We start from the raw sequence: 115,343 nt of genomic DNA, 5'->3' as shown, positions 1-115,343 counted from the left end.
GGCTGGATGATCTCCTGACGGGTACGAGCAAGCATGGCTGTTGTTACAGCTTTCTTCTTTTCTTCCCGAAGCTTACATTCCTCTTCCATGTTCCCTAAAATTGATTCAAAAAGACTTCTAAGATCACCCTTCACGGATATTGCATCTATCGTTGGGACGTATCCCGTCTCACCGTTTTTGTATTCCTTAACCTCCTGATCCAGGCATATGCCATATGTGTTTTTCATTTTTGTGTAAATTTTAGTCAGCACAGAGTTATAATTGTTATGCTGATCCGGGTATTCCTTCACCAGTTTTTTACACTGCCTGTACGCTTCCTCTTTCCACACCTGACAAGGGTCTTTCTCTACCGCCTTCTTTTTATCTGGTGTTGATTTTTTATCTGCATCTACAGGCGTTGGATTACATAATTGCTCCTGTAACTCATCAAACCTGTGATCAATATGCGCAAGCAATCCGGCTTTCAGCTTCGCAATCTGCGTATCCAGATATCCACGATCTATAAAATACTCAAAATTTCCTTTACCCATTTCTATCCTCTCCCATATTTTGTATGTCCTGCATCACGATGGCATCATAATCAATTTCACGCTGTGGAAACTGCTGGAACTGATTTTTGGGTTTCTGAGTCTGGTTCTTTGACTGGCTCTGATTCTTCCCACCTTTATTTCTTGCCTGCAAAATCAGTGTTTCAAATTGGTCCCTCAATTTCTTTGTGCTGCGTATATTGGTTTTCCAAAACGAATTTGTAGTTGCATACATCAACGCTTCCCAGATATCATCTTCCGAACGTTTATCAATACGTTTCAGGTATTCAATCTGTTCACACCATTTAAATTTCTTTTCAACCGTATCTGGTACTTTTGATCCAGGGTAATTTTCTATCAATGCCGTGATAAGCATATCAACACATTTCATTTCAAAACTGTCGGGCGGGAAGACCGTGGCATTCTTTTTGCCACGATTATTATTATCTTCTTCCCTTCTTTCCTTCTTTCTTTCTTCTATTGTTGTCGTTCGTTTGTCGTTAGAATGTCGCTCGCTTGTCAGCTGATTGTCGTCTTGCCTGTCGCTTGCCTGATACAGATTGTAATTAACCACCGTAAATACGGTAAATTTGTTTGTCGATCTGCTTGTCACTTCGCCTGTCGATTTTAAGTGGGAAATTCCGGTCCTTATCTCTCGTTCTGTGAGTGATGTTTCCATTGCAAGTGTCTTAATCGACGACACAAAGGAACCACGCGGAACCGTTGTACCCTGGAATTTTCCTTCTTTCCAATTTGCCTTTAACAGCATATGGAGGAAAAGCGTTTTAGTGTTTATGTCCTGATACCATTCCCACTCAAGCAGACCTCGGAAAATTTTTATGTAGTTCCCATCATTTCCCACGTTATCACTCCGCTCGTGCCTTTTTTGCATTCTGTGCCGGGGTAACAATCCGCAGATTACTTCTCCGGTTATCAGCCCGGTTATGGTTAATATGGTCGATCACAAGTCCATCACCGCGATACTGGCCGACTAGCAGCTCATGCATTCGCATCATTTTACCGGACACTCTGGCCTGCGGGTATCCGTCGATTCCGATTGACCACGAATGTTTCGCCAGCCGGTCAACATCTTCAGAGTCCACGTTGATCTCTTCGCCTTTGTGGGTACGGATGATATAGCTGTTCGTCCCGCGCATTCCCCGCGTTTCCTGATCTTCTTTCAGGCAGCCGCAGGACTTAATAATCCCCAGCCGCAAATGCTCACCTTTTACCAGCTTCTCAATACCGCAATTCAGGCATTTGCATTTCCAGTATCCACGGCCAGCATATTCCTGGGCCACCAGAAAACCGAAATGCATACCGCTTAAATCTATATAACTCAATTCTAATTCCTCCTTTGTTCCCCCGCCGCCAGACGAAAGACGGCGGAGGCAGTACCATGGCATGTCGTGACACATTCCATTCCTCTATGTGATACTGGCGCAGGGCCAGCCACAAGGCTATAAATAACTCTTTCCAAAATCTGCGATAAATGCTTCCCGGCTCCCGACGTTCTCTTCATAGTAAAACTGGGCCATTTCTTTAAGGCAGAGATCAACTTCCCGGCTCCGGTGCACTGCGTCCGGGCCGCCGGTATGGTGACGATTGCATAGCCACACTTTAAATCCGTGGAATTCTGATATACGGCGGTTCGATGTTCCAAAAAATATGTGATGAGACTCCAGATTTTGCGTTGTGTGGCAGAGATAACACTCTTTTTCAGTTTGTAATACGCTCTTCATAATTCCACGCCCCATTCTCTTTTCATGCGCTCCAGCTCTTCCGGCGACGCTGTTTCAATTCCCATTTCATGGCACTCGCTTACAATCCCGTTGATAAAGACAGCCATCTCCCTGGTATCGTAAGTGCTGCTTCCAAAATAACATTGCAATTGTATGCCGGTCTGGCCCGCGACTGTGACTTTTCCCAGATTCTTGACTGTACGCCATTCTTCGATTACTCGGCCTACTACGTGGGGGCGTACAATGATATGCGTGAATACTCCGTACCGCTCCAGCATGTCGAGGTATACGCTCCACTTGTCCGTATGCAGCACTTCCGCTATCTTCTGCATAAGTACCCATGCATAAGCATTCGCGTCCTTGCTCCGTCGATTACGAAATATCTTCGCAGTTATGGTCAGCAGCTTGTCAGAAATTGCTTCAAGCTGTCCCGATATATCCTCGTCCGCCTCGAATGTCACACGGACCTTTCCAGTCTTCCAGTTCCGCGAAATGTCAACCAATCTACCCCTAAAATCCATATGCTACACCTCGCTACTGCGCCCAAGGCAGTTCCCCGGATGGCTGGTCTGGCGGTACGGTTTCTGGGTCTGGTTCCTTCTTTTTGTCCGGAAGCTTCTTAAACCGCTTCATTGCATCGGTATACTGCGATACTGTGAGATCACTTAAGGCTTGCACGCCATATGTAAGGCAGACATTTTTCCAGCCAGTTCCAGTTCTGCCACACTCATTGTAGATTGCGTTGACTTCCTTTTCAGTAACCTTCCGCTCATCCTGTTTCTGCGACTTCCCGGCAGGTGGTTTTGTGGTATGGCTCTCTTTGTCTGGATCGACCGGGCGAGCATCTGACTGCTCGTCTGACATTTCCTCAGTCGGTATACAAAATAGCTGGAAACACGCATACTTAAAAGCTACTGACATGGCCTTGTTCGTAGCCTTGTCTCCGCTGTCCATTCCCTCACCGATTGTAATAACCTTAATACTGGAACCATCTTCCGCCGAATAGAACGTGAACTGTACCTTGCATATGGAATAGATCAAATTGCCGTTGTTCGACGTCTTGCGCTCTTCGCGCCGCTGATCCAGAACCTCCGTTGCAACGAAAATCTTATGCTCAATAAAGGCGGGGTTCAGGGCATTCATAACATCGTCAACGCCGCGGTACATGAAGCCCTGAGATTTATTTTTCTTGTCTTTCTGGATAGCCCCGATATCTGCCATGGCGGCATTAATCGCTCCATAGATCATTTCAGCCATTACACATCTTTCCTTTCAAAATACAGGCCCAGACTGTTGAGAGCGGTTTCCAATTCTTCCAGTTCTGACTCAGTGCCGAGTACCGTATATATAACTCTCTTTGCTTCCGGTTCAACCGGCCAGACTCCGGCAAGTGATTCATCAACAGTTTTCAACTCGTCTACCGTCTCCCGGCGCGTCTCTTCCCTGATCTGCTGTTCCTGCGCCACCCTATCACGTTCCTCACGACGGATTCTCTCGATTTCAAGATCACGTTTTTTCTCTTCCTCTCTGCGGAGGATTTCGAGACGCTGGGATTCGTAGTTGTTGATATACTTGACGGCATTCGCAAGACTCAGATCACGCTTGTACATCTCCAGCGCTTTGGGGACCGCCTCGGAATCCATATTTTTAATGGTCGTAACCTCTTCGTATGACTTGCCGATCACCTCTATCATAGCCTTTTTAACCGCTGGTAATTTGACAGATGCATTTTCCCATTTTGAATCATAGATTTTTTCCAGAGGAAGGTATTCCAGCATCTCCCCGATCACGCTGTCATATAACGCCTGGATATCTGCCTTTCTTTTCGCCACCCTGACAGCTTCCATTTCCTTAAGCTGGCTGTCAATGTCGTTAATATGCTTGTCTACGTACTGTAATAGACCATCAACCTGTACCTTAAATTCATCATACGGTTTCAGCCATTCCGTCTTTACCTGACGGGTCGCTTCAACAACACTCGCCCGCTTTTTTCTCATTTCTGCAATTACTTTTTTTCCAAACGCTTTAGAATCTTCTGTAAATAAAGCACCTTCATATTCCGATACTTCAGCTTTGATCTGCTGCTCATATTCTTCAAAATTTGCATTAATAACGCCTGCGGTCTGTACGACCTCAAATTTCAATTCTGACATATCAGTTCCTCCATATTCATTTCATACTGTTGTCCGTTCAGCCGGATTCTCTCCGTAATCCTATGCCGCTGGTCTGCCTTCCGCTGACACTCGTCGCATACCCGACCCTCTCCCGGATCGAGATAACAACCACATGCATCACATTGATATCTCATTTTTTATCACCCTCTTGATTTTCTGCGGTCTGCATGGTATCATGGGCTTGTAAATAATTTTCGCATTTGCCGCTGTGAGTTCGCACCTCACGCGGCTTTTTTTCCCTTGCCGTTTCCCCAGCCATACGGATTCAAACCGCCGGCCGCTGCGGCTCTGTATGTACCATTCTTACGCTTGCTCAATACCATCACCCCCTTACCAGACATAATATAATAGCTGCCAGCGCTGCGATCACCACGGCCTCGATTTGCGCCGCTGTCCGGTAACTCCTCCGGCCTTCGTAAGCCTCGTGGAACATACGGTTCCAGTAGCGGGCGCTGAAGCCTGCAAAATAGTTACGCATCGGTATCACCTCCTGCTTGTCCACCCATGCCGGTTTTAACCGGCTTCCTCTTTCACCTTTTTCTCATCTGTTGGAATAAGGCGATAAGTTATATCTGCGTTCTCCTGGTCTTCTAAGAGTTTAATCAGTATGGCTACAATCTTTTCAAAGTCCATGTTTACGCCCCCTTTGTCTAACTATATGCCTTACCGTTTGTACCAGTTTCCTCTGATTATCAACGTGCTCCAGTCAGTACGATTGTCTTGCTTTTCCAGTTTCTCCCATTTATAATACAAATATCAGCACTGGCATGCTGAAATACTTAAAGAAAGGAGACTTAAAGATGCGATTAGAAAAAATAAAGTCTATATCTATTAAATGTCAAAGATGCGGAGCTACAGTCATTCTTCCAACCGAAACAGCGGATAACATTGACTGTCTAAAAGCTGTTCAGGGTAGTTTCGGTTGTTCAGTTTGTCATGAGTCGCTCTCTCCATACATGACATCAATTATTAGTTCAGTAGAAAGATATAATAAAGCATCTTCTGAACTACAGTCTGTGATTAATAGCAGTAACGTATCTTTAAACCCAACTGTTTCTTAAAAATCCTTTCAGTCCTCGTTGTCAATTTGATTCCGGGGACTGAAAACCGTCGATCTTCTTTAAATCGGATAGAAATTTTCTTATTGCCTCCCCAACTACATCAGATTGATTCATATCTACATTTTCCAATGTAATATAACCTTCAATACCAAGCCCGTTTTTATTGGCTGATCTAATTGGTACGTTATACCCTATTCTCACTTCTCTCACCTCCTTCAGTTTTCAACGTGCTGTGGTCAGTTCACACCATAGGAAACGTTATGGTCGGCTTTAATGGTTCCCAGCGGTATTTTCCTATCACTCCAATATTAGGAATCATTTCAAAACCTAACGGTTCCGTGTAATCGCTCAAATTATTGGAAATAACAACGCTCTTGCCAGTATACAGCCAGCCGATAATTTTACTTTTTTGAATCTTAAGGCATATAGCCTTTTCATCATCAGCAAAAACTACTTCTAAAACAGTACCATTTTCTAATTTCAGAAATTCTCCTTTTTTGAAAAACATTTTCTCACCTCCTCGATTGTCAACGTGCGCTGGTTAGCTTGTTTTCTGCTGTAATACTTTTTCGTCTCCAGTTACCTTAAATGCTATTCCTTTCCCTATCCCCAAGAGCTGTGCCTTGTCTTCCTTTGATATATAAGGAATCACAGATGCAAATACTTCTAAAATCTCATTTTCTTCTGGTGTGAGGTTTGGACTGCTATTGTTATTCATGAATCCATCTCCTTTCATTGACTTGATAAATTCATTTTACAGCCTCAAATTGACTTTGTCAAGCCTTTTTGCGCATTTATTTTTCATCTTTGGCTTGACTAATTCATTTCATGATAGTATACTTATTACTATAAGAGGAGGTGAACAATATGGAAATGTATGAGAGAATAAAAGAATTAAGAAAATCAGAATTGAAACTGTCACAAGAGGAATTTGGAAAAAAATTAGGCGTAAGTAGATCTGTAATAAATAATATAGAAAGAAACGTCCTCGCTCGACCAGAACAAAAAGAACCACTTATCAAATTAATATGTAAGGAATTCGACGTTAATGAGGAATGGCTCAGAGACGGAACAGGCACTATGTATAGGCAATTAAGCCGTGATGAAGCTATCATAGATTGGGCTGCTTCTCTTCTAAAAGAGGAGGAAGAAGATATGTCTGAAGAAATGCAATACGCAAAGGCTTTTGCAGAAATGCTTTCAAAGTTATCTGTTGATGATTGGAAAGTTCTTGCAAAGATGGCTAAACTCATGGAGAATATCAAACACAGCTAGGATTTCTCCTAGCTGCATACTTGCCGTACAAAACGTAATATTAAGCCCAATATACGATTTGACTTCTCCTTTTTAAGATATTTGTTAATTTCAATAATACACTCTTCATTATTCATATGTACCGCCCCTTTCCCTTTAAAATGCTACCGGCCTTTTAGGTCTCTTTAATATAGAAACGTCGAATTTTGTCGAATGTGACGCAATTAGCGAATTTGTCCGTTATACCGGACAAACTTTGACACTTGTTTAATATGTATCCCCTTTTCAGGGGAATTTCACAAAAATTCGATTGAAAATAGATCGCAAGGTTGCACATTTAATGCTAGGGAAAGGGCGCATATCGTGTGCAAAGTGGGATTTGCATTACCATCTTCAATCATACTAATTTGTGATTTACTCACTCCAGACAAAGCGGAAAGTTCGCGTTCTGTTAGATTCTTCTGCTTTCGTAGATCAAACAAGTGGTATTTGATTTCAAAATTCGATTTCATTGACCTGCCTCCTTTGCAAAATAGTATTTACAAAGGATAGGCAATTTATCCGAACATTTGTTCTTTACGTTCTGTAAAAATTATATAACTTATAGGGCTAAAAATCAACCCCATAAAGAACATTCGTTCTGGTTGCTTTCTTACAAATTTATAAAGCCCTCTGTGCGACCAACACAGAGGGCAAAAACAGACATACCGGCAAGATGCCGATACGATATTAAGAGCACTTATATTGTATCATTTCCGGCATCTGCTGTAAATTGGTATGGTGTATTTTTTGTTACTAGAAATCATATGTTCAAACAGGAGATGATACTATGGTAAAAGCAAATAGCGGTGGAGCTATACTACGCGCCGCAATTTATATTCGTGTTAGTACAGAGGAGCAGCATTTAAATGGCCTATCACTTCCAGCCCAGCGCCTGGCCTTAGAAGAATACGCCGAAAAAAATGGATATTCTGTTGTAGGCGTATATGCGGACGAGGGAGTTTCTGCCAGAAAAAGTATGTCCTACCGGAAGGGACTTTTAAAATTATTAGAAGATATAAAACTTGGAAAAGTTGATATGGTTCTTGTTACTAAACTTGACCGCTGGTTCCGTAATATCAAAGACTATAATATTACCGAAGAAATTTTGCGGGCGAACAACTGTTATTGGAGGACTATTTTTGAAAACTACGACTCTTCTACAGCCAACGGCCAGATGGTCATTAATATCATGCTTTCCGTGAACCAGGCTGAATGTGACAGAACCTCCGAACGTATCAAGGCCGTATTCGACTACAAGCGATCTCAGGGGCAGTGTGTTACCGGTAAGTGTGCACCTTATGGCTATATAATTGAAAATGCATACATAAAAAAAGATCCTGCTGTCAGTCATATTGTCGACGATGCTATTAACCATTACTTTTCTTGCTTTTCCATTCGAACAACAGTGCAGTACATTACCAATAAATATGGAGAGGAGGCTCCCAGCTATTATAAAATAGATAAATTTTTCCGAAACCCAAAATATGCCGGAATTGATTTTGATGGTAATAAATATTGCGAACCATATATGACAATGGAGCAGTACAATATACTTTCGAAATCCAGACAGGCAAAGATATATTCGCAAACCGGATACGTGTATATTTTTAGTTCCCTGATTACCTGTCCGATCTGTGGGCGCAAATTTTCCGGAAGGCAGCGAAAACGCACCCGATCAGACGGAAGTATTTATTGTGATGTGCGATACAACTGTGTCGGTAAGTTCAAATATCACGGAGGCGCATCACTCAGAGAAAGCGCCATAGAAAAATATCTTTTTGACAATATAGATTCTGCTATACAATCTACAATGATAGAATATAATCTAACCTCTAAGAATCAACCAAAGCCAGTAAAATCAATTCAGTCATATAAAGACGAATTGACACGCCTTAATACACTATACCAAAAAGGACGAATCACTGAAGATTACTATGAAGCAGAATACGAAAAACTTTCTGTTATCATTTCCGGAACTGATGATCTGGAGTTAAAAGCAAAACAGGAAAAGCTGATATTCGTAGAAAGGCAGTTTCAAGGAAGATGGAAAGAGCTATACAATAAACTGGATAATTCTCATAAACGTTCTTTCTGGAAACAGATTATAGAAGAAATATATGTCGATCCAAACAGCCGCCAAATAAGCGGTTTTAAGTTGTTGATATGAGGGCAGTATTCAGTATTATACAGTGCAATGAGAAGAATATCCAGGTAGCCCTGCGGACCAATCGGTTCGGCATCCTCCAGCTTCAGAATGGGGGGATTGCCGGTCAGGTCGGAAATGTGGCTGATAAACTCCGTGGTATCTCCAAAACGGGAATCGGTAGTCTGCACATTTGTGGAGATAATGGGATAGATGGAGGCGCCTTCCGCCATCAGAGCGGTGACTGCCTCTTCCATCTTACTAAAGGTACAGAAAGACCCGGTGATTGCCAGGCCGATTTTTTTTCCTTCTAATTTCATATAAACTCCTTTACTATAAGCTTTTCATGACAGCCTTTAACAGAATTTCAGCCGCCGCCTTCGGCGCATAGGCGCCGGGGAGCCCGGGACATAGTCTGGCGTTTATTTCCCGGCTCTTACATGCGGTAAAATCCACGCCGCCAGGGGCAGAGGCAATGTCAATGATGGTGACATCAGGCCTCATAAGGCGGATTTCGGCTTCACGGATGACTGGTGCGGGTATGGTATTGAATATAAAGTGATACTCGCCTATATCCTGTGAGATTTCGGACAGAGGCTTTGTCTTAAGCCCAAGCGCAGTCCCAAAGGCCAGCTGGACCGGATCTCTGTCGGCCACTGTGACATCCGCGGACAATCCCTGTAATTTACAGGCAAGCGTTTTTCCGCAGCGGCCGAAGCCTGTGACGAGACACCGGCTTTGGTGAAGGCAGTCCGGGCTCAAACGGATCGCTTCCGCAATCGCCCCTTCCGCTGTTGCTATGGTATTTTCTAAGGTGATTTCCTCTATCTCCAGAAAGTCAAAGTATGGGATTTTATGCTCTTTGGCGTGGTCTTTTACAAAGTCAGGTATATTTCCGCCGAACAGGGTATTGTCAGGCGTTAAGTGTCTTAAAAGGTCCGTGATCTTTAAGGAATCTTTCTGGTCCGTGGAAAAGATGGTCTTGCCATCCTTTGTAAAGGGTACGGGACACAGAAGGACGCTGCTGGCTTTTATGGCTTCTTCCAGAGAAAGGTTAAGCCTGCCTAAGTCGGCGGATGTAACGGTGGGAAACCCCTGTTGCTTTAACATGCGGCCCAGATAAATCTGTCTTAAATCGCCGCCCAGAATCAAATAATTATTCATGAACTTCACTCTCCATAGTGATTTTATATGAGGAAAAAAACTGGTTTGTGCAAGGAACAGACCGGGAGAGTTTGTCATATTTTACATCAAGGCATTGAATCAAAGGGAAGGTAAGATGATTTTTGAAGGATCTGCAGCAGCAGTTGTGACACCAATGGCCGAAAATGGCGCTATCGATTTTGAAGCAATGGGAAAATTATTGGAATTTCAACTGGAGAATGGAACTGACGCCATTGTAGTAAACGGGACTACCGGCGAATCCTCCACGCTTCAGGATGAAGAGAAATATAAGCTTATTGAATTTACCGTGAAGCGGGTTCATGGAAGGGTGCCTGTAATTGCAGGCGCAGGAAGCAACAATACCGCTCATGCGGTAGAATTGTCAAAAAAAGCTCAGGAGCTTGGCGCGGATGGGCTTTTAGAGGTGACGCCTTACTACAACAAGACCTCGCAAAAGGGACTGATCGCCCATTTTACAGCCGTGGCGGACAGCGTTTCAATTCCGGTAATCCTCTATCATGTGCCCAGCCGTACCGGCATGACCATGGAACCGGAGACCTGCAAAGTGCTATCACAGCATCCGAATATCCAGGCTGTCAAGGAGGCGGGAGGCAATATCTCCCACGTCGCCCGGATCGCCTCTCTGTGCGGGGAAGACCTGGATATTTATTCGGGAAATGACGATCAGACGGTTCCCGTTCTTTCTCTGGGAGGCAAAGGCGTGATCTCTGTCCTGGCCAATATCATGCCGCGGGAAACCCATGAAATGTGCAGACTTTTCTTGAATGGGCAGGAAAAGGAGAGCTTAAAACTGCAGTTAGACCTGCTTGATTTGATGAATGCCCTTTTCCTGGACGTCAATCCGGTGCCTGTTAAGGCGGCCTTAAGCCTGATGGGAATATGTGGGGAAAATTACAGGCTGCCTCTCATCAGAATGAGTGCCGCTGACAAGGCAAAGCTGACGGAAACCATGAAAAGGCATTCCCTGATTTAGAGAAACGCGAAAGGGGGTCCTGAAAGCCGTAATCGTACGGCCAGGACCCCCCTTAATTTTTTCTTTTAGTAGTTATCCAAAAATGCTTCTATCTCCCGCCTGTCCGGCATGGACGGCGCCGTCCCGATCTTCTGCACCGAGAGTGCCGCCGTCGCGCTGGCGAACACGACCGCGTCCTTCCAATCCTTCCCTTCCGACACGGCCGCCAGAAGTCCCCCGCAAAATGCGTCTCCCGCGCCGGTAGTGTCCACGGCCTCTACGGAGAACGCCGAAACAAACTCCCCTTTTTCGGATGCCGATGATAAAAAGGCACCCCGGTCTGCCATGGTAATGATTACCTCCCCGATTCCGCGTTCATGAAACCAGTCCGCCGCCCTCGCTGCGTCCGCTTCCGAACAGACAGGAATCCCGGTGTAATACTCTGCCTCCACCTCGTTGGGCGTGATCACATCGATCCGTTTCCACAGCCCCTCCGGCAGGTCTGCCGCAGGAGCCGGGTTTAAGATCACTCTGGTCCCGCTCTCTGCCGCGTATTCCGCAACCCGCTCCACCGCATCCAGATTCGTCTCCAGCTGCATCAGCACATATTCACAGTCCTGGATCACTTCCTTTAAGGAGTCCACTTCCTGCTCCGTTATGGAAAGCCCCGCTCCTGGTACCACCACAATCTCATTCTGACTGCTGTCCTCTCCCACCAGAATCAGCGCACAGCCCGTGTCCTCCCGGTCGGTCCGGAAGACCCGCCCGGTCTCCATGCCCAGTTTTTCCATTGTATTTAGTGCAATATCGGAAAATGAATCCGTACCCAGCTTGGTCGCCAGCGTGACTTTTGCGCCCGCTTTAAAGGCGGCCACAGCCTGGTTAAAGCCCTTCCCCCCAGGGCCCATTTTAAAACCATTCCCCTTAACCGTTTCTCCCGGAACAGGCAGATGCGGCGCACGGGCCATGAGATCCACGACAAAGCTTCCAAAAACCAGTGTTCTTCTTCCCATATACAACCTCCTGGTTCCCCGAACCAATCACTCCTCCAGCAGTATAACTCCGTTTCCTGCACCGATTCTGTCGGCTCCGGCTTCTATCATGGCCTTCGCCTGCTCACAGGTACGGATGCCACCGCTGGCCTTCACCTTTGCTGAATCTCCCACCGTCTCTCTCATCAGACGAACCGCCTCTTCCGTGGCGCCTCCAGTCGAAAATCCGGTTGATGTTTTTACAAATCCAGCCCCTGCCTTCACAGAACGGCGGCAGGTTTCCACGATCTCCTCTCTGGTCAGCAGGCAGGTTTCCAGTATGACTTTCACCACCGCGCCGCTGCTGGCTGCCACTACTGCACGGATATCCTCCTCCACGCGGTCGTAATTTCCATCTTTTACGGCGCCAATATTGATGACCATGTCAACCTCTTCCGCCCCGTCTTCCACAGCTGCCTGTGCCTCGTACGCCTTGGCGCGGGTGCTCATGGCCCCCAGAGGAAAGCCCACGACACAGCATACCTTTACGCCGCTTCCCTTCAGAAGTTCAGCCACCAGCGGAACGTGGCATGTATTGACGCATACCGATGCGAAATGGTATTGAACCGCTTCCCGGCAGTATCTTTTTACCTCTTCTTCTCTCGCGTCGGCGCGCAGTATGGTGTGATCAATCTTTTCTGCAATATTCATGTTGTCCTCCATTTCTATCCTTTGATTCCCCCCTGTGCCACCGCGGTGACAATGTATTTTCTCGCAAAGAAAAACAGTACCACCATGGGGATTACTACAATAAACGCTGCCGCCATCAGCCTCTCATAGCGGATTCCTGCGGACTGCACAAATGAAGTCAGTCCCACGGTCACGGTCCTCATCCTTGACTCATTCGTCACCAGCATGGGCCATAAGAATGAGTTCCAGCTGTCAATACTGTTGAGAAGAATGATAGTAATGATCGCCGGCTTGGCGATTGGAACCATGATTCTCCAGAGAAATTTCCAGTTGGATGCCCCATCCACCCGCGCCGCGTTGTAAAGCGAGCCCGGAATCTCCAGAAAGAAGTTTCTTAATATAAAGATATAGAGTATGTTGGCTGTATACGGTACGATCAGCGCCTTATACGTATCAATCTGATGAAGCTTCACGATGGTAACGTAATTTGTAATGGCAAGAAGCTCAAACGGAACCATCATAAATCCCAGGAACAGGGAAAAAATAATGTCTCTCCCGGGAAACTTAAGCCTAGAAAATGCAAAGGCAGTCAGTATGCTGACCGTGGTCGTCAGGATCACTGATGAGACCGTGACGAACAGCGAGTTTATAATATACCTTGCGAACTCCCCGGAACTCAGCACATACTTGAAATTATCCAGCAAAAATGACGGCGGCCACCAGATCGGAGGCATCTGCGTCACCTGCTCCGGCGTTTTAAACGCAGTAATGATCATCCAGTAAAACGGCAGAACCATCATCACCGCGCCGGCCGACAGGATTACGTAGGAAATGATCTTTACAGCCAGATGTCTATTTTTCATCTCAATTCTCCTTTTTACCTGCTGACCCATTTTTTCTGAATCGTCATCTGCAGCATGGTCATGATAAACACGATCAAAAACAATACCAGTGCGGCCGCGCAGGCGATGGAAACGTTCATCTTATGATAAAAGTTCTCATATATGTAGAACACCACGGTATAAAGGGAGTATCCCGGCCCCGGTTTTCCATTGAACAGCGCAAATACTTCATTAAACACCTTCGAGGTATTGATAATATTGATAATCAGAACCAGCGCGATCGTGGGCGATAAGAGCGGAAGCGTTATGCGGAACAGAATCTTTGCCGGTTTCGCCCCATCCACTTTTGCCGCCGTATAATACTGTTCACCGATGGTCTGGAGACCGGACAGGAACAGGATAATAGTAAATGGCAGCTTCGTCCAGATCCCATAGATAATCAGGGCCGCCAGCGCCATCCTGGGATTCTCCATCCATTTGACCGGCTCGATCCCGATCACTCCAAGCGCGTAATTGATAATGCCGTAATCGTAGTGATACATCCATTTCCATACGATTCCAACGGCAATGGTCGCCGTGACCATCGGCAGAAAATATACGAACTGGAAGAACGCGCTTCCCTTCAGCTTCTGGTTTAAGAGAATGGCTACCGTCAGTGCAATGACTGTGGAAAGCGGTACGACAAATGCCACGTAAAGGAATGTATTTTTCAGTGACAGTAAAAACTCCTTATCCGAGAAAAGCGCTGCGAAATTCCCCATTCCCATGCCGGTGTAGGTGTTGGCCAGATAATCATAGTTCTCCAGAAATGCATTCAGAAAGACCGTGATAATCGGAAAGACCATGAACACACTCACTACAAGAATAAATGGGAGCAGATAGATGAAGGGTTCCGTAAATGTCCTTACCGTGACTTTTTCATCACTTTTTACCTTAACCGATCTTTTCCTCTGTCTCAGAATCATAGATGTGAACCCCCTTCTTTTTCAAACGAACCGATATCTTCCCTCCAATTTCATAGGTCTGTCCGCTTTCCAGCGTACTTCTGAATTCTTTTCCTCCAATTTCCAGAAGATACAGGGTTTCCTTGCCATTTAAAAATACGTTTCTTACGGTTGCAGGCGTCTCATAGACTCCCTCCGCCGCTGCCTCAAACGCCTCGCTCCGGATTCCCAGCTTCACCCTTCTTCCTCTTTCGATGCCATTCATCCCGGCAATGAGAAATCCCGTATTGTCCCCCTGCAATATTACACGGTTCCCATCGACTATGCCCTCGTATAGATTAATCGGCGGATTGCCCAGGAAGTCCGCCACAAACGGATTGCACGGTTCATCGTACAGCTCCTGAGGCAGCCCGTACTGCTGGATCCGCCCCTTTTTCAGGAGCAGAATATGATCTGATATGCTGAGTGCTTCCTCCTGGTCGTGGGTCACGAAAATGGTGGTGATCCCCGTCTCCATCTGAAGCCGCCGGATCTCCTCCCGCATTTCCAGGCGGAGCCTGGCGTCTAAATTGGACAACGGCTCATCGAGAAGCAGAATCTCCGGTTCCTTTGCCAGGGCTCTTGCTATAGCCACGCGCTGCTGCTGTCCTCCCGAAAGCTGGGATGGCTTTCGGGTAAAGTAATCTTCAATCCGAAGCAGTTTGGCAAACTCCGCTGCCCGCTCCAGCCGTTCTTTTTTTGAAACCTTTTTGATCTCCAGCGGAAATGCGATATTCTCCCCCACCGTCATGTGGGGATACAGCGCATAATTCTGAAATACCAGGCCGATATTTCTCTTATCCGGAGACAGAGATGTCACATCCCTGTCTCCGAAATAAATCGATCCCGAAGTAGGCGGCAGAATTCCCGATATTAAATTAAGCAGGGTACTCTTTCCGCATCCGCTTGGCCCCAAAAGCGTGGTCAGTTTCCCATCGCAAAATTCCAAAGATAAATCATCAAGGGCTACCGTTTCCCCAAATCTCTTTCTGATATTCTGTAATTTAATCTCCATGGCTCACCTTTTCACCTGATTGGACTATTTGCGGATTGCTGCTTCTGCCGACTTCCTGGCCTCTGCAAGTGCCGTATCCATGTCGCTTATATCCAGCATAATCTCTTCCAGCGCCTTATCCAGACTCGTGCGAAGCTCATACCATCCCGCTATGGTCGGCATATATCCGTAGGAATCTCTCTGCTCGTAGACCGCAGCCGCCACCGGATTTACTTTTAAGAAATCCTGGTATACACTCTCGTTCATGGCCGCAGTAGATGCCGGAAGGGCGCCAAATACCGTTCCGCACTCCGCATTGACTTCCGGGCTCAGTAAGTATTTTAAGAACATCCAGCTGGCCAGTTCCTCTTCCGGATTGGTCTTCGCAATGGCAAATACCGGCTCGGAAAGGCTGACAAACTTCTTGGGGCCCTCCTGAGGAAGCGGCGCCGCTCCCAGTTCGAACTTGTCTCCGACCGCGGTGGCAAGATATCCGTAGTTCCCGGATAATGCAACGTAGCATCCGACATCGCCGTTGGCAAATGGATTGGTAAAGTGTTTGTCGTCTCCCACCAGACGGGCAACCTTCTTATTGATCAGATCTTTGTACCAGGTAATTTTCTCTCTGGCTGTCTCAGAATCAAAACCAATGGTTTTATTCTCCAGATCAATCACTTCTCCGCCGGCCTGTGTCAGAACCTCCATGTAACCGTCCACCATAATCTGGAATCCGAAGCCAGGCTTGCCAATCTTGTCGCTGACAGCCGTCGCCACGGCCTCCACCTCGGACCAGGTCTTCGGCGGTTCTATGCCAAGTTCTTCAAACATGGTCTTATTATAGAAAAAGACATTGCCGCCCAGGAACAGAGGCATGGCGTAGCGCTTATTGCCCCACGGCACATACATCTGATTCAGCCCTGAGTTGATATCTTCATCAAAGTTCTCATACCCCACCGTCGAATCATAAATGTAATCGTCCATATTCACCAGCGCTCCCTCATTGATATAGCTGGTCATATTGGCTACCGCAGAGTGAACCATGCTGGGCAGATCGTCTGCTTTTGCCGCCGCCATAACCTTTGCTTCGTACTGGTCTGCGGGCTGATATTGAAGCTTAACCGTAATATCAGGATTTTTCGCGTGGAATTCGTCCGCTACCTTCTGAAACCACACCTCATACTGATCAGAATACTGATGCCATATGGTTATCTCCACCGGACCCGTAATCTCCGTCGCGATGGCTGCGGCCGTCTCTGCTTCCGTCGCCGCCGTCTCATTCGTTCCCTCGTTCTTCCCCTCGTTCTTTGCCTGGCTTTCTTCTGTCTTTGCCTCTTCTGCCTTTATCTCCTCTGTCTTCTCCGGCGCAGCCACCTTCTGTGGTACACAACCCCCGAGCAGTACCGCCGTAAGTCCCAATGCTGCAATGCGTCTTAGTTTACTCATCCTGTAACCTCCCTGTTCTTCTCCTTTTGTTTTTACCGGTTCCCCTGTTTATTCTTCACCCAGTTCGATGTTCTCCCTGGTATACTGTTTTAAAATCTCCTTCAGTTCCAGATCGTACTGATCCATAAATGGCGTAACATCTGTAAAATGTTCCAGGAAATCCAGATACGTTCTTCCGCCCTCTCTTCCCTTTTTCGTATGCCAGTCATAGATATCATACTCTGTCGGAAGCTTTGCGTACTCCCCTCGCTTGTACTCCTCGATTACGATCGTCTTAATCGTATCGCTGGAGCGCTCTTTCCGGCATTTGCACAGATAACGAATCGCCTGGAACAGGAACAGCGCCCTGCTGCCGCTTAAAGAGTACGGAAACTCCTCTCTCATGGTTTTCAATGTCTGGATTAGAATGGGGGCGGTCGGCTCCCCGAATCCGATGTCTTCCACGCTGATGACGGAAAGACGTCTCCAGAGATAGTTCTCCAACTCCATGCTGGTAACATACATCTCGTATCCGCACCGGATCGCGGTGTCCTCGTCCGCATGGCGGATGCTTTTCTGCAGTGCGGAAATCACCTCATCTGCGTGCAGTCCGTTCCTCGTCATAACATTCTCAAATGGATCGTACTGTGGTTTGTAGCTGTAGCTGTTGTCATGTTTCATTGCTGCTTTCCCCCTTGTAGTGATGTAAATATATATTTAGTAATTGTACACGACCCACGGATCGCCTCCGATGTCTGTGCAAAGTTACTATCTATTTCTCAGCAAACTTTATATTGGTCGGAAGGAGGATCTCACGGCTCCTTTTGTTCTTTCCGCCGTTATGAATCCGTTCCCACAACAGTTCAAACGCCAGCTCCCCCATCTCCCTCATAGGCCGTTCGATGGTGGACAGCTGAAGTCCGAAATCCGGGAATGTACCGATATCATCAAATCCAAAGAGACAGACATCCCTGCCGATCCGGTATCCTGCTTCGTTTAAGTATTTCACGCATCCGATCAGCTCCGAACTGGAAAATGCCACAATTGCCGTGGGACTGTTCTCCATCTCCATCAGGCGCTTACAGGCATCATATCCGCTCTCAACGCTCAATTCTCCCTCGATCACCCAGTCCGGACAGACCTCCAGCCCGTGCTTCTTCATGCATTCCAGGAAACCGTCCTGCCTTCTCGCGCCCACTCTGGAAAAATCAGGGCTGGTGACGGCCGCAATCTGCATATGTCCTGCCTGGATCAGCTGTTCTGTGGCCTTATAAATAGCCCCCTTATTGTCAATAAATACCGCGTCGAAATCCCCGCCCTCCGTATCACGGTCGATGAGGACCACGGGAATCCCGGCCCGTTCCACTGCTTCCAGCATCTTTCTGGTGGCGGAGGTCTGATAGAGACTCGGGGTGATCAGAATACCCTTTACACTCTGAGCCTTCAGCTGCTTTAATATCTCCCCCTGCTTTTTCTCATCGTCGTCCGTTTTATAAAAGAGAACCGTTATATTCTCCTCATCCGCCTTTCGGGTCACACCGTCGTATACCTTCACGAAGAATGGATTAACCCGCTCCGGCATCACCAGGCCGATCATATCAGAGGCCTGGGTAATCAGGCTTCTCGCCGCCGCATTCGGACAGTAATTCGATTCCCGGATAATTTCCTCGATATTTTTTTTGTTTTTTTCGCTCACGTAACCGGACCCGTTGATCACTCTCGACACCGTAGCCACGGATACACCTGCTTTTTCAGCAATATCCTTAATCGTAAGACTCATTTTGCACTCCATTTCTCCTGCGGCCGCACTATGCGGCCATGATGCAGTAATGTGTAATCGTTTACACATATTTTCAAAAAAAATTAAGGTTATTTGAAAATATGTGAATTATGTAATCCTTTATAATCAGTGGTTTTTGTAAAAGGCCAGTAGTTGTTTAGTATTATAGTGTGTAATCGTTTACACATTTGTATCTTACCATTATTTATACAGATTGTAAAGTATTTCGTGAAAAAAAATGGACATTTTACATAAAAGATTCCCCTTTTAATCTTTTAACTATTTAAACTATCCGGTTCTTAATCAAGGCCGTCAAACAGCTGTCCCTGACAATTTCAAAGGACAGCTGCCACCTTCATAAGACGAGGATATTATTTTAATGTATCAGAATAGCTCACAATTTTGCCATCTCCAGCCCTCCCGGCCAGGTAATCCACGCAAATTCCACTCTCTTCCCGCAGCGAGCGTATTACCGCCTCCCCCTTCTCTGCACCCAGAACATACAATGCTGTCGAAAGCATATCTGCATAAATGGCCCTGTCACAGATTACCGTCACACTGGTAAATTCAGATTCTACCGGTTTACCGGAGGCCGGATCGATCAGGTGGCCATATACTCTGCCATCGCGTTCAATATAATGTTCATACCAGGAAGACGTTGAAACAGCCTGGTCCTTTACTGGCACAATTGCCATCATTTTTTCCGGATCCTCCGGCCCGCGTACACCGATTCTGTATGTATCCCCCATAACATACAAATTTCCCCCGAAATCCACACACGCCTGCCCCACGTGATAATCTTTTAAATAGTGTATGATATAATCGATTGCCAGCCCCTTCCCAATGGCCCCCGGATCTATGGTAATTCCTTCGATATCTATAATTGCGGCTCGTTTATCCGGAAGCAGCCTAATATGATGGTACCCGGTCCTGTTTATAAGGATGGCAAGCTCCTTTTCTGCTGGAATGCGCACCTCCCCTGAACCGATTCCCCATCTCTTAACCACTGCTCCAACCGTGGGATCGAAGGCTCCATTACTCCGTTTCGCCATGCTTAAACTGGTATCCAGAAAATCATACAGAAGTGCAGATACCTCATACGGCTGTCCCGGTCTGTAATCCCGGCACATTACCGACAACTCGGATTCTTCGTCATACATATTCAATGTCTGCTCCACTTGAAGTGCAAGATCGCGGCAGCCGGCCAGAAGTGTGCTGACCTCCGGTCGTTCCTCGATCCGAACCATGCAGTACGTTTCATAAGCATAGAAATTTACTTCCCGCATTTTCGCTTTTTTCATTTCCGGATCTCCCTCTCTGCTCTCCCCTTTTCTCTCTTATCTCTTATCTTTCCGGTCAGCACTTTGACAGTTCTTCCTATATTCATTGGGTGACATACCAGTCTTCTCTTTGAACACCTTAGTAAAATAAGCAAAATTATCGTAGCCTGCCTGCGATGATATAACACTTACCGGCGTTCTGGTCGTAGAGAGCAGTTCTTTTGCCAGATCAATCCGTTTTTGTATCAGATAACTGCTGATGGACAGCCCCATCTCCTTTTTAAACAGGCGGGACAAATAATCTGGATTTAAAAATACCAGACGGCTCAAATCATCCCGCGATAAGTTTTCCTGAAAATGGTGGTCCATATAGTCCCTGATCGTATCTACAATCGTATGGGGGGCGCTCTACTACATCTTTATATTCCATTGCCTTGGACAGAAGGTACTCCAGATACTGCATCATATTATGGGAGGAGAGTGCTGCTCTTCCGTAGATCTTATTGTTTTCCTCATTGTCAAACAGCATATGGGCGTATATATTCATAGATCCCAGCCAGGAATACACCATCTGGGTAAGATCCAGTCCCAGCTGCTGCAAATTTCTGGAACTGAGTTTCTGCTGACCGGCCAGAATATCCAGGTAACGCTCCACCGCTTCCTTCAATTCTCCTGTCTGTCCATATTTCATCATATCCCACCAGTTTTTAAGGTCCGGTACCTCATACATCATGCTGACGGGCTCGTATTCCTGAAGGTACAGAACCTTCTTTTTATTTCGCGGCGATTCATACATCATGGTATAGATACAGCTCACATCTTCATAAACAAGATTTGCAGTACTCCACATACCCACTCCGCAGAGCACATTCAGCTCCGCCTTCCCCATTCCCTCCATAAAGAAAGCCATAAAGCGTTCTACGTCGCGCCTTAATACATCCGGATCCGAATTCATCCTGGCTCTCAGCATAAGAAAATACATATGATCTGATATTTTTGCATGAAATTCATATGCCTCCACGCCATCATCTGTATTATCTTCCAGACAATTCGTACACAAAGCATCTACCGCATCCGCCAGCCCTGCATAGGATTCTGCCACGTCACGGACCATCTGTATTACAATTGGAAGAAATACCTTTCCACGTATGTAATCGAGGCCACATTCCTCTATCTTGCAGTTTAACTCTTCCTCATCTGATGAAGCCTCCCTTGCCAGCACACCAGTCCAGAAATACTCCACAACATTCTGACGGTTCTGCTCCCAGTACCGGCTGCTCTCTTTAAACGCCTCATTCTGCCTGCTCTTTAAGGACCGCTCTACCGCCAGGACTACTGCCTTTTCCAGCTGTCCATAGTCTACGGGTTTTAGTATATATTCCAGGCTCTCAAGCTTAATCGCCCTCTGTGCATATTCAAATTTGGCATAGCTGGTGAGAAAGATCGCCTGAATTGGAAATCCCTCCTCCCGAATCCATTCCAACAGGTCAAGCCCCGTCTCCTGAGGCATCTCAATGTCACAGATCATGACATCGATCGGATTGGAAGACAGTACCTTCTTAGCCGCAGGAACCCCCAGAGCTTGGAAAGCCTGGTCGATATGCAGCCGCTCCCAGTCTAAATTACGTTCGATCCCTTCAATTACATGAAGATCATCATCCACAATCAGCAGATTCATCCGGCTCATCCCCCTTTTCTAAAGCCGCTTTTACGGTATATGGAATATGAATATCGACAACAGCGCCCTTTACCGGTCCGTTATAGAAACTGATACTGGCCCGGTCACCATAAGTATAGTACAGACGTTTAATCGTATTCGATATGCCGATATGCCCTGTTTCCTCCTCCATATATTTATTCTGATCCGTCAGCTGCTCCAGTATCTGCGCCGAAAATCCAGGCCCGCTGTCTGTAATACAAATATTTGTATAGGGAATCCCGTTCATTTCCTCTGAAAATACGGTAACCGTAATTTGTAAAACGGAATCTAAGTCAACAGCATACTTTATACAATTCTCTACAAACGTCTGGATCACCAGCGGCGGTATTCTGGCCTCCCTCGTCTCATCCTCCTGCTCCAGATAGTAATCAAACGCGTGCTCAAATCTCAGCTTCTGAATCTCTAAGTAATGGCCGATATGCTCCAGTTCTTCCCAGATACACACAAAATCCCGGCCATTATTAAATAAATACCTCATATATTCGGCTGTCATGACCGACATCCTGCTGGCCTGGGTGTATTTGCCCAAATCAATTGTATTGTATATAAAGTTTAGACAGTTCAAATAAAAATGCGGTTCAATCTGAAGCTTTAAGTACTCCATATACATTAGCTGTTTCTTTATTTCCCCTTCGTACACCTCCTCCTGCAGCATGCTGATCTTCTGCAGCAATTGCCGGAATTCTGCATTGGCCTGCTCCAGTTCCGACAGCTCACTGCTGCTTATCTCCTCCAGCCCTGTCTTGCCCCGGCTTAACCGCTCCAGATTATTAGAAAACTTTTTGATAGGTTTTAACACTTTATTATACAAAAAATAAATACTGCACAGTGTAATGAAAAGCATGGCCAGTGCCAGAAAGACGAGCCCCATCTGCATCAGAAATGTCTTTTGAAACAGACCGTAATCATGAACAGTCAAACGCACAGAAAACGGCAGATTGCTGAACCGCCGTTCGATCGTGATCGTATCCGGCTCCATGGTACGCTCCCCTGCAATGCGCCGGTTATTCTGGTCAAAGAGCAGCGCTGTGGTTTTTCCGTCCTTTACCGCATTTTCCAGCGGCGCGATAAGGTCAGCTGGCCGGATCCAGCATCCAACATAGACTTCCCGGATGCTGTAAAATTTTATAATATAATTGCAGCCGCCGCTTCCCTCGACAAACTGCCAGTACTGGCTCCCGGAGTTGGGGATCAGCATCTCTCCCTCCAGCCTGTGTATGATATCATCCCGGTACTGCTCCCAGACATCCTGTCCCAGTTTATCATTCGCATTGGCACCTACATACTGTTTTCCCTCCGGAAAAAAGGCAAAAAACTGATACTCGCTTCCATACTCCATAGAATACATGCGAAAGGCATCCCGCAGTTTACCAATAAAGTAATTTCGAAAGGCGATGTTATCAGTTGTCTTAATACTGTTGATATAGGAATCCAGCTCGATCTCCGTCTCGCCTTCCCCCAGGATCAGCATGCTCATACGCCGGTTGATGTTTGTGACTGTATTCTCAATCTTATCAATATAGAAGTCCACAAATGTCTCGGCATAGCTCACAATCTGCTTTTTAAAGTAATAGGTGCTGGCCACACTGATACCGATATAAAGGGCAGAAAGAGGCACGAGAATCATCATCAACCGCCTTAAACGGCTGGATATTGAATTCCCGGTCCTCTTTTCTGTCCTCATAGAAAGTCCTCCCCCTGATGCAACGCATCATCTCCTAACATCTTAACCTTTGACAGCTCCCATCGCAATACCCTTGGAAAAGTATTTCTGCAAAAACGGAAACAACATCAAAATCGGAATCATGGCCACAAATGCAATTGCCATTCGGACAGAAACTGTTGGAAGTTTAGCCAGAATATCTGAATTTGAGCCAACCTGACTGGAGTTTAGGTACTGGATATCTGTCACCACTTTATTCAGGAAGTTCTGAATACTATAGAGTTTCTCTCCATTATAACCAGTCAGGTAGTAAAGGCCGTTGGTCCAGTCATTCCAATAGCTGAGGCCCGAAAACAATGCCATGGTTACCGCTATTGGTTTTCCCAGCGGCAGAATAATACTGCCAAATATCTTAAACTGACTCGCCCCGTCAATTTCCGACGCCTCAAACAGTTCCGTGGGAATACTGGTGCTGTAATACGTTCTCATCAGAAGTACATTCATCGTGTGCATCAGAAGATTGGGAACAATCAGGGCAAAAATAGTATTTTTCACGTTAAAAGCAGAGGTATACATCAGATATGTCGGTACCAGTCCGCCGTTAAACAGCAGTGTGAATACCACATAAAAGGTAAAAATCCGTTTCCCCGGCAGATCCTTTAGGGAAAGAGGATATGCCAGCATGGCCGAGATCATCACATTGATACTTGTACCAACCACAGTGACAAACAAGGTAACCGCATACGCCCTGAATATCTTTTTCCCCTTCATAACAATGTATTCATAGGCATACAGACTGAATTTCTCCGGAAAAAAGGAATATCCGTTCAGTACCAATGTATTCTCTTCCGTTACGGAGGAGAGAAACACGAGTACAAAGGGGAGTACCGCCATAACGGTCATGAAAATCATGACGGTATGGGAAATCAGATTAAATATTTTCTGGTCTTTTGATCTCATATCTTCCCCTCCCCCTTAAAATAATGCGCTGTCCCGGTCAATTTTTCTAACGATAAAGTTGCAGATTAAAATCAGCGTAAACCCAACCAGTGACTGGTAGAAGCCCGCGGCTGATGCCATGCCAATATTTCCAAGCTGAAGCAGGCTCCTGTATACATACGTGTCAATTGTATTCGTCACGTCAAACAAGGCACCCGAATTCATCGGAATCTGGTAAAACAGGCCAAAATCGGAGTAAAAAATTCTTCCGATATTCAACAGGACCAGAGTAATTATCGTGGTTTTCATGCATGGCAGTGTTATGTATTTTATCTGCTGCCATTTTGTCGCCCCGTCTAACTGTGCGGCTTCGTAATATCCCGGCGAGATTCCGGCCAGTCCTGCAATAAATACCAGGCAGTTATATCCCACTCCCTTCCAGGCGTTTACCAAAATCAGGATAAAAGGCCAGTACTTTGGCTCCATGTACCAGGAAACAGGAGATTTTCCCATTGGTTTTAATATACTGTTGTTAATCATTCCCTTGTCCGGGCTTAACAGTGCATAGACGATATAACCGATGATAACAACGGACATCAGGTAAGGAAGCAGAACCGCTGACTGATAGATCTTCTTGCAATACTTATTTTTCATATCGTTAATAAAAATCGCAAACGTCAGGCTCAAGCCGGTATTAATTGCAATGAATGCCAAATTGTACAGCAGTGTGTTTCGTGTAATAATAAAAGCATCCGGTGTCTTGAATAAATATGTAAAATTTGAAAGCCCCGCCCATGGGCTGTTCATGATACCCACACGGAAATCCACCTTTTTAAAGGCAATTACCAGCCCGAATATGGGGATATAATTATTGATAAACAGATAGATCAGCCCTGGTGACATCATAATAAATATAGGAATCCATTTTTTCCACCGGAACTTTCTTTTTCTCACTTTTTCATCCATGGTATTTTCCTATTGAGCTGCAAGCCACTTGTCAAACTGCTTCTGTTTCTCCTCGATCAGCTTGTCCAGCCCCGCCTGCTTTAAGGCTTCTTCGTACTGAGGAAGATATTCAGCTGGATCCACAGCGCCGGTTTCCAGGGAAATACGGTATTTCTCCTGTACATTTTTCAGTGCCGTAAGCTCTGTCTCTACAGGCTCTGTATTATAGGCAAAGCCAAATCCTTTCGATTTCTTCCCCTCTTTATTAAACTTTAACATCTGCTCAAATACATCCGGATCATATACGCCTTCCCAACTGCTGGCCATAAACTGATTGGGAAGAGCCCAGGACAGCTGCGCATGATACGTTGCATTATTGGAGTCCACACCTTCCGGCCAGCTGACCACATTCTGTTCTTTGTCGACGTATACCCAGTCTTTCCCTTCTTCACCCCAGTTTAGCAGCTGTGCAACCTCTTCACTTCCATATAAGTAATCCAGAAGCTGCATGGCTTTATCCGGGTTCTGAGAATTAGTGGCGATTCCGTAATCCGCATTGCTGGTAGCTCCCGATAACGCTCTGTGCTCCCCTAAAAACGCATAAGCCATATCTACACCGCCAAACTGTTTGGGAGACATGGGATGCCAGACCATGATTGCGGAAAATGTACTGCCCGCCTTAAATGCAGATTCGAACTGGACCGTAGTAGTTGCCGCATCCTGATTGATGTATCCGGCCTGGTACCATTTATGGAACAGTTCACACTTCTCCTTATAGGCCTCGCTCTGGGTAACCGGTATAATTGTAGTGGTATCCTGCCCGCTGTTATCCAGAACGGCGATTCCGTCAATCAGAGGATCAATCACGCTGAGCTGGCGTGAAATCGGCGGCTGGTCCGCACAGATATGAACTGGTGTCATAGTCGGCTCTTTCTCCTTAATCATAGCCAGAACCGGCTCCAGATCCTCAAGCGATTTGATGCTCTCTACATCAATGTCATATTTTTCTACCATGTCTTTTCTCATTCCGATTGCCGGAATATTACCCACTTCATTTAAATTAGGGACGCCAAACACAAAACCACCTATGTTGGCAGACTTCGCCTCATCCTCCCAGTATTTCTTAATATTAGTTCCATATTTATCAATAAGATCACTCAAATCTATAATCTGGCCATTATTCATGAAACCAATTGCCGAGGAGGCATCCAGGTAAACGAGATCCAGGGGTTCCCCGCTGGTCAGCATCAGCTGCCTCTGCTGATTTATACTGCCATACGGTGCTACCAAAAGATTCAGCTTCATATTCAGATCTCTGACCAGAATCTCATTTACCTTCTCCATAATTCTCGGAAGGTCCTCCTGCTGCTCCCCCTGAGTCAGCATGGTAACCACATATGGTTCTTCCTTTTCCTCTCCCTTCGTCTGCGCGGTTGTTGCCTCGCCTGCTGCCGGCTGGCTCTCTGCCTGTTTCCCACCGCCGCATCCGGAAAGCAGGCTCACGGTCATCATACTGCTAAGTGTAAAGCTGGCAATTCTCTTCAGGGTTCTTTTTTTCATATCGTTTCCCCTTCCTTTCTTTCGTTGTATATTCAGTATAAACAGGTGGAAGGCCACTATTCTATAACTTTTTTGACTTGATTTTCTACTTTTATGACATTATAACATAATATCGCCCTATATGTCAGAATACTTATAATTCAAGTCAGTTCAGTTATAGAATTTCAATTTTTTCTGGATTATGCTCAATACAAATGAGAAATACTCAAGAAAAAAAGGAGGATTTTTTAATGAAACAACGGGAAAAAACAGTATCTATTTTAGATCGCCTCTCCTGGAGCGTACAGCCGCCAAAAGGATTAATCAAGGGCTGCTACTATAGGGAAGAAGCCAGATTCTCTTCCTGCTTTAACGGCGATCTGGGACACTTAGGCGTCCTCGAAGTGGTGGCAGATGACGGACGCATCGTCATGGTAGAATTCAATGAGCAGTGCAGCCCCACTTACTATATGAGACATTTTCAAAATATGGACAAGCGTCTGTCTGACTACGGCTTCTTCCAGGCTTCCAAAGAGCGTACCGCAGTCACGGGAGTCGTTCTGGTCAATGGAATCACAAGTGTGGAAAAACAGATGGTAGCCGCAAACCGTCTGACCGGAGACTTTGATCTGGTGGCCGGCGCCTCCAACAGCATTAAGCGTTCCATGCTGCCTCTCGCTGAAAAGATAGCTGCCCGCATGTCGGATCCCAGCTCTGCCAGGTATTACGGTCTGGCGAAAGAACTGGAGCCAGGTGTAACCGGAAGACTTCAGATTGTGGTTGAAGCTGGTAAAATTGTACGGCTCTTTTATGATGAGATATTTGCAGACACGCAGGAAGAGATTTCAGATCCAGAACTCAAGCAGTATTACAGGCAGTCAAAATATCATTGTCCCGACTATATTTCTACCAGCGGCGCAGGATTTAATAACTTATCCGATCTTATTACCATGAGCGTTTTAAAGCATCAGAATTTGCTCGGTTTGATTGACCTCCCCTATACAGAGGGAGACAACAGGGCTCCCGAATGGGACCGGTACTTATCCCTGGCCCGTCCGCTTCAGGAGGAAATGGAAAAAGATGGCGTATGGAAGCCGGCCAATTACATACCCGTACTCGATTCTACGGTTTTATCCGTGCAGACGATGACGGCCGGTGACGGTCACCCGCTTCACTTACTGGAATTGGAATATCCGGATTTTACTTATGAACCTGGGCAGTTTGTTATGATCCAGAATCAGGGGGACAGTTTTCACTGGTCTTATCCATACATGATTTACGAAGGAACTGACCGCGGTCTAAAGGTGATCGCTGCAAAGAACTCTTCACTCTTTCCTCTGACTGCCGGCGCAAAGACCGCCATATGGGGAGCCAACGGAATTGGCTGTGCCCCCGGCGCAAACGCCGTGTTTGTGGCAGAACCCGCTACGATTCATTTACTGGCTCCGCTCATCCACGCCTGCACCACACCAACTTTGTTCCTGATTGGTTCCGAATGCGCGGTTCCCAAAGAACTGCTTCCTTCCATTACCCACTTCGTATCCGACGGAGCCCAGGCGCTGAAATATCTGGCGGACGGATCCGATGCCGTATATATGGCTCTCAACGTACCGGTGCTCGAATCCATTATGAACTGCGCCGATGATTCCTTAAAGGAGCGTACAATGGTATTTGCCAGTACCCGGATTGGGTGCGGGATCGGCGCCTGTAAGTCATGCTATTTACACAGCCCGGATATCCAGATGGGCATCCCTGTATGCTGCAACGGACCGTATCTGCCATTTAACATGATCGATTTTGAAAAAGACCGGAAATGTTTTCAGACTTTTAAATAGGAGGGACCACAGACTATGAATTTAAATGTAACAATCCCATCTTCCATAGGAGATATCCGCTTAAAAAATCCGCTTATGCCCGCTGCGGCTACGCTGGGAAACTTAATCGAACACGCAAGGTACTTTGATTTGAATGAACTGGGGGCCATGATGCCAAACTCCATGTTCATAGACAGCGGATCACCAACCATGGCAAAAAAAATATGTAAGACCAATAATGGATTTATCAGTGCTCTCTCTAAAAACAACATGAGCATTTTTGAATTCGAAAAAGAGATACTGCCGCATCTTCCCTGCGAGACCACACCGCTTATTATTGACATGAAAGCTATTGATAAATATCAGATGGAAGAACTGGCCGCCTCTATCGAACAGATGGACCGGATTATGGGCATTGAAATCAACTTGAACTGTCCCTACGGACCCGGAACTCCCTACTGGAAAAATCCGGATGAATTAAAAGATCTTGTAGCCCGTGTCCGTGCAGCAGCCCCGCGCAAATGGCTGATCGCCAAGGTTCCAGGCGGAGACATTCCTGTAGAGGAAATATCGGTGGCCTGTCAGGAGGGAGGCGCCGATGCCATAACCAGCTACAGCAGCCTAAACGGTTCCTGTATTGATATCCAGACCGGAGCATATCGCTGCGGCGGAGGCGGATCCGGCGGATTCTCCGGCCCGGCCTTTAAACCGGTGGGAATCCTGATGTGCCGCAGAGCGGCCGCAGCCGTAGATATTCCCGTCATTGGAATCGGCGGTATTTCATGTGCAGAGGATGTGATCGAATACATCATGGCAGGGGCCTATGCAGTACAGGTTGGATCTGCCAATCTTTCCAGGCCAGACTTTATGCACCGCCTGTTGAAGGATTTAGAAGTGCTGGCCGGACAAATGGGAATCTCGTCCTTCGAAGAGATTCGTGGTACAGCCAGAATCGAATAATCGTACAGTAAAAGAGGGGAATAAAAAGTCATAAACTGAATGAGTCAGACTTTTTATTTCCCTCTTATTCCGTTTCCATTCTATTTTCCGGTCTGCGCCTTATACTTCCACCCAAACACCCCCAACGCCCCAATCCCCATCACCGTTAGCGCCAGCCACACCAAAAACACACTGTTCCACCCCAGTCCCAGCTGGATAACCAGCCCGGAAAGCACGGAGGACAGACCGGCTGCCACATAGGAGCAGAAATCCAGCAGCCCCGATACGAAGCTGGCCCGGTTGGCCCTTGCAAAGCGAAGCGGAAATACTCCCAGCAGAATCGTATTTACACCGTACATCACGGCGCTGACGCCGCCTAATAAAAGTACCCCGGCAGCCAGCGATTTTCCCATAAAGACGCGAAGCCCGGCCAGGATAAATACCGATAGGACCATCATAATCACCACCAGCGTCTCTTCCTTCAGAAGCCGATTTCTCTGAATTATTCCCACCAGGGTGATGCCCATAAAATTCATCACCGGTATAAACAACAGCAGGAACGAGGCCGTACCGGCGTCCACGCCATAGATATCCTGTATCATGGTGGGTCCCCACAGGCCGATTCCGTCCTTGATCACCCCCTGCGCCAGGCAGGCGAGTATAATCCAGACCAGGCCGGAAACCAGAATAAACTTCCCAAGCCGGTTTCCGATGCCCGAAGAGGAGTCCGTATGTTCCAGAAATGCCGCGGACGGTTTCATCACCCGAACGCTCTGAAAATCCGTAAATCCGGCTTCCACCGCCGTATTTTTTACATACGTCTTCCACAGCAGCGCAAACAGAATCAGGGCGAAGCCAGGTATTAAAAATACCCACTTCCAGGATGCCGCCCGGATAATAAAGCCACAGATCCCCCAGCCGGCCAGCGTTCCTCCCACCATGGAGGTGGACAGCCACACCGCAGCTCCCGCGTGCTGTTCCTCGTAAAACCAGTGGGCAATCAGACTGATCATATTGCACCAGATGGCGCTCTGCGCGAATCCGTTCACCGCCCATAAAAGGATGATGATCCATATGTTGTGGACGAATCCGATAGCCACATTCGCAGCTCCCGACACCATCAGCCCAAAAAACACCTGATGCCTGTTGTCCAGATAATCCCCCGCATAACCATTGACCAGCTTCCCCACCGCATAGACCCAGAAAAACACGCTCCCGGTCAGGCCGATCACCGCGGCGCCGCTGGCAAATTCCAGCGCCATGGCGTTCATGGCCACGGATAAATTCAGCCGCCCGAAATACGTCAGGAAATAACCGGTCCAGCAGAATAGAAACACTTCCTTCTGCTTTCTCCTTAAACGTTCCCCCATTTCCATGATCAGAATTCCACCGTCATACCATCATATGCCACCACGAATCCGTCCTCGCGGACACAGTCCACGATCTCTTCGTGCATCAGCTTTCCATTGTGAGAGAAATGATTGATCACAAACACCGTGTTCTCTCCGGCGCATCCCTCACGAATCATGCGTGCTTTTGCATTCCGGTTGTCAGGCAGCCCCATGTGATAATTTCCGTCGGGCGCCTCCACATTGGTACAGTCGAAGCTGACAAGGCTGATCATTTTCCCTCTTAAATAATCCCATGTCTCTTCCGGGTAGCTTCCCGAATCATGGCCATAGAAGAGACATTTTCCGTCCTTTTCCAGCAGGTATACGAGGCAGTTTTCATCCTTTGCATGGTTGGCCGCCAGCGGCGTCACCACGTATCCGGAAGGCAGTGTTACCGGTTCGAGGGGCATTACCCGCTTAAAATCCAGCTGTGCGTGAAGCGTAGGGCTGTCGTTCATCTCCATGGCCATCCGGTATGCAGCTTCCACCTTATCATTTCCATAGACCGTGAGAACCGGCGCTCCGGGCTGGTGCGCGTATGGCTCGCCGCGCATCAGCAGCTCCATGGGATAAAAATGATCCTGATGAGAATGGGTAATCAACACCGATTCGACCGCGTCAATTGTCATTCCCTCCCGCAGGACATGGAGATACGTATCGGGCGGAAGATCGATGAGAACCGTATTATCCACAATGGCCTGGGAGCGGGTCCTGATATTCTTTCCTCCCAGCGCCCTCGCCCTCTTACACGCCTCACAGGTACAGAACACGGCCGGCCATCCTTCTGCGGCGGCCGTGCCCAGATATTTAATTTCCATATTAATCTCCTTTCGCACTCAGCCTTTGACCGCGCCTGTGGTCAGGCCCTGAATGATGTATTTCTGAGCAAATACATAGACCACCATCACCGGCAGCATGGACAGCAAAAATGACGCGAAGGCCAGATTATAGTCAAAGGAATACGTCGTCTTAAAATTATACTGGAACAGCTGCAGCGTCCAGCTGTCCTTGGATTTGTTTAACAGGAGCAGCGGAAGCATAAAGTCGTTCCAAACGGAAAGCCCGTTCAGAATCATAATCGTGGCGGTCATGGGTTTTACCAGAGGGAATACGATCTGGATATACGTCTGAACCACTCCGGCCCCGTCGATAAACGCACTCTCCTCCAGCTCCCGGGGCACACTGTCCATATACGCCACAAAGAGGAACACGCCGTCGCGCAGCGCAAACACCAGATTTAATACAATCAGCCCCCAGATATTGGACATATGAAAGGAACTGGCTATCTTCACTAACGGAATCATAACTACCTGGAAGGGCACGAAGAGACCGATGACCAGATAGATGTAAGAGAAACGGTAGAATTTGGACCGTCTCATGTTCCGGGAAAGCGCGTAAGACAGCGAGGGAATGACAAGTGCCATTAGGATCAGGGAACAGACTGTAATAATAACGGTATTTCCTAAATAGCGGAAATAGTTCTGTTTTTCAATAATTTCCCGAAAATTCCCCAGATAAAACTGGCTGGGAAAGGAGAAGAAATTGACCGTCGATTCCTCTCTCGTCTTAAATGCAGTAATAATTGTCACATACAAGGGCGCGGCAATCACCAGACAGCCCAAGATCAAAAACAAATATTTGAAGAAACTGGAGGGCCGCAGCTGCTTTTCCTTATTTACACTCATGGTCAGTCCTCCTTCCTCGTCGTCCTGAACTGGAAATACGACACGACACACACCAGCACAAAGATGACGACAGACTGGGTGATCGCATAGCTGAATTTCTGGTTCATAAAGGCATTTTCATAGATTAAGAACGCAATGGACTGGGTAGAACCCGCGGGTCCGCCGCTGGTCATGACCGTAATATAGTCGAAGACCGTCAGTCCTTCTTTTGTCACCAGAATGATACAGACGCTTAAGACCGGCATCAGAAGCGGAAGCGTGATGCGGAAGAAACGCTGCACTCCATTGGCCCCATCGATGGCGGCCGCTTCGTATAAGTCTCCGGATATATTCTGCATCCCGGCGATCAGCAGCACCATGGGGATCGACACGCTCCTCCAGATATGGACGATCAGGATGCCCCACATGGCGGTAGATGAACTGGACAGAATATTCTTACTCAGGAAATCAATATTTAAACTCTTTCCGATCAGCGGGATCACCCGGTAATAGATTTCATTGAAAACAAGGCCTATGGTAACGAGGCTCAGCGTTGCCGGGAAAAAGAAAGCGGCCCGGAAAAAAGTCTGCTGTTTAATCTTCGAACACAGGATAACCGCCAGAATCAGCGCGATGGTGATGACTCCCACCACAAGAATTGCACTGTATTCTACGGTGAAGACCAGCGCACGTTTGAAGACACGGTCTGAAAACAGCCTTGCATAGTTGTTGACACCGACAAATTTATACTCCTTTGCATATCCGTTCCAGTTCGTAAAACTGTAGTAAATTCCGTAGATTACGGAAAATACGAAAAAGACCGTATATAGAATAATTGCCGGCAGTGTAAATGCCATATAAGCGGCGCGTCCCGCCTTCGGCCGTTTTGGTTTGTTTTTCACGGTCCATCACCCTTTCTGAACGATTCTCTTCTAATTAGAAAGAGGGTGAAACTAGTGCCTCCCGGCGCAAATACACCACTATATAGCACCCGCTCTCCACGACAGGTGCACGCCTGCGAAGCTAGTCGTAGCGCCCACTACGCCGTCGCTTCGCAGACGCACACCTGACGCGGATATCAGGCGCTATATACCGGCGTATTTACGCCGGGAGGCACTAGCGCCGCCGGACTAAAATGCGTCCTGGCAAGAATCTCACCCTCTCGTAAAACCTTAGTTGTTATAGGTATCCATAATTAACTGATTTAAGTTGTCAAGCCACTGGTCTACATCCTTGGTATCGATCAGTTCCTGGCAGATATTGCCGTACTCTCCACCGAATGACGGCGGCCAGCTGTTGGACGGAACGCTCATGGTCTTACCAGTCTGGACATAATCCTTAAACATGGATTCAAACTCGGTCTTATTAAAGTTGACGCCCTTGATTGCCGACGGAGTTCCATCGTAATCGGAGAACTGCTGTGCATTTTCAGGGCTGGTGCAGTACTCTACGAAACGTTTTGCCGCTTCCGGATACTTTGTTGCTGCGGAAATACTGAATGCCGTATCAATATTGACGCCCAGACGGTCAATGCTGCTTCCATTGAAGGATGGGTAGCGGAACATGGCAAACTGAAGATCCGGGTTGCTCTTTACGATCTCCGGGTATGCGAAGGTTCCGGAGAAAAACATGGCTGCCTTGCCGTTTGCAAAATCTGCGATGGCCTGCTCCTGGCCGGTTCCCAGGTTATCTTCCTGGCCATACTGGCGAAGCTTCACAATGGTCTCTCCCATCTGGCGGAGCTCCTTGGAGTCGGCAGCTGTAGTCCCTCCTGCTGCAATGTCTTCAAACAGTCCTACCGGATCTTCCAGCATGGTTACGCTGGCGCGGTCACAGAACTGGCGAACCGTCCATACATCCTTATCCGGGAATGTAAACGGTGTGATATCGGCTGCTTTTAACGTATCGCAGACCTTGTATAAGTCTTCAATGGTTGCCGGAATCGTTGCATCGGCTTTATCAAATAAATCTTTGTTGTAGTAAACGCCCAGCATGTTTAAGGATACCGGGATCGAATACGATTTGCTGTCGATAAGGCTGATATCCAGAATATCATCCGCCACATTATCAAGCATCTTTTCTCCGGTTAAATCCATCATATATCCGGCCTTTACCTGCTCCCGGAAGGAAGCGTCCAGCGGGAAATGGGTAAATACGTCCGGAACCTGGTCGGAAGCCATTCTCGTCATCAGGACGGTCTCCGCATCCGGAACGTTGGTGTACTCGATCTTGATATCCGGGTTCTGAGCCTCGAATTCCTTGATCAGCGCCGTGTAATAATCGGTTCCCTCGTCCTTCATCTGGAAGAACTCAATGGTTGTCACTTCTCCTGTTGATGCGGCCTCCTTCGTCTCGGCTGCCGTCGTCTCCTCCGTCTTCTCCGTGGACGCGGCCGGCGCCGCCGTGGTCTCTGCCGGTTTGTTGGACGAACCGCATCCGGCCATAGACACTACCATTACCGCCGCCATTGCTGCACTCAATACTTTTTTCATAGATATCCTCCTTACAATGTGAAAAATATGGGTATAAGTCACTTGTATCTTATACCCATATTATAACGTTTATTTTTTTCAATTATATTGCAAAACTGACATCAACAGATATCAATTATGTTACTTTTTCGTTATTATGCATTAATTTTACATTTATATCACACGTCTTTTATCGTATTTTTACATTAGCGTGATTCAGGCCTGTTTCTCTGTGTTCCCGGAGTCCGGCCGAAATATTTCTTAAAATTCTGAATGAAATAGGAAGGGCTGGTGTATCCCACCATAAGCGCCACCTCATTGATATTCATATCCCCGCTTTCCAGGAGTTCTTCCGCCTTTTTCATACGCAGACCAAGCAGGTACTTGGAAAATCCCATTCCGGTCCGCGCCTTGAAGAGACGGCTCAGATAGTTGGGATTCATGAAATACTTTGTCGCTGCCAGCTCATTTAAAGAGATCTCACAGTAATAATTTTCTTCCAGGAATGCCTGGATCTCGTCAATAATGTCCCCTTCATTTATGGACCGGTCCGCCTCTTCGATGCAGCACGCCATGCTGCAGATATAGTCCAGAAGCCCGCCCATGTCCTCAAAATCCCAGAGAGGCCGGTAAATCGTTTCCGTATCCATGGTAAAACAAATGCCCAGCAGCGCCTGGTATGCCTGCTCCAGCTGCAGGACCGTCGTCTTTTCCTGCTGTACCAGTTTCTTGAAGCAGAACTCTTTTGCCTCCTTCATCCGCCTGGCATTCAAATGGTTTCGAATTAAATGTAAGTCTTCCTTTGAGAGCAGTTCCTTTCCCCTGTCATGATCGAAAAGATATAATCCCCGATCCGGGTCCTGGAGCCGCAGACAGCAGGCCCTTCTCGCCTGGGAATATGCCTCCCTTATGGAATCCGGTCCCGTGAGAAGCAGGCTGACTCCGACTGCGGCCTGACGGCCATCCTTCTTTCCCTGTTCCGCCAGCGTATTTAAAGCCCGGAGCTTCTTATCAAACACCGCCATGGCGCGTTCCTCCCCGCAGGAGACGATAATTCCCGCTCCAGAATGCAGAATATCCTCGAAAATCAGGTCCCGGCCAAAAGACAGATCCCGCAGCCGTATCGACAGTTCCTCAAATCCCATTCCATCCACCATGATCTGAGCCGCAAAAAAGCACCCGTTTTTCAGTCCTGTCATCTCCTGGGGCAGCACGTCCTCGGGACGCTCCTCCCCCGATAAATACCGGAGCAGGAGAAAACTTCCTGCGCGTTTCTGTACGTCACGGAGCAGATCCTCCTGCCGTTTCTCCTCTGTGCGCGCCTTCTTTATGGTATCCAGGGTGTGAAACAGATCCTCTCTCCTCAGCGGCTTCAGGAGATAATCCCGCACCCCGTTATGAAGGGCGGCTCTGGCATAATCGAACGTGGCGTATCCGCTCACCAGAACCACATCCACCGATGGAAAACGCTGGCGCACCACCTCGGATAAGGCGATTCCGTTTAGTCCCGGCATCCGGATATCCGCCACCAGCACATCCATGTTTTGCTCCTCCAGCACCTTCAAAACCTCATCGCCATTGTCACAGGAGCAGCATATGGTGCTGTCCCTGTCCCATTCCAGTATTAATTTTTCTACAGCCTTTCTGGCCAAAAGAACATCATCCGCAACTGCAAACTTCATGACTTCCCCCGCTTCCTATGACTTTTTCTCACTCTCAGGGATCCTGATGGTGATCTTTGTTCCCCTGCCTTCCTCACTCTCCAGGATCAAACCGTACTCTTCTCCATAATAATTCTTCAGACGGAAATTCACATTCAGCAGACCGATGGAATCCGTCTCCTCTTTTTCCAGACACAGCGATCCCTGCTCCCGGCATTTTCCCGTCAGCTGTTTAAGACGAGCTTCCGACATCCCGGCGCCGTTGTCCTCCACTGTCAGCGTTACGACGCCTTCCTCCGAGGAAGCCCTGACCCCGATCCGTCCATCTCTCTTATCCTGAGAAAATCCGTGTTCAAAACAGTTCTCAACCAGCGGCTGAAGCAAAAATTTGAGAATCTTCTTCCCTCTGACCTCCTCGGGAACATCAAATACGGTCTCGATCCGCCCCGCCATGCACAGCTTCTGAATATTGGCATACCGCTCGATCTGCGTGATCTCATCCATCACCGTTACCAGACTTCCTCCGCTGATGTTATAACGGAACATATCTCCCAGCCCGGTCGCCAGCTCCGATATCTCCGGCACGTCCTCCAGGATGGCGATGGAATTGATGACATTTAACGTATTATACAGAAAATGGGGATTGATCTGGCTCTCCAGCATCATGATCTGCGCCTTTTTCTGTAGATTCTTCGATTCATACTCCCTTAAAATGCTCTCCTTCAGCCTGACAGTCATGTTATTAAACCCAAGAATCAGCCGGCCTAAATCGTCCTGGCGGTTCAGCTCCTGTGTGATGGGAACCAGTTTCCCGTTTTCCACCTGATGCATGCCTTCCTCCAGTACACGGATCGGCCGTGTCAATTTCACACTCAGCAGGATGCTGACGCCTATAAATACCGCGGTCATAATAACAACAATGATCACATAGGAGGCCATTCCCTGCATCATATGAAGCTTCAGCACCCGCCCCGCAGCCATGCTGACGATGGTTAAATCCAGCGCTTCATTATAAGTCGCCACCATACGCCAGTCTTCTCCGGAAAAATTCAAATTCATCACCTGATTTTTATTGGCGGCAAAGCTCTCCTTCCTCTCAAGAAGCGCCTGCCTCACATGGGAAGCCATGGCAGCCGTCACCCGCTGTCCCTGATAGATTACGTAATCTCCCTGCACCGCCAGGGTATCCATGCTTCCATCCTCGGTAAAGACCATAAAACTCTGCCCGAACTGCTTTAAATCCAGGTTGATAAAGGCGTCCCCCACCTGTTCAAACGTATAGGTATCCACCAGGGAGAACCCGTAGGTAATCGTCCTGACACTCTGCTGGTTGATCACGGTCTCGTAGACCGGTGACAGCATATTTTTAATCTTTTCCTCCTTCATGGTCTCGGCAAAGCCTTCGATCCGGCTCATGTAATTCTCATTATATCCGGCGCCGCTGTAGGCGTTATTCTTGTTGGACAGATAAGTGATGCTGGAGACGTAGGGATTGATTTTCGCCGACATCACATTTTTTCTCAGCTCCCGCAGAGTGGTGATGTATTCCGGCCGATCCATGTTAAAATCATTTTTCACATACTGGATAATATCCGGATAGACCAGATACATGGCTGAAGTGGTCTTCAAATGGTTCACAATGGTCTCCAGCCGGTCATCGATCATCTCATTTGCCTGCGTCATGTTCACGATGCTTCTGTCAATCTCCTCCTCCATGCTTCTTCTCAGCACAAGACTGACCAGGATTGTTAATGGAACCAGAATTACGACGAGACAGGCCGCCAGAATCTTTCTTTGAAGCGGAATATGTTTATACCAGTTCATCCCCCCACCTCTCTATACGGATTCCCGGAGGCATACCTCGCAGGGCACGATCACGGTCGGCTCATACGCTTCATTCCCCAGAATATCTGTCAGCATCCTGGCCGCCAGAAATCCCTTGTATTTCTGGTTCTGGCGGATGGTTGACAGCTTTGGTCTGGCGTATTCGCTGCTTAGGAGTCCATCAAATCCAAATACGGAAATCTGTTTCGGAATCTTTATGTGCTGCCCCCGCAGCGCGTTGATGACTCCCAGGGCCATCAAATCGCTGGCGCAGAAGAATCCGTCGATCCTCGGCTCCTTCTCCATAAGCCGGATCGCCTGTTCATGAGCCATGTCGTAGCGGAAATCGCCCTTCACAATCCATTCCGGCCCGACCGTAAGCCCCGCCTGGCGAAGCGCCTGCTTATATCCCTCTTCCCGCTCCTTTTCCACGATGGAATGGCCGCTTCCGGTTATCATGGCAATGCGTTTCCGGCCGCGTTTCACCATGTGTTCCACGGCAAGTCTTGAATAATAGGCATTGTTGACGATGACACATCCCTTTCTCTCCCCTGTATACGGAATATCGATGAAGACACAGGGGAAATCCCCTTCAGCCAGCTTCTTAACCGCCGGTTCATCGTAATCCGCATTCATCAGGATCATTCCTCCCGCTCCCCGCTGCCTGCAGTACGTCTCGAAGCATTCCGGGCTGTTCTCCATCATATATACCACGGTCTCGTAACCGTTCTGATTGGCAAATGAATTCACTCCCTGCATAATACCAAAGAAAAAGGAGGAGTTCTCCGTCTGCTCGCTGACCCCTGTCACGACAACAGCCAGCTGCATCGGCGTCTTAGCAGATAACGTCTGTGCCGTCAGATTTTTCACATATCCCATGGCCGCGGCCGTCTGGCTCACGCGCCGTTTCGTCTCCTCGCTGACGTCCTGTCTGCCGTTAAGCGCCCGGCTCGTCTGTGACACCGACAGGCCGCAGGCCTTTGCTACATCCACCAGTTTTACCATACCGCACCTCCTCATGATCCACTGTGATCTCAAACCTTTCGCCTTTCCAGACGAATGAAAATGAAACACTTCGCCAGGATTCCGGCAGATGGGGTTCCATCGCAAGACGCCCATCCTTTACCGATAATCCGGCGAACCCCAGAACGATACACTGCCAGATTCCGCCCATTGCCGCCGCATGAATTCCCTCTGCGGAGGACAGCCCGCCGTTTAAATCCACTCCGGCGGCCTTCCGGAACAGCCGGAAGCTCTCCTCTGCCATTCCGAGGCGGGCCGCCGTCACGCTGTGCACATTAAAGCTTAAGGACGAATCGTGTACACAACGCGCTTCATAATATTGATAATTTTTAAGAATAATATCCTCCGGAAACAGGTCCGGCATCGAGGACAGCAGCATTACCACATCCGCCTGCTTTAAGACCTGATATCCGCAGAGCTGTTCTACATTAAAGCTTTCCAGAATCTTCTTCCCACCCTTTTTAAACGGCGTCAGGTCCAGTTCCGGCAGATCTAAAAATGCCTCATCCTGCGGAATGATTCCCCTGCCATCCGGCTTTGGAAGCGCCAGCTTCTCCGCCCGGTCCTTCATCCATACTTCTCTGGAGACAGCGCCCGTCTTCTCCTCCAGTGCTTCCAGAAGATCCGTCTTACCTGCCTGCCGGAGCCTTTCCAGGATGCGGAGCGCCTCATTGATATTCCATGAAGCCATATAATTCGTATAGGCATTGTTGGATACGTGTTCACTGTATTCATCGGGTCCGATCACGCCGTGTATATCGTACTGTTTCTTCTCTTCGTTCCACTCCGCGCGGGAAGCCCAGTACAGCGCCGTCTCCAGTATCATCTCATAGCCGCACGCTTCCATAAATTCGGTATCGTCCGTGGCTTCAAAATACCGCTGGATTGCATATGCAATATCCGCATTGACATGAATCTCCTGGGTACCGGTATAGATGGGAATCGGCTTTCCCGTCACCACGTCGGGCGCCCCCTCTGACGGTGTAACCTCTCCGTCTGTAATCCAGGCGCTCTCCCATGGGAACAGCGCCCCCTCACATCCGTACTGCGCCGCCTTTTCCTTCGCCTTCGGCAGCGTGAGATAGCGGTAGCGCAGCAGCCGTCTGGCCACCTCCGGCTCCGTGTACAACCAGGAGGTGAAAAGGAACATCTCCGTATCCCAGAACGTATGACACTTATATGCCTCCCCGGACAGCCCCTTCGCACCGATATTCATCCGCTCGTCATGCACTGGCGTCATGATTCGCAGGTGGTAAAGGGCAAATCTGGCCGCACAGGAATCAAACACCTCGTCGCTGTCAATCCGGATATCATGTAAGTCCCAGTACCGTTGCCATTCCTCGCCGCTCTCTTTAAGCGAATGATCGAATCCTGCTTTGGCGGCTTCGGCCGCCAGTGCATTGGCATCATCCACTATGGAAATGCTCTTGTGTTTCCCACACGCTGTCTCTTTAAAAGGTGTATCTGCAAAAGGGCTTTCGCCGTCCCAATACTCTGCATCTCTGGAGGTATAAAAAGCGGCCGCATTTTCAAGCACGATCTCCTCCCCTTTTTCCGCGGAAATATGGTAGAGCGTTCCAATCCTGCGCCGGTCCATGTCAATGGAAGCGCGGTATGATCCTGCAGTCAGCCTCGGAGCGCAGGCAGCGGCAAAGCGCACCCCTGAATCCCACGCCTGAAACGACAGTTCCTCCCGCTCTCCCGGAACGCAGCGCCTCGTACCTTCCGTAAAATGCTGGGCCCCGCTGTTACTCACCTGTCCGTTGATTCCGGTCCTGATCTCCAGCTTTGCCGGTTCCTCCAAAATCAGAGACAGTCTCTGCATCAGCAGGTGGCGGTTCTTTAGCGACACAAACCGCTCCATCTTTACCTTCACCTTTTTTCCCTGTTCCGTTCTGCATGTAAAGTGCCTCTCAGCCAGCCCGTTATCCAGATGAAGCACGGCACAGTAATCCTCATGATTTCTTCCGCTCAGCTGGAGCAGCTCCCCGTCAATGGTAATCTCCTTTCCCATCACATCCGGAAGATTCGGAAGCTCAGAGACCTCGCCAAAACAGGAATCATACGTCCCTGCAATAAACGTATCGCGTTTCTGCCCGGGAACCGGCTCATCCACCGCGCAGCGTACCCCCAGATACCCGTTTCCCTGGCAGAACAGCGATTCCATCTGGGGCTGCCACGCCCGATCCCACCGGGACACCGACACGCTCCATTCCCCCAATTCTATTTTTTCCATAAAATACCTCACTTTTCCAAAACGTTTGTGGTACAAATATGATTCTATTATTGCAATATTACACTTAAAAGTCAAATATTTTATATAGAATATTTACTTCTTTTTCAAATATGAATGAAAACGTTTGTGGGATTGGTTTTCTCATGCTACAATAGCGTTAAAAGGAGGGGATTTCAATGAAAGAGACTTGGTGGAAAGAGGCGGTTGTCTATCAGATTTATCCGAGAAGCTTTATGGATTCCAATGGAGACGGAATCGGAGACCTGGGAGGAATTATCCGGAAACTGGATTATTTGAAAGAGCTGGGCGTAAACGTAATCTGGCTTTCTCCCATCTACCGTTCTCCCAATGATGATAACGGATATGACATCAGTGACTACTGCGAAATCATGGAAGAGTTTGGCACCATGGAGGAATTTGACCGGCTGCTTAAGGCGATGCACGAGAGAGGATTAAAGCTGATGATGGATCTGGTCGTCAACCATACCTCTGACGAGCATCCCTGGTTCCAGGCTGCATTAAAGGACAAAAACAGCCCCTACCGGGATTATTACTTCTTCCGGGATGGGAAACCGGGCGGTCTGCCGCCTAACAACTGGTGCAGTCATTTCGGATTTTCTGCATGGGAAAAGGAACCGGAAGGTGAACAGTATTTCCTGCATCTGTACACAAAGAAACAGCCTGATCTGAACTGGGATAATCCGTCTGTGCGGGAAGAGGTGTACCGCATCATGCAGTTCTGGACGGATAAAGGAATTGACGGCTTCCGCATGGATGTAATCAACTACATCTCCAAGGTCGCGGAGCTTCCTGATATGCCTGAGGATGGACCCTGTCTGGCCACACCTTACTTTGCCAACGGCCCGCACGTCCACGAATACCTTCAGGAAATGAACCGGGGCATCCTGAGCCAGCGGGATTTCATCACCGTCGGCGAGATGGTCTCGGTCACCACGGACCAGGCACGCCTCTATACTCACGAAGACCGCCATGAGTTAAACATGGTCTTCACCTTCGAGCACATGTATCTCGATGCGGTCGGTGAAGACAAGTGGCAGATCCGCCAATGGAAGCTGTCTGAACTAAAGGCTGTATTCGGGAAATGGCAGACCAGCCTGGCGGACGGCTGCTGGAACAGTCTGTACTTAAATAATCATGATCAGGCACGAATGGTAAGCCGCTTTGGGGACGACGGAAAATACCGCGTGGAAAGCGCCAAGATGCTGGCTACCTTCCTTCATACGCTCCAGGGAACTCCTTATATCTACCAGGGCGAGGAGCTGGGTATGACCAACATCCGGTTCGGCTCCATCGACCAGTACAAGGACATTGACACACTCAACCATTATACCGAGGCTGTCACGGTATTTCACGAGGATCCGGAACGCGTTATGGAAGCGATCTACGCCAAAGGGCGCGACAATGCCCGGACGCCAATGCAGTGGGATGCCTCCCCGAATGCCGGATTCACCGACGCGGTCCCATGGATTCCCGTCAATCCAAACTACACAGAGATAAACGCCGAAGCGGCCATCCGTGACAATGAAAGTATCTATCATTACTATCAGGATCTAATCCGTATCCGCAGAAATCATAAAGTTGTTGTCTATGGAGACTACAATCCGGTATGTGAAGAACATCCGTCCATTTATGCCTATACACGGCGCTATCAGGGGCAGATGCTCCTGGTGGTTCTTAACTTTTTCTCAGATCCGGCTGTCATTGACCTTCCAAAAGCGTGCCTTCCGGAAAACGGGGTCCGGCTGATTGGGAATTATGAAGACGCTCCGGCCTGCGAGGTACATATAAAGCTTCGGGCGTTTGAGGCTGTGGTATTCCTGGGAGGGGATAGGGTTGAGCAGATAATGATATAAGAATATTTCAAAGAATTATAATTTTTTATTTAAAAGGGTACTTGAAAAATACAAGTACCCAGTGTATAATATAAGCAGAAGTAATCAAGGGCTAACAAGAAACCGATGATTGCCGATCAAGCAAACAGTAATTTTAAGTTACCGGGCTATCCTCTCTGCCAAGAGGATAGCTCATTTTCTATTCTGGTGATTATCCAGATATGTAAGTACCGTAAATATCACTATTATTAACGATAATATTTCCTTTTATAAAGCAATCCCCATTTACAACCATATGGAGTAAAACAAAATCATAATCCATCCTCTTCCCCACTCTTAACTCTTATTCCTACCTCAGCCCAGCCTGCCTGCGGATCAATCTGCACCCGCAGTGCCTGCAGTCCGGGTATAAGATTAAAGATACGCTCTGTACTGTACGGTAAAATCATCTCCCGGTTTGACTCCATCAGCACCTGCCCGTTCTTCTTACTTATCATTACCCGTTTCCCATTCTCTTCCACTGACACCGCTTCATCGGCGCCGGTCACCAATGGACAGATCAGCGTTCCGTCATCAAACTCCGCCCGAATGCGCAGTTCTTCCCCTGAAACCTGGTAAGTAAAACAATAGCTCTGTTCTCTGCCATACAATGTTCTGCGTTTTTCATCTCTCAGCTTTCCGCTGGCAGTAACCAGTCCGCCTTCTACCGATACCCGGACATCGTCATCATAGAGACTGCTGTAGACAATACCGTCCTTTTCGGCTTCAATTCTCACTGCCAGACACTCCTGTCTGACCCGGCAGGGAACCTGCATATTGTTTGGTTCCTTTAAAGTATACCTGCTCATCCCGGCACACAGCAGAGTTCCCAGTCTCTCATGGTGAAGAAGAGACAGTGTTCCGCCCCCGACATGGCCTCCGGGTAAATACTCCCAGTCACAGGCTGTCACCGTGGCTGTCATGGATCCCTTTGTTGCAGTCCAGCTTTCCGTCTCCGGGTAATACCGGATTCCCTCAATCCGCTGTCTTGGCAGGCGCCGCTCTGCCCGGTCGTCCGCTCCCTTCCGCACTAAATTTCTGTCCAGAATTCCAGCCAATACCTTTGCATGGGTAAACGTATGATGAACACAGGTTGCCTGACCGGCCAGCCTATAATGCGGACCTCCTGCCAGCAATCCATCCACGGTACATTCCTTCAGCAGATTTAGATTTCTTACAGCTGCCAATACAAAATCCGGGTTATCATCTGCCAGAAGCAGGTATCCCAGCGCACAGCCATCTGAAGTGCGGCTCCCCCAGTAGCTCCATTTATAATTTCTTGTCCCAAAACTGTTGTCCCAGGCACCATTTTCAAGCAAAAACGGCAGATGCGCAGCCAGTCCCCTTTCCGCAGCCTCCAGAGCTATCCGGTCTCCGCTCAGATAGCCGTACAGAGCCAGAGACGGCAGCGTCTCCTCAACATTGTACCCGATATCGATGGGGCGGCAGCCTCTTGGACTCCTCTTTTCACGAGGCACCCCCTCTCCATACAGCAGATCATGTTCGGTAAATGGAAGCCCGGACGGCTCAGCTAGTTCTTCCGCTTTTCGTTTATAGCGTTCCTCGTGCAGCACCAGCCAGCACTCATATAAGGCCAACGCATTGGATATGGGATAATTGATATTATTATCCTTCAATTCATCAAACCGGTACAGGAATTCTGCCGCCAGCTTCAGGCGCTGTCTCCAGGCGGCTCTCGTTTCGTCTGACAGCAGCGCTTCATGAAACAACAGGCAGTCCGCCAGCTGGATCACATTAAAAACCGTCGTGCCCTTCCAACCGGAGTCAATGTCATTTAAAAAGGAGCCATCCTCCTGTGACACCGTATTTTCCGCCCAAATAAAAAGCCTCTCAGCGGCTTTCACCCATTTTTCATCTCTCTCAAGCGCAGCCATACATAAAAAGGGATACATCGCCTCAAAGCAGCGCCCGTGAATCTTTCCGCACGCGGGGCAGAGAAGGCCGCCGTCGAGCCTTGGATTATTCGTATTCCTGATCTGAAGGCGAAGCATGGCTTCGCACCATTCCTTCAGGAGATCTCTGCATACTTCTGCCATATTATTTCCCCCATTACCAGTATGGATTCCAGTCATACTTTAATCTCACCAGGCCTTCCAGATAATAATAATCCCCCCAGAGATTGCACTCGTCGATCCCATGGTCAATACAGTCGTTGTAAGGCGTCTTTCTCCCATATACTCCGTGCAGAAGAAGTCCATCCGACTCTGAATCAGATTTCGCCGCGCAGGTGTCATAAAGCGCTTTCATCAACCGGCTGGCAATTCCGGTATAGTACGAGGCCTTCTCCTCCGGCAGATATTTCGCCATCTCCAGCATACCGCAGGCCGCGACCGCCGCCGCAGAGGAATCCCGGGGTTCCATACTGCCATCCTGGAAGATAAAATCCCAGTACGGAACGAGACTGTGGGGAAGATGATCCAGGAAATACCCGGTTACCTCCTCAAACAGCCTGACATACTCCGGATTTCCCGTATAGCGATAGCTCAATGCGATGCCGTACACGCCCCAGGCCTGCCCTCTGGCCCATGCGGAGTCGGCGGAATACCCCTGATGTGTGACTCCCTTCAGCGGTTCCCCTGTCTCCGGGTCAAAATAATAGGTATGGTAAGCGGAACTGTCAGGACGGATCAGCACGCTCAGCGCCGTATGTACATGGGCCTCCGCTTTTTCCCTGTAAATTCTGTCTCCGGTTACCTCGCCGGCCCAATACAGCAGCGGCAGATTCAAAAGGCAGTCGATAATCAACCGGTAATTTCCAGGCTCATCTGTCTTTCCCCATGCCTGCAGGAACTGCCCCTTCTCATGAAAACGCTCCAGAAGCCTGCGGGCCGCCTTAATTGCGGTTTCCTTCGCCTCCTCGCTGCCGGTCAGCTTCCAGGCCGCCACACAGGATGGCGTATACAGAAATCCGAGATCATGGGTGTCCGTCTCAATCTGATGATCGATGCGGTACCGAAAGGATTGGGTCTGCGCAAGCGCCGTCCGTTTCATCTCGGGATCGCCGGAACACTCATATGCCAGCCACAGCTGTCCCGTCCAGAAGCCGTTGGTCCACTGGTTATTTGGTGCTTCCGTGTAAAAGTGATTGGTACTGAAAATATGTTTGAACCCGGTTCCGAATCTGGACATGGAAAAACGGGTCTGGGACACGGCTGTTTCGAGGGCCTCCTCCAGTTCCGCCGGAGCCAGCTTCGGATAGTTCTGTAACTCTTCTTTTTTCATTCTCTTCTCCTGTTCTTCCTGTTTTTATTATAACACAGGAAAAGCCTCATATTTACGCCGGAATCCGGCCGCATCAAAGGGAGCCATTGTGAGTAAATCCCCTGTTTCCCGGCTGTGCGCGGCTAAGCGGTTCGCCATCTCTTCCGCTATCTCATCGTGTTTTCCGTCAAACATCAGATTGGAAGTTTCCTGCACATCCGCCTCCAGATCGTACAGTTCATAGAAGGTTTCATCCTTAAATAAATCCACGATCAGCTTCCATCTCCCCCATATCATACAGCGCTGAAAATTAGACCGGGAGCCATTTCCGTCATACTGGATATAAGCAGAATTTCTGTCCTCCGCCCTGCTCTCTCCACGAAGCAGCGGCATCAGCGATGTGCCGTCCATTTCATTTCCGCTATCCACCTGGAGGTAATCACACAGTGTGGGCAGTACGTCGATGTGACTCACTACCTGGTCATACAATTTCTCAGAAGGTCTGAACTTCTTCGGGAACTTCATAAACAGCGGCACGCGGGCCGATTCCTCGTACATACACATCTTCTGAAACAGGCCGTGGGAGCCCAGCATCTCTCCGTGGTCACTGGTAAAGAGAATCAGGCTGTCATCATAGATTCCCTGCCGCTTCAGCTCCTCCAGAACCCGGCCCACGCAGTGATCCAGCATTCTCACCAGCCCCAAATAGACTCTCCATGCCTCCTTCCAGTGCTCCCGCCCGTAGCGGGTCCCCACGATTCCCGTCAGATTATACATCTGAAGCGGGGACTGCCTGGGATAGTACACGCCGATATTATCCGGAAGCGCAAAGTCCTCCGCGCCCACCGCCCTGTACCATGGATCCGGTATCTGAAGCGGTGGATGAGGCGCTAAAAACATGGCGTTTAACAGAAGAGGCCTCGTGGTATCCCGCCGCCGCAGGCCTTCCAGCGCCATTTCCGTAAAATAAGAATCAAAATAATACTGCTCTCCCGGTTCATACCTCCCGGTCTCCGCGTTGGAATAGCTGCTCACCCTCGTAGCCTTTCCGTCCACCATTTCCGGTACCTTTGTACGGAATTTCCCACCTCCCGGCATGGCAACGCCGTGTTCCTTCAAAAATTCTTTATAACTCTTCTCCGTGGAAAACCAGCGCGTACCGGAATCCACACGGTCTTCCAATTTTCCTCCGGTTGTAAACAAATGCTGCTTCCCACTGTGGATACTGTCCCAATCCCGCTCCATCATTGTGTATAAGCTGCTAAATTCCGGCCTGACATCTCCATAAACGGCGTCGGCCGGCTCCCACGGGTTGATCAGAGAACCGTTTCTGTTGGGATACGTTCCGGTAAAAAACGAACCTCTGGCAGGCACGCAGAGAGGGCAGGCACAGTAGGCCCGGCCAAACGCGGTCCCATCCGCTGCGATTGAGTCAATATTGGGGGTAAATCCCTTTCCCAGCACATCATACCGCAGCTGGTCCGCCATAATTATAATAATGTGTGGCTTCAACTTCCTGCTCTCCTTATTCTGCGCTGTAGCGGGCATAAGCGTCCTTATAAATCTGGATATAGCGTTCCACATTCATATCCTGAAGCTTCTTCTGGAACGAATCCCACTCGTCCTCCACGCCGCCTTCCACGATCCAGCCTGCATACTTCTGGGCTACGTAAGAGTCAATATCTGTCTGCAGCACGCCGATTTCTTCAATCTCGTCCCCAGTGAAGAACACATTGGGATACATCTCGTCGGCCGGTACATTGTACGGAGCATAGAAAGCATCCAGTTCCTTACGCTCTGTTAAGTTAGCGTTTAAGTCCAGCTTGTCAATGATCGGCTGCATCACTGCAAAGGTTCCGTCATTTCCCGGGCTGTAATCATGAATTGCCGTATCGAGAGTGACGCCTTCCGGCAGCTGCATCTGGTGGTAACGGCCTTCTCCGGTCTTCTCCAGAACGTAACCCAGCAAGCCCTGGCAGATCTCCAGGGAACTTTCCGGATCGTAGGACTGATCGATCCAGCGCATCAGAACTTCCGGATGCTCCGCTTTGCTGGTAATTGCGAAGGAACCCTTGGAGATGATCTTTGCATCCACGGTTCTCCAGATCCGCTCGCCGTTGGTATTGATAAGCGGCGCCATGGCTGCGTAGTCATCCTTGTTGGCCGCCGCTGTGGCATTGCCGCTCCAGCCTAAAAACATGCCGACAATCTTGTTGGGATCCTGAATTTTGGCCACATAGACGTTAAAGTCATGTGTGAATGCTTCCTTGTCCACCAGCCCCTTTTCGTACAGGGAATGGAACCAGGAAATGGCCTCTTTATACGGTTCTGTCATCGGCGTATATACAACATCTCCATCGTTGATCACGAAATGATAGATATCATCCAGCTGTCCGAAGGTTCCGAATAAAGACTGGATTCCCTGCTGCCTGTTGTAAGGGTCGCTGGAGCTCATACGGAACGAAAATGGGATTTCATCGTTTGTATTGCCGTTTCCATTGGGATCTCCGTCCTTGAAGGCCTGAAGAACGGTTTCCAGCTCTTCCCTGGTCTCCGGCACTTGAAGGCCAAGATTATCGAGCCAGGTCTTGTTGATGAACAGCTTGTCATGGGTGGTCGGATTTAACTCATTGATGGTCGGCAGCGAGTAGATATTGCCATCCGGCGCCGTAATCTGCTTCCTGTACTGTGGGTTCGCGTCAAGAATCGCCTTTAAGTTGGGCGCATACTCGTCTATCAGATCATTTAACGGGATCAGCATTCCCTGGGACGCATACTTGATGATATCCACATCTTTTAAGATATCCTGTCCGTAAAATGCATCCGGCAGCGTATTACTTGCAAACAGCAGGCTCTTTTTCTCATTCCATCCGTCATCAGAGGACATATTCCAGTTGACGATTACATTCGTATCCGTCTCCAGCTTCTGAAAGAATTCCAGCTCCTTAAAATTTTTATTTTTCTGTGTGCTGGCCGCGATCTCATACGTAATCGGCTGGTTGACGATGGGCAGACCTTCCTTATTTACTTCAAACGCAGCCTGTGTCTCTCCGGCTTCCGCGGCTTTGGTGGCCGCCGGCGCTGCCGTCTCGTTGACAGCCTTGGGCACACAGGCCGTCAGGGCCGATGCCATAACCGTAACTGTAAGCAGTGTACTCATAAATCTCTTTTTCATTGTTTCCCTCCTAAGATAATGTAGTTTATGTAATTTTCCTTCCAGGTCAGCCCTTGACGGAGCCAACCATAACACCCTTTGCAAAATGCTTCTGCAGGAACGGATAGATCACCAGAACCGGCAGAGTCGATACAATAATGACGCCGTACTTGATCAGCTCGGCAGCCTTCTGCTGTTCAATGATGCTGTCCACATCACCCAGGCCGGAAGCCTGATTCTGAAGCAGAATATTTCTCAGTGTCAGCTGCAGCGGATACAGCCCCTCATCCCTTAAATAGATCAGGCCGTTCATGAATTCATTCCAGTGCGCGACACCGTAATAGAGGACGAGCACCACCACAATCGTCTTCGACAGCGGAAGCACAATGCTGAAAAAGTACCGGATATGACTGCAGCCATCGATGGAAGCCGCCTCGTACAGTTCCTCCGGTATGCTGTTGCTGATATAATTGATGGCGATAATCAGGTTAAACACGTTGATAGCCGGAAGCAGAACCATAACCCACGGCGTATTGTACAGATGAAGGTCGTTCATCCATAAGTAAGTAGGAATCAGTCCCCCCTGAAAGTACATGGTAAACATAACGAACAGCGTGAGCGGCTTCCTGGCAAAAAAGTTCTTTCTGCTTAACGGATACGCCAGCATCATGGTAAGAATCACGTTGATGGTGGTTCCCACCACGGTGTAAAAAATGGTATTGCTGTAGGATCGCCAGATCTTCGTATTTTCAAATATTTTTTCATAGCCGGTCGTGTTAAACCCGACGGGCCAAAATGCCACCTGGCCATTGTTGATCGCCACCGGATCGGAAACCGACGCGATTACGATAAAATATAGTGGATACAGCACACAGACTGCCACCAGGCCGAGTACGAGATAATTAAAGATATCAAACAGGCGGTCGGCCGGCGCCTGCGTCCCAAAGCTTCTGTGCAGCTTCGTTTTTTTCTGTGCCATTTTGTCCTCCTTGTTACGAGCACTTGGCGGCTCGTTACCACAAACTGTTGTCAGTCGTCTTCTTCGCAACGTGATTGACAGTGACCAGAAGTATGATATTGACCAGATTGTTAAACAGGTTGATGGCCGCTGAATAGCTGTACTGTGCATCTATCATACCAACTTTATAGATATAGGTCGATATAATTTCACTGGCTGCCAGATTCTGGGCATTCTGCATTAAATATGCCTTCTGGAATCCCAGATTCATCACCTTTCCCACCTCCAGAATCAGCATCATCACAACCGTAGGCAGGATACCCGGAATATCGATGTGCCAGATCCTCTGCCACTTATTGGCTCCATCCACCTGTGCCGCTTCATATAAGTCGGGGCTGATTCCCGCCAGCGCCGCGATATAGATGATTGCGCTCCACCCCGCGTTCTGCCAGATACCCGAAAGTACAAATGTCAGCTTAAAATACTTCGCATCTCCCAGAAAGAAGATGGGCTCACCTCCGAACAGCTGAATCACCTGGTTGATCAGACCATTTCTCGGTGATAAGAATATGTACAGCATACCGGTCAGGACGACGATCGATATAAAGTGCGGACAGTACACGATCGACTGCACAAATTTCCGGAACCTCTGGTGCTTCACCTGATTCAGCATAATTGCCAGAAGAACCGGAATCGGGAACCCCAGCAGTATCTGTAGAAAGCTGAGTCCCAGCGTGTTCTTAATTAATGGCCAAAACTGGGAAGATGAAAAAAAGCGATCAAAATGTTTGAAGCCGCACCACTGGCTCCCCCAGATTCCGTCCACCGCCCGAAAATCCTTAAAGGCGATCTGCACTCCATACATGGGTACATAATGGAACAGAATAAAATACAAAATAGGAACTGCACATAATAACAGAAGCTGCCAGTCGCGCCTCAGCGCCCTTTTCACTCTGTAAATCCCCGGCTTTCCGGGTGCAGGCCCGACCGCGTGTTTCGTGTCAGTACTCCCCTTCATTCCCTGAAACCTCCTCCATATTTATTTGTCTGACACCAGTATAGCGGCAGTTCCCGCCTCGTTTCAATTCACATTTTTTGCAGACCTTCCAGCCATTTTTCCAGCGGTCATAACCGCATACTGTTTTTGCTTTCTGCATTTGCCATTTTTTGCTTCTTTGCAGAATTTGCACTAGATTCCATGGGGCTTTCCGCCATTTTTTATTTATCTTTTCCTTGTCCTTATTTTCTTTCGCGGTACTTCGCTTGAAAGTGTTGTGCATTTACCATATAATAAATATTGTTAAATATCAGAAACGGGGGCGGTGATATCTTATGCTGAAAACAGGGAAAAAGCGAAAATTCGGGAGGCACTATATCCGCTATCTGATCTCCTATATGACCGTGCTCTTAATCCCTCTCGTCATCCTGACCTTCTTCTATTCATCCCGATTTATGAAGAAATTTTATGATGAGATCTACGAAACCGTAGACTTAGAGCTGCTGCAGATCAGCACTCAGCTCGACAATGAGCTGGAGTCCATGTTAAACATCGTAGGGCAGCTGACGCTGACCGGAACGATACACGATGCCTCCGAGGCGGAAACTCCACTGGCCCTGAGCCCGACCATCACCTATCTGTCGGCCTTAACCTCTGCGAACCCTTTTATCCAGGATATCGTTCTGATTCTGGATGGGAAAGAATACGTGGCCACCAGTTCCACGACCTGCCGGAAGGACTATTACTTCAGCCGCATTTTCCGCGTTCCCGGCATGAGCTCCAGGGAATTTCAGGATCTGCTTCTAAACAGCAAGGCCTCCTTCTGTCTTCCCAGGCAGAAGCTTCTCAACCTGGACTTAGGCCCTGCCGAGGCGAACGTCGTGCTTTTTTCCTACCCGGTCTTTACCGATTATCAGAAACACGAGGGCACAGCTCTCTTTTATGTAAACAACAGCTCCATCGAGGCACTTTTAAGCCAGAAGCTTCAGAGCTATCAGGCGCAGACCTATATCCTGGACCAGAACGGGGCCGTCGTAACCACCTCAGGGGAACACGATCGGATGCGCGGCATTTTAAGCACTTATCTGGGAGATTCCATAGAACTGTCGTCCACGACCAGTATAGATGGGGAAGAATACGTCGTCCGCACACACCGGTCCGAGAAAAATGGGTGGACGTATCTGGCTTTTATTCCGGACAGGCAGACCACATTTTCCCAGGTTTCTTCTATTATGAAAGAATTCCTGCTGGCTATCGTGATTATTCTGCTTATCGCCAGCTTCACCATCTTCTTTTTGCAGAAGGTGAATTACGCGCCCGTCCGCCGTCTGCGGGACAGGGCAAAGCTGATCTCCCCGGACGCAGCTTCCTACAACGAACTGGAAACCATTGCCGGAGCGCTGGATTACTTATCTACTCAGAACAGTTCACTGTCCACTCAGCTGGCCAACAGCCTCACAGCCGTTAAAAATGAACGCTTATACCGCCTCTTAAACGGCGCCTACGCTTCCAGAGAAGACTTCAATCTGGATTGTTCGGAGCTGGACCTCTCCCTGCCAAATGAGCACTTTACCGTCAGTATCGTGATGCTTCATAAACAGTTTGACAACTTGGACGGGCTGGCGCAGGAGATTAAGAAGCAGTTTTCCGTTCCTTATATTTACTATTATCTGCATAATTTCCATCCCAATCAGATCGTGCTGCTCATGAACCAGCCGGATCGTATGCCGGTCCCTGCAAGATTTTTCGGGGATGTGCAGAAATATTTATCCAGGCAGTACGGGCTGCTGACCACCGTCGGAATCGGCACCTGCGTGGACAGTACGGAGCGCATCGCCCAGTCCTACATGGAGGCCGTCAGCGCCCTGGACTACCGTTTCGTAAAGGGCAACGGCACCGTCATTGAGTTTCGGGAGGTCCTGGGGCCGGCGCACGCAACGGTTGTTTACCCTCACAAGGAATTTGAGAGTCTTAGAAATGCACTTTTTTCCCAAAATGAGCAGAACATCAGGGATGCCATTCAGAATATCATTCATTTTATGGAGCAGAGCCAGCTTCCTCTCTATCTGGCCAGAAGCATCTGTTTTGACTTAATCCATCTCGTAAATGAACACTGCCGCGGTCAGAAAAATGCAGCCTCCAACTCTCCGATCGAACTGTCGGGTATGGAGACTGCGCAGGAGATTATACAGATGCTCCGGGCCTGGAGCGAGCATTTGAGCGGGCTCACCACCTCCGCGGCCAAACGGGTCGTTCTGGATGAGGTTATGAAATACTTAGAGGCCAACTGCCTACGCTGCGATTTTTCCGCTTATGAGGCAGCCGGCCACTTCGAGATGACGCTTCCGGCCTTCAGCAAATACTTTAAAGATCATACCGGTCAGAATGTGATGGATTACACCATTCACCTGCGGATGGAACGGGCAAAAGAACTTTTACGTACCACCGCGCTTCCGCTGAAAGAGATTTCCGAAGCCGTAGGCTATTACAATATCTCCAGCTTTACGAGGCGTTTTAAATTAAACCAGGGGATTACCCCCAGCGAATACCGAAAGGTGTTTGTAAAAGACAGGTCGGAAAGACCATCATGCTAAAAGAAGTGTCAAAAAACTGGACATCTAATCTATCTGGCACACCAAAAAAGAGGCAGCATCCGGATATAATCTGGGATGCCGCCTCTGTTATTTTTAATTAAACTGTCAGTTATTTCGTTTTCTCCAGCATTCCCATTCCCGTAGCAATCTTCTTTAAGGACAGCTTTACAGCTTCAGCTCTCCAATAATCTTCTTCAGCTCCTCGGCCGAATACACCAGTTTTCCCATCTCCATTAAATCCAGCGGGATATCCAGCACCTTTTCCGCGCCTTCCTGGCCGACTACCGTCGGAATACTTAAGCAGATATCGTGAAGTCCATAAAGCCCGTCTAAGTACACAGATATTGGCATAATAGAATGTTCATTCCGGATCACAGACTCAGCGATTCTGCAGACCGCCATGGCCACACCGTAGTAGGTGGCACCCTTTTTCTCTATAATCTCGTACGCGCTGTCCCGGACGCTCTGGTAAATGCGGTCCATGGACTCCATATGATCGAAATATCCCCTCAGTTCACAAAAATGATTCAACGGGATCCCCGATACGTTTGCCGCGCTCCACACAGCCAGCTCACTGTCGCCGTGCTCCCCGATAATAAATGCATGAATGCTTCTGCTGTCCACGTCGAGATGGCGGCTCAATAGGTATTTCAGCCTGGCCGTATCCAGAACGGTTCCGGAACCGATGACTTTGTGACTGGGATAACCGGAAAGCTTAAGCGCCACATACGTCATAATATCCACCGGATTGGACACAATGAGCAGCGTCGCCTCCTGATTCTTTTCCACGATTTTCGGTATAATACTCTTATAAATCTCCACATTTTTATGGACCAGATCGAGCCGTGTCTCTCCAGGCTTCTGATTGGCTCCCGCTGTGATGATGATCATGGCACAGTCAGCGATATCCTCATAGCCTCCGGCCTTGATCTCCATAGGCTTCGTAAACGGCAGTCCGTGGCTTAAATCCATCGCCTCCCCTTCCGCCTTCTTTTCATTGGCATCAATCAGAACCAGTTCCGAAAAAATCCCCTTCTGTACAAGGGAAAATGCAATAGATGTTCCTACAAATCCACAGCCGATAATGGCTGCCTTCTGAATATTTATCATGATGAACTCCTCCTTTAACCAGGTTTATTTTATGCTGCTGTCCGGCACGGCATGACTGCACCGCCTCATGAACCGGAAAACAGAGTGCCTTCGCATAATTTACTCAACGGTACCGGCCGTGATATTTCCAGTCATTTCCATCTGGTTACAGTATAGCAGAGTTTATCATACACCGCAATAGTAATAATGATAATTAATATCATTTATTTGTCTTGCATTTCCTTTATTTACACAAAAAATGGCAGGACTGCGCAAATGATTGCGAAAGCCCTGCCATAAAATTTATCCTGTCAAAACACTTATCTATAAAAGCTTTATCGAACAGAAATCTTCATTCCCGCCTTTACCATACGGAATGCCCGCTCCGCCGCTCCGGCGTACAGCTCTTCCGCCCGTTCCAGCGCCTCATCCAGCCCCATGGCCCCGTTGATGGTGGTGATAATGCTGTCAATCCCGTGATCGAATATCATCTCCGCCTTATCGCCCATACCGCCGACGATGGCAATCGCCGGGATTCTCTTCTTCCGGCAGCGATTGCCGATTCCGCTGGGAACCTTTCCAAAGGCAGACTGCCAGTCGATTCTTCCCTCACCGGTTATGACCAGATCCACACCTTCCAGAAGTTCATCAAAATGAATCAGATCCAGCACGGTCTCGATTCCCGACTTCATCTCCGCCTTAAGGAATACACAGAATGCCGCTCCCAGACCGCCGGCAGCGCCGGAACCCGGAATCTGGTCCACATCGGTACCCATTTTCTCCCGGATCAGGGCCGCGTAGTGAATCATTCCCTGCTCCAGTTCATCTAAGATCTCCGGAGAGCCGCCTTTTTGCTTTCCAAACGTATAGGTCGCTCCGTCAGGACCCGTTAAGGGATTATTTACGTCACACATTATGGTGAACCTCGCATCCTTCACTGCACTGTGAAGTCCGCTGATATCAATGTCCGCCACCCGTGCCAGATCGTTTCCGCATCCGGAAAGCTCCTCTCCGTTCTCGTCCAGGAAACGAATTCCCAGCGCACGCATGGCTCCCATGCCTCCGTCGTTGGTCGCACTGCCGCCGATCGCAATCGTAATATCCCGGCATCCGCGGTCAAGAGCAGTTTTAATCAGTTCACCCGTTCCGTAAGTCGTTGTAACCCTTGGATCTCTTTTATCGACAGGCACCATCGGCAGTCCGGATGCCGCCGCCATCTCGATGACAGCCGCACCGTTCCCCGTCTCGCCGTAACGGCTGACCACCTCTTCCATCAGAGGACCGTGTACGTCTACTTCGTGGATTGATCCGTGAAGCACGGATATGACAGCGTCGATCGTACCTTCCCCGCCGTCGGCCACAGGAATCCCCATGGTCTCGCAGTCCGGGAACACATTCTTCGCAGCCGCGTCCAGAAGCGTTATAATCTGTTCAGAAGACAGTGTCCCTTTAAATGAGTCCGATGCAAATAAAAATTTCATTGTCACCTCTCCTGTCATTGTAATTAGTAAAATACTTCAACCTGTCTCCATTATCTGAATACTACGGATAATAAGAAGATCCAAACCATGGAGGCGATGCCAAGTACGAGTGTACATAACGTCTGTGTCTTATATCCCTGTTCCGGCTCCATCTCACCGAAGTTGGTAACTACCCAGAAGTAAGAGTCATTCGCATGGGAAACCGTCATTGCGCCAGCACCGATTGCCATAACCGCCAGCGCCGCACGTACCGGTGACGCGAGTCCCAGAACGCCCATGAGCGGTGCAAGGATACCGGCCGTAGTCGTGATGGCCACGGTCGAGGAACCCTGTGCCGATTTTAAGATAGCCGCAAGGATGAATGGGAAGAAGATGCCGATGCTTTCCAGTACAGACGCGTTGGAGGTGATATAATCAACCATACTGGTAGAGGAAATCACTTTTCCGAGCACGCCGCCCGCCGCTGTTACAAACAGGATCGGTCCTACTGTCTTTAAGGTATCATTGGTTACTCCGTAGAATTTATCCATCTTACCGGCCTGTGCCATCTGAATGACGCCAAATACGGTACCTACAGCCAGAGCGATAATCGGTGTTCCAAGGAATGTTGAGATATCGAATAAAAATCCGGTCCAGTGAGCCATGGAAGCGATTGAGCCGAGTGCCATAAGAACAATCGGCACAACGATCGGAGCCAGAGCGATAAATCCGCCCGGAAGCTTGCCGTATTCCGCAACCAGCTGCTCGTAGGTCTTCGTTACTTCACTGCTGTCCGCCTCGTCTTTTGCCCGAACCTTCCTGCCGATATATTTCGCATAGAAATAGCCGGCAATGAGCGGAGCGATCGATACGAGAACGCCCATTCCCATAACAAGGAGAAGGTTGTTTCCGATTCCCAGCGTGTTAGCCGCCGCAATCGGTCCCGGTGTCGGCGGAATAAATACGTGGGAAATGTAGAGACCTGCGGATAAGGAAACCGTCATCGCCACGCTGGAAGTCATGGTTCTCTTCACCAACGCCTTACGGATCGGGTTCAAAATTACGAATCCGGAATCACAGAATACAGGGATCGACACGACCCAGCCCATCAGAAGCATAGCCAGCTCCGGCCGCTTCTTGCCAACCAGGCGGATTACCATGTCTGCCAGCTTAAATGCCGCTCCGGTCGCTTCCAGGATGCTTCCGATCAAAGCGCCCAGGATAATAACGATACCAATACTGGTAAATGTGCCGGAGAATCCGGCTCCGATAACATTGGCAATGCCCTGTGTCACACTGCCATCCTCCGCCGTCACATTCACGAGCGGAATACCTGCAATCAGTCCCAGGATCAGAGACACCGTCATAATCGAGAGAAACGGATGAATCTTAAACTTGGAGATTGCCACAATCATAACAATAATTGCGATTACAAAAGCGATAATAAGTGGAAAACCAGTCATACCATGCCCTCCTTAATATTTGTGCACTTTGTCCTTTAAAATGCACGAAACACGTTTTACTATGTATATACTATACAATACTTAAGAAGGCACAGTCAATGTTCCTAAGAACATAAAATTATCACAATTTTTGTTTTCCAGCACATCCGCTTACCATTCTATCTCAACCTTTACATCCTGGAAAAACAGCATTGCCATATAAAAAACCGGAGCGTTGCTGATCAGTCTCACGTCGTAGCCGGTAAGCTCCGCCAGCTTTTTCAGCTTGTACGTCAGCGTATTTTTGTGAATATACAGCGCGTCCGCGGCGGACGTCAGCGATCCTTCCGCGGCGAAGTACGCCTCCAGGATATCGATCCATCCGGACAGCTCCTCATATGTGCAGTTTTGAAACAGCTTATGAATGTAGGCGATCTTCATCTGCTTCGAAATATCACCGGCAAACAGCTCCAGTGTCACCTGGTCATACGACCGGATATTGGAGGAGGAGATTCTCGCCGATCGCCACGCGCGGTTTGCCTGGCTGTATGCCGTCGGTATATCCTCAGACTTTCCGTCGATGCCGATGGCCAGCTTGATATGATACCGCTCCAGAACCATACCGGACAGCCTTTCCGCCAGCTCCCGAATCTGAGTGTCCGCGCACTGTTTGACCAGTATGATCTGGCGCCCTGTATTTCTCAGGATCATGTTGGTGGGAATGTACTCCACCACACTGGAGATATCATTCTCAATCTGCTCGATCAGCTTCTGTCCGTCCGCCGTGGATATATATTTCTCCAGCTTTCTGACGCTGACGACCATCACACGCCGCGGCAGGCTGATATCGATTCCCAGGGTGTACCCCCGCTCCGCCAGCGCCTGGGATTTTAACAGGCCGTTTCCCAGAATCCAGTCCTCCAGAAAACGGCTGACAACTCTGGTCTTCAGTCGTTTCTCATCCTGTTCCGAATTCTCACGAATCAGGATCTCCACCATCTTCTTAACAATTCTTCCGTAATCCTTTACCTGCTCATAGCCGCCGGTAATACCGATGACCCCGACACACTCTCCCATATGGATAATCGGAAGATTTAACCCAACACGGGTGGAGTTGGTCGCGCATTCTGGAGTTATGTAAAGCTCAGGAAGCTTCTCCCCGATCACTCTCACAGCGCCTTCATGCAGATGGCCGATCCGCGACTTATCCGTACTCGCGATGATTACCCCGTTTTTGTCCATCATATTGATGTTCTGATGGACGATGCCGCCGATATCATTTACTATGGCCTGCGCGCTGTGCCTCGTAAGCTCCAGTCCGTGCATGCCGGACAAATTCTCATTTTCCATAAGCCGCCCCGTTCCGTTGTCACGTTCTGAGTCCGTAGATATCCTCCAGCATTTCCCTTAACTGATCGACCGTCTGCCCCGCATCCCTGCCCGTTTCATCCACGGTAATGTCCGCGTATCTCTCATAATAAGGCACACGCTCCTTGTAGAGATCCCGCAGCGTCATCCCATCCTTCAGCACGACGCCGCGGTCCACCAGATTGCCCAGCCTGGCTTCCACCGCCTCATAGCTGAGCTTTAAATAGACCACCGTGCTGATCTTTTTTAAATGTTCCATGGCTTCTTTCCCATAGATCACGCTGCCGCCCGGCGCTATGATGCTTTTATGTACGGAAAGGCCGGCATTTATCCGGTTTTCCACCTCCATGAAGCCGCCAAGCCCCTCTTCGGCTATGATCTCCTTTAACAGACGGCCTTCCTTTTCCTGTATCACGATGTCCACGTCCACGAAGGAGTAGCCGAGACGTTTGGCAAGAAGAACACCCACCGTGCTCTTTCCCGAAGCCGGCATACCGATCAGTGTGATATTGTCCAGTTTCTGCATTATTTGTGCTTCCTTCCTTTCTTCTTCACCGAATACCCGAAGCTCCCCAGCTTTTTCCCCAGCTCAAAGTACTCGCCATGAGAGTAAGCCACCAGCCCGGTACTGTTTAAGTGGAATTTCCCGTTTTCATCCATGAACTTCTCGTTTACGGAGACGCCCACCACTTCCGCCAGGAACAAATCATGAGTCCCCAGTTTCTTCACTTCCGTCACGCGGCACTCCAGATTCACAGGACTCTCCCCGATCCCCGGCGCCTTCACAAATTTTGAGGGCGACGGTGTCAGCTTCATATCTTTATATTTATCTGTGTCCCGTCCGGATTTCACACCGCAGTAATCCGCGGCGTACACCAGATCCTTCGTAACCAGATTCACCACAAATTCCTTCGTCTCCATCAGGATTGCATGGGAATACCGTTCCGGCCGGACGGAGATGGACAGCATGGCCGGAGAAGAACAGATTGTTCCCGCCCACGCGACCGTAATAATATTGGGCTTTTCGCCTTCCCGCCCGCAGCTTACCATAACCGCGGGAACCGGATACAGCATATTGCCCGGTTTAAAGTATTGTCTCGCCATCATAATTCCTTTCTGTACTAGGCCTGAACTGCCAGCATGATTCCCGGAATCAGCTGTTTCTTCCTGGATACCACGCCCGGAAGGCTGACCACGTGATCCTTAACGCCTGCGCCCTCTTCCGAATACGTCCGGAATGCACCTGCGATCAGCTGCTCGGCTCCCTGGCCCTCACAGAGAAGCTCCGTGGACTCGGTCAAAATATTCGTCAGCATGAAGAACATCATATCCATACCGTGCTCCTCTCTGGCCTTCGCCATGTACGGCAGCATGCGGTCCTTTAACTCTTCTAGTTCACCCGCGTTTAAGGAGCTGATCTGTCCCACGCCAAAGGAAACCTTTCCGACCGAGAACTTCTTGAAATCCTGATAAAAAATCTCCACATCGGTCTTTCCCTTCAGATTGCTCCCCGCAGCAAACATGGAAGCAGCGTACGATTCCACTTCCACCCCGGCGATTTCAGCCAGATGGAGCGCCGCCCTCTTATCCACGTCGGTACAGGTCGGTGACCGGAACAGCAGCGTATCGGAAATGATGGCGCTGCACAGCAGACCGGCGATCCACGGTTCGATCTCCACACGGTTTTCCTGATACATCTGATAGACGATGGTCGCGGTACAGCCCACCGGCTGATTGCGGAAAAATACAGGCGCAATGGTTTCCACCGTTCCCAGTCTGTGGTGATCGATGATTTCCAGAATCTCGGCACTCTCCATGCCTTCCACCGCCTGACTCTTCTCGTTGTGATCCACCAGGATGATGCGTTTGCCCTTGGCACCTAACAGGTTCCGGCGTGAAATCATACCGCGGTATCTGCCATTCTTATCGAGAATAGGGAAATCGCGGTGGCGTTTGCTCGCCATCACGTCCTTGATATCATCAATATAATCGTCCATCTCGAACGTAATCAATGCCTCTGTCTTCATAAAATAGCTGATTGGCATGCTCTGATTGACAAGACGGGCAGCCGTAAAGGTATCATACGGTGTCGTCATAACCGTACATCCGTGCTCCTGCGCCAACTTCTTAATCGTCATGGAGACAGCCGCGCCCTCGCACACGATGATGCAGGCGGCGTCCATCTCAATCGCGCAGAGCTGGGATTCATACCGGTTCCCAAGAATGACTAAATCGCCCCTGGATATATAATACTCCATCATATCGGGATTAGCCGCCGCGATGAGAACCTTGCCCTCGTTGAAATACGATGTCTCATCCCCCACGATCATGGCCCCTTCCAGAGTCTCCACGATATTGGCGTACTGCGTATTGGCCTTGGATAAAATGCTGCTGTCATAGACGTTCATATAGGATTTTGCAATATCACCGACTGTGATAAGCCCCTCCAGCAGCCCTTCCTCCGTGACAGCCGGAATGGTGACGACGTTCGCCTCCTGCATAATATTCCATGCCTTCTTTAAGGAAAGGTTCTTCTTCACGCCCGCCGTCTCCCTGATCTCGATATCACGGACCTGCGTTTTGACGTTTTCGATAATCTCCGGGGCCTCCACATTAAAATGCTTTAAAACAAACTGTGTCTCTTCATTAACCGCCCCGGCCCGGCCCGGCTGGTAGTTCTCCCCCGTAACGCACCGTTTTAAGTTGGCATAACAGATGGCCGAACAGATGGAATCCGTGTCCGGATTCTTGTGGCCGATAACAATGGTTTTTCTGCTTATTTTCTCTCCCATGAAGCCTCCTTCTATTTTTCATAATCTGTTTACATGAAGTTCATATTTTATTCACATGTATTTTTTATACTAAATGCATAGGAAATCATTTATGCGAATTGATTATATCGTCAAATTGCACATAGATTTTTCATAATTGCCCCGGTTGCTCGTCGACCGGGGTCTCCTCATTTTTATGGGGATTTTTTGCGTAACAGAAAAGAGCTCCCGGGAAGGTACTTTTACTGCCCGCGTGTTCATTATAGCATAGAATTTCATGAAAATCACAGGAATTCCTCCATCTTCTTCGGATGGATGATGGATTGCAATATAGTATACCATATCCGTAAAAATTGTAAACATCCGGTAACTGCACAAATAAATAAAGAGTCCGGCTCGCCGGACTCTCGCGCCGGAGCGCGGTCGCTTCAGTGGCCATATTTCCTTAGCGCGGAGTGCGCATACCCCGGAGGGTTTTAGTTTCATAGGACGAATTTTCTATGAAACTAAAAAGGCCGCTGCAAACGGAGACGGAAGCTCTGGGCTTCCTCATTTGCAGCGGCTTTTCTGACGCGTTAATGGAATGTATTCTATATTACAGATCGTGGTAAACCGGCTCCATCCTGGAAAAGGTGTTAAACGTCCGATATCCCATGTCCTTCAGCACCTGTTTCACCTCAGCGATGTGGTCACCGAGATGCACCGTCTCATGGGTATCGGAGCCAATCGTCAGAATGGTTCCTCCCAGTTCCCGGTAACGTCTCAATATGGCGCGGCTCGGCATCAGATCCTTCAGGCCGTATTTGAAGCTTGACGTATTGACTTCAATGCCCTTTCCGTCTGCGATCACCTGGCGCAGAATCCGGTCCACCATTTCCATGATCCGGTCATCCGGATAGTCTCCGAAGCGGTCGTACCTCTTAATCATGTCTAAATGCCCCAATACTGAATATCCCCTGTACTGCCGGACCACATCGTAGATCGCCTCGTAATAGGCCGTCTGATACTCTTCCTGGCTCTTTCCTTCCTGGAATTCATAGTTCCAGAACTCCCGGTCTCCCACCTGATGGTTGCTCAGGATGACGAACTCGAAGGGATACCGTTCAAAGTCACGGCGAAACAGAGGAATGGTGTGGCTCTGCACCCCGAATTCGATCCCCGCCTTTATGGCGATCCGGTCCCGGTACCTCTCCTTAAGTCTCTCCACTTCCTCGAAATACGCCTCATAGCCGCAGTTTAAATCCGTCTTCACGCCGTAATCCACGTGTTCTGTAAATGCAATCTCGTCGAGCCCAATGGCCACGGCTTTTTTCACCATATCCTCCATGGGACATTCCGAATCATCGCTGTAATACGTATGTGTATGGTAATCCGCCAGCATGTCCTTCTCCTTTTATTCAGTACGGCCGCTAAGAGCAGCCTCTTCCGCCAGATCTTCCTCTGTAATCTCACGATCCTTATAGAAGTATCCGGTAAACAGTTTTCCGTCTGCAATACGTTCTTTCATTGTCATACAAGCTCCTCCCTGGTCAGGTTTCTGACCCACTGATATTTTTTATAATGGCGGTAGACCGCCGGAAGCTTCACAAACTCATCCAGGTTCAGCAGAAAATAAACCGCCAGCACCGGAAGCTTAAAGACAAAGGCCGCCAACAGGCCGATTGGCACGATAATCATCCACATCGTGACCGTGTCGCACAGGAAGCCGAATTTCGTGTCGCCTCCCGCGCAGAAGATTCCCGCCACCACCGTCATATTGGCCGACTTCGCAATCAGATAATACGCGCACATAAACAGCATTCCATGCAGATACGCCTGTGCCTGCGGGCTTAAATTGGCGGCATACCGCATGATCCAGGGACTGAACGCCAGCAGGATGACGCCGGACACGGCTCCCATTACCAGTGACAGGCGGCAGAGCCGTCCGCCGTACTCCCTGGCCCGGACAAGGTTTCCGCTTCCCAGCTCATTTCCCACGATGATTCCGCTTCCGGAGCCGATGCCGATGCAAAGACAGGAGATCAGGTTCTTCACGATTCCGGCGATGGAGTTAGCCGCCACGGCATCACTTCCCAGATGGCCCATAATCACGGTAAACATGGTAAAGCCGCAGCCCCACACCAGTTCATTGGCCATAACAGGGGAGGTATATTTGACAAAATCTTTCCGCAGCACGGCATGAGACTCTTTCAGAAGGCTCCAGCGAATCCGTACCACATCTTTCCTGCAGTTTTCCCACATCGCCAGACCTAACTCCGCCGCCCTGGCAATTACGGTCGCAATGGCCGCGCCGCTGATTCCAAGCTTAGGAAACCCAAACAGTCCGAATATCAAAATACCATTCAGCAGAATGTTTAAAACCATGGAGACCGAGCCAAACACCGTGCTCTTAAGCGTCCTGCCGCTGTTTCTCATGATACAGAGATAGATCTGGGAGATTCCCGCCAGCAGGTAAGACCAGCTGACGATCCTTAAGTATACGGCGCCCAGCGCGATCAGCGTCACATCGTTCGTAAAGATGCGCATCAGCGCCTTTGGGCAGAAGGCCGCTGCCGCGAAAAACAGGAACGAAATCACGAAGGAGTACTTGAGGACGATCGCCAGAATCTTTTCAACAGACAGCCGGTCATTCTTTCCCCAGTACTGCGCAGCCAGAATCGTCGTCCCGATGGTCAGGGCCGCCCAGAACAGGCTCAGGACAAACTGCACCTGCGCCGCCAGCGATACCGCCGATAAAGAATCCTGGTTCACCATACCGAGCATCATGGCGTCCGAAGCGCTGACCAGCGCCGACATCAGATTCTGAAACGCGATCGGCAGAACCAGAACGAATAAATTTTTGTAAAAGTGTTTGTCATTTTCTCTCATCAGAACTCCCCGTAAGCCGCCATCCACCGTGTGCCGCTAGTACAGCGCTGTGGTCTGGCTTTGATTTATATTTTATAATTATATTACTTGATATACGGGTTCAATATCGGTATAATCGTTATATATTATAACAATCGTATTTTATGGTGAGAACAATGCTGAATAATGATGGAAAGATAAATGTTGATGTTATGCAGGACGCCTCTGAGATCGTCCGCTACGACGAAACAGGCATACCGCTCTACATACAGACAGGAGAATTGTCCCGGTATCCGGACAGGAAGGCACTGTGCCACTGGCACGATGACCTGGAATTTATCAAGATTATCGATGGTGAGATGAACTATTATATCAATGGAAAGAATCTGGTATTGAAAGAACATGACGGGATCATGGTCAACACGAGGCAGATGCATTACGGCTCCTCCATCGACCAGAAGGATTGTTCCTTTCTCTGCATTCTCGTCCATCCCGCGCTGTTCTCGTCAAACAGGCTGATCTTCCGTAAATACCTGCTGCCGATTCTGGAGGACCGGGAAACAGAATATGTATATCTGGATTCCGGCTGCCCCGGCCATGCGTTTATTCTGGACAGTTTAACGGAAATGACGGAACTAAAACGGCAGGGGGAGTATGGGTACGAGCTGGAGATTATCGGACTGTTTTATAGGGTATGGAAGAGTCTTGCCCGGCAGTTTCAGGCCGGTAATCCTGCCGCACCGGGCAGTGAAGATATGGATACGAAGGTTCAGAAAGATATGGTTTCTTTTATTTACCAGCATTATACGGAGCGGCTGACACTGTCGGCTATAGCGGCTTCCGGCGGAGTGTGCCGCAGCAAATGCTGTCAGATATTCAGAAAATACTTATGCCAGTCGCCGATCGATTTTCTGAATTCCTACCGGCTGGAGGTTAGTTCTCATCTCCTTAAGAAGACGGATAGGAGCATTACACAGATCGCAACAGAGTGCGGATTTAACCACTTAAGCTACTATTCTGAGCTGTTTACACGCCATTACGGATGTACGCCCAGACAGTTTCGCAGGCAGTTTCGCGGTCAGCTTCCTGGCCGGCTTCCTGCAGACAGCTGACAAACCGGCTTGGGGGAAGGTAATATCTGCCGGGTTGTCAGCACAGTTCTATGCAGTTAATGTCACACGTGTTTAATAGGCGCTCCAGCCCCCGTCAATTGTCAGCGTCTCACCGTTGATGAAGGAAGCGGCGTCTGAAGCGAGGAATACTGCCGCAGTGGCAACTTCGTCCGCAGATCCATTGCGGTGGCGGCCGGAATTACCGGTTACGGCCTTTGTCAAGCCGAGCTTGCTGGGCTCTCTCATACCGCTTCCGATGTTGCTCTCAATGGCACCCGGACACAGCGCGTTGCATCGGATTCCTGCGTCGGAATACATGAAGGCCACGTTCTTCGTCAGACCTACGACGGCAAACTTGGAGGTGGTGTACGCCAGACCGCCGCGGCCGGCGCAGAGACCGCTTAAGGAAGCCGTATTGATGATCGTTCCCTCACGTTTCTCCTTAAGGAAATACTGGACCGCCTTCCTGCATGCATACATGACGCTGTTTAAGTTGATATTCATAATCCGTTCCCATACATCGTCCGGCATTTCCGCAATGGGAAGAAGGTTATCCAAAATTCCGGCGTTGTTGATGACCACGTCCACTTTTCCAAAGGCCTCGACGGTATAGTCAATCATCGCCTCCACTTCCTCTTTGCTGGATACGTTCACCTTAAGAATCTTAAGCTTATCGCCGTACTCCGGTTCCAGCTCTTCTAAAAGCGCCTTCAGGCTCGCTTCATTGATGTCCGCAGCCACTACGGAAGCGCCCTCCGCCAGGTAACGTTCCACCATAGATTTTCCAATTCCGGAACCTCCGCCAGTGATTACAGCTGCTTTCCCCTTTAATGCCCCAATCATACATCTCGTCATACTGAACTACCTCCTCTAAACTGATCTGACCCTGTCAGAATTTTGACTCAGTATAAAATAATTTTAGAAGAGTGTCAATATGGCCTGATTTTTCGTCTATTTTTTGACAAATTCAGTTAAAAGGCGGAACAGTCGATGACTTTTCCATGTTTTCGGCAGAGGACCATAATCCGCATAATAAGAGAAAACTGCATTCTTCCGCCGTAGCAGTCCGTAGATTCATTTTCCTTCAGAAGCCGGTCCCACAGCCGTTCTACGCGGCATTTATACGCCTGATCCAGACGGTAAACAGATGGATTCTCTTCAAATACCGGCACTGGACGGTGGTAGGGCGGGATGGCAAACAGAAACAGCATGGCGCCCATGTTCATCACACACTCTTCCCCTTCCAGCACACATCCCTCATCTGCCTGGGCCTTCCAGACGTGATATGGATAGAGAATAAATACCATCCCCGGCTCCAGCGGATAAACCCGATTGTTCAAAACCATGCGCCCTTTCCCTCTCCGTATGGAAAGTACGGTCACGTCCTCCCTGTTCTCGAAGGCCCCCTTCCCGTTTAAACGAAAGGCGCGCGCCTTCAGTCTCTCCGGCAGCAATTCCGGCGAAAAATACTGTTTTCCTCGAAATCCGGAGTCTTCTCTCGTCTCCAGTGAACATTCCATGTTATTTCCCTCCCGCTGCATTATCTGCCGTCAGTACAGCATTGCACAGCGCTGTACTGGAACCATCATGTATGGAAAAACGACGGTACTCTCCGGGCGTCATGCCATGGCGCTCCGAAAAGATCCGGATGAACGTATGGGAACTGTTATAGCCGCACGCAAACGCGATATCCACCACCGGCATCCGGCTGTTTTCCAGAAGCGATTCCGAATACGTCATTCGAAGCTCTGTCAGAATACCGCTGTGATCCAGACCAAAGTTCTCCTTTAACAGAGGATTTATAAAGCTTTTCTCAAGATACAGGGCCTTTGCCGTATCCTGTGTGGTCAGCGGTTCACGGTAGTGGCCAAACAGATAATTCAGGATCAGCAGCGCGCGCGTATCGATATGGGATGCCTCTTTTCCCGCCTCCGGCAGGACGGCCTTCTGGTACTCCTGGGGCGTCATCCCCTTTACCTGTTTAAAGGACCGGTAAAAGGAGGTCTCCGAATGGTATCCGACGTAACGTGCGATGTACTGCATCGTCAGTCCGCCGAAATGCATCATATCGCAGGCCCGGTCCACCCTTGCCCGGTTTAGGATGCCTGCAAAGTTCTGACCTGCCACAAGGCTTAGCTGACAGCTGACCTGCCGCACCGTTACTCCATAGACGGCTGCCAGCTTTTCCCTCGTCAGATTCTCGTTGCTGTAGGTGAAAATATGCTGGAGCAGCTTCCAGGCCAGGCTTCGCTCAAACGGCTTCCCCTGTCCCTCCTGCTGCTCAGACTCCCTCGCCGAATAGCGGAGAAACAGCGTAACGATCTCCAGAAACAGGGAATATCCCTGCACAATATCCGCGGCCCCGCTCCCGGAGCCTTCTTCCATCAGTTCTTCCATCAGCGACCTGACATCGTCTGCATCTTCCCCATACAGGCTCACCACCGGAGAGTTTTCCGTCAGGACAGTCATCGTGATCTTCAAGCTGTTCCGATAGGTGACGTAGGAAGCCGAAGCATAGTCAAACGGACAGCAGAGCAGCTCCAGCGCCTGCCCCCACTCCGGTTCAAACTGATAGATATGGTACGTGTGAAGCCAGCCGAAGCTCCCTTTTCCAAGCTCCAGCTTCACGCCATTTACGTGGAGGGTTCCGTTGCCGGAGGCCACATAAAAGAGCAGCGCCCCGCACGTAAAAACGGCTGGGGTCTTCTCTGTGACCACTCGTTTTTCAGGTTTAAATCCATAATCCATACCGGGCCTCCTCTTTTCCACTTTATCGTCATTCCAGAATGGAGTTTTCCACTTTGTAAGTGTTTTTCCACTTTTTATACATATCATTTTACTTAAAAAGATCTTCTATGTCCATACTTATGTAATTTTTTCCGGCTTTTCCTTCCTGTATGTTAACAATAAAACAAGATTGTTCATAGCCACCTGACGAAAAAATACCCCGACTACATTAAGCAGTCGGGGCAGCTTGGCAATTCTTATGTGATTGAACTGTAGTAAAACAGCCTGGTCTTCGGGCCGCCAGCGTGTTGCCCTTCCCCGTAAAAAACCGGGAGAGTAAATAACTTACCTTTTTCTTTAAGTCCTCTATTCCTCTATCCAAACACCATCTGTTCCTACGGAATATCCATCCGGAGTAACTGTATTACGCAGCAGTTTTCCTTTTGTTCCATCGGATTCCTTATTAAAGTAATACCATTTATCTTCTATCAACCACCAACCGATTGCCATACTTCCCTGAGCTGAGCCGTCGGCTGGAGAAAGATAGTATTGATTTCCATCCAGATCGGTATACCAGCCGGTCTGCATATACCCCTCAGCATCAAAATGATACCAAATACCCTTAACTTCTCTCCAGCTATTTGCGACCCAGGTTTGATCAGTATTTTTAATACGCCATCCTTTTTCTTCTAAAATCCAGTTTACATTCTGGACTGACCCCGGTCCCGAATATCCACCGGAAACATTGCTGCCCGGCCGTCCTGTACCGGCACTGTTTTCGGATGAACTGCTTCCGCCACTCTGACTGCCGGAATTGCCGCTGCCGGAATTGTCATCTGGCTGTTCAGGCTTGATATCCTTAAATACTGCAGTTACTAAGGTATCTTTCCTGCCAACTGTATAATAGGTACTGGCAGACTTTGAATCTGTAATTATTCCATCGCCTGCTAAATTCCACTGGGAAAACAATTTTCCGGACGGAATTACAGCTGTAATCTGTACTACAGAGCCTGACTCATAATCTCCGGAACCAGTTCCGCCGTTTACTGTAATATGATACCTTGTCACCGGTCGATCAGTTACAGTTACAACCGATGTTCCCAGCTGCAATGGATTAGAAACGGAAATCGCCTGAACCGTAAAGCTGTCTGCATTTTCATCTTTTGGTACAGTCAGTAATCCATTGCTGTCAATCGTGGAGGACGAAGCACCGGTCACCTTCCATGTTACATCAGAATTAAAATCACCGGTGCCTTCCACAACTGCTGAAAATTGCTGTACAGATCCTTTTTGAACCGTTGTATTGGAAGGCAGGACCTTCACATTTTTTATGACAGCAGTGGTGTCAATTTTCTTAAAGACAGCAGTCACCACCGTATTGGCGCCGCCCATAGTAAAAATTGTCGATACAGCATGAATATCAGCAATACTCCCGTCTCCACTGGTAATCTGCCACTGGTCAAAACGCTTTCCCGCTGGAACGGAGGCAGTTATACGTGTCGATTCGCCTCTCGTCAACTGACTGTTTCCGGTTCCGCCTGATACAGTCAGTGTAAAAGCGGAAACGCCGCCAGCAATTGTATTCCCTGAACTATCCTTGACAGTTCCAGATTCAATGACAGCACCATCAGGTATGGTAACTGGGCCAGTAATAATAGATGTATTATTAAAAATCAGGGATTTTCCCGATGGTATGGTAAGGGAATGATCCAGCGTAACCCTGCCCTTTGTCTTATAATTGCCATTTGATAGAATAGTCAGGCTGTTTTTTGCCTCGGTTTGTGTGGTAATTCCAGGAACCGTACAGATAAATTCTTCAAAGCGTTCCTCTGGTGATGGATTTGCAGCACCGGTGGATGGCAGAGCTCCCGGCCCGATATCACACGCCGAGGAAGTCCCCCCCTTGGCATCAACAACAGGATTACCGGTTATAACAATTTTTTCTACTATACTCGCTTTTTCAAAAATTCCATTGGTAGTTCCGCCGCTGCCAATTCCGGGGGCGCCTTCTCCTCCTCTGGCAGTTACATGGGCATTTCCTGCAATCGTTATGCTGCCGCTGTAGCCATCTGGAGAATCACCATTATTCCTTGGAGCACCGCCGCCAATTCCTGCTCCATGTATACCGCCATATGCTTTTACAACAGCATTCCCTTCTATTACAATGGTTCTGCCGCAGCCTCCTCCATTCTGAGCATAACCGCCGCCGATACCTGCGGCACCAAAATTTCCTTTGGCAGTCACATCCGCCTTGCCGCCAATATAGATATTTCCCCCGTATCCATTTCGACCTCCTCCAATCCCTGCGCATCCAGGATTACTTTCTGCCGATACGGTACCTCCGGTAATCTCAATTGTGAAGTCAATGCCGGACACAACGCCGATTGCCGGCCCCAGACTGGAATTATAAGGGGTATCGCTTAAAGGGTCGCCTTTTTTTGTTTTTGCGGTTACTTTACCGCCGCGGATATAGATTCCATCAAACTCAGAACCCACAGACCCTATTCCAACCGAATTATGTTCCCCTATTGCGTTTACGGTTCCACCATTGATTATAACAGGACCTCCTGAAGAGCCTCCTATCGCAACGCCGACATTGGCATTACTGTCTGCCAAAATGGGGGCTTCGGCATTTATTTCACCGCCATTAATTGTGATTACGCCACAGTCTCCCCCATCTTCCCAGTCACGGTAGGATGAAGAGTCTGATCTTTTCTTGCTTTCCCCGCCAATTGCTGCCGCCCCTCCTTTATCATGAATCGTGGCAGTCAGCTTCCCCGGGCCTTCAATAGTAAGTCTGGAACCTGACGGACAGAAAAGAGCGGCTCGGTTAATCGGACTTTTCAAACTGTTGTTTCCCACCAAATGCAGTGTAACATCAGCTCCCTCCATGTCAAAGGGACGGTTATTACTGCTGGTAATGGAAAGATTTTTTAACGTTATGTCAGCTTCAGCCGACTTTACCATGATCCGGTCGGCTGTAGTCTGCCCCGAAATGGTCAGTGGAGTATTCGTTTTAACAGTCAGTACTCCCCCCTGATAAACGTAATCACTTCCCGGTACGCCACCGGTTACAGTGAGGTCTCCCGAAGCTGCCAGCATATTGATGCCGCCCAGTATTACCTCAATCACAGGTTCCGGGGCACACTGGTATCCATCTTCCATGACAGCCCGAAAAAGATACGTTCCGGTAATTGGCCAGTTTCCCAGACTATCCATGACATAGTCCTGACAGACCCATTCAGTGATTGATACCTTTACCGGATCATCTTCTCCTTCAAGATTACCGGAGACTTCATCAGGAAGAAGTGTTACGATAGTTTTTACGTCTGCCTGCATCTCACTCCCGACTCCCGCCAAGAGAAGTTTCCCGTTTGACAGGTTGCTCTGATCCGTATAGCTCCAATCGGTCAATATTCTGTCCAAACGGTTTATCCTGTTGGAATCTGCCTGCACTGTCACAGATACCTCCGGCAAATCCACACCTGCCGCCAGATTATAGCCTGCCGGAAAGCGAGGCGTAAATAAATAGGTGCCTTCTTCCTCTTTGTCATATACAGGGGAACTATCCCAGTCTACAGGCAGCCGCACGTTCCTTTCATATGGAGTGCTGGGAGAGGCTGTTCTTTGCTTTATTTTTTTTGCATTTCCCGGACTGGCATAGTTTGACGCATCTTCGGAAGATGCCGTCATTATGGTTGCCTTTAAAGTCCCTGGTAAACTCAAATCTTCTCTTCCCGTCCCAGGTATAACAACCTGATTACTAATTGAACTTGGCAGTTCTTCAAGAACAATGATTTCCTTCTTGCCGTTCTCTTCCAGGCTGTCTGCAAGTGCCGCAAAACTGCCGGAGCTTAAAACCACTGCCATGGAAAGCAGAATTGGAAGAACATGATTTCGTACTGACCGCTTTTTCATATTACAGAATTCCTCCTTCGTAAGTCTTTGATAACAATCATATCATTCTTAAATTGTTTTAACAACGACCTTACAGCATAATTTACGCTTCAAAATTGTACGTTCAGAACCTACTTTTCATGTTGTATCTTCTTCTCCTGTTATGACTCTGCTGCCCAATTGTGGCCACCGCGTACACTAACAACAGGAGCTTTAAATCTGTGACAAACACAGACTTAAAGCTCCTGTTATTAGTAATTTCACTAAGTGAAGGATATTTATTCAACTTAATCCAATATCTGTCTGGCCGCCCCATAAATTCCGGCATCATTGCCCAGGGTCGCCAGTACGATTCCACTCTTATTCTTGGAGATCGGAGTATACTTATCGTAATGCTTATAAATGGTATCGATCAGGAACTGTCCTGCCTTTGACACACCGCCGCCCAGTACAAATACCTCAGGGTCCACTACCATGGATATCTGTGCCAGCGCGAGGCCCAGATAGTGGCCTACCACCTCCATCGTCTCCAGTGCCAGCGCATCGCCGGCTTTTGCGGCATCCAGCACATCCTTTGCCGTGATATCGTCGCCGAACTCCCTCATGGCAGACGGGGCATCCGATGCGGCCATCTTTCTTCTGGCCTCCCGCGCGATGCCTGTGGCGCTGGAAATCTGCTCTACACAGCCTACGCCGCCGCAGTTGCAGCTCTCTGTCTCTTCGTCACGGATATGGATGTGGCCGATCTCTCCAGCCAGTCCATGCTTGCCTGCAATAATCTTCTGGCCGATGATAACGCCTCCGCCAACGCCGGTTCCCAGCGTTACCATTACGATATCATCGAATCCTTTTCCGCCGCCCTGCCACATCTCGCCAAGGGCCGCCACGTTGGCGTCATTGCCGCTCTTTACCGGCAGACCGCCCAGGAGTGCGCTAAGCTCTTTTCCCGGATTCACGTTGTGCCAGCCTAAGTTTACGCATACCTCGACAGAGCCGTCCGGCATAACCGGTCCCGGCACGCCCAGTCCTGCGCCTACTACCTCTTCCATTGGAATCTGCTTCTCTTCCAGGGTCTTTAAAATGGAGGCCGCCACATCACCGATGATATACTTTCCGCCCTCTTCTTTTCTGGTGGGGACTTCCCACTTCAGCAGAAGATCGCCTGTAGTCTCAAATAATCCGATCTTTACACTGGTTCCGCCTACATCAATGCCAATACATTTCTTTCCCATTTTTAACTATACTCCTTTTTCCCTTTCGTATTATCCAACTGTGCTGTCACCATTATAAGGATCTGGCAACCTCGGCCACATGATCGGCAGTGAAGCCGAAATGCTCAAACAACTGGTTTGCCGGGCCGCTGGCCCCGAATCCGGTCATGGTTACACAGGCTCCGTCCAGACCAACGTATCTGCCCCATCCGAAGTCGCTTAAGGCTTCTACGGCTACACGTTTCCGAACAGACTTCGGAAGTACGGATTCTTTATATTCCGCGGACTGCTCCTCGAACAAGTCCATACACGGCATGGAAACGACACGGACCTTTCTGTCTGCAAGAAGCTTCTTCGCATTGACAGCCAGCTCTACCTCGGAACCGCTGGCAATAAAAATCAGATCCGGCGTACCTTCACAGTCATCGATCACATAGCCGCCCTTTAACGCCTCTCTGCTGCTGCCTTCCATCGGTGTTAAGTTCTGTCTCGTCAGAACCAGCGCCGTAGGTGTCTTTTTGGAGGTCAGCGCGGAATACCATGCGCACTCGGTCTCGGTCTCATCACAGGGACGGAACACATGGAAATTCGGCATGGCGCGAAGCATGGCCATCTGCTCAATCGGCTCATGGGTCGGCCCATCCTCGCCGACGCCAATGCTGTCATGCGTAAATACATAGGTCAGCGGTACTCCCATCAGCGAGGAAAGACGCGCCATGGGCTTTGTATAATCACTGAATACGAAGAAGGTAGCGATAAAGACGCGCAGTCCTCCATGAAGCATCATTCCGTTGCCGATCGCGGTCATTGCCAGCTCACGGACACCGAAGTGCAGGTTGCGTCCGCCGCGGTTCTCTCTGGAGAAGTCGCCCATATCCGACATATTCGTCTTGTTGGAAGGCGCTAAGTCGGCGGAGCCACCGATCAGATTCGGCATACAGGTCCTAATTTTATTTAAAATCTTTCCGGAAATATTTCTTGTGGCATCGGCTTTCTCCGGTTTGCTCCAGAAATCAGCACACGCCTCAATGGCTTTTTCGCCTGCGTTCTCATCGTGATAAGCATTCCACAGCGCTTCCATCTCCGGATATTCTTCGCAGTATGCCGCAAACATTACGTTCCATGCGGCTTCCGTCTCGGCCTTCTCTTCCGCGAGGTGAGCATAGTGCTCATATACCTCGTCCGGCACGTAGAACGGTTCCATAGATGGCCAGCCTAAGTTCTCCTTCATCGCCAGCACATTCTCTTCTCCCAGAGGCTCGCCGTGAGCGCTTGCCTTGCCCTGCTTGGCCGGGCATCCGAAGCCGATCTGCGTCTTAATGGTGATGAAAGACGGATGCTCGGTGTCTTCTTTTGCCTCCTCGATGGCTCGTCCGATTGCTTCCAGATCATTGCCGTCTTCCACGGTGATCGTCTGGAAACCGAACGCTTCCATACGTTTCTGGACATTCTCAGTAAATGCGATATCCGTACTTCCCTCGATGGAAATTTTATTGGAATCATAGAGGACGATCAGTTTGGACAGTCCCAGTGTTCCTGCCAGCGAGAACGCCTCGGAGGAAATCCCCTCCATCATGCATCCGTCGCCGCCCAGCACGAATGTATAGTGATCGACTACCGGATACTCCTCCTTATTAAAGACCTCTGCCAGATGAGTCTCGGCAGCCGCCATACCGACAGCCATAGCCATACCGGCGCCCAGCGGTCCTGTGGTTGCTTCGATACCGACCGTGTGGCCATACTCCGGATGTCCCGGTGTCAGGGAACCCAGCTGTCTGAAATTCATGATATCTTCTTTTGATAAGTCTCCATAACCGAATAAATGGAGCAGGGAATACAGAAGCATGGAGCCGTGGCCGCCGGATAAGATAAAGCGGTCTCTGTTGGCCCAGTTCGGGTCTGCCGGATTGTGGTTCATGTGATTTGCCCATAACTCATAGGCGGCCGAAGCGCAGCCCAGCGGAAGACCGGGATGACCGGATTTCGCTTTCTGTATGGCATCGGCGGAAAGGACGCGAATTGCATTGACTGACATGGTTTCGATCTTACTCATTGGTATTAATCCTCCTGGTCTATTGTAATCTTATCTCTTTCATGTTCTGAGGCCCGGTTACCAGCAGCGTGTTTGGAAATCTGCCGTTTCGGATCTTGGATACGGGAAAATCAAATGTTCCTTCAAACTTCAGTCTTCCGGACATATTATAAACCCTGCAAGAATCTTCATTATACAAAATTACATGCTCTCCGTCAATATCGGCCTGGGTGTACTGATAATGAAACGCCTCCGAAAATACGAGGGTCCCGTCGGGATTGTAGACGTTCATCCGGTCCGGGTTCTCGCCATCCGTGTTATTTACAATGATCCCCACATACTTGTCCGAGTAAAAGACGGATCTGATCTCCTCCTCCACCACAACCTGCTTAAGCAGCTCCGGCGACAGCGCGTTCTTTGTCGAATAAAAGGATACGCTGTTATCTGCAAACGCACAGGAATACGTGTCGTCGAGGAAATGTACCCGCGCCACAAGGGACGACTCATAGGGCTCGTCAAATCCGCCCACCACCCGGTCCGGTACGCTCTTTCCGATTTCCGCAAAATTGTGAAATGCGACACGGCCGTTAAGCGCCCCGTTCTTCAAGTAAGCATACGCGCCTATCAGCTGTGTTCCGTCAGGGGAAAGGCTGATATCCACCGGGTATCCGGTTTCGCCGTTTAACAGCGCCTTAATCTTTACGTCCAGGACATTGCCGTCGTTCTTATAAAAATAGATATAGTTCGAGGTGGAATCTTCCAGAACCGCGGCGACAACGCCGTGGGCCGAGATTGTGGCTTTGATGATCGGAAGCAGTGTGGTTGCCGTCCCTGTAGGACCCGACTTGTCAAATATATAGATGCTGTTGCCCTGCTGGTCCGCCACTGCCGCGTAATTGCCGCTCACACAGGCCGTGGGGGACTTCATCTCAAAGCTCTGCACCCAGATTTCTTTTCCCTGATTATCGATGTAGGAAGCGCCATCCTTGCTGTATTTCAAGACGTTTCCGCCAAAATCCATATAGCCCACGAAACTGCCTTCCTTCATCTCTTTTTCCCACACGACGTCATAGCCCGTATACTGGTAATACCGGAAATACTGAAACAGGCCAATGCCGACCGCAATTAAGATCACACCAATAATCAGGAAAATCCTGAGCCGTTTCAGTTTGACACGTTTTCGGGCCTTCCGGACGATTTCCTCACTGTCTTCTTCCTGAGGGGCAGGTGATGGAACGATCTGCCGTCTCAGCTGTCTTTTTTTAATTTCTCTGTTCATAGAGTCTAAATCACTCATTATGTTTTCTCCTAAAAAATGCCGTAAGTGGTTTGATTGTAGTATACATCATTTCCAGGAGAAACGCATTATTTTTTTCTTTCCGCGAGACCGCAAATTTTAAGGAAGCAGAAGCTGCTGGCCGGATACGATCTTATTTTCGTCCTCCAGTCCATTTAACTCGCAGATTTCCTTTAATTTATTTACATCGTGATATTCTGAAATACAGATCCCATACAGTGTCTCTCCATCCTGAACTACGTGCACTCTCTGGGTACCTCCGGCCGCCGCCTGGGAGGCGCCGCCATTCTCTGCCGGCTTGCTTCCCGTATCACTTCCGCTCTTCTGGCCGTCCCCGGTCTGCCCGCTTGCCGTGTTTCCGGCTGAACTCTGGCCGTCAGAACTGTTCTCCTGAGACGCGCCCTTATTTCCGCCCGGCGTCTGTGCATTCTCCTGGCCGCCGCTTCCGCCCGCTTGATTATTGCCGCCGTTCTGTCCACTTCCGGCCGCCTGGTCATCCCCGCCGTTCTGGCCGCCCGGCTGCGTCTCCGACATGGTTTCCTTTGTCACGGCAGCCGTCGTCGGATAGACTCCGCCCTCCGCTTCTTCCACCACCACATGAGACTCTGGCTTATCCTTCCCCGCCGCATTATCCTTCCCCATCAGGGCAGACTCCACCCGTTCCGGTATGGCCGACGCAATGACGCTCTCCATCTCCTGCATCCGCTCATAATTATTAAACATGACGATTCCGCCTGCCAGAATCACGATGGACATTGCCATGCACATACCACGTAAAAGCCCAAGAGTCTGGTGCCTGTCCGTCACCTCGTCCTTGTGCTCATCCATCCGCTTTCTGAATTCCTGAATAACCTTCTCATCCGATCCGGACTCAATTCTCTTCACATCCTTCCGGAGAACCATATAGTCCTGCATCATCTGGTTTCTTTCATAGTAAATACTGTAGCCGCAAAGCTTATAGAATCCGTCCTCTGACGTTATGTAAACCGATTCATCTCCCTCCGCACCACTGCTCAAATACATCAGCTTATTGGGTCCCTGAAAATACTGGACATGCTGCTTCCAGTAATTGAGAGGACTTAAATCATTTCCGGGCGCTCCGCACAGAAACCAGCCCTGGACGGACCGTTTCGGAAACAGCTGCTCCACACTCTGATACGCCTTTTTCCACGCGAGCTCTGAAAAGACCACTTTCTGGCCCTGTTCCGTCACATCTTCCATTTCCATGGCGCCGTCGATAAAGATATACGGCGTCCCATCATTCATTTCCACGCTTCCGAGCAGTAGGCCGACCCGTAGGTCCTGTCCACCCGCCGGATACAGACGTCTCAAATACGTATTCACGTAGTCTTCCACATACAATTTTACGATCTGGTCACGCTCCCCGATCTGCCGTATATTCTTCGGCAGCTTCGGGAACGGATTGTACAATTCTCCCATAGGCTCACCCCGCTATTCATTTTAATCCAATGAATCATAGCACAGGATGAGCGCAAAACCTGTCAAATGAGGGAAGCGTTTTCCCATAACTTTTCGACAAGATAAATGCTTCTGCTGATGCAGTCCGCCATCCGCATGACGACAGACAGCCGGATGCTCTGAAGCATTAAGGGATCGAAGCTGCCGCAGCTTCCGACAATACCCGTGATAAAAATGTCGCCTACCGCCTTCAGCTCCTTGCTGACTCCAAGCCCGGGCTTCAGCGATCCCTTCCCAAGGGTCACATAACCGATATGCTCGATGTTCCCCACCGAGGCATCCACCGCCACCACCACATGATCCGGATACTGAAATTTAAGGATAGCCTGGTAGGTCTCTAAATTCATGGCATGGACGGGGCGTTCCAGCGTTCCCAGAATCTCCACCCGCTCAAGTCGCTTTTCCTTCAGCTTGTACCCAATTAACGGTCCCAGACTGTCTCCCGTGGAGCGGTCGGTGCCGATACAAAGGAACACAACCCCCGCCGTCTTTCCGTTTTCCTGTTCCGTACATATCAAATCATAAAGCCTCGAAGCAAACTCTTCCGCCTCGAAGGACTGTTTTGTATCATAATAATAAACTTCCCGATTGCCGCGGATTGCGATGCGTTCCCATAGTCTCATAATTTCCTGCCTTGATGTCCTTCTTGTTCTCTGTTCTATTATAAGCCGTGAATTCGGGAATTATTCACAGGGAATAGAATACAAGGCAATTGACCATCGCATTTCTAAAAGCAGCTTTTACTCTGATCTTTTATGTTTCTTGTACTGGCTGAATGACATCCCGGTATATTTGCGAAAACATCTTCCAAAATAGTCTGCATCCGAAAATCCTACCATCTCTGCCAAATTATAAATCATTAATTCTTCATCAGCCTGCTCCAATTTCCGCATAGCCTTTTTCATCCGCAGTTCAAAAAGGTATTCGGAAAAGTTTACTCCTGACTGCTGCTTAAACATCCTGCTCAAGTAACTGGCATTCACATGGAATTGATCCGCAAGCTTTCCAAGCCCCATTTCCATGTCCATATAATTTTCCTCCAAATATTCCATTACATTTCCGATAAGCCCCTGCTCCCTCTTTCCACCCATGGCAATCTCCGGCAGAGTTGCCCTGGATCTTGCTTTTCGGTACAATATTTCCGACAATGCCTTTTCCAGCTCTGCCCCATCAACCGGCTTTAAAATAAAGTCAGAAACCCCTAAACGCAGCCCCTTTCTGGCATACTCAAACTCGTCATAACCGGTGATAACAATAATCTCCGTATCCGGCCATTTCCTGCGCACTTCTCTGGTAAACTCCAGGCCATCTAAGCCCGGCATGGTAATATCCGTCAATATAATATCTACCCTGTTTTCTTCCATAAAATCCAGTGCTCCTGCCGCGTCTCCCCCCTCATACACCAAATCCAGATGAAGTTTTTCCCAGGGTACACAGTACTTAATTAAATCCCTGGCCAGCGTTTCATCATCCAAAATCATGATATTCATTTTTACCTTCTCCTTAACCATTAAAATCAGTTACATGTATCGTAATCTCTGTTCCCCTGTCCGGACAGCTGTGAAGCTCCACACAATCTGTATCTCCAAAATAAAGGCAGATACGTTCTATCGTTTTCTGCAGTCCAAATCCCTGTCCCCCATCAGATTCTCTGTTTCCATTTAAAATATCACGAATCTGGCTTTCGTACATACCCACACCATCATCAGCAACAGTTACACCTATCGTTCCTGTTATCTCTTTTTTCACCGTTATTTTAAGCGTCCCCTTGTGCCCCAGTGGTCTAAGGCCATGGTAAATGGCATTTTCCACGAGGGGCTGCAGCATCAGCTTTGGCACACTGACTTCCAACAGACTCTCATCAATCTCCCGTTCCACCATAAAAACTGACTCGAAACGAATCCCCTGTACTATTAGATAGTCATTCACTATCATCAGTTCTTCTCTTAAAGAAATAACATCTTTGCCCTTGCTTAACGTTCTCCGATAGAAATTGCTGAATGCTTTTACTACGTAGCAGGCCTGTTCCTTTCGGTCTGTCACGATCAGTGCACTGATATCATTTAGAGTATTATACAGAAAATGAGGATTAATCTGTGCCTGCAGCAGACTCAATTCCATCTTTCGCAAATTTTTCTGCTCTGCCACAATTCGCTCAAGCAGCTTTTCTATCCGATCAGTCATGCAATTATAAGCTTTCTCAAGCTGTCTAAGTTCCAATGTATCCGATTTTAAGTCCACATGAACCAATACATCTTCTCCTGTCCGGTCGATTACCCCAACCATCCTTTTTAACGGCAGTAAAAAGCCTCTGATAATTACATAAATACCAAGAAACAAAACACAACTGTTTATCGCCAGCACAATCAACGTAATCTTTCTGCTTTGTAAATACGCGTCATCCATTCTTACCATGGGTGTGGCACTCGTATACTCCCATGTAAAACCTTCATTTTCCACTGCCAGGCGGGCAATACAGCTTCCCTTTTCATATTCCTGCGGCAGCTTGTCGAAATCCTTTATTACGCTTCCTTGACTGTCCTGAATTTTTATATCCAGATCATATCGATGCAGCGTGTCGTGGAAAGCGCTGCTTAATTTATCCATACTAATCTCGATTACAACTATGCCCATCTCCTGAAAATCTGTTATACTCTGTAAATCAAATACCATAGAAATATGTGATTTTGAATCGGAGAATAATGCTTCAGGAAGTATATCCCATCTGCCCTTATAATCGGCCGCCTCGAGAAACAGCTCCGCGTCCTCTTTTAAAATTAAATTTCCAATTGTCTCCCCGCTTCGCTTAACACCATAAAGTTTTCCATTTAAATCGCGGAAAATAACAGCCTCTATCTGGTCCGAAAACTCCGTAATATTATATAAGGTGCGCTCCATTCCAATCTGTGCTTCCAGACTCGGTTCCGTATTCTGGCGGTTTACCATAGCCTGAAAAGCATTCCCCATCATAAGTGCAGCCGCAAATCTGTGAATATATTCAAACTGGCTGTTCATACCATCATTGATTGAGCTTAAGGTCTGCCCTGAAATCCGTTCCATCTCCCGCCTGCTGGCTCCCTCAATCACGCTCCAATAGATAAAGGCACTTAAGACCGTACAAAATAAAAACAGCGCTCCGGTAAAAACCATCATCTTCATACCAATGGAAGCTCTTTTTACAAATTGCATATTCCCCTCTCTTTCTCCCTTCATGTTTTCCGGAATTCTTTTGTTTAAAAAGATAATTGTTTCCAGGATGGCGCAAAAACGGCCAAAAAAATGGCCGTTTCTTAAAAAAAATATTCTTCCAGTCTCGCACACAGATAATGATAAACAGGCAGATGAAGCTCCTGAATTCTATAAGTTTCAGTCTCAGGAACCTTAATTGTTACCGTACAGAGCGAATCCATCTTACTTTGGATTCCTCCTGTCAGCCCTACCGTCTTTAAACCCAAAAAGTTTGCTGTTTTTACCGCATTTAATACATTTTCTGAATTTCCGGACGTCGATACTGCTACCAATACATCCCCAGTTCTTCCATATCCATACGTCAACTGGGCATATACCATATCCGGGTCTGCATCATTTGCATAAGCCGTCACAATTGCTGACTGAGCCGAAAGGGAAATAGCCGGAAGCGCCCCCTGCAGCTGAGCAAACAGCTTAACAGCCTCTCCGTTATCTTTCCAAGCTTCCGGCACTGCTGCCGGCCGCTTTTTCAAAAATCCTTTCATCAATTCCCCTACGATATGATCGCAGTCCGCACTGCTCCCACCATTTCCACAGAGCAGTAATTTCCCTCCTTTTTGTAGTGCCTTCTCCACTATAGAGACAGTTTCTTCAATTTCAAAACGGCAGCTTCTCAGTGCCGGATATCTGTCATACAGTTCCATTCTTTCCTCCCATAAACAGCAGTAGCCAGTGCTGCATAGTCCCCAATCTCTTCTCCTAAAACAGCCGGCAGAATCCTGCAGTTTTCAAGTGCCCCTGGCAGACACTCCCGTTCCAGCACTTGCCTCATGGACGGCTCTAACAGCTCCCGGCATCTTCCATAAATACTTCCCAGTATGATCATCTCCGGATTCAGCGTATCGATGAGAAGAGCCAGAGCTTTTCCCAGCTTTTCTCCGCAGATGCGAAATACCTCTGTCGCAGTCTCATCCCCCCGCTTTGCGCATTCAGCCACGCATCTCGCGGTAATTGTCTTACCCGGCCCCCAATAAACCGTCCCTCGTCCCTGCTGTTCCCGCTCTTTCGCCGCCGCTTCCGCCAAAAGAGCAATTCCGCCGCCGCTGCAAAAACCCTCAAATGATCCCATTTTTCCAAATCCCACAGGTCCATACGGTTCCAGCCGAATATGCCCAACTTCTCCCGCCAGGTCCTGAGCACCTGCATAAAGTCCGCCATTTAAGATCAGCCCTGCACCCATTCCCGTCCCAAACGTGAGAAATATCAGATTTTTCATTCCTTTTCCGGCTCCGAATAACCATTCTGCCAGTGCCCCGGCATTTGCGTCGTTTTGCAGATATGCCGGAATCTTCAGACGCTCTTCCAGAATACTGGTAATGCACACATGATCCCAGCCTGTTAAGTTGGGGGGAGACAGAATAATTCCTTCCCGGCTGTTTAACGGACCGCCGCAGCTGATTCCTACCGAAGTCTTTTCTTCGCTCCATTTCATAACTTCATCCGCAAGAATTTCAATAACCTCCTCCGGCGACCGGTCTTTTGGCGTCTCAATCTTCTTTTTATGAACGATTTCTATACGTCCGTCCAAAAACATTCCGCCAGTTACAGCACATTTTGTTCCTCCTATATCAATTCCTATGTACATGCAGCCCTTCCCCCTTTTCCTGCCTATTCTTTATCTAGAAAAACGCTCGCTCTCATCCACTGCCGGAACGTAATCCCAGGCAGTTTCTGTCTTCTCCATTGCTTCTTTTACGATTTTCTTTTTTCGTATTGATTTATCCAGATAGTCCAGCACTTCCTGCGGATTAAACCGGTTTAAGATCAGCCCTTTAAGTTCTTCCTCAATCTCACTGTACTCCGCTGTTCCAGACAGATTGATCCTTTCCTCCGGATCTGTATCCAGGCAGAACAGCTGCGTCTCCTTCTCATGAATATAAGTATACTTGTAGGCACCCTTTCTGACCATATAGCAGGGCCAAAGAATTGCTTCGCCATGGGATTCACAAAAAACAGGGCGATCTACAGCCAGCGTTTTTGACACCAGGGAAATACCGTCCACCTCCTCCATCCGGGCCGCCCCACTCAGATCTGCCAGCGTAGGTGCTAAATCCACAATAGACACAGGTGTACGAACCCTTTCGCTCCGGCTGTCCGGATAGTGAATCAACAGCGGGATGCGGCTGGACCACTCATAGAAGCATCGCTTTTGAACCATACCTCGCTCCCCCAGCATATCCCCGTGATCACTTGTAAAAATAATAATAGTTTTTTCATACAATCCTGTTTCCTTTAAATCACTTATCAATTCACCGACCTTATCATCTATGTAAGTGACCAGGGCACTGTATGCCCGTCTAACTGCATACAAATTTTCTCTTCCCTTCACAGGAAATATATCCGTTCTGTGAAATCCGGTATTCAGCCACTTGTCCAGAATTGTATCCCCTTCCTGTGCGGCATTCTCGATATCCGGGATGGTGATATCCTTTCCCTCATATAAATCCCAGTACTTTTGGGGCGGGTTGAACGGATCATGGGGATGGTGATACGAGACACAGAGGAAAAATGGATTTTGGGCAGAACTTCCATGGGTATACAGATACTCCCTTGCCTTCATATGGGTCTCTTCATCGTATTGCAACCCCTCATTCCATTTCCGCGGTCCCGCAGTCCGGGCATTGTAATGAATCGCATTTCCCCATGCCTCCGACTGAAGAATATGGTTTTCCTCATCGACATAGTTGGGCAGCCATGAAAATCCTGAAGGATAAATATCAGTAGTCAGTCTTCTGGAAAAGCCATGAAGCTGATCAGCCCCTACAAAATGCATTTTTCCGCACAAAACAGTATCATATCCCGCATTGGACAAATAATGGGCAAATGTAGGCTCCTCACAGGAAAATGCTGATGCATTATCGTAACAGTGCAGCGCTGACGTATACTTCCCTGTCATGAGCGAAGCCCTGGCAGGAGTACAGAGCGGATTCGATGTATAAGCATTTTCATAACAGATACTTGACTGCGCCAGTCCTTCTATATTTGGGCAGATCACTTCCTTATTTCCGTAACAACTCATCATATATGGAGTCATCTGATCCGCCATAATCATTACTATATTATACTTTTCCATTTCATTTCTCCTTCAGCGTAAATGTGCACGATACATAGTCCCAGGCATTTACGCCAATCATAGCTTCGAAGTCGCCCGGTTCACTCCCATAGGTTCCGTCCAATCGGGTAAAACACAGCATCTCCTCAGACACATCAAACTCCACACGCCTCTTTTCCCCCGGTTCCAGTTCTTCCCTTAAAAATCCCTTTAACTCCTTTGCAGGTCTGGTAACCGAAGATTTTCTATCCCGTATATAAAACTGTGGCACGCAAACACCCGCTCTCTGTCCGGTATTCTGAATCCAGGCGCTGATGGTAAGCTTCTCGCCCGGCAGAAAGCTCTCGCTGCTGGCAGAAATATCAAAAATTTCAAAGGTTGTGTAGCCAAGTCCATATCCAAAGGGGTAACGCGCTTTCTTTGCCCCTAATAAATAACCTTTCATCAGGCCGGAATCCCTCTGACTATAGTAGACCGGCATCTGACCCACGTTATAAGGTATCGTCACCGGAAGCCTCCCGGATGGACTAACCATACCAAACAGGACTTCCGCTACCGCACTCCCGGTCTCCTGTCCCGCATAAAAGCACTGGAGAACAGCGGATGGCTGATCGTACAGTTCCGCACTGCTATATGGCTTTCCTCCCACAGAGACAACAATCAATGGTTTTCCCGTGCTGCTGAGACGGCGAAGCAGTTCTCTCTGTTGTCCCGCCAGTTCCAGTGTATCATTATCTCCGGAGCTATTATTTTTAAAAATTGCTTCCCGGCTGGTCGAAGCGCTTCCCCCTACACACGCCACCACAACATCACACGTATTGGCAAGACGCACCGCCCTGTTTAAACACACTTCCTCTTCTTCCAACGTATATAGCTCGGGTTCTTCTATCATGGTCGCATCAACCTCTGTATCCATCGATATTTCCTGCTTTGTTAACCCACAGCCTTTTTCATAGAATACCTCTGCCCCAAGCTTTGCTGCCGCCTCTTCGATCCCCTGTAAAATACTGACACCTTCAGCCGGCGCTGTACTGTAATAGCTGAAATGTACTGGATGGGCACATGGACCAGTTACGGCAATCTTAAGCGGCACGGACGTCAAAAGCGGAAGAATCCCGTTTTCGTTTTTTAACAGAACAAGACTTTCAGCGGCAGCACGGAAGGCTAATTTTCCGTGTTCCCCGCAGCGCACCAGTTTTCTGGCCTTCTTCGGATCAGTGAACGGTTGTTCAAACAACCCCAGTTCAAATTTCAGTCGAAGTACCCGCATTACCGCCTGGTCCAGGCAGGCAGACAGCTCTGCATTTCCTCTGCACAGTTCCGGAAGAAACATATAGCTCTTCCCATCCGGCAGATCCATGTCCACTCCAGCCCGCAGCGCAGCAACGGCGGCATCCAGTCCGCAGTCTGCAATGCGGTGCACACTCTCCAGCCTGCCGATATCATAATAATCCGAAATGACAACACCATTAAATCCCCATTTATCCCGCAGAATTTCTTTCAGCAACTGATAGCTGGCATGGCATGGAACTCCATTTACTTCCGAATGGGATGGCATGACTCCCCGGGCTTTTCCTTCCATAATCGCTCGTCTGAAGGGAGGCAGAATTTCATCCCAGAGCATCCGCTCTGTAACATGACAAGGCGCAAAATTGCGTCCCCCATCACACTGGCCGTATCCCGCGAAATGCTTGACCGATGCGGCCAAAAAACCTTCCTCAACGCCATCTTCTCCACCCTGCAGACCCGTTACCGCAGCATACCCCATTTCAGAAACGAGATACACGTCTTCGCCGAAGGTCTCCTCCAGCCTTCCCCACCTTAGGTCTCTTCCCAGGTCCAAAACCGGGGTAAACGCCTGATTTCCGCCTCTGGATGCAGCTTCCGAACCGATTGCCCGGTAAACCGATCTCACCAGCTCCAAATCGAAGGTACAGGCCAGGCCAATTGGCTTTGGAAACATGCTGGCCCCCTTCGCTACATGACCGCTTAAACACTCTTCCTGAATCAGCGCCGGTATGGAAAATCTGCTCTCCTCCATAGCCATTTTTTGAATCTGATTAATAACGGCTGCACTGTCCTCAGGACAAAAACTTCTTCCTGGAAGCTGAAATGACCCAATCCCGTCTTTTAACGTCCCTTCCAGCCCATTTATCTGCACCTTCCCCTGAAACACCTCTGCCTCTACAACAGGTATGGACTTAAGCTGCGCTGCTTTTTCTTCCAGAGTCATCCGCTTAATCAGATCTTTTGCCCGCTCCTCGGATGAACAGCTGCTGTCCCGATAGATTTCTTTCACCACACTCACCCCTTTACCGCTCCAGCCAGCATCCCTTTCTGCATCTGCTCACTCAGGAACAGATAGATCAAAAATGTAGGCGCCGTAGCCACTAACATTGCCGCACCAATAGGACCCCAGTCCGTCATATAAATACCCTGAAAGGACATAACGGCCACAGGCAGCGTCTTCATCCCGGCTTCCGTCGTAAATGTCAATGCAAACATCAGCTCATTCCAGGCATTGATAAACGTAAAGATGGCAATGGTTGAGAGCGGTATTTTTAGCAGCGGCAGAATTACCCGAAAGAACACCTGATAGATATTACATCCGTCAATGCAGGCTGCCTCTTCCAATTCGACCGGCAGTGTCTTTAAAAAACCCGTCATTATAAACAGTGCCACCGGCAGTGCAAAAGCGGTATAGGGAATAATCAGGGACCATCTGGTATTTAAAATTCCTATATTTTTAAACAGAATGAATAAGGGTAACAGGGATGCGTGAACCGGAATCATAATCCCCGCCAAAAAAACCATTATCAATGCTTTTCCATATTTAAACCGCATTCTTGTACAGGCATAGGCAGCCATAGTGGCAAAAAGAAGTGTAACAAGCATGGTCATAACAGTCACGATAACGCTGTTAAACAGGTAGATATGTATCTTTAAGTTCTGAAACACTCTCGTATAGTTTTCAAACACAAACGGTGCCGGCAGAGAAAAGGCCGGACGGTTAAATATCTGATTATTATCCTTAAGAGAGAACAAAAAGAGCCATACCAGGGGCATCAGCTGTATGATTAAAAATACATTCAAAATCGCGTACTTAATAATTTTCAAAGCCCTATTCTTCATACTATTCCAGCCTTTCTTCCGCTTTTTTAAACAGCCTGTTGACTACCAGCGCGTAAAACAGACAGATACCAACAATTACCATCGCCATGGCGCTTCCCGGACCATAGTGATACTTTGAAAAAATTGTCTTATACATCGTAATTGTAGGCACCTCGGAAGCATGTACCGGTCCGCCCTCCGTTAATATATAGATTAAGTCAAATGCTTTCATGGATCCTACTACCATGAAGGTAACACTCACCTTTAACATTGGCATGATATTGGGCATCGTAATATTCCACGCCAGCCTAAACCGACCCGCTCCATCAATCTGCGCCGATTCGTAAATCTCCTTTGGCAGCGATTTAATTGCAGAATAAACGATCAGCATATGATATCCCATCCACTGCCATACACTGGGAAGTGTCGCTGCTATCATAACTGTCTTCTTATCAAAAAGCCAGTTACGCTGCAGCTGTTCTAAATGCACAGCTCCCAAAAACTGATTTACCAAACCGATAAGCGGATCATACAGTTTCATCCAAAGCTGCCCAGTTACGGAGGTCATAATGATAACCGGTATAAAGTAAATGGTCCGGTACAGCTTTTCCCCCCTGACACAGTCCGCAATCAGCACTGCTAAGATTACGGCTGTCGGCAGCTGCAAAATCAATGTGCAGGCCAGGAAAACAAAAGAATTTCCGATTGCACTGCGAAAAACCTTGTCATGCAACAATGCCTGATAATTCTTTATCCCTACAAATTTGGCCTCTCCCATACCGTTCCAATCCAGAAGACTAATGACTCCGGAACTGACAATCGTTACCAGAATCACCATGGAAAAAATAAGAAATGTGGGCAATATAAAAATTGCAATTGCTTTTTTATTTGACATCATTTTGTTCATGCAGCTATCCCCTCTTCCAATCCGGATCTTTCGACTCAACAGGCTGTTTTTCTGACTAAGTCAAATTTCCGCCATTAGATGAAACAAAAAGCTGCTGTAAACTTGATTGCAGATTTACAGCAGCTCCTCTTCCAGGTTTCATCCGTTTTTTTATTTCCCCAGAATTTCCGCCATTTCCTGAGTATATTCTTCCGGTGATAAATCCCCCATAGTCAGCATCGTGGTCGTATTCTTATAATCCTCCACGTAATCTGCCAGAAGCAGGGTGTCCCAGTTGGCCACGCCCCTGGTCATGCCTCCATATAACTCATTTACGGCAATAATCAATGGATTCAGCTGCGATTCATCTACCTCAACGTCCCACGCCGGTAACCCCGCTCCTGACTGATATAAGTTTTTTGCCGCCTGCTCCGTAATAAACTTCACTGCGTCTGCTGCCACATCAGGATACTTCGTCTCAGAAGAAACCATATATCCGGATAAAGATGCACCCACATATTCTTCTGGATTATTAAGCTCGCCTCCGATCAACGGGAAGGGTTTTGCCACCAGCTGATCCTTCACCTGAGAGCCTTCACCTTCAAATACTCCAATAGACCACGTTCCATTATAGGTCATGGGGATACCACCCGCAGCAAATTTCGTATTGGCCTCTGGCGGAATCATTGTCATGCTGTCCTCAGTCAGTGTCTTATTGGACAAAAACTTCTGTAAATAATCCGCAGCCTTTACGAATCCCTCCTGGTTAATGGTATCCTGCTGCGATACCACATCAAGACAGGTTTTTGCGCCTACGGTGCGGATAGAAAAATCTTCAAACATAGCGGTCAGAGGCCACATGGCCTTACCACCCATAATCATTGGAGCAATTCCCTTCTGTTTAAAGGCATCCACCACATTTACCAGGTCTTCGTACGTATCAGGAATCTCCAAACCATTTTCCTCAAATACAGTTTTATTATAGTACATCAGCATTCCGGAAAAATCTACCGGCAGGCCGTATACGGCATCGTTGTAGGAGAGAACGCTGAGCAGGCCTGGTTTTATCTTATCCTTTGTCCCATCCTCCAGCCAGGAATCCATCTGCAGGGCTTTTCCCGATTTTACAAAATCTTCAGCAAATGAGTATCCCCAGGCAAAAAAGATATCAGGAAGCTCGTCACTGGCGGCCGCCGTACGGATTTTCACTTTATACTGCTCCCCCTGAGTAGCATCCTGTACAATTTTTACATTCGGGTGGGTCTCTTCATAGAGTGCAATCGCATCCAAAAGTGCCTTTGCCGTCAAATCCTCTGCATTAGTCTGAATATGCCACATGGAGAGCGTAACCGGTTCCTCGGTGGATTCAGCCGCTTCTTTTGTCCCCTCACCTGTCTGTGCCTCTTCCCCTGCCGATGTGCTCTCTACAGCGCTCTGCTTGGTCTCCTGTACCGCGCTATTTCCCCCACAGGCCGTCAGCACAGCTGTCATACTGATCGTCAATAGTATACTAAGCCATCTCTTTTTCATTTTCAATACCTCCTAAGTATTTATAGTCAAATTATAGTCATTTTTTCCTCCCAATTGAACAGTATATTTTTACCAAAATCCGGATTTTTTTTACCTTTTAGCCTAAATAAACAATTTTATTTTTTCGATTAAACTACGAAAAACAACGCAGGTACATCAGTTACGAACCGATATCCTGCGTTGTTTTGCTAATATTAATTACTCTCTTACTCTATTTTCCCCACGCTTCCACGCGTCACCAGCGTCACCTGGTATTCCACCTTTTTAATCAGCTTCCGCCTTCCTTCGATCCGTTCCTCCAGAATCTCCACCGCTTCCCGCCCCATGGCATCCGTGTGGACATCGACCGTGGTCAGGGCCGGGAACGAAAATTCGCCGGAGCTGTCCCCGTTTATGGAAATCACCGATACGCTGTCCGGCACGGAGATTCCTTCCTCATTCAGCGCCTTGATCACTCCGATAGCAATCGGATCATTGGATACGAAAAATGCATCCGGAACCGCCTTCTTCTCGCCAAGCCAGCGTTTCATCATCTGGTAACCACTCTCCACGCCGTGTTCCCCGACCATGGAACCGGCAAAATGAAGCTGCTTCTGCTCGGCCATGAACTTCTTAAAATAAGAAAACTTGCTGAACTCCTCCGGTGTATCCTCGCTGTCATACCCGCCGATATAGGCAATATCCTTAAGTCCCATGGCTGCCAGATGCCCCATGGCCTTATAAACACAGTCCTTAATACTGTAAGAGATCCAGTCCATGCGGTCCGGGTAGTAATTCACCTTGCCCACAAACACCATACAGCCGGTCCTCACCGCGGCACAGATTGTATCCACCTCTTTCCGGTCGAAATTCCCCACGACCAGCGCTCCGTCGATCTGTCGGTCAAACGAATCCAGGAAGGAATAAGGGACAAATGTAAACCCAATATTCTTCTGATAGCACGTTTCCTCGACGGCACTCCTGATCGAAAAATAGAACGCGTTATCAATCTGGTTCATGAAATGTGTGTCCTTATGAACGATCGCAATGTTCCGGCATCGTTTTAATTTCTTCTCCTGTTTCATCTTATACTGGAGTTCTTCCGCTACGGAAAAGATCTTTTCCTTCGTCTCCTCTGTAATAGAAAGCGTCGGATCTTCCCTCAGCGCTCTGGAAACTGTAGACTTGGCCACGCCGGCCTTCTCCGCAATATCCAATAATGTTGCCACACACATCACCCCTTCCTTCACCTGTTTTAACTATTTTTTATCATAGCAGAATCATCACTATACGTCAATCACGCGATTTCCTCCGGTCCTTCACTTCCCAGTCTGCGCGCCGTTTCCGGATAATCGGCTTCAAACATGGTTACGCCGCATGCGTATGCACGTTCCATCCATTTTTCTTCCCTTAATATAGCGCCGCTCACATAATATCCATGTGCCTTGAGTCCGTCTATCATGTCCGGTGTTATATTATAGATATACGTTAAATAGACCATCGCATCCATGGACTTCATAAGCTCCACAGGGTCCTCCGGGATAAAGGGAACGATCAGGCCGATCTCCACCTCCGGATCCAGCTGCTTCATCCGTTTAAGGACCTGATAATCCGGACCGAATACGAATACTCGCTTCTTCATGCCTGTTTTCTCCAGAACAGGTACCATGGCCTCCAGCAGACGGAAGTTTACTTCCTGCATATCCAGGGGAACTGTCTTAATCTCCAGCGCGTACCACGCTTCTCTTTCGCTGCCCCATCTCATGGCCTCCTCAAAGGTGCAGAGGCCGGGGCAGTTCTCCCGCAGCCTGTCCAGCGTATGCTCGTGGACGTATCCGTGCAAAGCGGTCCGTTTCTCCAGAGCGGTATCGTGATAGACCACGGGCACACCGTCCTTTGTCAGTTGAATATCAATTTCCAGGTAATCCGCGCCCGACAGCAGGCCGTGCTCCATGGCTTCTATGGAATTTTCCGGGTAACGGCAGGCACTGCCTCTGTGCCCGCCAATCAGCACCCGGTCCGCATGTTCTAATAGTTCTCTCATAATACAAGGTTCACCTTCGTCTCAGAGTCAAACACATTTATAAAATCCGCAAACCGCAGATATACACGTTTTTCACCGTCGCCCACCAGTGCCTTCATTCGCCCGAAGGCAGACGTATCATCCACGGATACCCGCACATGACAGCCGTGGACATCCCCGCTTAAGAGCAGTTCCTTGCCTAAGTTCTCCACCATCTGGACCTCCATCGGCAAGGTATTGGCTGCCGGCTCCGCCCCTACCTTGATCTGATGGGAACGAACTCCCAGCTTAACCGGCCTGCCGGTGTGGGGTCTCAGCTTTTCGAGAAGCTGCCCGGATACCTCCACGGAAGACTCCCCAATGGTAAACATAAGCTTTTCCCCGGCAGTCTCCAGCTTGGCATCGATAAAATTCATGGGCGGATTCCCCATAAAATTAGCCACAAATAAGTTGGCCGGATACTGATAAAGCATCTCAGGAGTATCGTACTGCTGGATTCTTCCGTTGTCAAGAATGGCAATTTTGTCCGCAATCGCCATGGCCTCTTCCTGATCATGGGTCACGATGATTGATGTAACCTTTAACTCCTGCTGAATCTTCTTAATTACTTCGCGGATCTCGATCTTTAATCGGGCATCCAGGTTAGACATCGGCTCATCTAAAAGCAGGATCTTCGGCTCCTTCACGAGGGCGCGGCACATGGCCACTCTCTGCTGCTGGCCGCCGGAGAGCTGGGTCGGCTTCCGGTCCAGAAGATGCTCAATCTGAAGCTTTACCGCCATTTCCCTCGCCTTTTTATGGCGTTCTTCCTTCGATACCCCCTTTTGCTTTAAGGGGAATGCAATGTTATCAATTACCTTTAAATGGGGATACAGGGCATAAGACTGGAATACCATACCGATATTCCGGTCCTTTGGCGCCTTGTTCGTCACATCCGCATCATCAAACATCACCTGCCCGCTGGTCACATCCAAAAGTCCGGCGATGCAGTTTAAGGTTGTGGATTTCCCGCAGCCCGACGGCCCCAGCAGCGCGACAAATTCTGTGTCCCGGATCTCCAGATCGATACTGTCCAGCGCCACGACGCCCTGGTCAAATTCCTTACGCAGTTTATTGATTGAAATCATAATTATACTCCCTTTCCGCCTCCGATATTGCCTTCCATCAACTGTTTCTGAGATATAACGAAAAATACGAATACCGGCAGCATATATACGATTGCCATTGCCGCAAATACACCGTAATCCGCGATCATCTGCTCACTCCGCGACAGGGAATGGAGGTACGTGGCGATAACCGGCGTCTTGGAATTGAAAATCAGCGTGTTAAACAAAATATAGTTGGACCATGCGCTGAGGAATGAGAAAATCGAGATCGAGGCGATGCCTGGCTTAACCAGATAGATAATAACCTGGAAGAAACCGCTCAGCCTGCTGCATCCGTCCACCAGCGTGGAATTCTCGATATCCCTGGGTATCCCATCAAAAAAGTTTTTAATAATAAAGGTGGACCCCGGAATCCGAAATGCGATGGCGACCAGAATGACGCCCACCATGGTATTGACGATATGCAGTGCGATCAGAACATAGAGCACGGCAATGAGTAAGAGCAGGTTTGGGAACATCCTCAGAATCAGAAGTGAATACTGAATCGTCTTCCTTCCCCGGAACTGAAGTCTCGACAGCGCATACCCGGCCAGACAGCTGATGACCACTTCACTCAGAGTGACTATAATTGTAAAATAAACCGTATTTACAAATGATTTTCCAATGGGCTGAATCGTTGTCTGCTTAAGCTTCATGGGCTTATACAGGAAATCAAAATTGCTTAATGTAAACGCGCCATCCGCATTAAAAAACGCAAGACTGAAGAAGCTGATATACAGATACAGGATCGGTGCACAGAGCAGAACCAGTACCGCTATCGCGATATTCTGTTTCTTTTTCTCCGTCTTGCTTAACGTAACCTTTGCCATTCGTTCTCCCCCCTATCTTTCATTCTGCTTCTGCATGACTTTGTTCATCAGGATCATAAGAACCAGTACCACCAGGATCAGCATCAGGGAAATAGCCGCGCCGTATCCATACTGCTGGTCGTTAAACGCCTTATGGTAGGCTGACAGCGACCAGACCTCGGTCTGGATTCCCGGTCCGCCGTTGGTGATGAGGAGAATCGTCACGTAGTTCGTGAGAAGCCCCAGCGCCTCCCACAGGGCGATAAACTGGATGTGGTAGCGGATATTGGGGATGATAATGCTTTTGATAATCTCCCATTCTCCCGCCCCATCCACATGAGCCGCCTTAAACTGGTTTTCCGGAATGCTCTTGATCGCGCTGGAAAATATAATGGTTCCATACGCAATATTGACGAGAATCGTCGCGCAGAGGACGATCTGCATCGGATACTTGGCAATCCAGTTAATCGGCTGGGAGTCCACAAAGGATAAATAGACCCGGTTGACCATTCCTCCCTCGCCGGCTTCCAACAGCCAGATCCAGAGTACGGAATACACAACAGCCGGTGTGATCATGGGGATCATCAGAATCGCCTTAAATATGCTGGAGTACCGCTCTGTCTTAACGAAATATGTAGTGAGCACGGCGAACAGGAGATTTAAGAAAACCGTCGCCACAATCGCCACCCCGACAAAGATCAGGGTATTTCTTACAATGACCAGCGTATTTGGATCTTTAAATATCTTAATAAAATTTTTGAAATGGTTAAATTCCCACACAAACGAGGAATCGAGATTCGTAAATGACATCACCACAGTCAGTACGGCCGGGATCACATAGAAAATCGTCACCAAAATCAAAAAAGGCGTTAAAAACATATATGCCTGTCCATTTTTATTTTTCATGAGGAACCGCCTTCCTAAATGCTGCTGCGCCGGGATCTTTCACACCCCCTGGCGCAGCAGCGGCAAACCTTACTGTTTTTATTTGAAAATTACATTGTCAACATTCAGTTCGATCTGAGTCTTCAAGTCGGCAACCGCCTGTTCCGGAGTCGTCTGTCCCAGTTCGAGGGAGACAATCTGTGTGAACATCTCGCTCTTTAAGGAAGATAAATTGTTGATTGCCGGAACGGACCTTGCGTAATCTGCCATGTAAGTTACATTCTTAAGGATCGGATTCTCCGTCACTTCCGGGTTCTTATTGGCTTCTTTGATACAGGACAGCGTGTAGATGGTGCCTGCATGTTTTGCTAACAGAGAGTTGGAATCGCCGGCCAGTTCGCGGAAAATATCCTTACAGACATCCGGATATTTTGTATCGGCGCTGATCGCCATCATCTGAGGCGCTACCGTTGCAAACGGGGCATCCGTATATTCGGATTTCGGGAATAGCACAAACGTCTCATTCTTCGCAAACTCTTCCGTCTCCAGTCCTGCCGCCTGCGCCACATACGTCGCGGAGAACATCGGACCGTAGTAGGCGAAGGCTTCTCCCGTACCTACCATCTTATTGATTGTATCCCAACCCAGCTGGTTTAAGTTGGGAGGTGTGATCTTCGTCGTGTTGGCATTTTCGTAGATGCTCTCAAAAAATCTCGTTATTCCGGCCTCGTCAAACACCAGGCTGCCGTTTTCATCGTAATACTGACCGCCAAACGCGTTTAACATATCGAAAAAGTCATTGCCGGCTCCTGGTCTGTGAACCAGACCGTACTTCGCTCCGCCTTTTTCTACCACTTCACTGCAGAGATCCATAAACTGTTCCAGAGTAAATTCCCCGTCCCGGATCTTTTCCGGCAACGCGTCGATTTCGTCCTGGCTCCATCCGATATCCGCCAGGTCCTTGTTGGAGTAATAGATTACACGAAGCGGCAGGTCGAAAGGCATGGCGTAGGCTTTTCCATCCACCATAGTCGGTGTGAATACGCCGTCTACGAATGCATCACTCATCACATCCGTGATATCCAGAACACATCCGGCCTTTACGAATCCGGCCACATCGGCGTCACAGATGAAGATATCCGGTGCGTCCCCGCTCTTATGTGCAAACACGATGTTGTTATGGTATTCACTGTTGTCGATGGTCTGATAATCCGTCTCAAACTCGATCCGGATATTCTTTCCTTCCTGCTCGTACTTCTTATTTAAATTCTCCGCGGCTCCCAGTACCGCTTCCGGCATTGTGAGGAAATCTCCGTTAAAGCCCAGCTTTAAGGTAATTGTCTCCATCTCCGCAGACGTGCTCTTTTCTCCCGTACTTTCCTCCGTCTTAGCCGCCTCGCTGCCCGCCGCTGCCGTATCGGCTGTGTTCTCCTTCTTCTGACCGCATCCAGCCAGGCTCATCACCATGGTCAGACCCAGCAATACTGCCGTCAATGCTCTGCCTTTTTTCTTCATAATGTTTTCCCTCCATAATTTTTCTGATTGGTTTTATCGTGCTCTATTAACCGCTTCATGGCCTCCACGGCCAGTTCTGCCACTTTTCCGGTGTCATGGCACTGGATATCCTCAAGTCCCATCTCCCGCCTTGTCTGGTTTCCTATGACGAGGAGCACCGTACCCATGCGAAGCCTGCGGACCTGCCCGACCGTAAACAGCGCCGCGGACTCCATCTCGCTTGCCAGCGCGCCGCACCGGACCCAGGCCTTCCATTTTGAATTTAACGCATCTGCTACCGGCATAGTATCCGGATCATGCTGACCGTAAAAGGAATCCTTACACTGCACGACGCCCAGATGGCAGCGCTGTCCGGCCGCATCTGCCGCTTCCTTAAGAGCCATAACCACCTGATAATCCGCAACTGCCGGATATTCGATGGGGGCGTACTCCCTGCTCGTGCCTTCCATGCGCACAGCTCCTGTGGCGATCACCGCATCTCCCCCCAGCACTTCCGGCTGCATACCTCCCGAGGTTCCAACACGGATAAAGGTACTGGCCCCGCAGTGCGCCAGCTCCTCCAGGGCTATGGCCGCCGACGGCCCGCCGATTCCGGTGGACACCACGCTGACCTTCTCCCCATTTAAATATCCGGTATAAGTAACATACTCCCGGTTTGCCGCCCTTTTCTCCGGACGGTCAAGCAGCCCTGCAATGGTTTCACATCTTCCCGGATCACCGGTCAGTATTACATACCGGCCGATATCTCTCTCCTTGATCTGCAGGTGATACTCCTGCCCTTCTGCATATACGCTTCCCATTGTTTCCTCCTTTTGCCTTTGTCTTTGTCTTTGCTTTTTCTTCCGTTCAGTAAACTTTTCTCTATTCCATTTCCATTAGTTTCCTAGTACCAGTTTGTGCTAAATCACTTTTTTCATCGTATTTATTGATGTTTTATAGTTAGATTATAGCATGTTGACTATTTTTGTCAATAAAATTATAAGTAAATGTTTTGTAAAGTTTATATTATTTTTTAGTATTTTCGTATTTTTTTCAGATTGTATTGATTTTTTGTTTACTAAACATTATAATAAATTTATCTTACCACAAAATTATATAAGAAGAAAAGAGGGGTGTATTTGAAAACAATCGCGGATTTACATATGCATACCAGCGTCAGCCAGCACGCCTACAGCACTCTGGATGAGATGGCATTGGCCGCAAAGTTTAAAGGTTTTAAAGCCTTTGGCATTACCAATCACGGTCCCGGGATGTTGGACGGCGCCATGGAACTTCACTTCCTGTGTTTACGAAACCTTCCGGACGAGCTTTACGGTATTCGTTTTTACAAGGGCGCCGAAGTAAATATCAAGTCGTATGACGGACAGCTGGACCTGCCTGAATCCATTTTAAAGAATCTGGATATTGTCATTGCTTCCTATCACGCGGAAGCTATTGCCCCCGCCTCACCGGCGGATCACACGCGGGGGCTCATCGAGATCTTGAAAAATCCCGATGTGGACTGTCTGGGGCACATCGGGAATCCGGTCTTTCAATGCGACTATGAGGCCGTCATCAAGGCATGCGCCCATGAGGAAAAGTTAATCGAGATCAACTCCAACTCCTTCATAGTCCGCCCCGGAAGCGATAAGAACTGCAAAACCGTCGCCCGGCTCTGCATGGAATACGGCGTCTCCGTACTGGTCAGCTCCGACGCCCACTCCAAATATGCAGTTGGCAGCCACGACGCGGCCTTAAAGATGTTAAAAAGCATCTCCTTTCCGGAGAAACTGATCGTAAACTCGGACTGGGATCTGCTTCAGAGGCGTCTGCCGTAGCCGGAAGTGAAAAAGCAGCAATAAGAAAGACGCAGTGCAGAACTTCTATCTGCTGCAATAGAAGTTCCGCACCGCGTCTTTCTCTTATTATATATTCGTTATCCCTTTACACTCTTATAAAGCGCTTCCGCCTCACTGATCGTAGCGGCTTTCCCCAGCCGTATAAAATCAGCCAGCTCATCCAGCTTCTCAGGCACCATGAATTCCGTTCCGATATAGGATTCATAATTATCCGTGATAAAGAGCGTCTGCTCCTTCACTTTCACCTCGGCTTCCTTGGCCTCATCCGAAGTACGGCGCAGATCAGCCTCCAGCCGTTCGATCTTCTCCCTGCTTCCACCGGCAATCTCATCGGAAATGATGGTCTTCGTCACCTTCTCAAATGTATTTAACGCCTCTTTCTTCTTGCTTGTGATATCCGCCAGGTCCTGCTCGATCTGAGCGATCTCATCGTCATACTTTTCCAGATCATACACAGCCTCGTCCCGGTCGCGCCGGATCGCGCTGGTAATGACGCGAATCTTCTTATCGTTCGTCCTCATTAAATCGCGGATTTTCCGTCCCTGCTTAAGCGTCTCCTGATGACGCACCTTTGTCTTATTATTAATCAGAATATAGAGTCCTCCGAAGACAACGACAACCACGAAATAGATCCCCGCCAGATAGTAGTTGGACTTCTGCGGAAGCAGCATGTAGATTCCCCACGGAACCGCAAGAAAGCAAATCAGAATCGTCACCAGTAAAATCAGAAATTCTGAGAATCCTCTGGTAAAATACAGGGAATAGTACCATGTGGATTTACAGAAACGCGGCACACGGTTCTGCTGGAACGCCGTCTTCATCTGCAGCTTCAGTTCCCGGTTGTCATCCCGCAGTTCCTTCGTCTCTTCCTCAATCCGTTCCTTCACGCCCTGGCTCTTCGCCTTCTCCCGTTTGCTCCGAACCCGCTTTAACCGGTCCTGTCCTTTTGCTATCTCCTTGTCGTAGGAACCGTTAATTTCTTCCATACGCTTCTTCACAGTCAGACTGATCGCATCCGTCACTGCCTTCTTTTCCGCCTCCAGTTCTTTCTCCAGACGCTTCTCATCCAGGCGTATTTTATCCAGTGAATTTTTGCTCGCAGACAGCTCCTGTACGGCTCTGCATGCCTCTGACAGGAATCCGACCTGGTCTGTTATCGGTTGTGCCATTCGTCGTCGTCCTCCTTCGGTTTTATCCGATTTTATTCCACAAAAAACGCTAACTTGATTCTATCATATTCTATTCATTTTTACAAATTTTTAATCTCAAGTTTTTTCCCTTGCACTGCTTCCCGCCAGGATGATATAATCAACTGCATACACTTTTTATAAAAACCACAGATATACGGGAGGAGGAAGATTCTATGTTTCGCATGTGGGGAAAGATTATAAAAGATACGAGACTCGTCCGGGATACCGTTATCTGCATCTCCGATTACTCGATGTCCAGAACCGCCATGGTATTCCAGGCTCTTGATGATATCTGCTATGAATTTGATTTGGGGAAGCCGATCTGGCTGGACGCCACCATTCACGAGTTTAAGGTTCATGACAAGGCGCGTTTTTATCAGGACAACTTTATCGAACACATTGATTTCGATTTTCTGGAAATCCAGGTCATCGAAGAATAAAGAGGGATTACGATGTTACGGAAAAGTAAATGGCTTTTGGTTCCGGCCGCCGCTCTGGCCGCCGCTTCCCTGATGGTCTCCGGCTGTTTCGGGAAAACCAGTGAACACGAACTGCAGGAAGCGGCAGACGCCATCAATGCCGCGATTGAACACGATCTGGCCCTGGACCGCTATGAATTTACGATCTCCAGAGGTGCACTTTTCGATGAGAAAAGCTATGACGTCCAGAAGACTACGTATATCTGCGTCTCCGTGGACGGCGGCCGTGACTACTATATTACCACCTCCTCCAGTGACAAGAGCTCCACTCTGACCGTAGAGCATGAGCTTCTTGGCGGCGATCACTATTACCGGATATTTGACAAAGAGAAAGACGAGTACCACATCCCCTCAGACGCCGGCAGTGATACGGGCAGTCATCCCGGACTGCTGGAGAAAGGCTGGGTTTACGACACCACCGGCAGCCCTTCCGGAAATGAAGACTATAAAAAGCGCCTGTGGATCTACGGGCACCGCATCGCTCCGGAAGACTTCGCAGAAGCTTCCATCGATAAGGATGGCGGCTGGACCACGATTTCGCTTAGCCGCAGCCCTGAACAGCTTAAGGAATCTTCTCTTCCCTCTAAGGTCATGTACGACGAAGCGATGGACTGGTATCAGCGGGAACTGGCTAAAGATGACTTAAAGCAGTATGAAAGAAGTTCTCTGGAGGCAAAGCAGAAGGAACTGGAGGAGACCGGTGCCGGGGCCATCGACCGGAATTATACCGCTGAGACACTGAAAGCCGTCATCGATTCATCGGGACGCCTGCTGACGATCGAATACCGCCTCTCTTACGATTATGGACAGGAAATCGACGGCGAGACAGTCAAGACCATCACGCAGTACAGCAATGCAACTCTCGAACGCTCCAATGACGCTTCCATCGTTCTTCCAGAATAAAATCATGACTAAAACAGCGCTGCACATTCTTCTCATAAGAATGTGCAGCGCTGTCTGCTTACTGCTGGGTTCCCAAAGCCGCAGGATCGATTTCCTGATAGCCTTCCAAATCCGGCGCAGTCAATGTAACCGCCTGGCCCGGATTATGATAAACGGCATTGGTATCCATCTCCACGCCAACTGTCTCTCCCTGAACCGTCATATCCATACTCATCTTGATATTCATGCTTGAGAAATAGCCGTCTTTATTCACAACCGCTTCCCCGCTGGCCGATTTGATCTTATAAGCAATATCTTCTGCTCCGGCAATCGCTCCGCTCATACTGCCCATGATATCCTGTACGTAAGAGTCCATCTTTTCCGCATCAGCCGTAAATGTAAGAACCTGGTTATCTCCGTCCTTCTTCGCCTTGATTTCTTTCATATAAGAAGATTCCATATTGGCGCCTTCCGTGCTCTGCTTTACCTGCTCCATAAGCTGGTTTAAATCCATGGCGTACTTGATCTTCTGTCCCATAGTCTCCATGTAGTAATAGCCGCCCTCATAGTACATCTTCATATCAATGTCCTGACCCGCCATCGTGGTCTTTCCGGCTGCCAGATACTTCATATCATCCGTATTCGCGCCTGTCATCTGAATATCCATGGTTGTCGATAAGTCGATGGTCTGATCCCCCTGAGTCATCGTCATGGCAGCCGTTGTCTCGATATCCATTTCCTGCAGTTCCGAAGTCTTCTTAGAAGCTTCATCATAAATCGTCCTGGCGTCTTTTCCGCCGCCGCAACCTGCCAGGGATAATACCATGGCCGCGCTCAAAAGAAGTGCAAAATATTTTTTCATAGTTTCCTCCTTATAATAAGAAATGTAATACAATACAGTATACTATATACATCTTACCAATACCAGAACTATATTCTTAAATAAAGCTGACAATAAGTGGAAGAAAGGGCATTCACCGGCATGGTCCCCCATAGGATTCTAACTTTTTATATATCTTGCTTCAATAATAATAAAAAGCTTTCCTTTCATGGCCAAATCGCCTATAATAGACAGTATCAATTAAAGAGGTAGTCCTATGAGTAACGAACGATTGAATTTTGATAAAAATCTTGAAACACTCCAAAAACTGAATTTCCATCTCCTGTACGCCTCTACCTCCAAATACGAAGGCGACTGGCAGAGTCTTCCCCATACCCATCATTTTACCGAGCTGTTCTATGTCATCAGCGGCCTGGGAAAATTCCTGGTGGAAGACCGGCTGATCACGGTTAAGGAAAATGATATGGTCATCGTCAATCCCAATGTGGAACACACGGAGAAGTCCATGGATTCCAAACCGTTAGAGTATATCGTATTCGGCGTTGAAGGCCTGACCTTCTCTTTCGGCACTCCGGATGTCCCGGAAAACTATGGTTACTATAACTATTCCGCCGAAAAAAAGAACCTGCTGAACTTTTCCCAGCTGATGCTTCGTGAGATCAAGGAAAAAAAGAACGGTTACGAACAGGTATGCCACGACCTTCTGGAAGTTATTCTCATCTACATTACGAGAAATGACCAGTTCGGCATCATCTCCACAGATGCCTCCCGCATGCCCAAGGAATGCGCCAGCGCCAAACGGTATCTGGATGCAAATTACGCACAGCCGATTACCCTGGATTCTCTGGCAGATGCCACCCATATCAACAAGTTTTACTTATCACACACCTTTTCCAAGTATCTGGGAATGTCGCCCATCACCTATCTGATCCAGCGCCGTCTCCAGATAAGCAAGGATCTGCTCACACAGACGGATTATTCAATTGCCGAAATCGCAGCCAGCACGGGATTTGCCTCGCAGTCGTATTTTTCTCAGATATTTAAGAAGTTTACGGGGATAAGTCCGAATCAGTACAGGAAGCAGAATGCAGTGCATCAATAGATGGAAACACAGCGCCGATTCGCCCGGTTGGTCACGGGCGAGCTGGCGCTGTGTTCTGGTTTTGTCAGAAAAGCGGTAAGATACTTTTATGAATGACTGACATCCGGCTTTCCTGACAGATAGATGGAAAACATAATTGACATCATTTTGTTTTCTACGGTGTCTGTTCTCGAGGTCATGACTACAGGTGCTTTTGTTCCCATGATGACTGCGGCGGTGTCCATTTTTGCGAAGAAAATAAGCGTTTTAAAGACACAGTTTGCCACCTGTAAATTAGGAAACACCAGAATGTCCGCGTGTCCCGCTACGGGACTTGTAATATTTTTGTGACGAGCCGCCTCTTCTGATACGGCATTGTCCAACGCCAGAGGACCATCGACAATACAGTTTTTTATCTGGCCCCTGTCACACATTTTGCTCAGTATCGCGGCCTCCATTGTATCCGGGATTTTGGGATTTACCACTTCCAGGGCTGATATCAGTGCTACTCTGGGACAGTCATATCCCAGCCGGCGCATTAGTTCCACTGCATTTTCTATGATCGCCTTCTTGTCTTCCAGGCCAGGCTCTATAGCCATGGCGCAGTCTGTCATTAACTGAATTCCATCCCCATCGAGTTTATCGTATACTGTAATTTGTGACAGCAGCTTTCCGGTGTTCAATCCATTTTCCTTATCCAGTACAGCTTTTAAAAATACTGATGTATGAAGGTTCCCTTTCATAATAAGGTCACACTCACCGGATCTCGCCAGGCTCACAACGGTTCTGGCCGCCTCACCGTGATCCTGACAGTTTACTACTATTGCTGTGTCTTCTGAAATGCCGTTTTCCTCCAGAAGCTCTGTGATTTTGCCGCCGTCTCCTACCAATACAAACCGGGCAATGCGGCGTTTTCCCATCTCTTTTACAAGTTCCATGATATCCTGATCTTCAGCCGCGGCTACTCCGATCACTTTCGGATTTTCTCTGTCTAAATACTGTTCAATCTCTCTGATCCGTTTTATCATCATCTGCCTCCCGATCTGTATATGGATATACCTTTTTCGCTTCCCGGCCGGTTAAGTACCGGAGACAACCATCTCCCAGCGCCTCCATCTCATTTTCGCCCGGATAAAGATAGACCGGTGCAATAAACCCAATTCTTTCTTTTATCAGTCCGGTAAAACACTCTGAAAATGCCAGACTGCCGGTAAATGCAATAGCCTCCACTCGGCCGCACAGAACCGCGGCCGCTCCTCCGATCGCTTTTGCTACCTGATACGCCATGGCCCTGTAGACGGCTTCAGCCAGCTCATCCCCCTCTTTGATTCGCTGTTCCACCTCTAAGCAATCCGCGGTTCCCAAGTAACTGACGAGACCGCCGCGCCCGTTGATCTGACGCAGCATCTCCTGACAGGTGTACTGTCCGGAATAGCAAAGCCGGATCAGAGCCCCTACCGGCAAATCGCCAGATCTTTCCGGTGAGAATGGGCCATCGCCATCCAGGGCATTGTTGACATCGATCACGCGGCCTTTTTTATGAGCACCTACCGATATGCCTCCGCCCAGATGAACGACAATCATATCCGTATCTTCATAGGCTTTCCCCATTTTCGCACAGATCTTCCGCGCTGTCGCCTTTTGGTTCAGCGCATGGAAGCTGGATATCCGCTGAATGGCAGCGCTGCCAGAAAACCTGGCTTCACTGCACAGTTCATCCGTCATGGGCGGATCCACAACCAGGGCCGGAATTCCCAATTCTTTTCCCATATCATAGGCAATCTGATTGCAGACCGAACATGGATGAGAGCCATAGAGACCACTTTTCATATCCCCGAGCATCTGTTCTCCGATCTCATAGATCCCCCCTTCCACGGCCCGCATATTACCTCCACGCGTCACCAGGGCATCCAGAGAATCCAATTTGATATCGGCTTCCTCAAGCACTTTTAAAACAGCCTGTTTTCTGTAATCATACTGATCCCAGATGGTCTGATACTGCTCCAGCTCTTTAGTCGTATGCTTAACGGATACCGACAAAAGTACTTCATGATTCTCACGTACGGCAATCTTAGTAGAGGTAGAGCCCCCATTTGTAATAAGAATGCGATAATCCTTCTCCATCTCTCCTCCTCCATTCAGCCTTCTGACGCAAGGAGCTCTCTGTATCTGGCAGCCGTCTCTTTCTGTAAAACTTCCATATCCCCCTCTGTCATCTTCTTAAAACGCCCCTGGAGTGATAAGTAATCCCGGATTGGCCTTAATTCCTTTACCTTTCTGTTCACTGTGATCCGGCCATTTTCGTATTCATACAGAACCCAGGCCCCGGTTTCGATCGCCGTTTGGCATACCTCGATGGATTTTGCAGGCGGGTATGCCCAGCCGGTGGGGCATGGCGTATGTACATGCAGTAACGCCGGGCCATCCACATCTTTGGCCTTCTTTACTTTTTTCACCAGGTCCGGCAGATTTGCAGCGGAACATGCAGCTGCATACGGAATGTGGTGGGCAATCGCAATCTTCAGCAAATCTTTCTTATATGTGGGTTTACCTGCAGGAGTCGTAGTCGTATTAGCACCGTATGGCGTGGCGCTGGACCCCTGTATCCCCGTGTTCATATAGGCTTCATTATCATAGCAGACGTAGAGCACCCGGTCGCCGCGCTCCATGATTCCCGACAGCGACTGAAGACCAATATCTGCGGTAGCGCCGTCTCCGGCAAAGGCCAGTACCGTCGTATGAGTATTTCCCTGCGCGTCGAGTCCGGCCCGCACCCCTGCGGCCGACGCAGCTGTATTTTCCAGGTTGCATTGGTAACCGGCGATTTTCATATTTGTTACATTGTCAATACCGCTGAAAAGCGCTGCACAGCCCGGCGGAATAATGACGACCGTGTCCTCTCCTAAAGTCTGGACAACATTCCGGAAAACAAGCTCTAAGCCGCAGCCGGCACATGCATTTACTCCATGGGATACAAGGCCCTTCGCTTCTGTTTCGATCTTATACATATCTGAGCACCTCCCTGATATCCATTGGATTCTCCTTTATATCAATCCACACCGGAATATTTGAAGCGGCTTCTGCATGCAGAATATCGTCATACATACGCTGTATTGTTGCCGGATTTACATCTCTGCCGCCCAGCCCGCCTATGTAATCCTTCACTATACAGCCTTCGCCCACGGCGCCCACCGTCTCCTGGAAGAGAGGTCCGCCCATGGCGCCCAGACCGGCGCTTCTGTCAAACACGGCAATCCGTTTCGCATTCTGTGTCAGTATCTTCATCTGCTTTGCCGGGAATGGCCGGAAACACGTTACCTTTACCGCCCCGACTTTCTCACCTTTTTCCCGCTGTCCATTGACAAAGTACTTCATAGTTCCCATCATGGAACCCATACCTACCAGAATTGTTTCGGCGTCCTCTGTCCGATATCCCTCCAGCATCTGAAGCTTTCGTCCAAATCTGGCTTCAAACTCTTCCGCCGTCTTTCCGAATACTTCTTCCGCAGCCTCAAATCCCTTCATCATCTGATACTTCATCTCCGTAAACTCTTCCAGAGAGATAAGATCATTGATAAATACCGGATCGGCTGGATCCAGCCAGAAATTCTTTTTCTGGTACGGTCCGATAAATTCTGTCACCTCTTCCTGCTCCGGAACCAGCACCTTCTGCATGGAATGAGACAGGAAAAAGCCATCAAAACATACCATCGCCGGAAGCAGAACCTTCTCGTGTTCCGCAATTCGGTATGCCATCAGCAGCAGATCATAAATCTCCTGCACATTTTCACAATAAAACTGAAGCCAGCCACTGTCTCGTTCCGCCATGCTGTCCTGGTGGTCGCACCAGAGACTCCATGGCGACGCCAGAGCCCTGTTCACCACCGGCATAACCATAGGAACACGCATACCGGATACCGCGTTGCAGATTTCATGCATGAGCGCGAGACCCACCGATGCTGTCGCTGTAGCCGCCCTGACTCCGGTGAGCTGGGCTCCCAGGGCGCAGCTTAAGGCAGAATGCTCCGATTCTACACGGATGTATTTTGCATCCAGCGTTCCCTGTGCAATCAAATCTGACAGCTTTTCCGCAATGGGGCTCTGAGGTGTGATCGGATATGCGGAAACTACTTTTACTCCGGCCATGCTTACAGCCTGTACCGCAGCCGCGTTGCCATCCAACATTTTATACTGAGCCATCTATCTCTCACCTCCCACGGGCACCATTTTAATACATGTTTTCGGGCATTCATTGGCACAGATTCCGCAGCCCTTACAGAAATCCCAGGCAAATACCACACATTCTTCCTGATCTGCCCGAATTGTTATGGCGTCAACAGGGCAATATCTCTGGCAGGTACCGCACTTAATGCAGGCCTCGTAATCCACCGTCGGATACTCCTGACGCCAGGAACCTGTATTCACCGCCCCAAATACGGTGGCAATCGGCCCTTCAGCTCTAAATCTTTCCAGTTTCATCGTAAGCCTCCTTTGCCGCATCCGCATTTGCACTGCCCGCCTTTGTTCCAAAGACAGATTTAACGGCCGCCATCACGGATTCTATTTTTACGATTCCGGTCCTCGCCAGAACACCCAGCATGGCGCTGTTGGGGATGTTTCTCTTTATATTCTTTACTGCAATACGCGTGGCATCCGCATAATAGACCTCTTTGAATCCGAACTTTTCCTTAAACTGTCCTGCGATACCCTCGTCTCCTGTGTTGAGTACCAGAACCGCATTTCCAGAAATACCTGCTCCAATATCTATTTCCCGCGTCAGAAAGCTCGCGTCAGAAACAAGGACAATCTCTGGTTCATAGACAAAACAGTTTAACAGAACCGGTTTGCTGTCTATCATAATGCTGGTATTGACTGGCGCTCCGCGCCGTTCATGTCCATAGGCCGGAACAGTTATCGCATACTCCTCTTCATAGATGGAAACCGCCTCAGACAGAGTCTTCGCTGCAGTCACAATTCCCTGGCCTCCCAGGCCAAAAAACTTGAGTTTAATCACGTATCCCCCTCCGTCCTATAATTTTTCTGCAAGCTCTAAAAGCAGACGTTCAGCCTTATGCGGGTTAAAGATACCACAGGCACAGGGCTTCGATAACTCATTCGCAGCATCCTTTGCAGTCCTTCTGCCAGCCTTTATATCTTCCACCATCTTTGTGACCAGGCCAGCCGATATCATGGCATGGCCGCACATGGTGGTGATCTCCAGAATCTGAGTCTCAGGAAGTTTATCCACATTCCCCCAGATTCCAAGGGAAATATCCACAGAATGACGGTTAATACCAGCCGCTTTTGCACAGCAGTCCACATCGTCCACCAGTCCTGAAACGACAACGGAATATCCGTAATCGGCCTCCTTTAGAGCCTTCATGACTTCAATCAGCTTGTCCCTGGTATCAAATACTCCGTGAACCATGGGAACCTCCGGCTTTAGGTTCGCCTTTATCTCCTCCAAAGTATGCGTTGCAAAGTTACCGCAGCCGATGGCCCCCATATTAACCGGATCAAATTGAGCCATAAGATCCAGGTATTTCTTAAATATCTCAACACTGTTCTGATTATTAATTCCGCGTGCCGGCATGATTAATACCACATAATCGTCCGTCTGCCCGGAGCGGGTCTTTACTCTGTGAAGCGTATGTGTCATAACGCGGCACCCCCTTCCTTAATCCTGTCTTCGTAGCGCGGCCTTCCCAGTCCGAGATTCGTCTTAGCCGATGCCGCATGAAGGTCCAGATTCAGTTCTTTTATAATATCCATGACCGGAAGGGAATCGTCCCTCTCATCTACGCGGCAGATAATACAGAGACTGAATACCGTATCAATGTGATGTGATGCCTCCTTAAGCGCCCGAAGCACCGAGTCTGCATTCTCCAGTCTGCAGGAAAACTCTACGATAGCGCTCATTACAATCTCATCCAGCACAGACGGTTCGATAATTCCCTTTTCCTTGTCTATAATCAGCGAAGTGACCGGATTATTAACCTCAAACTTTTCTGCATAAGGGGCTGCTGCCTGCAGGATTGTCTGCAGATCACGGAACGTCGATCCGACGCCCGGGCGCCCCAGCTCCACCGCAAAAGTAATCATATCAAGGCTATGTACTACGCCTGTCACATCGTTGGTCTTTACTTCCTCCGTCCCTCTTCCCGCATGTTTGAGGGCGGTATTCTCATGTTTTCCAAATGGATCCGAAAATGCCTTCCGGTACGCTCTGGGCGCTTCCAGATGAATGTTATAAATGGCATCCCGAGGACACCCGGTATTTTTAAGGCAGACACCACATTCCACACATGCGTCTAAATCGATAACCGCCTTCCTCATCTCAATCCGTATCGCATCTCTGGGACAGTATGGCACACACTTACCACATCCCACACATTTTTCCTGATTGATATACATGAATCAATTCCTCCTGTACTCTTTATTAATGAATAAAATTCAGCAGAATTCCTGCCAGCACCAGCACGACAGAACCTCCGATTCTGGACGAATAAGAGGAATATGGAAGCAGTTCCATGCGATCTGCCGCCGCCAGGGTAGCCAGATCACCGGTCTGGGCCATATTTGACATGCAAAGTCCCGCTGCAATGGCTGCCTCTACCTCATAGAGCCCCATAAAATGACCAACAAGTCCTGCACCAATGGCCGCGCCGATAACAATCACGAGGACCAGAACCAGATAGATGGGATTCGTCAGCGCTTCAATGGTTTTACCGATATCAATATTGGATATTCCAATTGGAATCAACGCCGCATAGAGCAGATTCTTTGTCCACGTTCTGGACCACTGGATCGTACCGACTTCAAGGTGCTTGGGAAGAAGGCCAAATGCCTTGACCAGGGTTAGAATGATAATTAAGTAAACGTATGTATGAAGCCCGCTGTAGACAAACTTGTTAACGATGAGAGCCGCCATATAAGCAATCATGGCGACGTAGAATCCTGCTCCCAGACCTTCATAGGTAATTGGCGCTCCGTTGATCTCTTTATCTTCTTCCTCCAGTTCTCTCGCCAGCTCCGGATCCGCAATTTTAAGAATCTGGCCGTTTCCCGTCAGTGTGGGCTTCTTTTTTCCTACACGGTTTAATATTCCTCCCAGAATGATTGAAGCCACATTACCAAGTACTACCGCCGGCATTAATACCGAAAGAATGGTTTCCGACTCTCCCCCAAAGTGGCCGGAATATATCTGTGAAAGCGGCAGTGCGCCAGCTCCCACACCTCCGCCCATAATCGGTATTGCCAGATTAAACAAAGCGTTCTTTCCACCGTAACCGGTGACTGCTCCCACCAGAAATGCCAGAAAACACGACATCAAAAGACCGCCTAAAATGGCCGGTAAAAATTTTAATGTGGACTTGATAATAATTTTTCTCGACAGGGATAGGATCGCCCCCGCGATCATGATGGAAATGAAGAATGCAAAGAAATTAATGTTATCCATGAAGTTCTTCATAATATCCTTAAGCCCTGCGGGAAGAATCCCGAAATACATCAGTAAAGCCGGTCCAAATACGCACAGGATTGGGCCCCCACCCATCCAGTCGTGGATAAACTTTACTCTGTCCCCAATTTCGCCAAAAACGATACCGAGAACAAACATCAATGCGAAACACCCCATAAGATCGCCGGGCAGCTTTTCCGTCAGCGTTAATGGAATTACGGTTACAAGGCCGATTACAAACGCCAGCCACCCTAAATTTTTCAATTTCATACGAACCTTCCTTTCTCCTTTTAACTTCTGGTAAACTTCCCCCACTGATAATCTGCCGGATCATAATTCCTATCCGGAAATACATATGTTTATTTTCTTTTTTCCGATCGCCTCCTCGCCATAGTTCTCTATACGAATTTTAAGTTCTTCATACGAACTTTACATCCTTATATTATTCCTTCTCTATTGTTTTGTCAATACTAGATTTATTATATTATTTTCTATCAATTAAACCGTTTGGAAAAATATACCAGTCTAATTCAAATATGTTATAGACTGTTGGAAGAACCATAAGAGTATTTTGACAAAGAAAAATGCAATTAGCAAAATCTCCTGGTATCGCGCCGCGTAAGAAGGTTGCAACTCGGACTGCATTTTGTTATAACTATAGTAGCGACTTGGGAAAGGATAATAATTGTGGAATATACAACAAACGAACAGAATGAAAAATACATGCTGCAGTCCGTGACAAACGCACTGCGGATCATTGAACTTTTGGGAGAATATAATTTTTTGACGCTGACAGAAATAGCAGAGAAACTGGAGTTGGGAAAAAGTTCGGTATTTCGCCTTGTGGCGACCCTGGAAGCCAGAGGTTTTGTAAAAAAGGATAAGTATGGCCGGTGCCGCCTTGGAATGAAATTCTCATATTTCGGCTCCGTTGTATTGGCCCGCATGGAGATACTGCAGGCTTCCCGCCCGCATTTGGAAGAGCTTCAGAGAAATGTCCGCGAGACCGTGCATCTCGCCATATGGGATGACGACTGGAATATCCGTTTTATTGATAAGATTGACGGAGCGATCGCGTTTCACATGCAGTCATTTGTAGGCCTGCCAAAAACCTGCTACTCCACTGCGACCGGAAAATCCATGCTCGCGTTTATGGGGGACGAATTTATCCGGGACTTTTTAGACCACGTCCCCCTTGCCCCTATGACTCCGCATACCATCACAGAGCCTTCAAAACTTATGGAATCATTAGATGAGATTCGCCGAAGCGGCTACTGTTTAAGTGTTGAGGAAGATGAACTGGGGCTTACCTGTATCGGAGCGCCGGTTATTGACACCAGCCAAAAACCAATTGCCGCCATCAGCATCTCCGGCCCCACCGTGCGTATGACGGAACATCTTTCAGAGTATCCAAAGAAAGTGATGGATACAGCAAGACTGATCTCAGAAAACCTAAGCTAAATCAAAAGGCCCATGGCTGCAATCCTCATCCGATTACAGCCATGGGCCTTTTACTTCAAGATTTATCTATGTTCTTCATCTGCTTCTTCATCTCATACATATTATGATCCGCGCGGGACAACAGATCACCGAATGTCTCCGCACTGTCCGGAGCGGGTATCGCATATCCCCAGGCGATTCCCGCTTCAAACCCATTATCTTTTCCATACGCCTCCACCTGGCCGGCTGACAGGCGGCAGCATTCCTCAATCGAGTTCTCAGGCACTCCCTCAAGCACTGCTGCAAATTCATCACCGCCGATGCGGTAGATCCACGCCTCCTTTAAGGCTCCGGAGATCGCTCTGGCAGAAAAGCGTATGTACTTATCGCCCGTCTCGTGTCCAAACTGGTCATTTACCCTCTTGAGGCAGTTCAAATCGAACATCAGGACCGCCAGCGGCTTTCCGAGCCGCAGCATTCCATCCCATTTCTGATGCCGGCGCTCGAAGGCTTTTCTGTTCAGCACCCGGGTGAGGCCGTCCAGATCATTTTCCGCTCTGAGTGACTGCGTTTTGAGCGTCTCCTCTGTCACATCTTCCACGACTCCGCTCTTCTTCCCGTCATCCTCACGAAAGGTCAGACGGATCCAGCGTTTTCCCTCCGGCCGTTCCAGACAGAATACATTTTCATCCTCTGTCGGCTTCTCGCAGATCTTCTTTAAGAACGCCTGAAATTCATCCTGGCTCCTGCAAAAAGCCCGTTCCTGCTCTTTCGATAATCCCAGCAGCCGGGGAACCTGGTTCGTCATGTAGACCTTATTCCCTTTAGAGCCCATCTCATAGACTCCCACCGGAACCTCCGAGAGCTCCAGAAGCCTGGAATAGCGGGTGAACCACCGGCTGATCAGCACCGCAATCCCTGCGCCTGCACAGAGTGAAATGAGAAATGTGTAGACCAGAATCTCCTGGATTCGGTGCGGATACCGCAGCAGTGCATCTTCATCCATCAGACCAATCAGATACCACTCTTCTCCCGAAAAAGGAGTATTGTTATAATACATGCCCATCTGTTTCAGACACGCATAGATTATCTCATTTCCATTGTGGTTTTCCAATTGGAAAATACCGTTCTCTGCATCTTTTGCCTTAAGTTCCATAGGACTGGCGCCATGCAGAATCCGTTTCTGGAGAGCTCCGTGGGTGACGAGCGGGCGGATCTCACCGTTCTCTCCGGTCTGTATTCCGACCACATAGCCGTAGGAGTCCACGGCCATCAAATCGGATGGCGGCAGATATTTATACAGGTAGTTCAGCGAGATCTCAACACCGAATACACCGACTGCCCTTCCCCGCTGGTCCACCAGAGGAATCGAATACGTTACCACCTCTTCCCCTCCGTCATAGAGCCGGAAAGACGGACACCAATAGCCCAGCAGTTTTTCATCGCCTGCCAGCCCTATACTGCCGAATGGTTTTTCATAAAACGCACGATTCGCATCCGTCAGCTCCAGCTGGTACCTCCATGCGGCATCTGTCACCACCTGCGTCTCCTGTGCCACGTCCCAGGGGCCGGCCAGAAGATAGGTATTGGAATTGCGCTCATCGACCCGGTTCGGATTGGCATTCCTGAAATAAAGCGCCGGGTAGCTGCCGTTTTCATCGTCTCCCCTGTCTAATATCAAAAATACACCCGTAGTTTTCGTGTAGTACAGCGCATTCAGCACAGTCGGGGCGGCCGCCTTAAGCAGTTCTTCCTTTTCCAGCAGTTCCCCGTTCTCATCTCTCTCTGCTTCCGCGAAATACCGGCTCAGCTCATCGGTATAGAGTTCAAAATTCGTCCAGACATTCTTCATCTCCCCTTCGATTGTCACCGCACGGTTCTTCACTTTCTCTGAAAAAATCTGGTACGCATTCTCCCGGGACTGCCCGATCACACCGCCCAGACTCAGAAGGGCCGTCATCAACAGACTCTGAATCACAACCGACACCACAAACGTAAGTGCCAGTTTAAAGGCGATCGAATCACTTCTCACCTTTTTATTCATTTACCTCTCCAACCATTTCTCTCATTAAATCCTGATACCATTTATCAAAGTTCTCATCCTCCATAAAGCCGGAAATCACCGTCTGCCTGTCTTCGCCGTTCTCCACTCTGTTATGAAGCTCATTCATATCAAGCTCCACCTTCCGCTCCAGGGAACGGGAAAACCGTTCATTTGCTTCATACGAATTCTCAAACGGCCTTCTGACGTAAAACTTCCCTTCCTGCATCGCCTCAAGGGCCGCTGTCACGCTCTTTTTTACCGCATCCGTATTATCGCTCATCTGTATGAAATTTTCCAGCGCTTCGATAGACGAAAGCGCCTCATTTTCCACCGGAATATATCCGATTGACGCAGTAAATTCAATGTTCCGCTCAGGATCCGTAAACCATTTCAAAAATTCCGCAGCGGCGTACTCGGAAGTCTCGCTGGAACGAAATATTCCCATGTCCGCTCCCCTCTGAGCCATATAGCCGCTCCCTCCCTCA

General features: G+C 48.6%; 105 protein-coding genes (2 of these 105 cut by a window edge). 14 read left to right on the top strand and 91 right to left on the bottom strand.

What is annotated here, in order from left to right:
* The 8 genes from H8S75_RS23190 to H8S75_RS23155 form a co-directional block, all read right to left on the bottom strand.
* Positions 1 to 530, bottom strand: the 5' portion of a protein-coding gene (locus H8S75_RS23190) for a hypothetical protein (RefSeq protein ID WP_187023573.1). Its footprint begins 253 nt before the window's first position; only the first 530 of its 783 coding nucleotides appear in the window; it begins with the start codon at positions 528 to 530; the stop codon falls past the left edge of the window.
* Positions 523 to 1,389, bottom strand: coding sequence for a phage replication protein O (locus H8S75_RS23185; RefSeq protein ID WP_187023572.1), 867 nt, complete (start codon positions 1,387 to 1,389; stop codon positions 523 to 525). The genes H8S75_RS23190 and H8S75_RS23185 overlap by 8 nt, the downstream gene beginning before the upstream one ends.
* A 4-nt stretch (positions 1,390 to 1,393) precedes the next feature.
* Entirely contained in the window at positions 1,394 to 1,870 is a 477-nt protein-coding gene (locus tag H8S75_RS23180; protein WP_187023571.1) for an HNH endonuclease signature motif containing protein, read from the bottom strand.
* 395 nt (positions 1,871 to 2,265) lie between these two features.
* The gene (locus tag H8S75_RS23175) at positions 2,266 to 2,790 is read right to left on the bottom strand and encodes a hypothetical protein (protein ID WP_187023570.1); all 525 of its coding nucleotides are present in this window, start codon (positions 2,788 to 2,790) and stop codon (positions 2,266 to 2,268) included.
* Between the two features lie 13 nt (positions 2,791 to 2,803).
* Positions 2,804 to 3,526 carry an ERF family protein gene (locus H8S75_RS23170; protein ID WP_187023569.1) on the bottom strand — a complete coding sequence of 241 codons (723 nt, stop codon included), beginning with the start codon at positions 3,524 to 3,526 and terminating at the stop codon, positions 2,804 to 2,806.
* Positions 3,526 to 4,422 carry a DUF1351 domain-containing protein gene (locus tag H8S75_RS23165; protein ID WP_187023568.1) on the bottom strand — a complete coding sequence of 299 codons (897 nt, stop codon included), beginning with the start codon at positions 4,420 to 4,422 and terminating at the stop codon, positions 3,526 to 3,528. The genes H8S75_RS23170 and H8S75_RS23165 overlap by 1 nt, the downstream gene beginning before the upstream one ends.
* Positions 4,410 to 4,577: a hypothetical protein gene (locus H8S75_RS23160; RefSeq protein WP_187023567.1), complete on the bottom strand. Its 168-nt coding sequence runs from the start codon at positions 4,575 to 4,577 to the stop codon at positions 4,410 to 4,412. The genes H8S75_RS23165 and H8S75_RS23160 overlap by 13 nt, the downstream gene beginning before the upstream one ends.
* Positions 4,578 to 4,765: 188 nt before the next feature.
* Positions 4,766 to 4,921 carry a hypothetical protein gene (locus H8S75_RS23155; protein WP_187023566.1) on the bottom strand — a complete coding sequence of 52 codons (156 nt, stop codon included), beginning with the start codon at positions 4,919 to 4,921 and terminating at the stop codon, positions 4,766 to 4,768.
* Between the two features lie 322 nt (positions 4,922 to 5,243).
* Between H8S75_RS23155 and H8S75_RS23150 the strand changes: the two genes are divergently transcribed.
* Complete coding sequence (locus H8S75_RS23150) at positions 5,244 to 5,504, top strand: hypothetical protein (RefSeq protein ID WP_187023565.1); 261 nt, start codon at positions 5,244 to 5,246, stop codon at positions 5,502 to 5,504.
* 21 nt (positions 5,505 to 5,525) lie between these two features.
* On the opposite strand, the gene H8S75_RS23145 is transcribed toward H8S75_RS23150, so the two are convergent.
* Genes H8S75_RS23145 through H8S75_RS23135 form a run of 3 tightly spaced genes read right to left on the bottom strand, consistent with a single transcriptional unit; the run spans position 5,526 to position 6,222 of the window.
* Positions 5,526 to 5,705, bottom strand: a complete 180-nt coding sequence (locus H8S75_RS23145) for a hypothetical protein (RefSeq protein ID WP_187023564.1) — start codon at positions 5,703 to 5,705, stop codon at positions 5,526 to 5,528.
* A gap of 40 nt (positions 5,706 to 5,745) precedes the next feature.
* Positions 5,746 to 6,012 (bottom strand): hypothetical protein, encoded by a 267-nt coding sequence (locus H8S75_RS23140; protein WP_187023563.1) that lies wholly within the window; start codon positions 6,010 to 6,012, stop codon positions 5,746 to 5,748.
* A gap of 33 nt (positions 6,013 to 6,045) precedes the next feature.
* Complete coding sequence (locus H8S75_RS23135; RefSeq protein ID WP_187023562.1) at positions 6,046 to 6,222, bottom strand: hypothetical protein; 177 nt, start codon at positions 6,220 to 6,222, stop codon at positions 6,046 to 6,048.
* Between the two features lie 149 nt (positions 6,223 to 6,371).
* On the opposite strand from H8S75_RS23135, the gene H8S75_RS23130 reads away from it, so the two are divergent.
* Complete coding sequence (locus H8S75_RS23130) at positions 6,372 to 6,779, top strand: helix-turn-helix transcriptional regulator (RefSeq protein ID WP_187023561.1); 408 nt, start codon at positions 6,372 to 6,374, stop codon at positions 6,777 to 6,779.
* A gap of 275 nt (positions 6,780 to 7,054) precedes the next feature.
* On the opposite strand, the gene H8S75_RS23125 is transcribed toward H8S75_RS23130, so the two are convergent.
* A complete protein-coding gene (locus tag H8S75_RS23125) occupies positions 7,055 to 7,270 on the bottom strand; it encodes a helix-turn-helix domain-containing protein (protein WP_187023560.1) in 216 nt (71 codons plus the stop codon).
* A 317-nt stretch (positions 7,271 to 7,587) separates the two neighbouring features.
* Between H8S75_RS23125 and H8S75_RS23120 the strand changes: the two genes are divergently transcribed.
* Entirely contained in the window at positions 7,588 to 8,967 is a 1,380-nt protein-coding gene (locus H8S75_RS23120) for a recombinase family protein (protein ID WP_187023559.1), read from the top strand.
* On the opposite strand, the gene H8S75_RS23115 is transcribed toward H8S75_RS23120, so the two are convergent.
* Positions 8,877 to 9,263: an HFCD family protein gene (locus H8S75_RS23115; protein ID WP_243270406.1), complete on the bottom strand. Its 387-nt coding sequence runs from the start codon at positions 9,261 to 9,263 to the stop codon at positions 8,877 to 8,879. The two genes, H8S75_RS23120 and H8S75_RS23115, sit on opposite strands and share 91 nt — an antisense overlap.
* A 13-nt stretch (positions 9,264 to 9,276) precedes the next feature.
* Positions 9,277 to 10,107 (bottom strand): dipicolinate synthase subunit DpsA, encoded by an 831-nt coding sequence (dpsA, locus tag H8S75_RS23110; RefSeq protein WP_002605563.1) that lies wholly within the window; start codon positions 10,105 to 10,107, stop codon positions 9,277 to 9,279.
* Positions 10,108 to 10,222: 115 nt separating this feature from the next.
* Here dpsA and dapA point away from each other — a divergent pair, with 115 nt between their 5' ends.
* Positions 10,223 to 11,101 (top strand): 4-hydroxy-tetrahydrodipicolinate synthase, encoded by an 879-nt coding sequence (dapA, locus tag H8S75_RS23105; RefSeq protein WP_187023558.1) that lies wholly within the window; start codon positions 10,223 to 10,225, stop codon positions 11,099 to 11,101.
* 65 nt (positions 11,102 to 11,166) lie between these two features.
* On the opposite strand, the gene rbsK is transcribed toward dapA, so the two are convergent.
* The 15 genes from rbsK to H8S75_RS23030 all read right to left on the bottom strand — a co-directional run bounded on the left by rbsK (position 11,167) and on the right by H8S75_RS23030 (position 26,869).
* Positions 11,167 to 12,093, bottom strand: a complete 927-nt coding sequence (gene rbsK, locus H8S75_RS23100; protein ID WP_187023557.1) for a ribokinase — start codon at positions 12,091 to 12,093, stop codon at positions 11,167 to 11,169.
* Between the two features lie 27 nt (positions 12,094 to 12,120).
* A complete protein-coding gene (gene deoC, locus H8S75_RS23095) occupies positions 12,121 to 12,762 on the bottom strand; it encodes a deoxyribose-phosphate aldolase (RefSeq protein ID WP_002605560.1) in 642 nt (213 codons plus the stop codon).
* A gap of 14 nt (positions 12,763 to 12,776) precedes the next feature.
* Positions 12,777 to 13,604 (bottom strand): carbohydrate ABC transporter permease, encoded by an 828-nt coding sequence (locus H8S75_RS23090; RefSeq protein WP_002605559.1) that lies wholly within the window; start codon positions 13,602 to 13,604, stop codon positions 12,777 to 12,779.
* 14 nt (positions 13,605 to 13,618) lie between these two features.
* Positions 13,619 to 14,548: a carbohydrate ABC transporter permease gene (locus H8S75_RS23085; protein ID WP_187023556.1), complete on the bottom strand. Its 930-nt coding sequence runs from the start codon at positions 14,546 to 14,548 to the stop codon at positions 13,619 to 13,621.
* Entirely contained in the window at positions 14,517 to 15,581 is a 1,065-nt protein-coding gene (locus tag H8S75_RS23080) for an ABC transporter ATP-binding protein (RefSeq protein ID WP_187023555.1), read from the bottom strand. Before H8S75_RS23080 ends, H8S75_RS23085 begins: the two co-directional genes overlap by 32 nt.
* Positions 15,582 to 15,605: 24 nt before the next feature.
* Positions 15,606 to 17,003 carry an ABC transporter substrate-binding protein gene (locus tag H8S75_RS23075; protein ID WP_187023554.1) on the bottom strand — a complete coding sequence of 466 codons (1,398 nt, stop codon included), beginning with the start codon at positions 17,001 to 17,003 and terminating at the stop codon, positions 15,606 to 15,608.
* Between the two features lie 48 nt (positions 17,004 to 17,051).
* Entirely contained in the window at positions 17,052 to 17,663 is a 612-nt protein-coding gene (locus H8S75_RS23070; RefSeq protein ID WP_187023553.1) for a hypothetical protein, read from the bottom strand.
* A 91-nt stretch (positions 17,664 to 17,754) separates the two neighbouring features.
* Positions 17,755 to 18,762, bottom strand: coding sequence for a LacI family DNA-binding transcriptional regulator (locus H8S75_RS23065; RefSeq protein ID WP_187023552.1), 1,008 nt, complete (start codon positions 18,760 to 18,762; stop codon positions 17,755 to 17,757).
* 371 nt (positions 18,763 to 19,133) lie between these two features.
* Complete coding sequence (locus tag H8S75_RS23060; protein WP_187023551.1) at positions 19,134 to 20,063, bottom strand: FAD:protein FMN transferase; 930 nt, start codon at positions 20,061 to 20,063, stop codon at positions 19,134 to 19,136.
* A gap of 36 nt (positions 20,064 to 20,099) precedes the next feature.
* On the bottom strand, positions 20,100 to 20,411 hold the full coding sequence (locus H8S75_RS23055; protein WP_187023550.1) for a helix-turn-helix domain-containing protein: 312 nt from the start codon (positions 20,409 to 20,411) through the stop codon (positions 20,100 to 20,102).
* Positions 20,374 to 21,720: a response regulator gene (locus tag H8S75_RS23050; protein ID WP_187023549.1), complete on the bottom strand. Its 1,347-nt coding sequence runs from the start codon at positions 21,718 to 21,720 to the stop codon at positions 20,374 to 20,376. Before H8S75_RS23050 ends, H8S75_RS23055 begins: the two co-directional genes overlap by 38 nt.
* A complete protein-coding gene (locus tag H8S75_RS23045; RefSeq protein ID WP_187023548.1) occupies positions 21,698 to 23,446 on the bottom strand; it encodes a sensor histidine kinase in 1,749 nt (582 codons plus the stop codon). Before H8S75_RS23045 ends, H8S75_RS23050 begins: the two co-directional genes overlap by 23 nt.
* 42 nt (positions 23,447 to 23,488) lie before the next feature.
* On the bottom strand, positions 23,489 to 24,385 hold the full coding sequence (locus tag H8S75_RS23040; RefSeq protein ID WP_187023547.1) for a carbohydrate ABC transporter permease: 897 nt from the start codon (positions 24,383 to 24,385) through the stop codon (positions 23,489 to 23,491).
* A gap of 15 nt (positions 24,386 to 24,400) precedes the next feature.
* A complete protein-coding gene (locus H8S75_RS23035; RefSeq protein WP_187023546.1) occupies positions 24,401 to 25,330 on the bottom strand; it encodes an ABC transporter permease in 930 nt (309 codons plus the stop codon).
* Between the two features lie 9 nt (positions 25,331 to 25,339).
* Complete coding sequence (locus H8S75_RS23030; RefSeq protein WP_187023545.1) at positions 25,340 to 26,869, bottom strand: ABC transporter substrate-binding protein; 1,530 nt, start codon at positions 26,867 to 26,869, stop codon at positions 25,340 to 25,342.
* 230 nt (positions 26,870 to 27,099) lie between these two features.
* Here H8S75_RS23030 and H8S75_RS23025 point away from each other — a divergent pair, with 230 nt between their 5' ends.
* Together H8S75_RS23025 and H8S75_RS23020 are read left to right on the top strand one after the other, a co-directional pair.
* Positions 27,100 to 28,683, top strand: coding sequence for a hypothetical protein (locus tag H8S75_RS23025; protein ID WP_187023544.1), 1,584 nt, complete (start codon positions 27,100 to 27,102; stop codon positions 28,681 to 28,683).
* A gap of 15 nt (positions 28,684 to 28,698) precedes the next feature.
* A complete protein-coding gene (locus tag H8S75_RS23020; RefSeq protein WP_187023543.1) occupies positions 28,699 to 29,622 on the top strand; it encodes a nitronate monooxygenase in 924 nt (307 codons plus the stop codon).
* An 80-nt stretch (positions 29,623 to 29,702) separates the two neighbouring features.
* On the opposite strand, the gene H8S75_RS23015 is transcribed toward H8S75_RS23020, so the two are convergent.
* From H8S75_RS23015 to H8S75_RS22975, 9 genes are all read right to left on the bottom strand, one after another.
* Positions 29,703 to 30,977: an MFS transporter gene (locus H8S75_RS23015; protein ID WP_187023542.1), complete on the bottom strand. Its 1,275-nt coding sequence runs from the start codon at positions 30,975 to 30,977 to the stop codon at positions 29,703 to 29,705.
* Positions 30,978 to 30,979: 2 nt separating this feature from the next.
* The gene (locus H8S75_RS23010; protein ID WP_187023541.1) at positions 30,980 to 31,810 is read right to left on the bottom strand and encodes an MBL fold metallo-hydrolase; all 831 of its coding nucleotides are present in this window, start codon (positions 31,808 to 31,810) and stop codon (positions 30,980 to 30,982) included.
* A gap of 18 nt (positions 31,811 to 31,828) precedes the next feature.
* Positions 31,829 to 32,677 carry a carbohydrate ABC transporter permease gene (locus tag H8S75_RS23005; protein WP_187023540.1) on the bottom strand — a complete coding sequence of 283 codons (849 nt, stop codon included), beginning with the start codon at positions 32,675 to 32,677 and terminating at the stop codon, positions 31,829 to 31,831.
* Between the two features lie 2 nt (positions 32,678 to 32,679).
* Complete coding sequence (locus H8S75_RS23000) at positions 32,680 to 33,558, bottom strand: carbohydrate ABC transporter permease (RefSeq protein ID WP_025530677.1); 879 nt, start codon at positions 33,556 to 33,558, stop codon at positions 32,680 to 32,682.
* Positions 33,559 to 33,828: 270 nt separating this feature from the next.
* The gene (locus tag H8S75_RS22995; protein ID WP_187023539.1) at positions 33,829 to 35,148 is read right to left on the bottom strand and encodes an ABC transporter substrate-binding protein; all 1,320 of its coding nucleotides are present in this window, start codon (positions 35,146 to 35,148) and stop codon (positions 33,829 to 33,831) included.
* Positions 35,149 to 35,333: 185 nt separating this feature from the next.
* A complete protein-coding gene (locus H8S75_RS22990; protein WP_187023538.1) occupies positions 35,334 to 36,809 on the bottom strand; it encodes a response regulator transcription factor in 1,476 nt (491 codons plus the stop codon).
* Positions 36,810 to 36,824: 15 nt separating this feature from the next.
* Positions 36,825 to 38,612, bottom strand: a complete 1,788-nt coding sequence (locus H8S75_RS22985; RefSeq protein WP_187023537.1) for a sensor histidine kinase — start codon at positions 38,610 to 38,612, stop codon at positions 36,825 to 36,827.
* A gap of 12 nt (positions 38,613 to 38,624) precedes the next feature.
* Complete coding sequence (locus H8S75_RS22980; RefSeq protein WP_207729200.1) at positions 38,625 to 39,617, bottom strand: LacI family DNA-binding transcriptional regulator; 993 nt, start codon at positions 39,615 to 39,617, stop codon at positions 38,625 to 38,627.
* A complete protein-coding gene (locus H8S75_RS22975) occupies positions 39,550 to 41,871 on the bottom strand; it encodes a glycoside hydrolase family 65 protein (RefSeq protein ID WP_187023536.1) in 2,322 nt (773 codons plus the stop codon). Before H8S75_RS22975 ends, H8S75_RS22980 begins: the two co-directional genes overlap by 68 nt.
* A gap of 176 nt (positions 41,872 to 42,047) precedes the next feature.
* Between H8S75_RS22975 and H8S75_RS22970 the strand changes: the two genes are divergently transcribed.
* A complete protein-coding gene (locus tag H8S75_RS22970) occupies positions 42,048 to 43,745 on the top strand; it encodes a glycoside hydrolase family 13 protein (protein WP_187023535.1) in 1,698 nt (565 codons plus the stop codon).
* Positions 43,746 to 44,035: 290 nt separating this feature from the next.
* Here the strand turns inward: H8S75_RS22970 and H8S75_RS22965 are convergent, their stop codons facing one another.
* The 6 genes from H8S75_RS22965 to H8S75_RS22940 are packed head-to-tail and all read right to left on the bottom strand — an operon-like array spanning position 44,036 to position 52,115.
* Complete coding sequence (locus H8S75_RS22965; RefSeq protein WP_187023534.1) at positions 44,036 to 45,820, bottom strand: ulvan lysase-like protein; 1,785 nt, start codon at positions 45,818 to 45,820, stop codon at positions 44,036 to 44,038.
* Between the two features lie 13 nt (positions 45,821 to 45,833).
* The gene (locus tag H8S75_RS22960) at positions 45,834 to 47,006 is read right to left on the bottom strand and encodes a glycoside hydrolase family 88 protein (RefSeq protein ID WP_187023533.1); all 1,173 of its coding nucleotides are present in this window, start codon (positions 47,004 to 47,006) and stop codon (positions 45,834 to 45,836) included.
* 27 nt (positions 47,007 to 47,033) lie between these two features.
* Positions 47,034 to 48,497 carry a sulfatase family protein gene (locus tag H8S75_RS22955; RefSeq protein ID WP_187023532.1) on the bottom strand — a complete coding sequence of 488 codons (1,464 nt, stop codon included), beginning with the start codon at positions 48,495 to 48,497 and terminating at the stop codon, positions 47,034 to 47,036.
* Between the two features lie 13 nt (positions 48,498 to 48,510).
* A complete protein-coding gene (locus tag H8S75_RS22950; protein ID WP_187023531.1) occupies positions 48,511 to 50,160 on the bottom strand; it encodes a type 2 periplasmic-binding domain-containing protein in 1,650 nt (549 codons plus the stop codon).
* Positions 50,161 to 50,206: 46 nt separating this feature from the next.
* Positions 50,207 to 51,118, bottom strand: coding sequence for a carbohydrate ABC transporter permease (locus tag H8S75_RS22945; RefSeq protein ID WP_110323592.1), 912 nt, complete (start codon positions 51,116 to 51,118; stop codon positions 50,207 to 50,209).
* 34 nt (positions 51,119 to 51,152) lie between these two features.
* Positions 51,153 to 52,115 (bottom strand): ABC transporter permease, encoded by a 963-nt coding sequence (locus H8S75_RS22940; RefSeq protein WP_187023530.1) that lies wholly within the window; start codon positions 52,113 to 52,115, stop codon positions 51,153 to 51,155.
* Between the two features lie 314 nt (positions 52,116 to 52,429).
* Between H8S75_RS22940 and H8S75_RS22935 the strand changes: the two genes are divergently transcribed.
* Positions 52,430 to 54,688: a helix-turn-helix domain-containing protein gene (locus H8S75_RS22935; protein ID WP_187023529.1), complete on the top strand. Its 2,259-nt coding sequence runs from the start codon at positions 52,430 to 52,432 to the stop codon at positions 54,686 to 54,688.
* A gap of 165 nt (positions 54,689 to 54,853) precedes the next feature.
* On the opposite strand, the gene H8S75_RS22930 is transcribed toward H8S75_RS22935, so the two are convergent.
* The 9 genes from H8S75_RS22930 to H8S75_RS22890 all read right to left on the bottom strand — a co-directional run bounded on the left by H8S75_RS22930 (position 54,854) and on the right by H8S75_RS22890 (position 65,686).
* A complete protein-coding gene (locus H8S75_RS22930; RefSeq protein ID WP_002605530.1) occupies positions 54,854 to 55,798 on the bottom strand; it encodes an L-lactate dehydrogenase in 945 nt (314 codons plus the stop codon).
* Between the two features lie 314 nt (positions 55,799 to 56,112).
* Entirely contained in the window at positions 56,113 to 57,258 is a 1,146-nt protein-coding gene (locus H8S75_RS22925) for a glycerate kinase family protein (protein WP_187023528.1), read from the bottom strand.
* Between the two features lie 50 nt (positions 57,259 to 57,308).
* Entirely contained in the window at positions 57,309 to 58,700 is a 1,392-nt protein-coding gene (locus H8S75_RS22920) for a GntP family permease (RefSeq protein WP_187023527.1), read from the bottom strand.
* 150 nt (positions 58,701 to 58,850) lie between these two features.
* Positions 58,851 to 60,029: a CdaR family transcriptional regulator gene (locus H8S75_RS22915; protein WP_187023526.1), complete on the bottom strand. Its 1,179-nt coding sequence runs from the start codon at positions 60,027 to 60,029 to the stop codon at positions 58,851 to 58,853.
* A gap of 19 nt (positions 60,030 to 60,048) precedes the next feature.
* Entirely contained in the window at positions 60,049 to 60,573 is a 525-nt protein-coding gene (locus tag H8S75_RS22910; RefSeq protein WP_187023525.1) for a shikimate kinase, read from the bottom strand.
* Complete coding sequence (locus H8S75_RS22905; protein ID WP_187023588.1) at positions 60,573 to 61,151, bottom strand: flavin reductase family protein; 579 nt, start codon at positions 61,149 to 61,151, stop codon at positions 60,573 to 60,575. Before H8S75_RS22905 ends, H8S75_RS22910 begins: the two co-directional genes overlap by 1 nt.
* Before the next feature lie 17 nt (positions 61,152 to 61,168).
* Positions 61,169 to 62,839, bottom strand: a complete 1,671-nt coding sequence (locus H8S75_RS22900; protein ID WP_187023524.1) for a putative manganese-dependent inorganic diphosphatase — start codon at positions 62,837 to 62,839, stop codon at positions 61,169 to 61,171.
* A 574-nt stretch (positions 62,840 to 63,413) separates the two neighbouring features.
* Positions 63,414 to 64,199, bottom strand: coding sequence for a histidinol-phosphatase HisJ family protein (locus H8S75_RS22895; RefSeq protein WP_187023523.1), 786 nt, complete (start codon positions 64,197 to 64,199; stop codon positions 63,414 to 63,416).
* Positions 64,200 to 64,327: 128 nt separating this feature from the next.
* Positions 64,328 to 65,686: an MATE family efflux transporter gene (locus tag H8S75_RS22890; RefSeq protein ID WP_187023522.1), complete on the bottom strand. Its 1,359-nt coding sequence runs from the start codon at positions 65,684 to 65,686 to the stop codon at positions 64,328 to 64,330.
* A 155-nt stretch (positions 65,687 to 65,841) separates the two neighbouring features.
* Here H8S75_RS22890 and H8S75_RS22885 point away from each other — a divergent pair, with 155 nt between their 5' ends.
* Positions 65,842 to 66,777: an AraC family transcriptional regulator gene (locus tag H8S75_RS22885; RefSeq protein WP_243270404.1), complete on the top strand. Its 936-nt coding sequence runs from the start codon at positions 65,842 to 65,844 to the stop codon at positions 66,775 to 66,777.
* Positions 66,778 to 66,849: 72 nt separating this feature from the next.
* Here H8S75_RS22885 and H8S75_RS22880 read toward each other — a convergent pair whose 3' ends face one another.
* The 25 genes from H8S75_RS22880 to udp form a co-directional block, all read right to left on the bottom strand.
* Positions 66,850 to 67,632 (bottom strand): glucose 1-dehydrogenase, encoded by a 783-nt coding sequence (locus H8S75_RS22880; protein ID WP_002605517.1) that lies wholly within the window; start codon positions 67,630 to 67,632, stop codon positions 66,850 to 66,852.
* Between the two features lie 116 nt (positions 67,633 to 67,748).
* The gene (locus tag H8S75_RS22875; RefSeq protein WP_187023520.1) at positions 67,749 to 68,297 is read right to left on the bottom strand and encodes an AraC family ligand binding domain-containing protein; all 549 of its coding nucleotides are present in this window, start codon (positions 68,295 to 68,297) and stop codon (positions 67,749 to 67,751) included.
* A gap of 1 nt (position 68,298) precedes the next feature.
* Positions 68,299 to 69,525, bottom strand: a complete 1,227-nt coding sequence (locus H8S75_RS22870) for a helix-turn-helix transcriptional regulator (RefSeq protein WP_187023519.1) — start codon at positions 69,523 to 69,525, stop codon at positions 68,299 to 68,301.
* Positions 69,526 to 69,870: 345 nt separating this feature from the next.
* Positions 69,871 to 73,422 (bottom strand): InlB B-repeat-containing protein, encoded by a 3,552-nt coding sequence (locus H8S75_RS22865; protein WP_187023518.1) that lies wholly within the window; start codon positions 73,420 to 73,422, stop codon positions 69,871 to 69,873.
* A gap of 266 nt (positions 73,423 to 73,688) precedes the next feature.
* The gene (locus H8S75_RS22860) at positions 73,689 to 74,633 is read right to left on the bottom strand and encodes an ROK family glucokinase (RefSeq protein WP_002605511.1); all 945 of its coding nucleotides are present in this window, start codon (positions 74,631 to 74,633) and stop codon (positions 73,689 to 73,691) included.
* Positions 74,634 to 74,685: 52 nt separating this feature from the next.
* Positions 74,686 to 76,665: a transketolase gene (gene tkt, locus H8S75_RS22855; RefSeq protein ID WP_187023517.1), complete on the bottom strand. Its 1,980-nt coding sequence runs from the start codon at positions 76,663 to 76,665 to the stop codon at positions 74,686 to 74,688.
* Positions 76,666 to 76,684: 19 nt separating this feature from the next.
* A complete protein-coding gene (locus H8S75_RS22850) occupies positions 76,685 to 77,941 on the bottom strand; it encodes a DUF5711 family protein (RefSeq protein ID WP_187023516.1) in 1,257 nt (418 codons plus the stop codon).
* A 99-nt stretch (positions 77,942 to 78,040) separates the two neighbouring features.
* Positions 78,041 to 79,381, bottom strand: a complete 1,341-nt coding sequence (locus tag H8S75_RS22845) for a LysM peptidoglycan-binding domain-containing protein (RefSeq protein WP_187023515.1) — start codon at positions 79,379 to 79,381, stop codon at positions 78,041 to 78,043.
* A gap of 62 nt (positions 79,382 to 79,443) precedes the next feature.
* A complete protein-coding gene (gene yyaC / locus H8S75_RS22840; protein WP_187023514.1) occupies positions 79,444 to 80,043 on the bottom strand; it encodes a spore protease YyaC in 600 nt (199 codons plus the stop codon).
* A 117-nt stretch (positions 80,044 to 80,160) separates the two neighbouring features.
* Complete coding sequence (locus tag H8S75_RS22835) at positions 80,161 to 80,910, bottom strand: response regulator transcription factor (RefSeq protein ID WP_187023513.1); 750 nt, start codon at positions 80,908 to 80,910, stop codon at positions 80,161 to 80,163.
* 13 nt (positions 80,911 to 80,923) lie between these two features.
* A complete protein-coding gene (locus H8S75_RS22830; protein ID WP_187023512.1) occupies positions 80,924 to 82,609 on the bottom strand; it encodes a sensor histidine kinase in 1,686 nt (561 codons plus the stop codon).
* 101 nt (positions 82,610 to 82,710) lie between these two features.
* On the bottom strand, positions 82,711 to 83,313 hold the full coding sequence (locus H8S75_RS22825; protein WP_187023511.1) for a D-sedoheptulose-7-phosphate isomerase: 603 nt from the start codon (positions 83,311 to 83,313) through the stop codon (positions 82,711 to 82,713).
* Positions 83,283 to 84,254: an ROK family protein gene (locus tag H8S75_RS22820; protein ID WP_187023510.1), complete on the bottom strand. Its 972-nt coding sequence runs from the start codon at positions 84,252 to 84,254 to the stop codon at positions 83,283 to 83,285. The genes H8S75_RS22825 and H8S75_RS22820 overlap by 31 nt, the downstream gene beginning before the upstream one ends.
* Before the next feature lie 30 nt (positions 84,255 to 84,284).
* Positions 84,285 to 85,742 carry a choline-sulfatase gene (betC, locus tag H8S75_RS22815; protein WP_187023509.1) on the bottom strand — a complete coding sequence of 486 codons (1,458 nt, stop codon included), beginning with the start codon at positions 85,740 to 85,742 and terminating at the stop codon, positions 84,285 to 84,287.
* Between the two features lies 1 nt (position 85,743).
* Positions 85,744 to 88,020 (bottom strand): glycoside hydrolase family 3 N-terminal domain-containing protein, encoded by a 2,277-nt coding sequence (locus H8S75_RS22810; RefSeq protein WP_187023508.1) that lies wholly within the window; start codon positions 88,018 to 88,020, stop codon positions 85,744 to 85,746.
* Between the two features lie 5 nt (positions 88,021 to 88,025).
* Complete coding sequence (locus H8S75_RS22805; RefSeq protein WP_187023507.1) at positions 88,026 to 88,853, bottom strand: carbohydrate ABC transporter permease; 828 nt, start codon at positions 88,851 to 88,853, stop codon at positions 88,026 to 88,028.
* Position 88,854: 1 nt separating this feature from the next.
* Positions 88,855 to 89,739 carry a carbohydrate ABC transporter permease gene (locus tag H8S75_RS22800; RefSeq protein ID WP_110323545.1) on the bottom strand — a complete coding sequence of 295 codons (885 nt, stop codon included), beginning with the start codon at positions 89,737 to 89,739 and terminating at the stop codon, positions 88,855 to 88,857.
* Positions 89,740 to 89,889: 150 nt separating this feature from the next.
* The gene (locus H8S75_RS22795) at positions 89,890 to 91,248 is read right to left on the bottom strand and encodes an extracellular solute-binding protein (protein ID WP_187023506.1); all 1,359 of its coding nucleotides are present in this window, start codon (positions 91,246 to 91,248) and stop codon (positions 89,890 to 89,892) included.
* Between the two features lie 206 nt (positions 91,249 to 91,454).
* Complete coding sequence (locus H8S75_RS22790; RefSeq protein WP_110323542.1) at positions 91,455 to 92,462, bottom strand: LacI family DNA-binding transcriptional regulator; 1,008 nt, start codon at positions 92,460 to 92,462, stop codon at positions 91,455 to 91,457.
* Between the two features lie 62 nt (positions 92,463 to 92,524).
* The gene (locus H8S75_RS22785; protein ID WP_187023505.1) at positions 92,525 to 93,271 is read right to left on the bottom strand and encodes a glycerophosphodiester phosphodiesterase; all 747 of its coding nucleotides are present in this window, start codon (positions 93,269 to 93,271) and stop codon (positions 92,525 to 92,527) included.
* Complete coding sequence (locus H8S75_RS22780) at positions 93,268 to 94,377, bottom strand: ABC transporter ATP-binding protein (protein WP_187023504.1); 1,110 nt, start codon at positions 94,375 to 94,377, stop codon at positions 93,268 to 93,270. Before H8S75_RS22780 ends, H8S75_RS22785 begins: the two co-directional genes overlap by 4 nt.
* A 2-nt stretch (positions 94,378 to 94,379) precedes the next feature.
* Positions 94,380 to 95,225, bottom strand: a complete 846-nt coding sequence (locus tag H8S75_RS22775; protein WP_187023503.1) for a carbohydrate ABC transporter permease — start codon at positions 95,223 to 95,225, stop codon at positions 94,380 to 94,382.
* A gap of 12 nt (positions 95,226 to 95,237) precedes the next feature.
* Positions 95,238 to 96,110 (bottom strand): carbohydrate ABC transporter permease, encoded by an 873-nt coding sequence (locus H8S75_RS22770; RefSeq protein WP_002605500.1) that lies wholly within the window; start codon positions 96,108 to 96,110, stop codon positions 95,238 to 95,240.
* A gap of 78 nt (positions 96,111 to 96,188) precedes the next feature.
* Complete coding sequence (locus H8S75_RS22765; protein WP_187023502.1) at positions 96,189 to 97,604, bottom strand: ABC transporter substrate-binding protein; 1,416 nt, start codon at positions 97,602 to 97,604, stop codon at positions 96,189 to 96,191.
* Positions 97,601 to 98,404: a uridine phosphorylase gene (gene udp / locus H8S75_RS22760; protein WP_187023501.1), complete on the bottom strand. Its 804-nt coding sequence runs from the start codon at positions 98,402 to 98,404 to the stop codon at positions 97,601 to 97,603. The genes H8S75_RS22765 and udp overlap by 4 nt, the downstream gene beginning before the upstream one ends.
* Positions 98,405 to 98,722: 318 nt before the next feature.
* On the opposite strand from udp, the gene H8S75_RS22755 reads away from it, so the two are divergent.
* Positions 98,723 to 99,421 carry a phosphatase gene (locus tag H8S75_RS22755; protein ID WP_187023500.1) on the top strand — a complete coding sequence of 233 codons (699 nt, stop codon included), beginning with the start codon at positions 98,723 to 98,725 and terminating at the stop codon, positions 99,419 to 99,421.
* A 98-nt stretch (positions 99,422 to 99,519) separates the two neighbouring features.
* On the opposite strand, the gene H8S75_RS22750 is transcribed toward H8S75_RS22755, so the two are convergent.
* Positions 99,520 to 100,611, bottom strand: a complete 1,092-nt coding sequence (locus tag H8S75_RS22750) for a hypothetical protein (RefSeq protein ID WP_187023499.1) — start codon at positions 100,609 to 100,611, stop codon at positions 99,520 to 99,522.
* Between the two features lie 194 nt (positions 100,612 to 100,805).
* Here H8S75_RS22750 and H8S75_RS22745 point away from each other — a divergent pair, with 194 nt between their 5' ends.
* Positions 100,806 to 101,072, top strand: coding sequence for a hypothetical protein (locus H8S75_RS22745; RefSeq protein ID WP_002605495.1), 267 nt, complete (start codon positions 100,806 to 100,808; stop codon positions 101,070 to 101,072).
* A gap of 12 nt (positions 101,073 to 101,084) precedes the next feature.
* Entirely contained in the window at positions 101,085 to 102,014 is a 930-nt protein-coding gene (locus tag H8S75_RS22740) for a hypothetical protein (RefSeq protein ID WP_187023498.1), read from the top strand.
* Between the two features lie 58 nt (positions 102,015 to 102,072).
* On the opposite strand, the gene H8S75_RS22735 is transcribed toward H8S75_RS22740, so the two are convergent.
* Positions 102,073 to 102,855, bottom strand: a complete 783-nt coding sequence (locus H8S75_RS22735) for a DUF6612 family protein (RefSeq protein WP_187023497.1) — start codon at positions 102,853 to 102,855, stop codon at positions 102,073 to 102,075.
* A gap of 235 nt (positions 102,856 to 103,090) precedes the next feature.
* Between H8S75_RS22735 and H8S75_RS22730 the strand changes: the two genes are divergently transcribed.
* On the top strand, positions 103,091 to 103,936 hold the full coding sequence (locus H8S75_RS22730) for an AraC family transcriptional regulator (protein ID WP_187023496.1): 846 nt from the start codon (positions 103,091 to 103,093) through the stop codon (positions 103,934 to 103,936).
* 86 nt (positions 103,937 to 104,022) lie between these two features.
* Here the strand turns inward: H8S75_RS22730 and H8S75_RS22725 are convergent, their stop codons facing one another.
* Genes H8S75_RS22725 through H8S75_RS22685 form a run of 9 tightly spaced genes read right to left on the bottom strand, consistent with a single transcriptional unit; the run spans position 104,023 to position 111,644 of the window.
* Positions 104,023 to 104,946, bottom strand: a complete 924-nt coding sequence (locus H8S75_RS22725; protein WP_243270403.1) for a bifunctional enoyl-CoA hydratase/phosphate acetyltransferase — start codon at positions 104,944 to 104,946, stop codon at positions 104,023 to 104,025.
* Complete coding sequence (gene buk, locus H8S75_RS22720) at positions 104,918 to 106,039, bottom strand: butyrate kinase (RefSeq protein WP_187023495.1); 1,122 nt, start codon at positions 106,037 to 106,039, stop codon at positions 104,918 to 104,920. The genes H8S75_RS22725 and buk overlap by 29 nt, the downstream gene beginning before the upstream one ends.
* 14 nt (positions 106,040 to 106,053) lie before the next feature.
* Positions 106,054 to 106,923 (bottom strand): thiamine pyrophosphate-dependent enzyme, encoded by an 870-nt coding sequence (locus tag H8S75_RS22715; RefSeq protein WP_187023494.1) that lies wholly within the window; start codon positions 106,921 to 106,923, stop codon positions 106,054 to 106,056.
* A complete protein-coding gene (porA, locus tag H8S75_RS22710; RefSeq protein ID WP_187023493.1) occupies positions 106,916 to 108,115 on the bottom strand; it encodes a pyruvate ferredoxin oxidoreductase in 1,200 nt (399 codons plus the stop codon). The genes H8S75_RS22715 and porA overlap by 8 nt, the downstream gene beginning before the upstream one ends.
* Positions 108,116 to 108,394 (bottom strand): 4Fe-4S binding protein, encoded by a 279-nt coding sequence (locus H8S75_RS22705; RefSeq protein WP_055658384.1) that lies wholly within the window; start codon positions 108,392 to 108,394, stop codon positions 108,116 to 108,118.
* Complete coding sequence (locus tag H8S75_RS22700; RefSeq protein ID WP_187023492.1) at positions 108,375 to 108,929, bottom strand: 2-oxoacid:acceptor oxidoreductase family protein; 555 nt, start codon at positions 108,927 to 108,929, stop codon at positions 108,375 to 108,377. The genes H8S75_RS22705 and H8S75_RS22700 overlap by 20 nt, the downstream gene beginning before the upstream one ends.
* A 15-nt stretch (positions 108,930 to 108,944) precedes the next feature.
* Positions 108,945 to 109,574, bottom strand: coding sequence for a hypothetical protein (locus H8S75_RS22695; RefSeq protein WP_187023491.1), 630 nt, complete (start codon positions 109,572 to 109,574; stop codon positions 108,945 to 108,947).
* Positions 109,571 to 110,329, bottom strand: a complete 759-nt coding sequence (locus H8S75_RS22690; protein WP_187023490.1) for a DUF362 domain-containing protein — start codon at positions 110,327 to 110,329, stop codon at positions 109,571 to 109,573. Before H8S75_RS22690 ends, H8S75_RS22695 begins: the two co-directional genes overlap by 4 nt.
* Before the next feature lie 25 nt (positions 110,330 to 110,354).
* A complete protein-coding gene (locus H8S75_RS22685) occupies positions 110,355 to 111,644 on the bottom strand; it encodes a 2-hydroxycarboxylate transporter family protein (protein WP_187023489.1) in 1,290 nt (429 codons plus the stop codon).
* A 417-nt stretch (positions 111,645 to 112,061) separates the two neighbouring features.
* Here H8S75_RS22685 and H8S75_RS22680 point away from each other — a divergent pair, with 417 nt between their 5' ends.
* Positions 112,062 to 112,835, top strand: a complete 774-nt coding sequence (locus H8S75_RS22680) for an IclR family transcriptional regulator (RefSeq protein WP_187023488.1) — start codon at positions 112,062 to 112,064, stop codon at positions 112,833 to 112,835.
* A gap of 55 nt (positions 112,836 to 112,890) precedes the next feature.
* On the opposite strand, the gene H8S75_RS22675 is transcribed toward H8S75_RS22680, so the two are convergent.
* Positions 112,891 to 114,858: a sensor domain-containing diguanylate cyclase gene (locus H8S75_RS22675; RefSeq protein ID WP_187023487.1), complete on the bottom strand. Its 1,968-nt coding sequence runs from the start codon at positions 114,856 to 114,858 to the stop codon at positions 112,891 to 112,893.
* Positions 114,851 to 115,343, bottom strand: partial view of an ABC transporter substrate-binding protein gene (locus H8S75_RS22670; protein ID WP_187023486.1) — the 3' end only. Its footprint extends 935 nt past the window's final position; only the last 493 of its 1,428 coding nucleotides appear in the window; its start codon lies beyond the right edge, outside the window; the stop codon is at positions 114,851 to 114,853. Before H8S75_RS22670 ends, H8S75_RS22675 begins: the two co-directional genes overlap by 8 nt.

The sequence above is a fragment of the Hungatella hominis genome, assembly GCF_014288005.1.
Classification (GTDB): domain Bacteria; phylum Bacillota; class Clostridia; order Lachnospirales; family Lachnospiraceae; genus Hungatella; species Hungatella effluvii.
Note: the sequence above shows the minus strand (reverse complement) of the source record. Positions and strands in the feature narration are given on the sequence as shown.

Coding starts and splice junctions, on each gene's coding strand:
- H8S75_RS23175 (WP_187023570.1), bottom strand. CDS start 2,790: ATGGATTTTAGGGGTAGATTGGTTGACATTTCGCGGAACTGGAAGACT.
- H8S75_RS23170 (WP_187023569.1), bottom strand. CDS start 3,526: ATGGCTGAAATGATCTATGGAGCGATTAATGCCGCCATGGCAGATATC.
- H8S75_RS23165 (WP_187023568.1), bottom strand. CDS start 4,422: ATGTCAGAATTGAAATTTGAGGTCGTACAGACCGCAGGCGTTATTAAT.
- H8S75_RS23160 (WP_187023567.1), bottom strand. CDS start 4,577: ATGAGATATCAATGTGATGCATGTGGTTGTTATCTCGATCCGGGAGAG.
- H8S75_RS23155 (WP_187023566.1), bottom strand. CDS start 4,921: ATGCGTAACTATTTTGCAGGCTTCAGCGCCCGCTACTGGAACCGTATG.
- H8S75_RS23150 (WP_187023565.1), top strand. CDS start 5,244: ATGCGATTAGAAAAAATAAAGTCTATATCTATTAAATGTCAAAGATGC.
- H8S75_RS23140 (WP_187023563.1), bottom strand. CDS start 6,012: ATGTTTTTCAAAAAAGGAGAATTTCTGAAATTAGAAAATGGTACTGTT.
- H8S75_RS23135 (WP_187023562.1), bottom strand. CDS start 6,222: ATGAATAACAATAGCAGTCCAAACCTCACACCAGAAGAAAATGAGATT.
- H8S75_RS23130 (WP_187023561.1), top strand. CDS start 6,372: ATGGAAATGTATGAGAGAATAAAAGAATTAAGAAAATCAGAATTGAAA.
- H8S75_RS23125 (WP_187023560.1), bottom strand. CDS start 7,270: ATGAAATCGAATTTTGAAATCAAATACCACTTGTTTGATCTACGAAAG.
- H8S75_RS23120 (WP_187023559.1), top strand. CDS start 7,588: ATGGTAAAAGCAAATAGCGGTGGAGCTATACTACGCGCCGCAATTTAT.
- H8S75_RS23115 (WP_243270406.1), bottom strand. CDS start 9,263: ATGAAATTAGAAGGAAAAAAAATCGGCCTGGCAATCACCGGGTCTTTC.
- dpsA (WP_002605563.1), bottom strand. CDS start 10,107: ATGAATAATTATTTGATTCTGGGCGGCGATTTAAGACAGATTTATCTG.
- dapA (WP_187023558.1), top strand. CDS start 10,223: ATGATTTTTGAAGGATCTGCAGCAGCAGTTGTGACACCAATGGCCGAA.
- rbsK (WP_187023557.1), bottom strand. CDS start 12,093: ATGGGAAGAAGAACACTGGTTTTTGGAAGCTTTGTCGTGGATCTCATG.
- deoC (WP_002605560.1), bottom strand. CDS start 12,762: ATGAATATTGCAGAAAAGATTGATCACACCATACTGCGCGCCGACGCG.
- H8S75_RS23090 (WP_002605559.1), bottom strand. CDS start 13,604: ATGAAAAATAGACATCTGGCTGTAAAGATCATTTCCTACGTAATCCTG.
- H8S75_RS23085 (WP_187023556.1), bottom strand. CDS start 14,548: ATGATTCTGAGACAGAGGAAAAGATCGGTTAAGGTAAAAAGTGATGAA.
- H8S75_RS23080 (WP_187023555.1), bottom strand. CDS start 15,581: ATGGAGATTAAATTACAGAATATCAGAAAGAGATTTGGGGAAACGGTA.
- H8S75_RS23075 (WP_187023554.1), bottom strand. CDS start 17,003: ATGAGTAAACTAAGACGCATTGCAGCATTGGGACTTACGGCGGTACTG.
- H8S75_RS23070 (WP_187023553.1), bottom strand. CDS start 17,663: ATGAAACATGACAACAGCTACAGCTACAAACCACAGTACGATCCATTT.
- H8S75_RS23065 (WP_187023552.1), bottom strand. CDS start 18,762: ATGAGTCTTACGATTAAGGATATTGCTGAAAAAGCAGGTGTATCCGTG.
- H8S75_RS23060 (WP_187023551.1), bottom strand. CDS start 20,063: ATGAAAAAAGCGAAAATGCGGGAAGTAAATTTCTATGCTTATGAAACG.
- H8S75_RS23055 (WP_187023550.1), bottom strand. CDS start 20,411: ATGGACCACCATTTTCAGGAAAACTTATCGCGGGATGATTTGAGCCGT.
- H8S75_RS23050 (WP_187023549.1), bottom strand. CDS start 21,720: ATGAATCTGCTGATTGTGGATGATGATCTTCATGTAATTGAAGGGATC.
- H8S75_RS23045 (WP_187023548.1), bottom strand. CDS start 23,446: ATGAGGACAGAAAAGAGGACCGGGAATTCAATATCCAGCCGTTTAAGG.
- H8S75_RS23040 (WP_187023547.1), bottom strand. CDS start 24,385: ATGAGATCAAAAGACCAGAAAATATTTAATCTGATTTCCCATACCGTC.
- H8S75_RS23035 (WP_187023546.1), bottom strand. CDS start 25,330: ATGGATGAAAAAGTGAGAAAAAGAAAGTTCCGGTGGAAAAAATGGATT.
- H8S75_RS23030 (WP_187023545.1), bottom strand. CDS start 26,869: ATGAAAAAAAGAACCCTGAAGAGAATTGCCAGCTTTACACTTAGCAGT.
- H8S75_RS23025 (WP_187023544.1), top strand. CDS start 27,100: ATGAAACAACGGGAAAAAACAGTATCTATTTTAGATCGCCTCTCCTGG.
- H8S75_RS23020 (WP_187023543.1), top strand. CDS start 28,699: ATGAATTTAAATGTAACAATCCCATCTTCCATAGGAGATATCCGCTTA.
- H8S75_RS23015 (WP_187023542.1), bottom strand. CDS start 30,977: ATGGAAATGGGGGAACGTTTAAGGAGAAAGCAGAAGGAAGTGTTTCTA.
- H8S75_RS23010 (WP_187023541.1), bottom strand. CDS start 31,810: ATGGAAATTAAATATCTGGGCACGGCCGCCGCAGAAGGATGGCCGGCC.
- H8S75_RS23005 (WP_187023540.1), bottom strand. CDS start 32,677: ATGAGTGTAAATAAGGAAAAGCAGCTGCGGCCCTCCAGTTTCTTCAAA.
- H8S75_RS22995 (WP_187023539.1), bottom strand. CDS start 35,148: ATGAAAAAAGTATTGAGTGCAGCAATGGCGGCGGTAATGGTAGTGTCT.
- H8S75_RS22990 (WP_187023538.1), bottom strand. CDS start 36,809: ATGAAGTTTGCAGTTGCGGATGATGTTCTTTTGGCCAGAAAGGCTGTA.
- H8S75_RS22985 (WP_187023537.1), bottom strand. CDS start 38,612: ATGAACTGGTATAAACATATTCCGCTTCAAAGAAAGATTCTGGCGGCC.
- H8S75_RS22980 (WP_207729200.1), bottom strand. CDS start 39,617: ATGGTAAAACTGGTGGATGTAGCAAAGGCCTGCGGCCTGTCGGTGTCA.
- H8S75_RS22975 (WP_187023536.1), bottom strand. CDS start 41,871: ATGGAAAAAATAGAATTGGGGGAATGGAGCGTGTCGGTGTCCCGGTGG.
- H8S75_RS22970 (WP_187023535.1), top strand. CDS start 42,048: ATGAAAGAGACTTGGTGGAAAGAGGCGGTTGTCTATCAGATTTATCCG.
- H8S75_RS22965 (WP_187023534.1), bottom strand. CDS start 45,820: ATGGCAGAAGTATGCAGAGATCTCCTGAAGGAATGGTGCGAAGCCATG.
- H8S75_RS22960 (WP_187023533.1), bottom strand. CDS start 47,006: ATGAAAAAAGAAGAGTTACAGAACTATCCGAAGCTGGCTCCGGCGGAA.
- H8S75_RS22950 (WP_187023531.1), bottom strand. CDS start 50,160: ATGAAAAAGAGATTTATGAGTACACTGCTTACAGTTACGGTTATGGCA.
- H8S75_RS22945 (WP_110323592.1), bottom strand. CDS start 51,118: ATGGCACAGAAAAAAACGAAGCTGCACAGAAGCTTTGGGACGCAGGCG.
- H8S75_RS22940 (WP_187023530.1), bottom strand. CDS start 52,115: ATGAAGGGGAGTACTGACACGAAACACGCGGTCGGGCCTGCACCCGGA.
- H8S75_RS22935 (WP_187023529.1), top strand. CDS start 52,430: ATGCTGAAAACAGGGAAAAAGCGAAAATTCGGGAGGCACTATATCCGC.
- H8S75_RS22930 (WP_002605530.1), bottom strand. CDS start 55,798: ATGATAAATATTCAGAAGGCAGCCATTATCGGCTGTGGATTTGTAGGA.
- H8S75_RS22925 (WP_187023528.1), bottom strand. CDS start 57,258: ATGAAATTTTTATTTGCATCGGACTCATTTAAAGGGACACTGTCTTCT.
- H8S75_RS22920 (WP_187023527.1), bottom strand. CDS start 58,700: ATGACTGGTTTTCCACTTATTATCGCTTTTGTAATCGCAATTATTGTT.
- H8S75_RS22915 (WP_187023526.1), bottom strand. CDS start 60,029: ATGGAAAATGAGAATTTGTCCGGCATGCACGGACTGGAGCTTACGAGG.
- H8S75_RS22910 (WP_187023525.1), bottom strand. CDS start 60,573: ATGCAGAAACTGGACAATATCACACTGATCGGTATGCCGGCTTCGGGA.
- H8S75_RS22905 (WP_187023588.1), bottom strand. CDS start 61,151: ATGGCGAGACAATACTTTAAACCGGGCAATATGCTGTATCCGGTTCCC.
- H8S75_RS22900 (WP_187023524.1), bottom strand. CDS start 62,839: ATGGGAGAGAAAATAAGCAGAAAAACCATTGTTATCGGCCACAAGAAT.
- H8S75_RS22895 (WP_187023523.1), bottom strand. CDS start 64,199: ATGCTGGCGGATTACCATACACATACGTATTACAGCGATGATTCGGAA.
- H8S75_RS22890 (WP_187023522.1), bottom strand. CDS start 65,686: ATGAGAGAAAATGACAAACACTTTTACAAAAATTTATTCGTTCTGGTT.
- H8S75_RS22885 (WP_243270404.1), top strand. CDS start 65,842: ATGCTGAATAATGATGGAAAGATAAATGTTGATGTTATGCAGGACGCC.
- H8S75_RS22880 (WP_002605517.1), bottom strand. CDS start 67,632: ATGACGAGATGTATGATTGGGGCATTAAAGGGGAAAGCAGCTGTAATC.
- H8S75_RS22875 (WP_187023520.1), bottom strand. CDS start 68,297: ATGGAATGTTCACTGGAGACGAGAGAAGACTCCGGATTTCGAGGAAAA.
- H8S75_RS22870 (WP_187023519.1), bottom strand. CDS start 69,525: ATGGATTATGGATTTAAACCTGAAAAACGAGTGGTCACAGAGAAGACC.
- H8S75_RS22865 (WP_187023518.1), bottom strand. CDS start 73,422: ATGAAAAAGCGGTCAGTACGAAATCATGTTCTTCCAATTCTGCTTTCC.
- H8S75_RS22860 (WP_002605511.1), bottom strand. CDS start 74,633: ATGGGAAAGAAATGTATTGGCATTGATGTAGGCGGAACCAGTGTAAAG.
- tkt (WP_187023517.1), bottom strand. CDS start 76,665: ATGAGTAAGATCGAAACCATGTCAGTCAATGCAATTCGCGTCCTTTCC.
- H8S75_RS22850 (WP_187023516.1), bottom strand. CDS start 77,941: ATGAGTGATTTAGACTCTATGAACAGAGAAATTAAAAAAAGACAGCTG.
- H8S75_RS22845 (WP_187023515.1), bottom strand. CDS start 79,381: ATGGGAGAATTGTACAATCCGTTCCCGAAGCTGCCGAAGAATATACGG.
- yyaC (WP_187023514.1), bottom strand. CDS start 80,043: ATGAGACTATGGGAACGCATCGCAATCCGCGGCAATCGGGAAGTTTAT.
- H8S75_RS22835 (WP_187023513.1), bottom strand. CDS start 80,910: ATGAATATCATGATTTTGGATGATGAAACGCTGGCCAGGGATTTAATT.
- H8S75_RS22830 (WP_187023512.1), bottom strand. CDS start 82,609: ATGCAATTTGTAAAAAGAGCTTCCATTGGTATGAAGATGATGGTTTTT.
- H8S75_RS22825 (WP_187023511.1), bottom strand. CDS start 83,313: ATGGAACTGTATGACAGATATCCGGCACTGAGAAGCTGCCGTTTTGAA.
- H8S75_RS22820 (WP_187023510.1), bottom strand. CDS start 84,254: ATGTACATAGGAATTGATATAGGAGGAACAAAATGTGCTGTAACTGGC.
- betC (WP_187023509.1), bottom strand. CDS start 85,742: ATGGAAAAGTATAATATAGTAATGATTATGGCGGATCAGATGACTCCA.
- H8S75_RS22805 (WP_187023507.1), bottom strand. CDS start 88,853: ATGAAGAATAGGGCTTTGAAAATTATTAAGTACGCGATTTTGAATGTA.
- H8S75_RS22800 (WP_110323545.1), bottom strand. CDS start 89,739: ATGAACAAAATGATGTCAAATAAAAAAGCAATTGCAATTTTTATATTG.
- H8S75_RS22795 (WP_187023506.1), bottom strand. CDS start 91,248: ATGAAAAAGAGATGGCTTAGTATACTATTGACGATCAGTATGACAGCT.
- H8S75_RS22790 (WP_110323542.1), bottom strand. CDS start 92,462: ATGTGTGTGGCAACATTATTGGATATTGCGGAGAAGGCCGGCGTGGCC.
- H8S75_RS22785 (WP_187023505.1), bottom strand. CDS start 93,271: ATGAGAGAACTATTAGAACATGCGGACCGGGTGCTGATTGGCGGGCAC.
- H8S75_RS22780 (WP_187023504.1), bottom strand. CDS start 94,377: ATGATTTCAATCAATAAACTGCGTAAGGAATTTGACCAGGGCGTCGTG.
- H8S75_RS22775 (WP_187023503.1), bottom strand. CDS start 95,225: ATGGCAAAGGTTACGTTAAGCAAGACGGAGAAAAAGAAACAGAATATC.
- H8S75_RS22770 (WP_002605500.1), bottom strand. CDS start 96,110: ATGAAAAATAAAAATGGACAGGCATATATGTTTTTAACGCCTTTTTTG.
- H8S75_RS22765 (WP_187023502.1), bottom strand. CDS start 97,604: ATGAAGAAAAAAGGCAGAGCATTGACGGCAGTATTGCTGGGTCTGACC.
- udp (WP_187023501.1), bottom strand. CDS start 98,404: ATGGGAAGCGTATATGCAGAAGGGCAGGAGTATCACCTGCAGATCAAG.
- H8S75_RS22750 (WP_187023499.1), bottom strand. CDS start 100,611: ATGGCACAACCGATAACAGACCAGGTCGGATTCCTGTCAGAGGCATGC.
- H8S75_RS22745 (WP_002605495.1), top strand. CDS start 100,806: ATGTTTCGCATGTGGGGAAAGATTATAAAAGATACGAGACTCGTCCGG.
- H8S75_RS22740 (WP_187023498.1), top strand. CDS start 101,085: ATGTTACGGAAAAGTAAATGGCTTTTGGTTCCGGCCGCCGCTCTGGCC.
- H8S75_RS22735 (WP_187023497.1), bottom strand. CDS start 102,855: ATGAAAAAATATTTTGCACTTCTTTTGAGCGCGGCCATGGTATTATCC.
- H8S75_RS22730 (WP_187023496.1), top strand. CDS start 103,091: ATGAGTAACGAACGATTGAATTTTGATAAAAATCTTGAAACACTCCAA.
- H8S75_RS22725 (WP_243270403.1), bottom strand. CDS start 104,946: ATGATGATAAAACGGATCAGAGAGATTGAACAGTATTTAGACAGAGAA.
- buk (WP_187023495.1), bottom strand. CDS start 106,039: ATGGAGAAGGATTATCGCATTCTTATTACAAATGGGGGCTCTACCTCT.
- H8S75_RS22715 (WP_187023494.1), bottom strand. CDS start 106,923: ATGTATAAGATCGAAACAGAAGCGAAGGGCCTTGTATCCCATGGAGTA.
- porA (WP_187023493.1), bottom strand. CDS start 108,115: ATGGCTCAGTATAAAATGTTGGATGGCAACGCGGCTGCGGTACAGGCT.
- H8S75_RS22705 (WP_055658384.1), bottom strand. CDS start 108,394: ATGAAACTGGAAAGATTTAGAGCTGAAGGGCCGATTGCCACCGTATTT.
- H8S75_RS22695 (WP_187023491.1), bottom strand. CDS start 109,574: ATGACACATACGCTTCACAGAGTAAAGACCCGCTCCGGGCAGACGGAC.
- H8S75_RS22690 (WP_187023490.1), bottom strand. CDS start 110,329: ATGTATATCAATCAGGAAAAATGTGTGGGATGTGGTAAGTGTGTGCCA.
- H8S75_RS22685 (WP_187023489.1), bottom strand. CDS start 111,644: ATGAAATTGAAAAATTTAGGGTGGCTGGCGTTTGTAATCGGCCTTGTA.
- H8S75_RS22675 (WP_187023487.1), bottom strand. CDS start 114,858: ATGAATAAAAAGGTGAGAAGTGATTCGATCGCCTTTAAACTGGCACTT.